Here is a 111815-nt window from a genome sequence, read left to right on the forward strand (position 1 = left end):
ACAGCGCCTGCCATGTCCTGCAACTGGCAATCGCCATTGGCAGCACAGGTGAGACAGTCGAGCGGATGATCGGAAATGTAGAGCTCCATCACGCCGCGGCGGATATCCTTCAATCGTCCCGTCTGCGTGTGCACCACCATGTTTGCCGCCACCGGCGTCGTGCAGGAGGCCGGCGTGCCAGGGCGGCCCTCGATCTCGACGAGACAGAGCCGGCAAGAGCCGAAGGCATCAACCATGTCGGTGGCGCAGAGCTTCGGCACCTCGATGCCGGCTTCCATTGAGGCGCGCATGATGGAGGTGCCTTCCGGCACGCTGATCTGTTGCCCATCAATGGTGAGCGTCACCATGGTTTCGGATTTCGAAGCGGGAGTGCCGTAGTCGATTTCATGGATGAGAGACATGGTCGGCCTCCTGTAGGGAAATGGGATTGCGCAGGTCACGGCATGCGGCTGCAGCTTGGAAGATCATCACTCGGCAGCCTCCACGACCGGTGCCGGCACAAAATCTTCCGGGAAATGCGTCATGGCGCTCATCACGGGATAGGGCGTGAAGCCGCCAAGCGCGCAGAGCGACCCGAATTTCATGGTATTGCAGAGATCGCCAAGCAATATTCGGTTCTCCTCCGGCTCGATGCCGCGAGCGATCTTGTCAACCGTCTCGACGCCGCGCGTCGAACCGATGCGGCAGGGCGTGCACTTGCCGCAGCTTTCGACAGCACAGAATTCCATGGCGAAACGCGCCTGCTTCAGCATGTCGGCCGTGTCGTCGAAGACGACAATGCCGGCGTGGCCGATGAGTCCGTCCTTGGCGGCAAAGGATTCGTAGTCGAAAGGCGTATCGAACAGCGCCCGCGGGAAATAGGCGCCGAGTGGTCCGCCGACCTGCACGGCCTTGACCGGCCGGCCGGTCCTCGTGCCGCCACCGATCCTGTCGACGATCTCGCCGAGCGAAAGACCGAAGGCTGTTTCGTAGAGACCGCCATATCTGACATTGCCGGCGATCTGCAGCGGAATGGTGCCGCGCGAGCGGCCCATGCCGAAATCGCGGTAGAAGGCGGCGCCCTTTTCCATGATGACAGGCACCGAAGCCAGTGAGATCACATTGTTGATGACGGTCGGACAGTCGAACAGACCCTTATGCGCCGGCAGCGGCGGCTTGGCGCGCACGATGCCGCGCTTGCCTTCGAGACTGTTCAAGAGAGCCGTTTCTTCACCGCAGACATAGGCGCCGGCGCCGGTACGCACCTCAATATCGAACGCGCGGCCCGAGCCAAGCACCGACGGGCCGAGGATCCCGGCCTGCCGCGCGATGCCGACGGCCTCGCTCATCGCAGCGATTGCATGCGGATATTCCGAACGGGTGTAGACGAAGCCCTTCGTGGCGCCGGTCGCAAGTCCTGATATTGCCATGCCTTCGATCAGCACGAAGGGATCGCCCTCCATGATCATCCGGTCAGCAAAGGTGCCGCTGTCCCCCTCATCGGCGTTGCAGACGATATATTTGCGTTCGCCGCTAGCATCGAGAACGGTCTTCCACTTGATGCCCGTGGGAAAGCCGGCACCGCCGCGACCGCGCAGGCCGGAATCGGTGACTTCCTTGACGATTTCAGCGGGCGCCATCGCCACGGCGCGGCGAAGGCCGGCAAGGCCGCCATGCGCCTCGTAATCCGAAAGCGAGAGCGGATCGATGACGCCGCAGCGGGCGAAGGTCAAGCGGGTCTGTTCCTTCAAGAACGGGAGGTCTTCAACCTCCCCGAGACAGAGGGGATGATCGCCGCCGTTGACGATCCCGGCGTCGAAAAGACCGGACACATCCTTTGCCTTCACCGGTCCGTAGCCGATGCGCTTGCCGGCAAGCTCGACCTCGACCAGCGGCTCCAGCCAGAACATTCCGCGCGAGCCGTTGCGCACGATCTCGGCATCGAGGCCGCGGGCGACGATCTCCTGGGCAATCGCCTTTGCCACCTTTTCGGCCCCGAGCGCCAGCGCAGCGGCATCGCGCGGAACATATATCTTGACTGTCATCGGCGCGCCTCCGCAACGAGTTCCGCCGCCATCTGATCGTCGAGCCGGCCATACACCTCGCCGTCGAGCATTGCCGACGGCGCGCAGGCGCAGAGCCCGAGGCAGTAGACTGCCTCCAGCGTCACGCTGCCGTCGAGCGTCGTCTGGTGAAAATCGATGCCGAGCAGCGCCTTGATGCGCTCAGCCAGCGCGTCGCCACCCATCGACTGACAGGCCTCGGCGCGACAGAGCTTCAGCACATGCCGCCCGGCGGGGTGGTCGCGATAATCGTGATAAAAGGTCATCACGCCATGCACCTCGGCGCGCGAAAGGTTCAGTTCCTCCGCGATCACGGGCAGGGCTTGCTGCGGCACATAGCCGAATTCCTGCTGAACTTGATGAAGAATGGGAAGCAGCGGCCCTTCAAGGGAGCGAAGGTCGGCGACAATGGAACGCGTGCGCGCTGCGATATCGCCTTCGGCGATATGAATGGTCATGAGGCAGCCCTCCCAGCCGCTTGCTCGTTGCGGAATGGCGCTCTCCACCGGCATGAGGCCATCCCCTCATGCAGCATCTCAGGGAAGCCGGCGACGATCAATAAAGCTATCTCGTGGATTGATAGGTTTTCTCTATCAGAGCTCTTCATCCCGCACGAGCACGCGCGCTTCATGCAGCAAGGCCGAAACGAGCGGCGTGAAGGGTTCGCGATAGGGCGCGACGAGGCCGACCAGATGGTGGGCCTCCGGTTCAACGATCGGAATCATGCGGATTTCTATTGGGAATCCAAATGATTTCGCGACGTTGCGCGGCATGATGCTTGCCCAGCGCCCAGTTCTGACATGCGAGAACAGCACGATCATCGAGTTGGATTCGAGAGTTGGATGTACGGTCGCGCCCGCTTCCGTCAGGTGCCGGTTGATGATGCGTCGGTTCTGCATGTCGGCGGTCAATAGACAAAGCCGAAGATCGCCGACCTCCTTCCAGGTCACGTTGTCGCGATCGGACAGCGGGCTGCCCGCAGCCGTGATCAGGTGATAGCGCTCGGCGTAGAGGGGAACACTGGTGACACGTCCGAGCGGCTCATTTTCAAGATAGGTGATACCGGCATCGATCTCGAGATTTTCGAGCATGCTCAGCACCTGCAGCGAGTTCCGCGAGACGATCGAGAAGGTCACTCCCGGATGTCGTTCCTGAAAGGGCGTGGTGATGCGCGAAAGCATGGCGAGCGCGGTCGGAATGGCAGCGAGGCGGATGTGGCCGGAAAGACCGCGGCGGGCGGCGCGCATCTCTTCCCGCATGGTGCGAGCATCGCCGACGATGCGCCGCGCCCATTCAAGCACCCGCTGCCCCTCCGGCGTCAGCCCCTGAAACCGCGAGCCGCGCTGCACCAGCATGACGCCAAGCTGGTCTTCAAGCTGCCGGATGGCGGCCGAAAGTGTCGGCTGGGAAATCCCGCACTCCTCCGCGGCGCGGCCGAAATGCTTTTCGTTGGCAAGGGCGATGAAAAATTCCAGCTTGTCGATCATCCGGTCTCCCGATCCGGCGCGAAATCATCCGGATCAGCCTATCTTCGACGCAGCAACCGTGCTCCGCAAGGGCGGTACTAATTGTTTTCAGCAGCCGGAAAAAGATCGAACAACGATTCAAGGAAGGCAAGCACGCTTGTATTGCCGATACGGTAATAGACCAGCCTACCCTGACGGCGCGTATTGACGAGGCCTTCAAGCCTTAAACGTGCGAGCTGCTGCGAGACCATTGCCTGCTGAATGCCGAGGATGTTTTCGATTTCACCGACCGTCCGCTCCTCACTCGCGAGTATGCAAAGAATCAGAAGTCGGGTCTGGTGCGCCAGTGCCTTCAGCAGATCGCTCGCCTCACGAGCGTTTCCAGCGAGTTTGTGCAGTTCCTGACCGGACATTCCCGGCTCGGGCTTGGGCAATGGCATTCGACATCTCGGAAGGGAAGCGAAAAGGCAGATCAGCACAATAGCATATTCGCACACGCGAATTTGCCAAAAGTGATGAAATGTCAAAAAAGGTCTAACCAAATCAGCAGATAAGCTGGCCGCCATTGATCTCGATGACCTGGCCGGTAATGTATCCGGAGAGGGAGGGTGCCGCCAGGAACAGATAGGCCGGAGCGCAGTCCTCCGCCGTGCCCAGCCGCTGCAAGGGAATAGACTTTCTCGTCTGCTCCAGCTTTTCGCGGGAGGAATAGCGCTCATGGAAATCCGTCTCGATCGTTCCGGGCGAGACACAATTGACGCGGATGCTATCCGGCGCGAGCTCGCGGGCAAGCGCCTTGGAATAGGTGGAAACGAAAGCTTTCGAAGCGGAATAGATCGAAGAACCGGGACTGCCGCCGGTCAGCGCGGAAATTGAAACGGTGTTGACGATGGCAGCGCCTTCCGCCGCCTTTAATGCCGGCAGCAGCGCACGCGTCAGCGCCACCACCGACGTCTGGTTCAAACGCACGATCGCCTCATAATCTGCGTCGGTCAGTGTGGCAGCCGGAAAACGGCCGAGCATGGTGCCGGCGTTATTGACGAGCACATGCACCTTGTCGAAAAAGGCAAGCGCATTTTCGGCAAATTGCGCAGCGCCGCCAGCGGCGGTGAAATCGGCGTGCAGCAGCAGCGCCCGTCTTTCGGATTCAGCCGTCAGCAGAAAATCCGGCAGCTCGCGCCCCGGTTTGCGTCCGGTATGGACGATCACCTTCGCGCGGCAGTCCAGGAACTGCCGGGCCACTTCGAGGCCGATGCCCCGCCCGGCGCCGGTCACGATGACATTGCGATTCTCGAATAGTCTCGGATGGAACACGAAGCCGTCCTCCTCGCGGACAAAGCCGCCTGTTGCGCCATTCGCCCTTAACATATGAGCGCGCCGGCCGAAAGAAAGGCGGCATCATCTTTCCGCGAGAGGCTAGCGCTCTTCCTCGAAAGCTCACACTTCGTTTTCGCTCTCCAGCAGCCGCGGGCCCGGCCCTTCCTCGCCGAGCCGATCGAAGGGATTGCGCAACGGACAGCTTTCGATCGACAGGCAGCCGCAGCCGATGCAGCCGGTCAGACGGTCTCGCAGCAGGCTCAGCTGTCTGATTCGCGTGTCGAGCTCATCCTTCCAGCGCGCCGACAGCGTCTGCCAGTCGGCAACCGTCGGCGTGCGTCCCTGCGGCAGGGAGGCAAATGCCGTCTGGATTTCCGAAAGCGGAATGCCGACACGTTGCGCCACCTTGATGATGCCGAGCCGGCGAAGCACATCGCGTCCGTAGCGCCGCTGGTTGCCGCGCGTGCGGATACTCGAGATCAGCCCCTTGACCTCATAGAAATGCAGCGCCGAGACGGCAAGACCGCTGCGTTGCGCCACTTCACCGACCGTCAGAAGCCTGCCGAGCGGCGTTGCAGAAATCCTATTCATCGCCTATTGACCTCAATATTAGTTGAGGTTTTATAACCCCTGCTCCCCCGCCCGTAAAGCGCGAGGCGCAGGAAGGAGCGGCAGTGAGATCATCCGGTCGATAAAAGCTGGAACGAGGGCATCGGCGCTCGTCCGCCCCCGTATCGATCGCTCCAGCCGATATAGCCCCCGAGAGGCGAGCGCTCGGGTTCCGTTCCCGGCAGGTACGGAACCTCGGAAACACCCGGACAGGACCTCTGTCCGGGTGTTTTTTCTTTTGCGCCCCATCCCGACCGGCCGGACTGCTTTGCAATTTTGCGGTTGCGGCAAGAAAACCCCGATGATAGTTTTCGCCGAAATAACAGGGGAGCTCCGTGTCGCCGGGGCTGAGATGCGAGGCGCAAGCTTCCGGACCCTTCTAAGCTGATCTGGGTAATGCCAGCGGAGCGAGGTCCAAATGCATTCCGGCGCGCAAGTGTCACTCTACCCGACGTCCGGCCATTCCGCCGGCATCCCTATCGATGCCGTCAAGGCAATCGCCCCGAATTGCGGCAGGCTGCGCATCGAGACCGATGCCCTCGACAGGTTTGCGCCAACGGCCCGACGAAAGCCTGAAATCGAGCGCCGATGACATCGCCACGCCCATCGGATTCGCGTCTTGCGACGCTCTGTCTCGCCGTGTACCGGGCAATGCCCGCCTTGCTCGCAGGCTTTGCCTTTCTGGCGGCATGGGAACTCTATGTCGATCTTTCCGGCATCAAACCGTCCATTCTGCCGGCGCCTTCGCGTATCCTTGTCCAGGGCTGGCTGAACCGAGAGGGGCTGATATCAAACACCTGGCCGACGCTCGGCGCCACACTCGGCGGTTTCGCTCTGTCGCTCGCCTTCGCCTTCGCCTCTTCGATCCTGATGGATTTCATGCCCTTCATGCGCCGGGCACTGCTGCCGATCTTCATTGCCAGTCAGACTTTGCCGCTGGTGGCGATTGCACCCCTCGTCGTTCTCTGGTTCGGTTTCGGCCTTTTGCCGAAGATATTGCTGGTGGCCCTCGTCACCTTTTTCCCGCTGCTCGTTGCCCTGCTTCAGGGTTATGAGGCAACCGACCGCGATATTGCCGAATTGCTGAACTCGATGAAGGCGAGCCGCTGGCGCATTTTCCGCCTGGCGCGCCTTCCCTCCTCTTTGCCCTTTTTCTTCGCGGGTCTCAGGATCTCGATCACCTATGCCGTCGTCGGCGCGATCTTTGCCGAATATGCCGGCGCTGCAAGCGGCCTCGGCATCTATATCCTCAACGCCAAGAACAATTTCCGTCCCGATCTCGTGCTCGCCGCCGTGATCATCAGCGCTCTCTTGACGCTCTGCCTCTTCGCGCTGACGCTGGTTATCCAGCGTTTCGTCATGCCCTGGCAGCCATCCCAGGAGCGGCGCCGATGACCGGTCAGATGCTTGAGCTGCGCAACATCTCGAAATCCTTCGACGGCATGAAGGTTCTGAGCGACATTTCACTCACCGTCGCAAACGGCGAGTTCGTTTCGATCGTCGGCCCATCCGGCTCCGGAAAATCGACTGTGCTGAGACTGCTGACACAGGCGCTGCGGCCTGATTCCGGCGCCATGCTTTTCAACGGTGCAGCGCTGGAACAGACGCCGCATTCCTTTGCCTTCATGCCGCAACGCGATGCGCTGATGCCGTGGCGCCGAATCATCGATAATGCCGCGCTCGGCCTTGAAGTGAAAGGCATGACTCGTCGGGCGGCCCGCGCCGCTGTCGCGCCCCTCTTCGAGCGGTTCGGCCTTGCCGGCTTCGAGCATCACTACCCCTCTTCTCTTTCCGGCGGCATGCGCCAGCGTGCGGCACTGCTGCGCACCGTCATCCAGAAGCAGGACATGCTGCTGCTCGACGAGCCCTTCGGCGCGCTCGATGCGCTGACCCGCACACAGATCCAGGAGTGGCTGCAGGGCATGTGGACCGAACATCGCTGGACGGCGCTGCTAATCACGCACGATGTCCGCGAGGCCGTTTTCCTCTCCGATCGGATCTACGTGCTGTCTGCCCGCCCGGCCCGCATCATCCGCGAATTCCGTGTCCCCCTGCCCAGCCCGAGAAGCATCGCCGATCTCGGTTCACCCGCAGCTCAGGCAATCGAGACTGAAATCCTGCAAACCCTGCTTCATCCGCTGGAACAGGATGATTTTAGGCCGGTCGGCCTGAAATCTGAATCCTGTTCCAATTTAAAGAGTTAGGGCATGATGTCGTCCGAAAACGCTCACACTTTTCGGCATCATGCTCTCAAGACCTGAGGAGGTCACCATGCCGCTTCTCACCCGTCGCCAGACGATCCTTGCCACCATCGCAACAAGCCTCGCCGGCCGCGCCGCCTTCGCCCAACCGGCGCCCGCAAAGGTTCGCATCGCGCTCGACTGGACGCCCAACACCAACCATATCGGCATCTATGTCGCCAAGGCGAAAGGCTTCTATGCGGCCGCCGGCCTCGATGTCGAAATTCTACCCTTTACCGACACCAGCGCCGGCACGCTGGTGTCGAACGGGGTCGCCGATTTCGGCATCAGCAGCGAGATCGAGGCCCTAACGCAGCGGGCTGGCGGCGGTGACGTGAAGATGGTCTATGGCATCGTCCAGACGGAAACCGCGCGCCTGATTTTCAAGGGCGGACGCGACGACATCAAGAGCCCTAGAGATCTCGACGGCAAGACCTATGGCGGCTTCGGCGGCACCTGGGAGAGCGCGCTGGTCTCGGCGATGATCCGCAATGACGGCGGCAAAGGCGACGTCAAGACCGTCACCCTCGGCACCTCCGCCTATGAGGCACTGGACAATGGCTCGATTGACTTCACGCTGGAGATCTACACCTGGGAGGGCATCGCCGCCGAGCTGGAGAATCGGAAGATCAGCCGCTTCCATTATTCCGATTACGGCATTCCCGACGAGCAGACGACGGTCATCGTTTCCAGCGACGCCTATCTCTCGGCCAGTCGAGAACACGCGCGCGCCTTCATCCAGGCCACACGTCAAGGCTATGTCTACTCCATCGACCATCCCGACGAAGCCTGCGACCTGCTGATATCAGGAAGTAACGGCGCGCTGATGAACGCGGAACTGGTAAAAGCATCTCAGAAAGCGTTGATCGAAGGCCATTTCCTGAGATCCGAGGCCGGCGTGATCGGCACGCTTGACCCGGCAAAGGCCGATGCCATCGGCGGCTTCCTGATCGAGAACGAGATCCTGGTGGATGCGAATGGCGTCGCGCTCAAAGAGAAGCCGGACTTTTCCACCTATTACACCAACGAGTTCCTCGGCTGATCCGGCCCGGGCCTTGCCGAAGCGGCTTTCCGCGGCAATGCTTTGAGCCTGGGGCGGTTTAAGCCGAATCGGGCAGGGCGGGGAACGACATGCGAGCACAGGACAGACTCGTCGGAGCAGACTTTCTGCGCGCGATGGCCTGCTTGTTGGTGCTCGCGCATCATCTCGCGCTCCGGCTGGATATGCGCAGAGTTCCGGATGAAATGGCGGCGACGGCAAACGTCCTCCGCTTCGGCAATTTCGGGGTCGCCATCTTTTTCGTGCTTAGCGGCTTTCTGCTTGCCCGCCCCTTCTGGCACGCTCTCGACGCCGGCGGCGCCATGCCGAACCTTGGGCACTACGCCATCCGCAGGTTGGCACGCATCGCTCCGGGCTTCTGGTTCGCCGCCAGCGTCAGCTTCGTCCTCAGCCTGACGCTGCTTGCCCTGCCGCCGACGCCGGAACTCGTCGTCCGCTACGTCTCGGGACTACTGTTCATGAGCCAGTGGCATTGGCGCACGTTTTTTCCCGTCGAAGCCGATGGGCCGCTCTGGTCCATTCCCTTCGAGGTGACCAGCTATGTGCTCCTGCCGGTCGGCTTTTTCCTGCTGTTTCGCTTGCCGCTGCTGCGGCGACGTCCGTTCTTCGCCCGCGCCGCCTGGCTCGGCGTCGGTGCCGTCGTCCTTCTTGCCCATCTGGTGATCCTGAGGCTCTTTGCGCTCGACGATATCGGTCGTGGCTGGGCATATGGCCTGCAGGGCGGGGCGAAGGAATGGATGCCTAACTATAATCCGATCGGCTTCTTTGCCGTCTTCGCGCTCGGCGCGCTTGCCGCCGGCATCGAAGTGATGTTGCCCGCAAGACGCTCCCCCTGGTTCGATGCCGCGGCACTCCTGGCCCTTGCGATTGCCGGTTACCGCCTCCTCACATCCCCCGGTGGCTCGGCCGAAGGTTACGGCTGGCTTGACATCCCTTATGGATTTCCGGTCTTCCCACTGGCCGTCGCAACAGCGCTCATTTCACTCAGCCATTCGCAGGGTCTGGGCAGGCTGCTTGATAACGCTCCTATCCGCTACGTCGCCAAGATCTCTTTCGGCATTTACATCTGGCAGGAGATCATCCTGACATTGATCCAGAGACTCGCCCCCGGCTCGTTCGGGGCCACCTCGGAGAATGTGGTCACCGGCTGGCTGCAATCTTGCACACTGACGGCGGCGCTGGTTTTTCTGGTGGCAAGCCTCAGTTATTATCTGTTGGAACGACCGGCAATCGACTTGGGTAACCGCCTGACATCGCGCCGCCTGATCGGGCTACTCCTTTAAAAGTATAATTTCGAATACCACTCAACTAGAGGCATTAGGGTTAACGCGAAATACTCCCATTTTTGGCGTCTTTATGCTTACCGATTTCTTATTTATAACGATGACAAACCATACGTAAGCATGTATCTGTCTCCCCGCTGTTCAGTATCGCATCTAAACTTCTGGGCTTTGAGTAATGAATGCTTTTACTTCGAAGATAAGTTCACGCTTCGATTCGTCTCAGCGTCAGAACAAAATCCGGACCCTGGTTGTAGCGAACTCCAACATTCGCCAGCCGGACAGCTTTTCCGGTGTCGAAGGGAAGGCGGCTCTGCGATTGGCCGTAAAGCGGCTGATCGACATCGTCATCTCGGCCAGCGCTCTCCTCGTGCTGGCGCCGCTTTTCCTGGCAATCGCTCTTTTCATCAAACTCGACGATGGCGGCCCCGTATTCTTCCGTCAGATCCGTTGGGGCCTGAACGGCCGGAAGATCACCGTCTTCAAGTTCCGCTCGATGCACACCGACGCTTGCGATCCCAGCGGCATCCAGCAAACCGTCAAGGGCGACAGGCGGGTGACCGGCATCGGCGCTCTGCTCCGCAGGACCAACATTGATGAGCTGCCGCAGCTTCTAAACGTCCTCAGGGGCGACATGTCCCTGGTCGGTCCGCGCTGTCATGCCATCAACATGCGCGCGGCCGGCAGGCTCTACGAAGAATTGGTGCCGAACTACCACCATCGCCACATCATGCGCCCCGGCATCACCGGCCTCGCGCAGACACGCGGCTGGCGCGGACCGACGGCGCGCCCGTTGCAAGCCCGGGCCCGCATCGCCTGCGATATCTATTATGTCAGGAATTTCAGCCTGCGGCTCGACCTGAAAATTCTGTTGAAGACGCTGGTCATCGAGCTGCGCGGCGGCACCGGCTTCTAGTGAGAGTCTACGCGGTTCAAAGCATGGCGCGCAAAGATATGCGGCCATGAAAACGGTATGCACAAAACAAAGCGCTAGAGCGCGAGAGGCGAATCTGAAGACCGCGACGTGCTTCAGCACATCGACCCAAATCAGAAAACACTATGGGTTTATTAAGAGCCGCAGCGCCTTTTTGCGCGCCTTGGGGGCGGACGGCGCTGCAAATGTGGCCTCTGTTATAAGCCGGGCAAAAGCGGCTTTGAACGCCCACTCTTTCTTTCAAGCTCTCGATGATGGCGCTTCGACCTTCGCTCGAAGACCGCAAAACAAAAAAGCGGCCTTCGAGGCCGCCTTTCATTGATGCTGTCGGTATGATCAATCCTGGACGATGCCACGAAGATGCGTCAGTTCCATGATGAAGTGCTCGAGCCTCGACTTGTGCTCATGCAGCTCGGCATGTTCGAGCTCCTTGCGGGCAGCCTCGATGCGGCGGGTCAGCTCGTCCTTATGGAGTTCCTCGACCGGAACGGCGGATTCGGCCAGCAGCGTGCAGCCCGTCGGCAGAATATCGGCAAAACCGCCGAACACCACATAGTCCTGCTTCTTGCCGGACGCCGAACGCACGCTCACCACGCCCGGCTTGATCGTCGTCATTGTCGGCGCGTGGTTCGCCATGACGGTCATCTCGCCCTCGGTCGCGGGAACGACCACCTCCGTCACCATCTCCGACAGCAGCAGACGCTCCGGCGAAACGAGCTCAAAGTTGAAATTGTCAGCCATCAGTGACTTACCTTCTCGGCTATGGCTTTTGCATCTTGCAAATTTGTCCCGCAGAACGGGCAGTGCAGTATCGCCTGGTCGAGATATCCGAGGCCCTCCTGGGTCTGAACCAGTCCTACAACCATCATCAGCACGCCGTTATCGGCACGATAGACAGTTGGCGCGGCCGGTTCCGGAAGTTCTGCCACGACTCCTTTGAGGGAGTCGCAGCAGAATATCTCGTCCTGAGCGTCGCTCATCAAGCGGCAGCGAGCTTCTTGGCCTTCTCGATAGCTTCGTCCATCGAACCGACCATATAGAACGCGGCTTCAGGCAGATTGTCGTATTCGCCGTTGACGAGACCCTTGAAGCCCTTGATCGTGTCTTCGAGGGCAACCAGCTTGCCCGGCGAACCGGTGAAGACTTCTGCGACGAAGAACGGCTGCGACAGGAAGCGCTCGATCTTGCGGGCGCGGGCGACGGCGAGCTTGTCTTCTTCCGACAGTTCGTCCATGCCGAGGATGGCGATGATGTCCTGCAGGGCCTTGTAGCGCTGCAGCGTCGACTGAACCTTACGGGCCACTTCGTAGTGCTCTTCGCCGACGACCATCGGGTCGAGCATGCGCGAGGTAGAGTCGAGCGGGTCGACGGCCGGATAGATGCCCTTTTCGGCGATCGAGCGCGACAGAACGGTCGTTGCGTCCAAGTGGGCGAACGAGGTTGCCGGCGCCGGGTCGGTCAAGTCGTCGGCCGGAACGTAAATGGCCTGGACCGAGGTGATCGAGCCGGTCGTCGTCGTGGTGATGCGCTCCTGCATCTGGCCCATGTCTGTTGCGAGGGTCGGCTGATAACCCACGGCCGAAGGAATACGGCCGAGCAGAGCCGACACTTCGGAACCAGCCTGCGTGAAGCGGAAGATGTTGTCGACGAAGAACAGAACGTCCTGGCCCTGGTCGCGGAAATGTTCTGCGACGGTCAGGCCGGTCAGAGCCACGCGAGCGCGGGCGCCCGGCGGTTCGTTCATCTGGCCGTAAACGAGCGCAGCCTTGGAGCCTTCGCCGCCGCCATGCTTGTTGACGCCCGATTCGATCATTTCGTGATAAAGGTCGTTGCCTTCGCGGGTACGTTCACCCACGCCTGCGAAAACCGAGTAGCCACCATGCGCCTTGGCGACGTTGTTGATCAGTTCCATGATGAGAACGGTCTTGCCGACGCCGGCGCCGCCGAACAGGCCGATCTTGCCGCCCTTTGCATAAGGAGCGAGAAGGTCGACGACCTTGATGCCGGTGACGAGGATCTGCGCTTCCGTGGACTGCTCGACATAGGCAGGAGCGTCCTGGTGGATGGCACGCTTGTGAGCGGTGTTCAGCGGGCCTGCTTCGTCGACCGGCTCGCCGATGACGTTCATGATACGGCCGAGCGTTTCATCGCCGACCGGAACCGAGATCGGAGCGCCGGTATCGATGACCTGCTGGCCGCGAACGAGACCTTCGCTCGAGTCCATCGCGATCGTGCGGACTTCGTTTTCGCCCAGATGCTGAGCGACTTCGAGAACCAGGCGATTGCCGTTGTTGTCGGTTTCAAGCGCGTTCAAGATCGCCGGCAGTTCGCCTTCGAAAGCAACGTCGACGACGGCGCCGATAACCTGGGTGACTTTGCCGACAGAGCGGGTAGCTGCCTCAGCCATTTTCTTACCCTCTTTTCCTAACTCAGAGCGCTTCCGCGCCCGAAATGATTTCAATCAGTTCCTTGGTGATCTGAGCCTGACGCTGACGGTTGTAGCTCAGCGTCAGCTTGTTGATCATCTCACCGGCATTGCGCGTCGCATTGTCCATGGCGCTCATTTTGGCGCCCATCTCGCCTGCGACGTTCTCGAGGAGCGCGCGGAAGATTTGGACGGAGATGTTGCGCGGGATCAGATCGCCGAGGATCGACGCCGGATCCGGCTCGTATTCGTAGACGGCGCCGGCATGGGCGGCATCTTCGGCGACGGCTTCCGGAGCCTTGGCCGGGATCAGCTGCTGCGCGGTCGGAACCTGGCTGATCACCGACTTGAACTCGGAGTAGAACAGCGTGCAGACGTCGAACTCACCGGCGGCAAACATCTCGATGATGCGCTTGCCGATCTGGTCGGCGTTTTCGAAACCGATCTTCTTGACTTCGCGGAGTTCCTTGCGCTCGATGATCAGCGGCGCAAATTCGCGGCGAAGGATGTCGTAACCCTTCTTGCCGACGGTGAAGATCTTCACCGTCTTGCCCTCGGCCAGCAGCTTGCGGACATGGTCACGCGCAAAGCGGGCAATCTGCGAATTGAAGCCGCCGCAGAGACCGCGTTCGGCCGTGCAGACCACCAGAAGATGGACCTTGTCCTGGCCGCTGCCGGTCATCAGCGCCGGCGCGCCATCCGCATCGGTGACGGCCTTGGCGATGTTCGCCAGAACCGCACCCATGCGTTGCGAATAAGGCCGGGCGGCCTCGGCCGCCTCCTGCGCACGCCGAAGCTTCGCCGCGGCGACCATTTTCATCGCCTTGGTGATCTTCTGCGTCGCCTTGACGGAGGCGATCCGGTTTTTCAGATCCTTGAGTGAAGGCATCCGTGATCCGTCCTAACTTAGGGCCCGATTACTGGAAAGACTTGGCGAAGCTGTCGAGAGCAGCAACGAGCTTGCCCTTCGTGTCATCGCTGATAGCCTTTTCGGTGCGGATCGCATCGAGGATGGCGGAGCCTTCCGAACGCAGATAGGACAACAGGCCCTGTTCGAACTTGCCGACCTGAGCGACCGGCAGCTTGTCGAGGTAGCCGTTGACGCCGGCGAAGATCACGGCGACCTGCTCTTCCGTCTTCAGCGGCGAGAACTGCGGCTGCTTCAGGAGTTCGGTCAGGCGTGCGCCGCGGTTCAAGAGGCGCTGCGTTGCAGCGTCGAGGTCCGAACCGAACTGGGCGAAGGCGGCCATTTCACGATACTGGGCAAGCTCGCCCTTGATCGAGCCGGCGACCTGCTTCATCGCCTTGATCTGTGCCGACGAGCCGACGCGGGAAACCGAGAGACCGACGTTAACGGCCGGACGGATACCCTGATAGAACAGGTCGGTTTCGAGGAAGATCTGGCCGTCGGTGATCGAGATCACGTTGGTCGGAATGAAGGCCGACACGTCGTTGCCCTGCGTTTCGATGACCGGCAGGGCGGTCAGCGAACCGGCGCCCTTGTCGTCGTTCATCTTTGCAGCGCGCTCGAGCAGGCGCGAATGCAGGTAGAAAACGTCGCCCGGATAGGCTTCGCGGCCCGGCGGACGGCGCAGCAGCAGCGACATCTGGCGATAGGATACGGCCTGCTTCGACAGGTCGTCGTAACCGATCAGCGCGTGCATGCCGTTGTCGCGGAAATATTCGCCCATGGCGCAGCCGGCAAATGGAGCGAGGAACTGCATCGGCGCCGGGTCGGATGCCGTCGCGGCAATGATGATGGAATACTTCAGTGCGCCGCGCTCTTCGAGAACCTTGACGAACTGGGCAACGGTGGAGCGCTTCTGGCCGACGGCGACGTAGACGCAGTAAAGCTTCTCGCCTTCCGGACCGTTGTCGTGAATGGCCTTCTGGTTGAGGAAGGCATCGAGAAGGATGGCGGTCTTGCCGGTCTGGCGGTCGCCGATGACGAGCTCGCGCTGGCCGCGGCCGACCGGGATGAGGGCGTCGATGGCCTTGAGGCCGGTCGACATCGGCTCATGAACCGACTTGCGCGGAATAATGCCGGGAGCCTTGACGTCGACGCGCGAACGGCGGGTCGCATTGATCGGGCCCTTGCCGTCGATCGGGTTGCCGAGCGCGTCGACGACGCGGCCGAGCAGTTCCGGACCAACCGGAACGTCGACGATGGCGCCGGTCCGCTTGACGGTGTCGCCTTCCTTGATGTCACGGTCGGAGCCGAAAATAACGACACCGACGTTGTCGGATTCAAGGTTCAGAGCCATGCCGCGGATGCCGCCCGGGAACTCGACCATTTCACCGGCCTGGACGTTGTCCAGACCGTAAACGCGAGCAATACCGTCACCGACGGAGAGAACCTGGCCGACTTCCGAGACTTCCGCCTCTTTGCCGAAATTTTTGATCTGGTCTTTGAGAATTGCGGAAATTTCCGCGGCGCGGATATCCATCAGCCGACCTCTTTCAATGCAAGCTTAAGGGTAGAGAGTTTGGTACGAAGAGACGTATCAATCTGACGGGACCCGACCCTGACGATCAGACCACCAAGAATTGACGGATCAACCGTGACGGCAATCGCCACGTCTTTGCCGGTGACGCCCTTCAGCGCCGCCTTCAATTCATTTTCCTGCTCTGCGGTCAGAGCATGGGCCGAGGTGACCTCGGCGGAGATTTCACCGCGGTGATTCGCGGCGATGACGCGGAAGGCCTTGATCATGCCCGGCAGGGCAAACAGGCGGCGGTTGCGCGCCACGACCTTCAGGAAATTGGCGAAGAAGCCGCTGATGCCGGCCCTCTCGCTGATGGCGACGATCGCCTTCAGCTGATCCTCGGCGGAGAAAACCGGGCTCGCGACGAAGCGCTTCAATTCGGCGCTTTCATCCAGCATCGCCTGGAAACGGTCGAGATCGGCGGTTACGCTGTCGACGGCGCCCTGTTCGAGCGCCAACTCGAAAAGCGACGAGGCATAGCGCTCGGCAACACCAGAAGTAAGCTGGGACGTGTCTGCCACTGGCACAAATTTCCCTGATTTCAATCCAAAATCCGGCTCTCGGCGGGCGCCGAACCTATGATCTTGAATTCGTTTTGATTTCCCCCAGAAATCACAAGAGAAGCCTCTTGCTTCTTCCGAAATTCGGGGTCCGTCTAACATAGGATGTTCGGACTCGCAACACGCGTAACGTCCGAATACGCCTTTCGCATGAATTTCTGTTCGCAAAATTGCGCAAAGGCTTGCGGACAGGCCGCAAAGGCGGCCCGCCGGCGGTGAAATTCACGTTTGAACGAAGCCGAAAGCATAGAGCAGCGGCAGCGCAGCCAGCACGACTTGCACAACCAGAAGTAAATAGTTGACCAGATTGCTCCCCTTATCGGACAGGATCGAGATGAGCCGCGCAAAGGCAGCCATCGCAAAGGAGGCGCCGAATGCCATGTAGATCGTTGTCTGGGCAAGCATGATCGCCGCGAGGCCGAAGCCGAGATAGAAACCGCCCATCGAGCGTCCCTCGCCATATCCTTCAGACCGCCCCTCCTGCGCCTGCAAGCCGAGAAGACGGAAAGCATGGCCCGGCGCAAACATCATGATGAAGCCAGCCAGCGCCGTGAACCCGGCAGAACAGAAGGCGAGCTGCTCGCCGAGTTCGGTTGGAAAATAGAATTCCATGCATCAGCCTCAAATCACCCGGAAAGAATCGGTGTTTTATGGCATGAGCCGGAAAAGGAGGAAATGGCGCATTAGAGAAAACTCTGCGGATCGATGTCGAGCTGAACCTGTACTGATCCGCGCTCCTTCGGTGACTGCGACAGCATCGCCCGCAGAAATCCCTGCATGTCGGAGTTGCGCCGTCCGTGGACCAAGAGGCGGAAGCGGTGGCGGCCGCGCACCAGCGCAAGCGGCGCTTCCGCCGGGCCGAGCACTGAGATGCCGGAGACCTGGGGGGCTGCGTTGCGCATGCCGCGCGCATGGTTCTCCGCGTCATGGCGCGTTTCGGCCGAAACGATGATCGAGGCGAGCCGACCGAAGGGCGGCAATGCCGCGCGTTCGCGCTCGGTAATTTCGCGTTCATAAAAGGCATCCGAATCGCCGGAAACGATGGCCTGCATGACCGGATGCTGCGGCTGGTAGGTCTGCAGCAGCCCGTGGCTCTTGAGGCCGGTGCGCCCGGCGCGCCCCGTCACCTGCGACAGAAGCTGAAAGGTGCGCTCGGCCGCACGCGGATCGCCATTGGCAAGGCCGAGGTCGGCATCGACGATACCGACCAGCGTCATCAGCGGAAAATTATGCCCCTTGGCGACGAGCTGTGTGCCGATGACGATATCGGCCTCACCCTTGGCGATTGCATCAAGCTCCAGCCGCAGCCGCTTCACCCCGCCCATCATGTCCGAGGAGAGAACGATCGTCCGCGCCTCGGGGAAATGCCGCTCCACCTCTTCGGCGATGCGCTCGACGCCTGGCCCGCAGGCGACCAGATGGTCGAGCGTGCCGCACTCCGGGCATGCTTCCGGCGTGCGCTCGGCATGGCCGCATTGATGGCACTGCAGCTGCTTGCGGAAGCGATGCTCGACCAACCAGCTGGAACATTGCGGGCATTGGAAGCGGTGACCGCAGACCCGGCAGAGCGTCAGCGGCGCATAACCACGCCGATTGAGAAAGAGCAGCGCCTGCTGGCGCCTCTCCACGGTCTTGCCGATCGCCCGGATCAGCAGCGGCGACAGGAAGCCACCCCGCTCCGGCGCGTGCCTGCGCATATCGATGAGATGCAGGTCCGGCAGCGCCGCGTCGCCGAAACGCGTGGGCAGGTGAACGGTGCTGTAGCGGCCGCTCTGCCCGTTGACCTGGCTTTCGACCGACGGTGTCGCAGAGACCAGGATGACGGGAAAATCGCCGATGCGGCCGCGCACGACGGCCATGTCGCGAGCATTATAGAAGACGCGATCCTCCTGCTTGTAGGCCGGATCATGCTCCTCGTCGACGATGATGAGGCCGAGGTCCTCGAAAGGCAGGAAAAGCGCCGAGCGGGCGCCGGCGACGACCCGTACCTCGCCGGTCACCGCCTGGCGCCAGACCTTTTCACGCATGCGCGGGGCGAGATCGGAATGCCATTCGGCGGGCTTTGCCCCGAAGCGATCCTGAAAACGCTCGAGGAAACTGGCCGTCAGCGCGATCTCCGGCAGCAGAATCAGCACCTGCTTGCCACGTTTCAGCGTCTCGGCGATCGCCTCGAAATAGACTTCCGTTTTGCCGGAGCCGGTCACCCCGTCGATCAGCGACACTGAAAATTCGCCCCTGCGGACGTCGGAGATGATCTCCGCGGCCGCCTCTTTCTGCGGCCCTTCCAGGCGCGCAGCGGCAAAGTCGGGATCCGCCATCGCCACAACGGGCGGCGGCGGCAGGAACACCGTTTCGAAAATGCCGAGCGTGATCAGCCCATCGACGACGCTCGTCGAAACGCCGGCCGCATGCGCCAGACCGCTGCGCGTCCAGGAGAGGCCGTCGGAAGCGGCCGCGAGCACGCGCGCACGTGCCGGTGTCATCCGCTCGGGTTCGCCGCCGACGAATTTCAGCCCCTCCACCATCGGCTCCGGCTCGAAGGCGTTCGGCGCCCTGAGCGCCATGCGCGCGACGAGGCCGGGCGGGGAGAGCGTGTAGCTCGCCACCCAATCGATGAAATCCCGCATCTCCTTGGAAAGCGGCGGGCAATCGAAGACATGGCTGATCGGCCGAAGCTTCTTCGGATCGACGCCATCTTCGCCGCCGTCCCAGACGACACCGATCACCTGCCGCGGCCCGAGCGGCACCTGCACGACAGAGCCGGGCTCGACCGCCATGCCCTCCGGCACCGAGTAGGAATAGGGTTTCGGCGCCGGCATCGGCACCAGCACCGGAACCGTTCGGTTCGCGGGCGGTGCTTCGAAAATCGCGCCAAAGAGATCGGACGAATCTATGCTCATCGCGCGAGACCATGCCCGCAAATCGATGGAATTGGAACCGCAAAGACGCGATGGTTCGTCGGGCGACAACGTTGATAACGAAGACTCGCCAAGATGGACCGCGCCTTGAGAAAAGGTTGCGGAGCAAACAATTGGCCGCCTAGATGCCAGAAGATTTGTTCGATAGCTGAATCGGAGAGCATGAATGGCCAGACTGACCGAGAATGCCAAAGGCGTCTACGTTATCGCCGTAACTCCCCTTGCCGATGACGGCGCTCTCGATCTCGAAAGCATCGACAGCATGGTCGATTTCTATGAAGGCGCCGGCGTCACCGGCCTGACGGTGCTCGGCCAGCTCGGCGAGGCCCCGAAGCTGACCTCCGAGGAATCACGGATCGTGGTCGAGCGTGTACTGAAGCGCCTCGACGGGCGCCTTCCGGTGGTCGTCGGCGTGTCGGCGCCCGGGCTTGCTCCGATGCGCGAGCTCGCCGAGGCCGTTATGGGCGAAGGTGCCGCCGGCGTCATGGTTGCGCCGCCTTGGACCATCAGGACCGACGATCAGGTCTTCGCCTTTTACCAGTCGGTTGGTGATACCCTGGGTGATACGCCTTTCGTGCTGCAGGACTATCCGCTTACCACCAACGTGACGATCGCACCCGCGGTCATCGAGCGCATTGTCAGAGAAGTGCCCAATTGCGTCATGCTCAAACATGAGGATTGGCCGGGCCTGTCGAAAATCACCGCGCTTCGCGCAGCCGGCGACAAGGGCGGCATGCGGCGCATCTCCATCCTCTGCGGCAATGGCGGGCTTTTCCTGCCGGAGGAGATGGGTCGCGGCGCCGATGGCGCCATGACCGGCTTCTGTTATCCCGAGATGATGGTCGGCGTGGTCGAAGCCTATAGCGCCGGCAATCCCGAGCGCGCCCACGAAATCTTCGATGCCTATCTGCCGCTCGCCCGCTATGAACAGCAGCAGGGCATCGGTCTTGCCTGCCGCAAATACGTGCTTGCCAAGCGCGGCGTCATCAAGTCCGCCACCCTGCGCAAGCCGGGCGCCAGGCTGTCGGCGCTCGACATTGCCGATGTCGAGCGGCTTTTGGCCCGCCAGGCGGTCCGCCTCAAGGAGATCGGCGCATGATGGTGTGCGATCTCGCCTCAACCGCGCAGATCGAGAACATGGGTATAACAATCCTGGTGACGGGGACGAAATTCAAGCGACTCGCAAAATTTCGCCGCACCGTCGTTTCCCGCATGCACGGTGACACAACGGCAGAAGCGCCGCGCGTGATCCAGAAGGGTGAGCGCAAGCATCCGCCCGACGCCGCGACTGCGCATAGCGGGGCGAACGTAGAAACGCCGCATCCGCAGCGTTTCCGGCAGGGCGGGTTCGATCGTCATGCCACCGACACCAACGAGTGCTTCGTCCGCAAAGGCGCCGAGCAGCCTTTCGCCGTCACGCGCGAAGCGGATGTCGCCAGCTGCCCACTCATCGATAAGCCGGCCGATATGGAGATGGCCCTCCTGTCGGGCTTCGTGCGCAAGCCCCACCATCGCCTCCGGCAACCCATCATGGAAAATGCGAATATCGATCGTCACGGCTCTAGATGGCCAGAACCGACATCTCGCGCGGCATCGCCGCAGCCGGCCCGCCGACCGGCACGAATGTCGCGTCCCCATCGCGGGCCATGTCGTGGACCGTATGTTTCTCCAGCGCCTTCGTCACCTCGTTGGCATCGCCGTCCAGATGTTCGGCGGGAATGAGATTGCCGATCACGAAATCGAAGCGGTCGCCGCGCTTGTTCAAGAGTTCGTGGAAAACCGTCATGTCGCGAAGCTCCGTCGACCACTTCGCCAGCCAATAAAAAAGGCCGGAATTGCGCGCCGTCATGTGGACGGGGAGGATCGGCAGATTGTATTTGCGCGCCAGCCCGACCGCCGACGTTTTCCATGGGCGTTCGTTGAGCCGGCCATTGGCCCAATAGGCGATGCGGCCCGATGGAAAGAGCACCGTCGCCTTGCCTTCCCGCACAGCGTGGTTCGTCAATTGCAGCGTCTCGCGCGCCTTGAGCTTGCTCTTGTGCTCCTCCCGCCATTCGACGGGGATGACCATCTCGGCGAAACGCGGGTTGACGCGGATCGCATCGCGATTGGCAAAGAACATCATATCAGGCCGGCGCGTTTTCAGGAGGTCGAATACGGCAACCCCGTCGGCAATGCCCGTGGGGTGATTGCTGACGAGGATGAAGCCGCCGCTATCAGGAATGCGTTCGCCGTTAGCGACGCCGATGTCGAGCTTCAGCACGTCGCTCAGATATTCGAACGACTGGAACCCTGACATCTTGGCAACCGCATTGGCGAATTCGATCGCCTTGTTGTAGCGCAGAAGCGTGTAGAGGAACGGTCGCATGACCGGCCAGAGCGGATGTTTCACGATCCTCTGGCCGCGTTCGGCAATCAGCGTGTCGACGATGTGACCGGGCTTTCCCTGTGAAACGAGAGCGATCGCTTCCGCGAGTTGTCCGAAAGCCGTCATGGAATCGCGCCGTGCCATGAAAGATCCTGTCTATGGGCTGTAAGCTATCGCAGTACAATATGATCGAAGGATGACAAAGGCTTGGCCGGCATTAGCAATTCCATAACCGTTCCTGCTTCAAATTGGCGGACTTGAAGGCAAATTCAAGGCCAGCAATGTGAATGAACTGCTTGTAATCGCCGACCCGCGCCTGATGGCGGAACGCGCTGCGTGGCTCGAAAACCTCGCTCGTGAACGCCGTCTTTCCGAGCATACGCTCGATGCTTATGAGCGCGACACCCGCCAGTTTCTGACCTTCCTGACAGGTCATCTCGCCGGCCCGGCAACGCTCGGCGATATCAGGGAATTGCGCCCCGCCGATTTCCGCGCCTTCCTGGCTGCTCGGCGCAGGCAAGGCTCCGGCGCCCGTTCGCTCGGCCGCAATCTCGCCGGCCTTCGTTCGCTGTTGCGTCACCTGGAAAAGAAGGGCCTGGTCAATGCCGCCGGCGCCGGTGCGATCCGTTCGCCGAAACAGCCGAAGTCGCTGCCCAAACCGCTCTCGGACACGCAGGCGATCACCATCGTCAGCGATGGAGCCCAGCTGCATGATGAACCCTGGATTGCCGCGCGCGATGCGGCTGTTATGACCCTGCTCTACGGCTGTGGCCTGCGCATTTCCGAAGCGCTGGGTCTCGTTCCCGCCGACCTGCCGAAGGGCGCGACGACGCTGCGCATCACCGGCAAAGGCAACAAGACACGGCTGGTGCCGCTGCTGCCCGTAGTGTTCGACGCCGTCGAGAAATATCGCGCGCTCTGCCCATATGATCTCGAAAGCGGTGAGCCGCTGTTTCGCGGCGCCCGCGGCGGCAAGCTGCAGGCGGCGATCATCCAGCGGGCCATGCAGAAGCTGCGCGGCGCCTTCGGCCTGCCGGAGACGGCGACGCCGCATGCACTCCGCCACTCCTTCGCCACCCATCTGCTTGCCGGCGGTGGCGATCTGCGCACCATCCAGGAACTGCTCGGCCACGCCAGCCTTTCGACAACGCAGGTTTATACCGGCGTCGATGCATCGCGGCTGCTTGAGGTGTATGATCGAGCCCATCCGCGCGCTTGACGCATCTCGTCCAAAATGCGCAGCGCTTGTGACGACGGCATCTCCTTTTGTCGACAAGCTCAGCGCCCATGAATCCGCCTGAAGCGATGCGCTAAGTTTTCGTTAACGCATTCTCTTAAAGGATTATGCGCAAGCCGAGCGTAGAGCAGAAGCGATAGGGCATGTGGGGAATACCAGGATGACGACTTCAATCAGCCGCCGGGCTTTTTTCCTCGCAGCACCCGGCAATCTGCTGCTCTGGCTGATTGCAGCCTTCCACGTGCTGCTTGTTGCGGCTCTGTTTGTCGCCCTCCTCGCCGCAAGGCCGGCGGCGGCCGAAGACACAGCCTGCACCGGCCGCAATCTGATGGTCGACTTACAGCAGAGCGACCCCGCGCGATACGCCGAGGCGGTCAAGGAAGCCGAGGCAACGCCGAACGGCAAGGGCATCTTCTGGAAGATCGAGAAGCCTGGACTTGCCCCTTCATGGCTGCTCGGCAGCATGCATGTGACCGATCCCCGTGTGCTTGCCCTGCCGCCGCGCGCCCAGGCCGCCCACGACGCAGCCAATACGATCATCATCGAATCCGACGAGATCCTCGATGAGCGCAAGGCGACGGCCGCCCTGCTCGCACGGCCGGAACTGACAATGTTCACCGACGGCACGACGATCGATAAGCTGCTCTCTGTCGAGGACTACAAGCGCCTGGAAGCCGGCCTCAAGCAGCGCGGCATCCCGCTCAGCGCCGTCTCCCGCATGCGGCCATGGATGATCTCCAGCGCCGTCGCCCTTCCGGCCTGCGAACTCGCCCGCAAGGCCAGAGGCGTGCAGTTCCTCGACCAGAAGATCGCCACCGACGCCGTTGCTCAGGGCAAGCAGGTCAAGGGGCTGGAGACCCTTGCCGAACAGATCCAGGCCATGGCCGACCTGCCGGTGGAATTCCATATGAAGTCGCTGATCGAGACGCTGGAACTCGGCGACAAGATGAGCGACGTCGTCGAAACGATGACCGATCTCTACCTCTCCGGCGATATCGGCATGACCATGCCGATGCTGAAGACGGTGACGCCGACGAATGAAGAACAGGCCGGTGACTACGCCGCCTTCGAACAGCGCGTCATCCTCGATCGCAACAAGGTGATGGCCGAGCGCGCCACTCCCATTCTCGACGGCGGCAATGTTTTCATGGCCGTCGGCGCCCTGCACCTGCCCGGCCAGGGCGGCGTCATCGAACTGCTGCGCAAGCAGGGTTTTACGGTGACGGCCGTAAACTGAAGCATGCCCCCGGAATAATCAGCCGCAATGGCAGCTCCTCGAGACTGACAACCTCAGTTTTTATACGTCAGATGGCGCTCAGCCGAGCGTCATGCGGCGCAGCACATTGCTTTTCCAATAGAACTGATGGGCGAGCGCGCCCGCGACATGGGCCGCAATCAGCGCCCAGAGAATGATCTTCAGGATATCCGCGTGCAACGACCCCGCGGGATTGACGCCAAAATAATAGCCGGCGATGCCCGTAAGCGGCATGGCGAAGATCAGGATGTAGAGACCGGCATGCGCAAGCTTCGCCGCAAGACGGAAGATCGCCGGCTCCTCCGCCGCCTCGGCCGGCACGCCGTTGACGAAGCGCAGTCCGAGCCTGACGGCAGCGAGCAGCAGGATGGCGATGCCGACGTAGGCATGGATGTTGGCCGACGCAATCTGCTCCGGCGTCGGCACCTCGCCTCTGCGCATGAGCCGATGCCAGATGTTCATGCCGTCAGGAAACAGCAGATTGAAGAAGATCAAAAGCGCCACCGTCCAATGAAGCAAGCGCTGGGTAAGGCTGTAACCCTTGGTGGACGGCTTTTGCATTTTCTAACCTTCGTTACATGCCGATGTCTGCGATGCGCCAAAATTAAAACAGCCGCCTGCCTCGCGGCAAGCGGCTGAACGCTTCATTACGAAGATGTAAGATTACATGTGGATCGGCTTGAAGAAGGTCGCGAGCGCAGCTTCCTTGACCGCTTCCGACATCGTCGGATGCGCGTGGCAGCTGCGGCCGAGATCTTCCGACGAACCGCCGAACTCCATCAGCACGGCAATCTCGTGGATCATCTCGCCGGCGCCGAAACCGACGATATGGCCGCCGAGCACGCGGTCGGTGTCCTTGTCGGCGAGGATCTTGACGAAGCCGTCGGTCGCCAGCATCGCGCGGGCGCGGCCGTTCGCCGTGAACGGGAACTTGCCGACCTTGTAGGCGATACCCGCCGCCTTCAGCTCTTCCTCGGTCTTGCCGACCGAGGCGATCTCGGGCTGCGTATAGACGACACTCGGAATCACATCGTAATTCACATGGCCATGCTGTCCGGCGAGGATTTCGGCCAGCGCCACACCCTCGTCTTCCGCCTTGTGCGCCAGCATCGGGCCCTTGACCACATCGCCGATCGCATAGATGCCGGCGACATTGGTCTTGAAGTGACCGTCGATCTCGACACGGCCGCGATTGTCGAGCGCAACACCGGCCTCTTCGAGGCCGAGACCTGCCGTATAAGGCTTGCGGCCGGTGGCGATCAGCACGACGTCGGCGTCGAGCGTCACGGCGTCGCCGCCCTTGACCGGCTCGAAGGTGACCTTGGCGCCCTTCTCACCCTTTTCGACGCCGGTGACCTTGGCGCCGAGATGGAAATCGATGCCCTGCTTGGCAAGCATGCGCTGGAACTGTTTGGAGACTTCGCCGTCCATGCCGCCGAGGATGGTGTCGAGATATTCCACGACGGTGACCTTGGCGCCGAGGCGCGACCAGACCGAACCGAGTTCGAGGCCGATGACGCCGCCGCCGACGACGATCAGCGTTTCCGGCACCTTGTCCAGCGCGATGCCGCCGGTGGACGAGATGATGGTCCTTTCATCGATCTCGACCTGCACGCCGGGAATGCCGGCGACATCCGAACCGGTGGCGATGACGATGTTCTTGCCTTCGATCTCCTGCATCTGGCCGTCCTCGGTGGTGACGGCAACCTTGCCGGCCGAGACGATCTTGCCGGTGCCCTGGAAGGCATCGATCTTGTTCTTCTTGAAGAGGAAGGCGACGCCGTCGACATTCGCCTTCACCGTCGCATCCTTGTGCGCCATCATATTGCCAAGGTTGAGCGTCGGCGCCGGGATGTCGATGCCGAGCGCGCTCATGCCGTGACCGGCCTGATGGAACATTTCGGAGGCATGCAGCAGCGCCTTCGACGGGATGCAGCCGACGTTCAGGCAGGTGCCGCCATAGGTGGCGCGCTTTTCGACAACGGCGACCTTGAGGCCGAGTTGGGCTGCCTTGACGGCGCAGACATAGCCGCCCGGGCCGGTTCCGATAATGATCACATCATAAGACATTGCTTCTTTTCCCTTTGAATTTTTCGTTTAGTCGGCGGCGCGCGATAGCGCGAGGCGGAAGCCGAAGGCGACGAGTGCCGCTCCGGTGATGCGGTTGAACCATTTGCCATTGGCAATGAAGCGGTCACGGATCGTCTTGACCGTGAAGAATTTGGAGACGCCGGCAAACCAGCCCATGCCGAGGCCGGTGATGATGGCGGCGAAATCGGCGCCCGACACGACGAGGAAGATCGAGAAGACGGCCATCAGGCCGAGGAATTCGAGAATATACTGCATGCTGCTTTTTGCCCCGTCCCTCTAGCGGCCGCCGCTCACATTGAGGATCGCGCCCGTGACATAGGAGGCGGAAGGAGAAAGAAGATAGAGGATAGCGTCCGCCACCTCCTCGGCGGTGCCCGGACGCTGCATCGGCACCGACGGCGCCATTTCGCGCGCCCGGTCCGGCAGTCCGCCGGAAGCATGCAGATCGGTTTCGATGATACCGGGTCTGACGGCATTCACACGAATACCCTCCGCCGCGACCTCACGCGCAAGCCCGATGGTGAAGGTATCGATCGCCGCCTTCGAGGCCGCATAATCGACATACTGTGTCGCCGAGCCGAGGATTGCCGCCATCGACGAAACGTTGACGATCGCGCCGCCCCGCCCATTATGACGGCTCGACATCCGGCGAACGGCCTCTCCCGCGCACAGGATGGAGCCGGTCACATTGACGCGCAGCATCCTTTCGATCCGCTCCATCGACATTTCGTCGACCCGCTGCGGGTAGTCGACAATGCCGGCATTGTTGACCAGCCCATCGAGCCGGCCGAAATGGCGATCGACCGCGGCAAACATGGCTGCAATATCGGCAGCCGTGCCGACATCGCCCTGGATCGCCATGGCCTCGCCGCCGGCCTCAGTGATCGTCGCAACGACAGCTTCCGCCGCCTGTCGGCTGGAGGCATAATTCACGGCGACGCGCCAGCCCTGGCGCGCGGCGAGCCGGCAGACCGCGGCGCCAATGCCCCGGCTACCGCCGGTCACGAGAACAACAGGTGCATCACTCATGTCGCACACTCCTTGAAAGTCATCACGTCCCAGGGCGCCACCGAAGCCTTGCCCTCGCCCCAGGCGCTCGATTCACGAATGGCGGGACCAAGGCCCGGAAGCACGAGCTTTTCGGCCGCCGCCGCACCCTCCGGCTGCAGATTGTCCATCTCGCCCTTGGCATTCATACCGTAGACGGCGCCCTGCCAGACGGTGCAGGCATCGAGGTCGGCGCCGGTTGCGTCCCCCTCCGGGCAATTGAACATCAGGATGCCGATCGCCCGCACCGGATCTTCCGACGGCATCACGTAGCCTTCCATGACGACGGATGTCTCGAGCGCATTGACCTTGAACTGGTTGCTGGCGGCAGCCGAGGGAGAATTCAGCGGTGTAAAACGCAGTTCATAGGCGCCGTCACGGTCGACGTAAACGGCGTGCTCTTGTTTGCAGTCGGCAGCGAACGCAACAACTGGAATAGCGAAAACCGCGGCAGCTGCAATCGCAGCTGCACCTCTCCGCCCTGCCATGATCCCGATCGTCCCGCTCATTGCACCTTCGGCTCTCGCCGTCCGTCGGCCTTCTCGATCACACCAAAATCCGTCAACAGCACCAATGGACGGCCGTCCTTGTCGAGGCCCCAGAAGACAGGATAGACACCGTCGCCCCAGCCGCTCCAGAACACGGCGACATTGCCCTTCTTGCCGGCAATCGGCCGGTGCAGCGCATAGTGGTTCTTGTTGGCATCGAGCTCCGAAGCCAGCACGTCGTCGTAATAGTTGATGTCGGCATCCGGCTTCTGCGCCTGGACCTGCGCTTGCCGCTCGTCGATCAGCGCCAGCGTATCGGCGTCCATGTAACAGCCAACGCCGGCATCGACAGGATAGCCGAAGATCTCGTCATCTTTCAGCGTCGCCGGGTCCTGCCCGGGAAGGACGGCTAACTCCCAATGATCGGGTTTGCCCTCGGCCAACCGCATGCTCGCCGCCGCGATGCGCCCGAAGGCCCGGTAGAGCGTCACCGAATAGTCGCCCGGCGCAACTGTTCTTGCCAGCGCCGGACGATCCGGCTGAGCAAGCGGATCGGCCGCGACGATGCGCCCCGACGTCAGCTCGACATCGCCCATATGGACCACGTCGATCGACCGGCTGGAGAGTTCGGCATCATCAAGCGCCACCAGTTCGAAATTGCTGCTGGCCCTGCCGACATCCCAGCCGGCAGCCGACGCGGAGACCGGGGCATGCGCGGCGGCAGCGCAAAGAAGAAGGCGCGCCGCTCGCATGATCCGGTTCCGCATCGAAATGCTCCCTTAGAGATCGAGAACCAGACGTTCCGGATCTTCGAGGCTTTCCTTGACGCGCACGAGGAAAGTGACTGCTTCCTTGCCGTCGACGATGCGGTGATCGTAGGAAAGCGCCAGATACATCATCGGGCGGATGACCACCTGGCCGCCGATCGCAACCGGCCGTTCCTGGATCTTGTGCATGCCGAGAATGCCGGACTGCGGCGCGTTGAGGATCGGCGAGGACATCAGCGAGCCGTAAACACCACCATTGGTAATGGTGAAGGTGCCCCCCTGCATGTCGGCCATGGAGAGCGAGCCGTCACGGGCTGCCTTGGCAAGACGGCCGAGGTCCTTCTCGATTTCGGCGATCGACATCTGGTCGGCATCGCGGATGACAGGAACGACGAGGCCCTTGTCGGTGCCAACGGCCATGCCGACATGGCAGTAGTTCTTGTAGATGACGTCGGTGCCGTCGATCTCGGCATTGACCGCCGGCAATTCCTTCAGCGCATGCGTTACTGCCTTGGTGAAGAAGCCCATGAAGCCGAGCTTGACGCCGTGCTTCTTCTCGAAAATGTCCTTGTACTTGTTGCGCAGGTCCATGACCGCCTTCATGTCCACCTCGTTATAGGTGGTGAGCATGGCGGCGGTGTTCTGCGCGTCCTTGAGGCGCTTGGCGATCGTCTGGCGCAGGCGCGTCATCTTCACGCGCTCTTCGCGCGAGGCATCCTCGACCGTCGACGGGCCACGCGCTGCAACCGGCGCCGCTGCGGGTACGGCCGCCGGAGCGGAAATGCCCTTGGCGACGGCGGCAATGACATCGCCCTTCAGCACCTGGCCACGTTTGCCGCTGCCGTCGATCTGATCGGCGGAAAGATTGCTTTCAGCCAGCATCTTCGCAGCCGCCGGTGCCGGCGGCATGGTGGAGACGGAAGCGCTCGACGAGGATGCAGCGGCAGCAGCAGCCGGCTGGGCCGCGGCAGCCGGGGCCGGCTGGGCGGGAACGGCAGCCGGTGCGGCAGCAGCCGACGCAGCAGCACCAGCACCTTCGGCGATCTGGCCGAGCAGCGCACCGAGGCCGACGGTCTCGCCGGCGGCGGCGACGATTTCCGACAGCGTGCCGGAGACGGGCGCCGGAACTTCGATGGTCACCTTGTCGGTTTCAAGCTCCAGAATCGGCTCGTCGGCCTTGATGGCGTCGCCGACCTTCTTGAACCAGGTGCCGACGGTTGCCTCGCTGACGGATTCACCGAGAGTTGGAACGCGGATTTCTGTGGCCATTGTTCAAATCCTGATTTCGTGTGTTTTCGTTTATGCGTTTCAGACGGCGGGCGGCCGCAAAATGACCGAGGGCATCGGCAAAATATCGAAACGGAACCCGAGACCGGACGCGATGATCGGATCGCCGTCGGCAAGAGCTTGCGCCGCCGGCTGATCCTCCACTTCGACGACTGCCATGCCGAAGGCGCCTGCACCCTCGAACACGGGACCGACGACAATGGCCGATCCCGCAAGGGCCTGCCGATGCCAATATTCGACATGGCGTTTCATCGCCGCCATTTCCTCCCCCGTTCCGTCATGCGGAAAAGTGGGGCGCGGCGGCAGCAGTCTTAAAAAGAAATAAGCCATTGCGCGCCCCTTTGATTTAGCCGCCCAATGCATCCTCGAGGAATGCGGCGAGCTGCGACAGATGCTTCGACATCAGGCCCGTCGCCGGCGAGGCGGCGGCCGGGCGGCCGGTATAGCGGACGCGCTGGTACTTCGCGTCGATATGGGCGAGCACCCACTCGAGGAACGGGTCGATGAACGACCATGCGCCCATGTTCTTCGGCTCCTCCTGGCACCAGACCATCTCGGCGTTGCGGAAGCGCGACAGCTCGTTGATGAGGGCCTTAGCCGGGAAAGGATAAAGCTGTTCGACGCGCAGCAGGTAGATGTCGTCGATACCGCGCTTTTCACGCTCTTCGAGAAGATCGTAATAAACCTTGCCGGAGCACATGACGACACGGCGGATCTTATTGTCCTTCTGCAGCTTGATCGGGCCGTCCTTGATCACTTCGGCATCGTCCCAGAGCAGGCGATGGAAAGCCGATTCGCCGGCGAGTTCCGCAAGCGTCGAGACTGCCCGCTTGTGGCGAAGCAGCGATTTCGGAGTCATCAGGATCAGCGGCTTGCGGAAGTCGCGCTTCAGCTGCCGGCGCAGGATGTGGAAGTAGTTCGCCGGCGTCGTGACGTTGGCGACCTGCATGTTGTCTTCCGCGCAGAGCTGCAGGAAGCGTTCCAGACGAGCTGAGGAGTGCTCCGGGCCCTGGCCTTCATAGCCGTGCGGCAGCAGGCAGACGAGGCCGGACATGCGCAGCCACTTGCGTTCGCCCGACGAGATGAATTGGTCGAAGACCACCTGCGCGCCGTTGGCGAAATCGCCGAACTGCGCTTCCCAGAGCGTCAGCGCATTCGGGCGGGCGAGCGAGTAGCCGTATTCGAAGCCGAGCACGGCCTCTTCCGAAAGCATCGAGTTGATGACTTCGTAGCGGGCCTGCGTCGGCGAAAGATTGGCGAGCGGAATGTAGCGTTCCTCGGTTTCCTGATCATAGAGAACCGAATGGCGTTGCGAGAAGGTGCCGCGTTCGCAATCCTGACCGGACAGGCGGATCTTGTGGCCTTCGAGGCAAAGCGCGCCGAAAGCGAGCGCTTCGGCCATCGCCCAGTCGAGGCCCTCGCCGGTGGCGATCATGTTGGCCCGGTTTTCCATGAAACGCTGGATCGTGCGGTGCGCGTTGAAGCCCGCCGGGATTTCCGAGAGCTTGCGGCCGATCTCCTTCAGCGTCTTCATCGGCACCGCGGTCTTGCCGCGGCGCTGTTCGTCGGCATTGTCGGCCGTGCGCAGGCCCGACCACTCGCCATCCAGCCAATCGGCCTTATTAGGCTTATAGCTCTGGCCGGCGTCGAACTCCTGCTCGAGATGCGCGCGCCAGTCGGCCTTCATCTTCTCGACTTCGCCTTCGGTGAGCAGTCCCTCGGCGACGAGGCGCGCCGCATAAAGCTGCAGCACGGTCTTGTGGCCGCGAATGACCTTGTACATCTTCGGCTGCGTGAAGGACGGCTCATCGCCTTCATTGTGGCCGTAGCGGCGATAGCAGAACATGTCGAGCACCACAGGCTTGTGGAACTTCATGCGGAATTCGGTCGCGATCTTGGCTGCGTAGACGACCGCTTCCGGATCGTCACCGTTGACGTGCAGGATCGGCGCTTCGATCATCTTGGCGACATCGGACGGATAGGGCGACGAGCGCGAAAAGGCCGGGTTCGTCGTGAAACCGATCTGATTGTTGATGATAACGTGCATGGTGCCGGCAACACGGTGGCCGCGCAGACCGGAAAGACCGAGGATTTCGGCAATGACGCCCTGACCGGCGAAAGCCGCATCGCCGTGGATCAGCAGCGGCAGAACCTTGGAGCGTTCGGAAAGCGGAATGATGTCGCCTTCCCACACCGTAGCGCTCATGTCCTGCTTGGCGCGCGCCTTGCCCATGACGACGGGATCGACGATTTCGAGATGCGACGGGTTTGCCGTCAGCGACACGTGTACCTTGTTGCCGTCGAATTCGCGGTCGGAGGATGCACCGAGATGATACTTGACGTCACCGGAGCCTTCGACTTCATCGGGTGCGTAGGAACCGCCCTTGAATTCGTGGAAGATGGCGCGGTGCGGCTTGCCCATGACCTGCGAGAGCACGTTGAGGCGGCCGCGATGGGCCATGCCGAACACGGCTTCCTTCAGGCCGAGATGACCGCCGCGCTTCAGGATCTGCTCCAGAGCCGGGATCAGCGATTCGCCGCCGTCGAGGCCGAAGCGCTTGGTGCCCTTGAACTTGACGTCGAGGAACTGTTCGTAGCCTTCGGCTTCGACGAGCTTGGCAAGGATCGCCTTCTTGCCTTCAGCGGTGAAGGCCACGCCCTTGTCGGGGCCTTCGATGCGCTCCTGGATCCAGGCTTTCTCTTCCGGGTTGGAAATATGCATGAATTCGACGCCGAGTGTCGAGCAATAGGTGCGCTCGAGGATCTCGATCATCTCGGGGATGGTCGCATATTCCAGGCCGAGCACGTTGTCGATGAAGATCTTGCGGTCGTAATCGGCTGATGTGAAGCCGTAATTCTCAGGCGACAGCTCGCGATAATCGTCGACGGCGGCGGCGATTCCGAGCGGATCGAGCTTGGCATGCAGGTGGCCGCGCATGCGGTAGGCGCGGATCATCATGATGGCGCGGACGGAATCGCGCGTCGCCTGCAGCACGTCGGTGCTGTCGGCAGGCTTGCCCTCGGCTTCGGCCTTGGCCTTCACCTTCGTCTCGATCGCCTTTTCGACGATGCCCCAGTCGCCGTCGAGCGCCGACACCAGATCGCCGCGAGGTGCCAGCGGCCAGTTCTTCCTGCGCCAGGATGCTCCCTTGGCCGCCTTCTTCACATCGGCAGGATCGTCTTCCAGCGCCTTGAAGAAGGTGCGCCATTGATCGTCGACCGACGCCGGATCCTCTTCGTAGCGCGCATAGAGCTGCTCGATATAGGCCGCGTTGGCGCCATCCAGAAACGAGGTGATCTGAAACTGCTCGTTGGCTTCTTGCCGTGCCATGGTGATATGCGGACGCTTCGGCCCGCCTCCTGACTTGATGATTTTGCCGGCTCATCGCCGGCTGCCGCATTCGATCGCCGCCTGTCCGCGGCGCATCTGCCGGTCTCGTTTGCGAACCGGGCGGAAGGCGCAGATGCCGTTCCTCCGCCCGGTCTATAGGTGGCTTCAGCCCTTCAGGACTTCAACCAGCGTCTTGCCCAACCGGGCCGGAGACGGCGACACCTTGATGCCTGCCGATTCCATCGCCGCGATCTTCGATTCCGCGTCACCCTTGCCGCCTGATACCACGGCGCCGGCATGGCCCATGGTACGGCCCTTCGGCGCCGTACGGCCGGCGATGAAGCCGGCCATCGGCTTCTTGCGGCCCTTCTTGGCTTCGTCCTTGAGGAACTGAGCCGCGTCTTCTTCAGCAGAGCCGCCGATTTCGCCGATCATGATGATCGAGGTCGTGGCTTCGTCGGCCAGGAACATCTCGAGCACGTCGATGAACTCGGTGCCCTTGACCGGGTCGCCGCCGATGCCGACGGCCGTCGTCTGGCCGAGACCTTCGTTGGAGGTCTGGAAGACGGCTTCATAGGTCAGCGTGCCCGAGCGGGACACGATGCCGACTGAGCCCTTGCGGAAGATCGAGCCCGGCATGATGCCGATCTTGCACTCTTCCGGCGTCATGATGCCCGGGCAGTTCGGCCCAAGCAGTCGCGACTTGGAGCGGTCGAGGCGAGCCTTGACGCGCACCATGTCCATGACCGGGATGCCTTCGGTGATGCAGGTGATGAACGGGATCTCGGCGTCGATCGCTTCGATGATCGCGTCGGCAGCGCCGGCCGGCGGAACGTAGATGACCGATGCGTTGGCGCCGGTCTTTTCCTTGCCTTCGGCGACGGTCGCGAAGATCGGCAGGCTTTCGCCCTTCGCGCCGGTCCAGGTTTCGCCGCCCTTCTTCGGGTGGATACCGCCGACCATCTGGGTGCCGTAGTAAGCGAGCGCCTGTTCGGTGTGGAACGTGCCGGTTTTGCCGGTCAGACCCTGAACGAGGACCTTGGTGTCTTTATTGACGAGAATAGACATTCTTTCCGATCCCTCAAAATTAGCCGTTGATCGCCGCGACGATCTTCTTGGCCGCATCGTCCAAGTCGTCAGCCGCCGTGATCGCGAGACCCGACTCGTTCAGGATCTTCTTGCCGAGCTCGACATTGGTGCCTTCAAGGCGCACGACGAGCGGAACCTTGAGGCCGACTTCCTTGACCGCGGCAATGACGCCCTCGGCGATGACGTCGCACTTCATGATGCCGCCGAAGATGTTGACGAGAATGCCTTCGACCTTGGGGTCTGCGGTGATGATCTTGAACGCCGCAGCGACCTTCTCCTTGCCGGCGCCGCCGCCGACGTCGCAGAAGTTGGCCGGCTCCTTGCCGTAGAGCTTGATGATGTCCATCGTCGCCATGGCGAGGCCCGCGCCGTTGACCATGCAGCCGATATTGCCGTCGAGCGCAACATAGGCGAGGTCCCACTTGGAAGCCTCGATTTCCTTGGCGTCTTCTTCGGTCTCGTCGCGCAGCGCCCGGACGTCGTCGTGACGGAAGAGCGCATTGCCGTCGAACGACATCTTGGCGTCGAGGACGCGCAGATGGCCATTCTTCATGACGATCAGCGGGTTGATTTCGAGAAGGGACATGTCCTTCTCGTTGAAGGCCTTGTAGAGCAGCGGGAAGAGCGACTTGGCGTCTTCTGCGGCAGCGCCTTCGAGCTTGAGAGCGGCGGAGATCTTGGCGACGTCGGCAGCCGTCACGCCGGCTTCTGGATCGATGGCGATGGTCTGGATCTTCTCGGGCGTATCGTGGGCGACAGCTTCGATGTCCATGCCGCCTTCGGTGGAGACGACGAAGGCGACCTTACCGACCGAGCGGTCGACCAGCAGCGAGCAGTAGAGTTCGCGTTCGATGTCGGCGCCGTCTTCGATATAAAGGCGATTGACCTGCTTGCCGGCTACGCCGGTCTGCGCAGTCACCAGCGTGTTGCCGAGCATCTCCTTGACGTTGGCAACGACGTCTTCGATCGACTTGGCGAGACGTACGCCGCCTTTGGCTTCCGGCGACAGTTCCTTGAACTTGCCCTTGCCGCGGCCGCCCGCATGGATCTGGCTCTTGACCACGTAAAGCGGGCCGGGAAGCGACTTGGCGGCCGCCTCGGCCTCTTCAACCTTGAGAATTGCCACACCCTCGGCAACCGGTGCGCCATAGCCCTTCAGCAGAGCCTTGGCCTGATATTCATGAATGTTCATGGGTCTATCCCTGTTTCGATTACTTCAGCGCCGATTACTTCAGGGCAGGCGCGATGTTGATGCAGGCTTCGCAAAGACCGGCGACGGCGCCGACCGACTTGTCGAAGGCTTCCTTCTCGGACTTGTTGAGGTCGATCTCGATGACGCGCTCGACGCCGCCGGCGCCGATGACGGTGGGAACGCCGACATACATATCCTTGACGCCGTACTGGCCGGTCAGATGGGCCGCGCAAGGCAGGACGCGCTTCTTGTCCTTGAGGTAGGATTCGGCCATTTCGATCGCCGAGGCAGCCGGCGCATAATAGGCCGAACCGGTCTTCAGCAGGCCGACGATCTCGGCGCCGCCGTCACGGGTGCGCTGGATGATCTCTTCGAGGCGCTCCTTGGTGACCCAGCCCATGGTGACGAGGTCGGTGAGCGGAATGCCGCCGACCGTCGAGTAGCGGGCGAGCGGCACCATCGTGTCGCCGTGGCCACCGAGTACGAAGGCCGTCACGTCCTGAACGGAGACGTTGAATTCCTTGGCGAGGAAGAGACGGAAGCGCGAGGAGTCGAGAACGCCGGCCATGCCGACGACCTTGTTGGCCGGAAGGCCGGAAAACTTCTGCAGCGCCCAGACCATGGCGTCGAGCGGATTGGTGATGCAGATGACGAAGGCGTTCGGGGCATACTTCTTGATACCGGCGCCGACCTGCTCCATGACCTTGAGGTTGATGCCGAGAAGGTCGTCGCGGCTCATGCCCGGCTTGCGCGGGACGCCGGCGGTGACGATGCAGACGTCGGCGCCTTCGATCGCCGAATAGTCGCTGGCGCCGGTCAGATTGGCGTCGAAGCCTTCGACCGGAGAGGACTGTGCGATGTCGAGGCCCTTGCCCTGGGGGATGCCGTCGGCGATGTCGAAGAGGACGATGTCGCCCAGCTCCTTCAGGCCGGCGAGATGCGCCAGCGTGCCACCAATCATGCCAGAACCAATGAGTGCGATCTTGTTACGCGCCATTTCGCTGTTTCCTTTGCGATCAAATTCGTCGAACGACGCTTGAAGGCACCGCCCAATGACGCACCCGCATAGACCCAAAGGCTAAAAATGGCAATCCATTAATTTTGATGCAGCATTTTCAATCGTTTAGATAGTAAAATTCTTACGTAAACGTAAGACATTTTGTCACTGCATCGTTACTCTGCGGCGCGTTTCTCATGGTGCAGCGCAAGATATTCCGCGCTCCGCATCTCAAACAGGCGCGAGGCCGTGCGATCGAATTCAAAGCCCTCGGTGCCCCGCCGATGGACGAGCAGGTTCTCCGGCAATGCCGCCGCGGATATGTAAAGCCGCACGGCATGATCGTAGAGCGTATCGACCAGAATGATGAAACGCTTGATCTGGTTCCGCTTCTCCGGCCCGAGCAAGGGAACGTGATCGAGGAAGACCATATCGAAGCGTTCGGCGATGGCCAGGAAATCGGCCGCTCCATGCGGCTTCTCGCAAAGATCGGCGAAGGAGAACCGGGCCATCCGGTCGGCGGCAAGCGGCACGTGGATGGATCGCCCCTTCATCGGGATGTCGAGCGGCTGCGCCTTGCGCCCATGCAGCGCCTGCGTCCAGGATGCCTCCATCGCCATGTCGTTATGTTCGTTGATCGGAACGAGATAGACCGGCTGGCTGTTCAGCTTCTCCATCCGGTAATCGGTCGGCGAATCCAGGGTGACGACATCGACATGCTGTTTCAGCAGAGCGAGGAAGGGCAGGAACAGGCCGCGATTGAGCCCATCCTTGTAGAGATTGTCCGGTTCGACATTCGAGGTCGCGATCAGCACGCATCCCCGCGAAAAGAGCTCGGAAAACAGCCGCGACAGGATCATTGCATCGGCAATGTCGGTGACGGTGAACTCATCGAAGCAGAGCAATTCCGCTTCCTCGTAAAGCGCTGCGGCCACCGGCGGCATCGGATCGGCCTGCTTCGTCTCACCGTTCTTGAGCTTCTGCCGGTGGGCGGCGATGCGATTGTGCACATCCGCCATGAATTCGTGGAAATGCGCCCGGCGCTTCTTCTTGCACGGCGCCATCGAGAAGAACATGTCCATCAGCATCGTCTTGCCGCGTCCGACACTGCCGTGGATATAGAGCCCCTTGATGCCGCCTGCGGCTTTCTTCTTCGAGGCGAACAGCCAGCCCAGCGCGCTCGATTTCGCCGCCGGTCGTTGCTGTTTCAATCCAGCGAGCACCCGATCCAGGCTTTTGGCCACATCCATCTGGGCGGAATCGACCTGCAAAGCACCGGAAAGCGTCAGCGATTTAAGCTGTTCGCAGACGCTGAGCGCATAATCTGGCATTGGCTGCATAAGGGCATGTCCGCCTGTCGGTCATCGGTGGGGCGCCGCCGGATCGTTTACCGCGCCGGTTTGATTACCGCGCCGGTTAATTACCGGCTGAGGCTGATCGGCTGACCGGTATTCGTCTGGCCCTGGAAGCGATTGTCGGCCGTCTTGTAGACACTGCCGATCTGGTTGCCCGAACGATCCTTGAGCAGCACCTGCTTGCCCGCGACCTCCCAGGAGCCCATCGCCGTCAGCTCGCCGACGCAGCCGCGCGTGCCGCCACGCGAGCCGCTGCCGAGATTGGTGAGCGTCAGGAACATGTCACAGCTGCCGTTGACGCGCCAGCTTCCGACCATCGATTCCTTGGTGACGTCGAGCGCATTCGCAGCCATGGCGCCGGACTGTGCCCCAGGCATCGGTGCCGTCGCCGTCGGCGCGGCCGGAAACTGCGAGCTGCCGGTCGGCGGCGGAAGCTGGCCGCCCTGGACGGAGGGGACAGGCTGCGCCGTCAACGGCGCCGGCCCGGCGTTCGAGTTGGAGCTGTAATCATATGCCGTACGCTGACAACCGGCTAGCGCGAGAGCCACCACCAGACCTGTCATCGCATATCGCAACTGCATCATCATACTCCTGAATTCGGCTATCGCCGCAAAGAACGGGCGTGAGACAAGTTCGATTATCGTAATTCGCTTTGGTTAATCAAGTCGGGTTGCAGAAATTGCCCGTGACAACACCTAACCGAAAAACGATACAGTTCAACTGCCCTGCCGCAAAACTTCCTGCACATAGAATTTGTCAGCAAGGTGTTGCGCACGCTCATCTCTGCCAGGATTTCTGCCAAACTTCCGCAATGTCTCGGAATAGTGCTCGAACGAACTGCGCAGGAATAGCCACACCGGCTTCGCCGCGGTCTTGAAAATGTTGCCGCATAAGCCCGACATAATTTGCCGCAACCTTCCCGGCACCATGATGATCGGGAGACGGAAAGCGCCAGGCGCGGTTGCCGCTTTCGATCGCCAAACGGATGCGTGATTTCCGCGACGGCTCCGGGATCGAAGCCGTCCAGTCGAGTGGCATGCATACCAATCAGACCCGGCGCTCGACCATCATCTTCTTGATTTCGGCGATTGCCTTGGCCGGGTTGAGGCCCTTCGGGCAAGTCTGCGCGCAGTTCATGATCGTGTGGCAGCGGTAGAGGCGGAATGGATCCTCGAGGTTGTCGAGACGTTCGCCCGTCGCCTCGTCTCTGGAATCGATCAGCCAGCGATAGGCCTGCAGCAGAACGGCCGGACCGAGATAACGGTCGCCGTTCCACCAGTAGCTCGGACAGGAGGTCGAGCAGCAGGCGCAGAGGATGCATTCATAAAGACCGTCGAGCTTCTGCCGGTCCTCATGGCTTTGCTTCCATTCCTTGGCCGGCGTCGGCGACACCGTCTTCAGCCAGGGCTCGATTGAGCGATGCTGGGCGTAGAAGTTGCTGAGATCGGGCACCAGATCCTTGACGACAGGCAGATGCGGCAGCGGATAGATCTTCACCGCGCCCGTGATATCGTCGAGGCCCTTGGTGCAGGCAAGCGTGTTGGTGCCGTCGATGTTCATCGCGCAGGAACCGCAGATCCCTTCGCGACAGGAGCGGCGCAGCGTCAGCGTCGGGTCGATCTTGTTCTTGATGTAGAGCAAACCGTCGAGCACCATCGGGCCGCAATCGTCGACATCGATGTAGAAGGTGTCGATCGACGGATTCTGGCCGTCGTCCGGGCTCCAGCGGTAGACGCGGAATTCGCGCGTGTTGGTCGCACCGGCCGGCTTCGGCCAGACCTTGCCTTCGCGCATCTGGGAATTTTTGGGGAGAGCGAGTTCAACCATGCCAGGTTCCTCTTGATATCAGTAGACGCGCGCCTTCGGCTCGATCTTGTGCGGATCGATGCCTTCGGCGATCAGCTCGGTGTGAACAGGCCGGTAGTCGAGTTTCACCTCACCTGCCTCGCTCACCCAGGCGAGCGTATGCTTGCGCCAGTTGACGTCGTCGCGGCCGGAGAATGCGCCCTCGGTGTAATCCTCGCGGGCGTGCGAACCGCGGCTCTCCTTGCGGGCCTCGGCGCCGTAGATCGTCGTGATGGCGTTTGCCATCAGGTTCTGCAGCTCGAGCGTTTCCACGAGATCGGAGTTCCAGACCATCGACCGGTCGGTGACCTTGATGTCCTTCATTTCGCCCCAGATCGCCGAAATACGCTGGCAACCGGATTCCAGCGATTCCTGCGTGCGGAAGACGGCGGCGTCTTCCTGCATAGCGCGCTGCATCTTCTCGCGCAGCACAGCCGTCGGCGTGCCGCCGCTGGCGTGACGCAGGCCGTCGAAGCGGTCCATGATCTTGTCGCAGGCGGCCACGTTGAGATGCGGGATCGGCTCCGCGCGGTCGATCACCTCGCCGGCGCGGATCGCGGCGGCGCGGCCGAAGACCACGAGGTCGATCAGCGAGTTGGAGCCGAGGCGGTTGGCGCCGTGCACGGAGGCACAGCCGGCTTCACCCACAGCCATCAGGCCGGGGATGATCCGCTCCGGATTGGCGGCGTCGGCGTTCAGCACTTCGCCCCAGTAATTGGTGGGAATGCCGCCCATATTGTAATGCACGGTCGGCAGAACCGGGATCGGTTCGCGCGTGACGTCGACGCCAGCAAAAATCTTGGCGCTCTCGGAAATCCCCGGCAGGCGCTCATGCAGAACCGCCGGATCGAGATGGTCGAGATGCAGGAAGATGTGGTCCTTGTTCCTGCCGACGCCGCGGCCTTCGCGGATCTCCAGCGTCATGCAGCGCGAGACGACATCGCGCGAGGCAAGATCCTTGGCCGAAGGTGCATAACGCTCCATGAAGCGCTCACCCTCGGAGTTGACGAGGTAACCGCCTTCGCCGCGCGCACCTTCGGTGATCAGACAGCCCGAACCGTAGATGCCGGTCGGGTGGAACTGCACGAATTCCATGTCCTGAAGCGGCAGGCCGGCGCGTGCCACCATGCCGCCGCCGTCACCGGTGCAGGTATGGGCCGAGGTGGCCGAGAAATAGGCGCGGCCGTAGCCGCCGGTCGCCAGCACCACCATCTTTGCAGCGAAGCGATGGATCGTACCGTCATCGAGGCACCAGGCGACGACACCGGTGCAGCGGCTGCCGTCCTCAGACATGATCAGATCGAGCGCGAAATATTCGATGAAGAATTCGGCGTTGTTGCGCAGTGACTGGCCGTAGAGCGTATGCAGGATGGCATGGCCGGTACGGTCGGCAACGGCGCAGGTGCGCTGCACCGGCGGACCCTCGCCGTAATTCTGCATGTGGCCGCCGAACGGGCGCTGGTAGATCTTGCCCTCCTCGTTGCGCGAGAACGGCACGCCGTAATGCTCGAGCTCATAGACCGCCTTCGGCGCTTCCATGGTGAGATACTGCATGGCGTCAACGTCGCCGAGCCAGTCGGAACCCTTGACGGTGTCATAGAGATGCCACTGCCAGCTGTCCGGCGTCATGTTGCGCAGCGAGGCGGCGATGCCGCCCTGGGCCGCAACCGTATGCGAGCGGGTCGGGAACACCTTGGTGATGCAGGCGGTGCGGAAACCCTGCTCGGCCATGCCGAGCGTCGCGCGCAAGCCCGCGCCGCCGGCGCCGACGACGATCACGTCATAGGAGTGGTCGACATATTTGTAGGCCTTGCCGTTCTGGGCGGGTGAAGTCGGTGCCATGTCGAGCTTATCCTACGAATGCGATTTTCAGAATGGCGAAGAGACAGAGGCTGGCGATCACGATCGCAAAGAACGTGTTCAGCATCAGCAGAGCGATCTTGCCGAATTCGGCATGCACATAATCCTCGATGATCACCTGCATGCCGAGCTTCATATGGATGACGCCCGAGATCACCATCAATCCCATGACCACGGCGACAAAGGGGTTCGACAGGGCGCGAACCACATCCGCATAGGGCGCGCCGGCATAGGTGATCATGAAGATGACGAAGAAGAGGATCAACGGAATATTGGAGACGGCGGTCAGCCGCTGACGCCAGAAGTGACTTGTGCCTTCCTTGGCGGAGCCGAGCCCGCGAACCTTGCCGAGGGGGGTGCGCATATCCATGAGAGGACCTTCAGAAGCGAATGAGGAAGCCGATCGCCCAGACCAGCACGGTCAGACAGAGCGATCCGATGACGTTGGCGATGGCGAGCTTGGTCGAGACTTCCTTCTCGAAGCCGTGGCCGAGGTCCCACATGAGGTGGCGGAAACCGCCGAGCATGTGGTGCAGCAGTGCCCAGGTGTAGCCGAGCAGTACGAGCTTGCCGAGAAGGCTGCCGAGCACCCAGTTGGCCCAGTCGTAAGAGCTCTGGCCACTTGCCACCGCAATCAGCCACCAGGCGACGAGCAGCGTGCCGACGTAGAGCGCACCACCGGTGATGCGGTGGACGATCGACATGACCATGGTGGGAATAAGTTTATAGACTTGCAAATGCGGCGACAGGGGCCGGTTATTTGTCACGTTCGCCATCAGAACCTCGCGGCGGCTTCTATGCGCTCCCGGATTTCGGAGCATGCTCAGTCAACCACACGAATGACAAAATTCTCTGTGTGCGTTGCATCAATTGCGACGTTTACTCACCGGAAAGCCCGACGACAAGCACAATCGCTGTCAGCTTTTAATTTAATCGATTCGGGTTACCGCGAAGTTTGCGGGCGGGAGCAATTCCAGAAAAGCTGCGAAGAGATTTTCCGCCCGGAATTGCGTAAGAACAAAAGGTTAGAGCGGTTCTGCGCTTCGGCGAAAAGCTGAACCGCGCCCACGAAACTGGTCTTTTCGGCTCAATATTTATGCCGTTCTTCCCAGCCGCATGGACAAGCCACGGCTTTTGGCGCAATCTGGGCATTAACGATTTGTTAACGATCGGGAATTCCGGAGGCTGGCATCCATGTTTCGCAGTCTGTCTGCAGTCGCCCTGCTTGCGCTCGCCGCGCTTGTCGCCTTGCCTGCCGCCGCCGGCGAGCGCCGTTTCGATCATCGCTTCGGCGATCATCGTTTCCTTGGCCACCGCCACGCCTTGCACAACGGCTTGCTTCTCGGACAACGTCTCGGCTGGCGCGATCGCGGCATCCGTTTCGACAATGCCTATATTCGCCGACACGACAGGGGGCGGATGCCGTTCCTGAAACAGTTTTCGTCCCCCGCGACAAATCGTGTCGCCCGCAGCAGCCTGGTCATCTTCGCGCCCCAGCCGCCGGGTGCCGACAGCGGCGACACTTATGCCGGCTCCTATGCCTATCACATCGATGGCGGGACTTATGTCGGCGGCAGTGGCTACGGGTATTATCCGGCCGCACGGCTCGCGCCCCAGGCGCCAAAAGCGAAGGTCATCGACGTCGCCGTCCAGGACGATCCCTGCAGCTACGAGGCCAATGTCTGCGTGATCCGGCCTTAAGATCTTAAGCCGAAGCGCCAGACCGTCGTCTTCTTGATTTCGCTGTCCTCAAGCGCCCGCGTCACCGGTACCTGATAGGCCGCACAGAATTCCAGTTGTTCCCGTGGCAGATAGCTTCTCCCGGGATCGCCGACCAGAACCAATATGCCTTGCCCCGTCAGCCTCGTCAGCCAGGGAACGAGCGCTTCGGCGAAGGCACGGTCATAGAAGACGTCGCCGGCAAGCACGATATCGGCGTCGATATCCTGTCCGATCAGGTCGGCGCCGGTAAATCCGAGAAGAATGCCGTTGGCCTTGGCGTTCAGCCGGATCGCCGTCTCCGCCCAGGGATCGATATCGGCGGCCGTCACCTCACGCGCACCGGCCATCATCGCGGCAATGCCGACGAGGCCGGAGCCGCTGGCAAAATCCAGCACACGCTTGCCGCGCACCATCTCCGGGTGATCGAGGATGTAGCGCGCCAGTCCCTGCCCGCCCGCCCAGGCAAAAGCCCAGAAAGGCGGCGGCAGGCCGATCGCTTCCAGCTCCTCCTCCGTCTTCAGCCAGAGCTCATGCGCCTCGCTGGCAAGATGCAGCGAAATCTCCGGCACATGTGGCGGCGCCATCAGACTGGTATTGGCGCGGATGAAGGCTTCCGGATCGGTTTTCAACGCGGCGGATTGTCGAGCCCGCCCATGCGGCAGACTTCGGCCCATTCGTCATCGGTCACCGGCTGCACGGAAAGGCGCATGGAGGTGACGAGCGACATCTTGGCGAGCTTCGGGTTCGCCTTGACGTCCTTCAACGTCACCGGCTTCGGCATGTCCATGACGGCGCGGATATCGACGCAATCCCACTTCGGGTCGCCCTTGGCGGTGGAGTCGGGATGCGACAGCGCTGCGACTTCGACGATGCCGACGATCTCCAGCCCGTCATTAGAATGGTAGAAGAACCCTTTGTCGCCGATCTGCATCGCCCGCATGTTGTTGCGCGCCAGATAGTTGCGCACGCCGGTCCATTCCGTGCCCTTTTCGCCTGCGGCCTTTTGCTGCTCCCAGGACCAGGAGGCAGGTTCGGATTTATAGAGCCAATGCGCCATGCTCACGCCTCCGGCTTGTTGAAGACCCAGTTGAAGGGCTTGATATCGACGCTTTCGAACAAACCGGCCATGGCGTAAGGATCGGCATCGGCGAGCGCCTTTGCCTCTTGTGCCGTCTCCGCCTTGACAAGCACCAGACTGCCGCAGGCTTTGCCCTCGTCGTCAAGGAAAGGGCCGGCCATGGAGAGCTTGCCTTCGGCATTGAGCTTGTCGAGATAGGCAAGATGCGTCGGCCGCGTTTCTATGCGGACGTTCAGATGTCCCGGCTTGTCCTTGCAGAGCAGGGCGAAAAGCATGTCTATTCTCCTATTCGGTGGTGATTGGACGCGTCATCAACTGCTCGATGGCGTCCGATATATCGAGCCTGCCGTCGATGATGGCGGAAACGGCATCGGTGATCGGCATGCTGATCGAAAGCTCCGCGGCAAGCCGGGAGGCGACGGAAGCGGCAAACGCACCCTCCACCAGCGCGCCGTGCGCGGGATCGGTCTTTTCGCCGCGCCCGAGCGCAATGCCGAAACGCAGGTTCCGCGATTGATGGCTCGTCGCCGTCAGCACCAGATCGCCGAGACCGGAAAGTCCGCGCACCGTATCGGCCTGACCGCCTTTGGCCACGATGAAACGCGACATTTCCGCGAGACCACGGGCAATCAACGCCGCACGGGCGGATTCACCGATGCCGCGGCCTTCGACGATGCCGCAGGCGATCGCCAGTACATTCTTGAGCGCGCCGCCGAGCTGCACGCCGATGCGATCGGTGGAGGCATAGAGTCGGAAGGTCCGCCCGGAGATCGCCTGAGCGAGCCGCTCGGCCGTCTCCATGTCATCAGCCGCGATCGCCATCGCCGTCGGCAGTCCTTTGGCGATATCGGCGGCAAATCCCGGACCGGAGAGAACCGCAACCGGATGGTCCGGCAGTTCCCGCTCCAGCATGTCGGTCAAAAGATTGCCCGTCGTCCGCTCGATGCCCTTGGCGCAGGTGACGACAACGGCATCCTTCGACATATAGGGACCATATTGCCGCGCCGCATCGGCCTGCGCCTGCGAGGGCATCGCAAAAAGCACGATCGAGGCGTCGGCGACCGCCTCCGCCTCGGCGGAGAATTCGAGCGATTCCGGCAGGACAATGCCGGGCAGCACGGCATCATGCAGCCGTTCGCTCTTCAGATCGGCCATCAGCGATGGCTTGCGTCCGACGAGCGTCACGGCGCTGCGGCCGGCAAGGGCGATGACGGCGGCAAGTGCCGTCCCGAAAGCGCCCGATCCGATGACGACGATCTTTTCGCTCATGCCTTGGCTCCTCTCTTGCCAAAGCCGATCAGCGTTTCGGCATTGGCATCGAGCGGCCAGCGCGAACGCGGCTGCACGTCGAGTGTATCAGGCGCTACGCCCGTCGCCATGCGCTCGAGCCCCGCCCAGGCGATCATCACGGCATTGTCGGTGCAGAGGCTGAGCGGCGGCGCAATGAAGCGGAAGCCGTTCTTGTCGCAGAGCGCCTGCAGCGTCGCGCGCAGTTCGAGATTGGCGGCGACACCCCCCGCAACGACCAGCGCCGGCTTCTCGCCGGTCGTCGGGAACTCCCTCTTGAACCGCTGCAGGCCGCGGCCGATGCGGTCCTTCAGCGTGCGCGAAACCGCCCGCTGGAACGAGGCGCAAATATCAGCCACGTCCTGATCGCTGAGCGGCGCGATATCCTGCGCCGCCTGTCGCACCGCCGTCTTCAGACCGGAAAAGGAGAAATCGAGCCGCGCCTCGCCGACGAGCGGGCGCGGAAAATCGAAGCGATCGGCATTGCCGTCGCGCGCCATCCGCTCCACCGCCGGACCGCCGGGATAAGGCAGGCCGAGCAGCTTTGCCGTCTTGTCGAAAGCTTCGCCGAGCGCATCGTCGATCGTCGTGCCCCAACGTTCATACTGTCCGACACCGCGCACCAGGATCAGCTGGGTATGGCCGCCGGAGACCAGCAGCACCAGATAGGGAAAGGAGAGCCCGTCGGTCAGCCGCGCCGTCAGCGCATGGCCCTCGAGATGGTTGACCGCGTAGAGCGGTTTGCCGGCGCCCCTGGCGATCGCCTTGCCGGTCATCAATCCCACAAGCAGTCCGCCGATCAGGCCCGGCCCTGAAGTGGCGGCGATGGCGTCGACATCATCAAGCGACACATTGGCGCGCTTCAACGCCTGCTCGATCAGCTCGTCCAGCGCCTCGACATGGGCGCGCGCGGCGATCTCCGGCACCACGCCGCCATAGGCGCTGTGCTCATCGAGCTGGGAAAGCACGACATCCGACAGGACGTTGCAATGCCCCTCCGCATCGCGCTCGACGACGGCTGCGGCGGTCTCGTCGCAGCTTGTTTCGATGCCGAGGATGCGCAGAAAGGGAACCATGTGGCCTGTTCATTCATTGCGATGGAACGGAAACCCGTTTACGAGAATTCCGGTAACAACGGAACAGAGCGGATGCAAACAAAACCTTTCCGGATCGGCACGCGGGGCAGCCCGCTGGCGCTTGCCCAGGCGCATGAGGCCCGCGACAGGCTGATGGCGGCGCACAACCTGCCTGAAGAGATGTTCGAGATCGTCGTGCTGACCACCAGGGGCGACCGCATCACCGATCGGTCGCTGGCCGAGATCGGCGGCAAGGGTCTCTTCACCGAGGAGCTCGAACAGAAGCTTGTGTCAGGCGAGCTGGATTTTGCCGTGCACTCCGCCAAGGACATTCCGACGCATCTGCCGGACGGCCTTCACCTGTCTGCCTATCTGCCGCGCGAGGATATCCGCGACGCCGTCGTCGGCCGCACCGCGCGCAAGCTCATTGACCTGCCGCATGGCGCCACCGTCGGCTCTTCGTCGCTGCGCCGCCAGGCGCTGATCCGCCGCATGCGGCCCGACATCAACGTCATCACCTTCCGCGGCTCGGTCGAAACCCGCCTGCGCAAGCTCGATGAGGGTCAGGTTGACGCGACCCTGCTGGCGCTGGCCGGCCTGAAACGCCTCGGCAAGGTCGAGGTGATCACCGATGTCCTCGACCCCGACACCTTCCCGCCGGCGCCGGCGCAGGGGGCGATCTGCATCGAAAGCCGCGTCGGCGACACAAAAATCGATGACCTGCTGGCGGCGGTCAACGATGCCACGACCTTCGACTCCGTCTCTTGCGAGCGCGCCTTCCTCGCTGCTCTCGACGGCTCCTGCCGCACACCGATCGCCGGCTATGCCGTCTGCGAGGGCGACCTGATTCGATTCTCCGGCCTGATCCTCACGCCCGACGGCCGCAGCCAGCATGCGGTGACGACCGACGGCCACCGCCGCGATGCGGCCGCACTCGGCACCCGCGCCGGCCAGGACGTGCGCGCAAGAGCCGGCAGTACCTTCTTCGACGACTGGCACTGAAGCGGCCATGCGTGTGCTCGTCACCCGCCCCGCGCATTCAGCGACAAGAACAGCACAACGTCTGCGCGATATGGGCCACGAGCCGCTGCTGCTGCCGCTGCGCCGGCCACGGCACGACAGTGCCGCAGCTGCAGGCGCACTCGAAGCCACCAGCGGCGCGATCGCGGTGACCAGCGCCGAAGCCGTCAGGGTCGTGTCCGCGCTCGGCGAGAAACTTCGTCCGCATCTTCTCCGTCCGCTGTTTGCGGTCGGCGAGATGACCGCGCAAGAGGCGCGCCGTCTCGGTTTCCGCTCGGTCGCCGCGTCCGCAGGCAACGGCCGCGATCTCGCCGATCTCGTCGCCGCACAGACAACAGAAGAGTTACTCTACCTCGCCGGCATGCCGCGCGCCGAAACGTTCGAAACAAGATTGCGCCAACTCGGGATCTGCTTTTCGGTCGCCGAATGCTATCGCATGACGCCGGTTGCTCCGAGCCCGACTGAGATCGAAGCTCTCTTTTCCGGCGGCCGCCCTGACGCCGTTCTCTTCTATTCCCGGCAGACGGTGGAAGATTTTTTTCACTTGGCGGAGCTGCGATCAGCCCTGTCGGAACACCGCGAAATCCGCCTTCTCTGCCTGAGCGAAGCAGTGGCGCAGGCCATTCCGATGTCCCTGAAAAAAACCGTGGCGATTTCGTCCATGCCGGATGAGCAAAGTCTTTTGTCGCTGCTTTGAATGCTTTAGCCGCCCAAATTTGATCTAACCTCTTCCCTTAATTGGCATCACTGTCTAGTTTCGTTGCAATGCAGGATAAAGAGGACCTCATGGTATCGGGAAACCCGCCACGCCATTCGAAGAGCGCCGATGAGCCGGTCACGATCGACCTCGATGCGCAGGACTTCGCCTCCGAAGCCGATACCGAAAAGCCGGTGAACAATGATTCCGGCGACGCCGATAGCCCCCCTGCGGATCTCGGTCCGCCGCCCGAAACCGAAGCGGCGTCGCAGCCTGAACCTGAAAACAAGCCCGAATCGGAGCCGGAGGAGGAAGAGGAGACGCCGGCAGCCGCCGAACCGTCCTCCACGCCCCCTGCCGAACAGCCCGCTCCGCGGGGCGCCAGCACCTCCGGTCTTATCGCCGCCGGCATTTTCGGCGGCCTCGTGGCGCTGCTTGGTGCAGGCGTCATTCAATATGCCGGTTACCTCCCCGGTTCCTCCGCACCTGAGACCTCCTCGCCCGAGATCGCCGATCTCTCCGGCGAGATCGACGGCTTGAAACAGACCGTCGCCAACCTTGCCGCCAATCCCGCAGGCGCGGGCGACGGCGCGCTTGAGACGCGGGTCGCCGCGTTGGAAACGGCTGCGAAGAACCCCGCGGCGGCGCCGTCGGCCGATCCTGCAAATGTCGAGGCGCTCAACCAGAAGATTGCAGAGCTGAGCAGTCAGGTCGACCAGTTGCGCTCGACACTTGCGCAGTCCTCCGACCAGCAGACGAGCAGCGCCGCCGATATCGACAAGCGCCTCGCCGAGGCCGAAAAGAAACTCAACGAGCCGCGCGAGGATGTTGCCGTCGCGCGGGCGATCGCGGCAGCCGCCCTGAAGGCAGCGATCGATCGTGGCGGGCCGTTCCTGGCCGAACTCGACACCTTCGCCGGCGTCGCGCCCGACGATCCTGCCGTCACCGACCTGCGTGGCTTTGCCGAGACAGGCGTTCCCTCGCGCGCCGAACTGATGCGCCAGGTTCCCGACGTTGCGACCACAATCGTCGAAACCGTCAACCAGCCGGACCCGAACCAGAGCTGGTCGGACCGGCTGATGGCGAGCGCGAAATCGCTGGTCAAGGTCCGTCCGGTCGGCAATATCGAAGGTGAGAGCGTCGAAGCGATCGCCGCCCGCCTGGAGGACAAGGTGAAGAACGGCGATCTGCCCGGCGCTTCCGCCGAATGGAACGCTCTACCGGCCCCCGGCAAGCAGGCGTCCGCCGCCTTCAAACAGTCTCTGGAGGCGCGCATCCGTGTCGAGGAGCTGGTTGGCGGGGCGCTGTCGAAAGCGGTTTCCGGCACAGGCAAGGAAGGATAAGACCATGCTGATCCGTCTTGTCGTCTTCGCCCTCTTCGTGTTGGCTCTCGCCTACGGCTTCTCCTGGTTCGCCGATCGTCCCGGCGACATCTCGCTGATCTGGGAGGGCCAGATCTACCAGACCAAGCTGATCGTCGCCGTCAGCGCGATCATCGCCCTCATCGCCGCCGTGATGATCGCCTGGTGGTTCGTTCGCCTGGTCTGGACTTCGCCGCATTCGGTGACCCGCTATTTCCGTGCCCGCAAGCGCGACCGCGGCTATCAGGCGCTGTCGACCGGCCTGATCGCCGCCGGCGCAGGCAATGCATTACTTGCCCGCAAGATGGCCGCTCGCTCGCGCGGCCTCATCCGCGCCGATCAGGAGCCGCTAATCAACCTGCTCGAGGCTCAGGCCGCGCTGATCGAAGGCCGCCATGACGAAGCGCGCGCCAAATTCGAGGCCATGGCCAATGACCCGGAAACACGGGAGCTTGGCCTGCGCGGCCTCTATCTCGAAGCCCGCCGCCTCGGAGCCAACGAGGCCGCCCGCCAATATGCCGAAAAGGCCGCCGACAATGCCCCTTATCTGCCCTGGGCCGCCCAGGCGACTCTCGAATATCGCAGCCAAGCCGGCCGTTGGGACGATGCGATCCGTCTGCTCGAGCAACAGAAGGCCGCCCGCGTCGTCGAAAAACCCGAGGCCAACCGCCTGCACGCCGTGCTCCTGACGGCACGCGCCGCCGAGAAGCTGGAAGGCAACCCGGCCGGCGCCCGCGACGACGCCCTGCAGGCGCTGAAGTTCGCCGCCGATTTCGTTCCGGCCGCTCTCATTGCCGCAAAGGCACTGTTCCGCGAAGGCGGTCTGCGCAAGGCCGCTTCGATCCTCGAACAGGTGTGGAAATCGGCGCCTCATCCCGAGATTGGCCAGACCTATGTCAGAGCCCGCAGCGGCGATTCCAAGCTCGACCGGCTGAAGCGCGCCGAGCGGCTGGAAACGATGCGCCCGAACAATGTCGAATCTCTTCTCATCGTCGCCCAGGCGGCGCTCGACGCGCAGGAATTCGCCAAGGCGCGCGCCAAGGCGGAAGCGGCGGCGCGTATTGAGCCGCGTGAAGCCGCCTTCCTGCTGCTCGCCGACATCGAGGAAGCCGAGTCCGGCGACCAGGGCCGCGTGCGCCACTGGCTGGCCCAGGCACTGAAAGCCCCGCGCGATCCCGCCTGGGTGGCGGATGGTTTCGTCTCCGACAAATGGCTGCCGGTGTCGCCGGTCACGGGTCGTCTCGACGCCTTCGAATGGAAGGCGCCCTTCGGTCAGATCGAGGGGCCGCTTGAAGACGGGTCGGCGCCCGCCTCGATCGAAAACGCCCTGAAGACCCTGCCGCCGCTGCGTGACGTCAAGCCGGAAAGCCCGGTCAACGATCACCGCATCATTGAGCTGGAGCGCGCCGCGACGATCGCCGAGGCCGTGCGCCCCGCGCCGGCGCCGGCAAAGCCGAAACCCGTCGAACCGGCCGCCGGCGACAAAGCGCCGGTACCGAACGAAGCAAAGCCTTTCTTTGGCGGACTGCCGGACGATCCCGGCGTTCGCGATTCCAGGGCGGAACCGGAACCCAAGACCCGGCTTCGCCTTTTCTGAAATGGAACGAAAACCGCATGTTCGAACGCTTTCAGGCATTCTTTCAGAAGCTCACCGCCGACCGCCCGAAGAAAGGCTTTGCTCCCGATGACCCGCGCATCGCAGTGGCAGCGCTGTGCATGCAGGTCATGGAGGCCGACGGTCAGATCAAGGCCAGTGAAAAGAAGCGGCTGCGCAAGCTCTTGAAGGAGCAGTATTCGCTCGACAGCAAGCAGCTCGATGCTTTGATGGCCGCCGGCCTCGAAGCCGAAAGCTCCGCCGTCGACTACTATCGCTTCACCGCCGACCTGAAACGCCATCTCGATACCGAGCAACGGCTGGAGCTGATCGGCATTCTCTGGGACATCGTTTACGCCGATGGCGAGCGCAGCGAGATGGAAGACCATGTCATCTGGCGTATCGCCGATCTGCTCGGGGTCTCCTCACGCGAACGCATCCAGAAGCGGCAGGAGGCGGCCGCCAGGGTCACGGATATCCAGGTTGCGCAAGATGATGCCGACTGAGCAAAATCCGGACCGCGACCGGCGACCGATCCTTATCGTCCTGCATCAGGAGCGGTCCAGTGCCGGCCGTGTCGGGCAATTGCTGGTCGAAAAAGGCTACTGCCTCGACATCCGTCGCCCGGTCCTCGGCGATCCGCTTCCGGCGACGCTCGCAGATCATGCCGGCGCCGTCGTCTTCGGCGGACCGATGAGCGCCAACGATCCGGATGACTTCATCAAGAAGGAGATCGACTGGATCGAGGTCCCGCTACGGGAAAAACGCCCTTTTCTCGGCATCTGCCTCGGTGCCCAGATGCTGGTGCGTCATCTCGGCGGCAAGGTGCAGCCGAATGCCGACGGCTCGACGGAGATCGGCTGGTACCCGCTGCACCCGACCGAGAAGGGCCGCCTGCTGATGCACTGGCCGAAGATGGTCTATCATTTTCACCGCGAAGGTTTCGAGCTGCCACACGGCGCCGATCTGCTCGCCGAAGGCGATGCCTACCCGAACCAGGCCTTCCATTACGACGGCAACGCCTGGGGCCTGCAGTTCCATGCCGAGCTCACCCGGGTGATGATGCATCGCTGGGTCGTGCACGGCGCGCACCGCTTCATTCTGCCGAACGCCCAGCAGGGCCGCGAACACCTCGAAGGCCGCATGCTGTTCGACGCGCCGCTGAGAGCCTGGCTGACAGAATTCCTCGATCTCGTCTTTGAGGGAAAGTCGGCGAAGGCGACACCGTCTATTACTCTGCACGCATAATCCCGTTTAGCGGTCAGGCGGGCGCGTCGAGCGTGTCGATCCGGCGCAGCTTCGGGAAACTGGAAGCCCAGATCGCCGCAACCGCCAGAGTTCCGATCCCGCCGATGATGACTGCCGGCACAGCACCGAAGACCGATGCCATCGTGCCCGCCCTGAACTCTCCAAGTTCGTTCGAAGCGCCGACAAAGACCATGTTGACCGCATTGACCCGGCCGCGGAGCTGATCCGGCGTCCAGAGCGCGATCAGGCTCTCGCGCACATAGACCGACACCATATCGGCCGCGCCCATCAGCGCAAGGGCCGCGATCGAAATTTCGGTATTGGTCGAGGCGCCGAAGATGATGGTGCCGACACCGAACAGGGCAACGCCGATGAACATGTAGAGGCCGGCGCGGTGTTTCAGCGGGTAGGCGGCGAGGAAGATCGCCATGACGATAGCCCCAAGGCCCGGTGCTGCGCGCAGCAATCCAAGGCCCCAGGGGCCAAGCGTCAGAATATCGCGGGCGAAGATCGGCATCAGCGCAGTGGCGCCGCCGAGCAGAACGGCGAAGAGATCGAGCGAGATCGCGCCGAGCACCACTTTTTCCGCACGGATGAAACTGAAGCCGCCGAGAATCATCGCCCAGCTCTTGGCCTCACCCGTCGTCTTCTGTTCCGGCTTCGGGATCATGAAGAGAAGAGCCGCCCCGAGGATGGAAAAGATGACCGCCACCGTATAGGCGGTGGTCGCGCTGACCCCGTAGAGCAGGCCGCCGATAACAGGCCCGGTGATCGCCGCTAGCTGCCAGGACGATGAATTCCAGGCGATCGCATTGGAAAGGGCGTGCTCGGGCACGAGATTGGGTGCGAGAGACTGCACTGCCGGCGACATGAAGGCACGCTCGATCCCGAAAATAAGGAGCACCGCAAAGACCGGCCAGGGCGCGAAGGTCTCCGTCGCCGTCATGATCAGCAGCGCCAGCGTGCAGAGCGCGCTTACCAGAGAGCAAAGAGCGGCGATGGCCCGGCGATTGTGCCGATCGGCGACCGAACCGGTGACGAGGATGAGCAGCAGCGACGGCAGGAACTGCACGAGACCGATCAGGCCGAGATAGATCGCCTTGCCGGTCTGGTCGTACATCTGCCAGCCGACGGCGACGCTGACGATCTGCTGCGAGAAGGAAAGCAGAAAGCGCGCGAAGAAGAAGCGCGTGTAGGACGAATGCCGAAACGCGGCGAAACGGTCTCCGGTGGGCGAAAACGACATGGGCCTTGTCCGAGGAAGCGGGCGCCGGAATGGCTGCGAGGCCGCCCGTTAAACATGATCTGCCATGCGTTTCGACACGGCACTTGCCCGTTTAGTCGCCAATGTCTACATGTCTGTCAACAACCAATTGGAGACGACGATGTTTGCCTTGTTTCAAACCATTGATTTGGTTTTGAATATTTACACCTGGATACTGATTGCCAGTGCCGTTTTCTCCTGGCTCTATGCGTTTAACGTCATCAATTCCAGCAACCAGTTCGTCAATTCGGTCGGCATGTTCCTCTACAATGTCACCGAACCCGCGCTGAAGCCGATCCGCCGTCTGCTGCCGAATCTCGGCGGCATCGATATTTCGCCGATCATCCTGCTGGTGATCATCTTCTTCCTGCGTACCTTCCTTTGGACCACGCTATACCCGCTGGTCGCTTGAGCCCTCCCTGGAGATTTTCCGGCGATCACTTGCGCCTGGCCGTTCGGTTGACGCCGAATGGCGGGCGTGACGCGATCGATGGCATCGAGGAGGATGGCGACGGCGAGACCCTGTTGAAGGCGCGCGTCACATCAGTGCCCGAGAAGGGCAAGGCCAACAAGGCGCTGATCCTGCTGATCGCCCGGTCGCTGCGCATTCCGAAATCCAGCATCAGCCTCGTCTCCGGCGAGACGGCGCGCAAAAAAATCCTCCGGATCGAGGGCGACCCGGAGGATTTGGTAAAAAAGCTCGAAGCGCTATTAGGCTGAGGGGTCAGCCCTTCGCCTTCTTGGCCCGCTCGACAGCTTCGATGATGAGCTGGCCGGCTTCCTTGGAATCGCCCCAGCCGAAGATCTTCACCCACTTGCCGGGCTCCAGATCCTTGTAGTGTTCGAAGAAATGCTCGATCTGCTTCAGCGTGATCTCCGGAAGATCGGTAAAGTTCTTCACCTTCTCATAGCGCAGCGTCAGCTTCGGCGACGGCACGGCGATGATCTTCTCGTCCTTGCCGGAATTGTCTTCCATCTTCAGGACGCCGATTGGACGGACGTTGATGACGCAGCCCGGAACCAGCGGCCGGGTGCTGGCGATCAGCACGTCGATCGGGTCGCCATCTTCAGACAGCGTGTGCGGTACGAAACCGTAATTGCCCGGATAGGTCATCGGCGTGTAGAGGAAACGATCGACGACCAGCGTGCCGGCCTCCTTGTCCATTTCATACTTGATCGGATGACCGCCAACAGGAACCTCGACGATAACGTTGACGTCTTCAGGTGGATTGTTACCGATTGAAATGGCGTCGATGCGCATAGGATACTCCCGCGGGGTTGAATTGCTCGAAGCCAGATAATCAGTTTCATCTCGCAACGCAACACGGCAGATCACCGATGCGTGATGACACCGGCGTGATGCCGCAAAATCTTTAGAGGAGAGGCGTGCGACGCTCGAGCAGGCCGATCAGTTCCAGATGAAACCGATCTTCTTCAACTGCTTGTGGTCGAAATTTTCCATGCCTTCGCAGAAATCGGTCCCGCCGTGATGGCGGTAGAAGCGGCTGGCGGCCTCGTTTTCTTCAAGGCACCAGACGACCAGCCCGTTGCAGCCGAGCGACTTCAACAGCCGGCGCGCCTCGCCGAACAGCATGTGGCCGAGACCGATGCCCTGATATTCGGGGCGAAGATAAAGCTCGTAGATTTCGCCTTCCTGCGGCAGGGCGCGGGCACGATTGAGACCGAGCGTCGCATAGCCGGCGACCGTCCCCGCGACATCGAGAACCAGCAATGTCGCGGGTCCGCGTGTTGCCTTGCGCCACCAGTTTTCGCCGCGCCGCTCGATCATCTGCGTCAGCGCGCGATGCGGAATGATGCCCGCATAGGTGTGTTGCCAGGCGAGCCTGTGCGTCTCCGAAATGGCTCGGGCATCGTGCGGTTCGGCCCGCCGGACATCGATCGACAACGTCTTCATAACGCTTACTCTGGTCCTGCCGCGGGCAATTAACCATATGCGGCGAGCGCATCGTGATCGATTGCCCACAGACTTGATATGTGGACGACGGACAAAATTTAACGCTTTTTTAACGATTGTCACAAGTCGGAATCAGCGCAGCGCACAATAAAAAACCCCGGCTCGAAGGCCGGGGTTTGAAAGCGGTAACGACTGAGCTCTTAGAGGGCCGCCTTGGTCTTTTCGAACCGCTTGCGGTCGTTGGCGTCGAGATACATCTTGCGCAGGCGAATGGACTTCGGCGTGACCTCGACCAGTTCGTCTTCCTGGATCCAGGAGAGCGCGCGCTCCAGGGTCATACGGATCGGCGGGGTCAGCTTGACGGCTTCGTCCTTGCCGGCGGCGCGGATGTTGGTCAGCTTCTTGCCCTTCAGCACGTTAACCTCAAGGTCGTTATCGCGCGTATGGATGCCGATGATCATGCCCATATAGACCTTTTCGCCGGCGTCGATGATCATCGGGCCGCGGTCTTCCAGGTTGAACAGGGCGTAGGCCACGGCTTCACCGGCTTCGTTGGCGAGCAGCACGCCGTTGACGCGGCCGCCGATCTCACCCTTGTAGGGCTGGTAGCTGTGGAACAGGCGGTTCATGATCGCCGTGCCGCGCGTATCCGTCAGCAGTTCCGACTGGTAGCCGATCAGGCCGCGAGTGGGCGCATAGAACACCAGACGGACGCGATTGCCGCCCGACGGACGAAGCTCGACCATTTCGGCCTTGCGTTCCGACATCTTCTGAACGACGACACCGGAATGCTCTTCGTCGACGTCGATGAGAACTTCTTCGATCGGCTCAAGCAGCTGGCCGCTCTCATCCTTGTGCATGACGACGCGCGGACGCGAAACGGCAAGCTCAAAGCCTTCGCGGCGCATGTTTTCGATCAGAACGGCGAGCTGAAGTTCGCCACGGCCGGAGACAAAGAAACTATCCTTGTCGGCGCTTTCTTCGATCTTGAGCGCAACGTTGCCTTCGGCCTCCTTGAACAGGCGATCGCGGATGACGCGGCTGGTGACCTTGTCGCCTTCAGTGCCGGCCAGCGGCGAGTCGTTGACGATGAAGGACATGGTGACCGTCGGCGGGTCGATCGGCTGCGCCTTCAGGGCTTCCGTGACCGACGGATCACAGAATGTATCGGCGACGGTGCCCTTGGAGAGGCCGGCGATCGCGACGATGTCGCCCGCATGCGCCTCTTCGATCGGCTGGCGCTCGATGCCGCGGAAGGCGAGGATCTTGGAAATGCGGCCCTGTTCGATCAGCTTGCCGTCCTGGCCGAGAACCTTGACGGCCTGGTTCGGCTTGATCGAACCGGAAGCGATACGGCCGGTGATGATGCGGCCGAGGAAGTTGTTGGCCTCGAGGATCGTGCCGATCATGCGGAACGGACCTTCCTCGACCTTCGGCTCGGGCACGTGCTTGACGACGAGGTCGAGCAGCGGCGCCAGGCCTTCGTCGGTCGGGCCTGCCGGATCGTAGTTCATCCAGCCGGCGCGGCCGGAACCGTAGAGGATCGGGAAGTCGAGCTGCTCGTCGGTCGCATCGAGCGCGGCGAAAAGGTCGAACACTTCGTTGACCACTTCGTCGGCGCGGGCGTCGGGACGGTCGATCTTGTTGATGGCGACGATCGGGCGCAGGCCGACCTTGAGGGCCTTGCCGACGACGAACTTGGTCTGCGGCATCGGGCCTTCGGCGGCGTCCACGAGAACAATCGCGCCGTCCACCATCGACAGGATACGCTCGACTTCACCGCCGAAGTCGGCGTGGCCGGGCGTGTCGACGATGTTGATGCGGGTATCCTTCCACTCGATCGAGGTCGCCTTGGCGAGAATGGTGATGCCGCGCTCTTTTTCGATGTCGTTGGAGTCCATCACGCGTTCCATGACGCGCTGGTTCTCGCGGAACGAGCCGGACTGTTTCAGGAGCTCGTCAACGAGAGTGGTCTTGCCATGGTCAACGTGCGCGATGATCGCGATGTTGCGAAGTGCCATATGTCATAATCTCTGAGGCTGGGGCGCTACGCCAAGTGGACGCGCCATTTACGTTTGGCGCGCTCTTACCGTTTTTTTCGCGATTGCGAAAGGGGGTCGCGCGCGAAAGCTGCGGCATGGCTTTCACCATGCCGCTTTGCTTGATGTCATCAAACTGTCTTAAGCGTCGCTGCCTGTCAATTCCTCGAAGGTCGCAAGTCCCTTCTTGACGAGCATCGCATCCGGCCTCGGCAGCTTGCCGCGGAAGCCCTTATAGGCATCCTCCGGATCGACCGAGCCGCCGGTGGAATAGATATTTTCCTTGAGCTTTTTCGCCATCTCGCCGTTGAAGGCGTCGCCCGTCTCCTCGAAGGCGGCAAAGGCATCGGCGTCAAGCACCTCGGACCACATGTAGGAATAATAGCCGGCCGAATAGCCGCCGGAGAAGACGTGCTGGAAGTGCGGTGTGGCGTGGCGCATGACGATCGATTTCGGCATGCCGATCTCGGCCAGCACCTCCGCCTGCACCGCCATCGGGTCGTCGACGGCCTGTCGCGTATGAAACGCCATGTCGACAAGCGCCGACGAGGTGAACTCGACCGTATTGAAGCCGGCATTGAAGGTGCGGGCCGCCAGCACCTTGTCGAGCAGCACCTGCGGCATCGGCTCGCCCGTCTCGAAATGCACGGCATATTCCTTGAGGATGGCGGGGACCGTCAGCCAATGCTCGTACAGCTGCGAGGGCAGCTCGACGAAATCGCGCGAGACGCCGGTGCCGGAGACCGAGGGATAGGTGACGTTTGAAAGCATGCCGTGCAGCGCATGGCCGAATTCATGGAACAGCGTGCGGGCGTCGTCGAGCGACAGCAGCGCCGGCTTGCCTTCGGCAGGTTTGGCGAAATTGCAGACATTGTAGATGATCGGCAACTCGCCGCGGCGGCCGTTCTTCAGTTGCAGCTTGTGCTGCGATTGCAGCGAGCTCATCCAGGCGCCTGAGCGTTTCGAGCTCCGGGCGAAATAGTCGCCGAGGAAGAGGGCGACCAGCCTGTCGTCCCGATCCCTGATTTCGAACACCCTGACGTCGGGGTGATAGGCCGCGACACCCTTCTTCTCGACCGCGCGGATGCCGAACAGCCGGCCCGCCACGTCGAAGCAGGCGTCGATGATTTTTTCGAGCTGCAGATAAGGCTTGAGCTCGGCCTCGGAAAAATCGAACTTCCGGGCTCGGATCTTTTCGGCGTAGTGGCGCCAGTCCCAGGGCATCACCTCATGATTCCGGCCCTCCTCGGCGATCAGCGTCGCGATGTCGACCTCTTCCTCGCCGGCGCGTTTCACCGCCCGCGCCCAGACGGCTTTCAACAGGCCGTTCACCGCATCTGCCGTCTTCGCCATCGTGTTGTCGAGTTTCAGCTCGGCGAAATTGCCGTAGCCGAGCAGCTTGGCCACCTGATGGCGCAGCGCCAGCGTTTCCTTGATGACGGCGCGGTTGTCGGTTTCCCCGCCGTTTGCCCCGCGCGCCACCCACGCATTGAAAGCCTGTTCGCGCAGATCCCGGCGCTCCGAAAAGGTCAGGAACGGCTCGATGATCGAGCGCGACAGCGTCACCGCATATTTGCTCTCCTCACCGCGTTCGCGCGCCGCCGCCGCCATCGCGTCGCGCAGGAATTCCGGCAGCCCGTCGAGTTCCGCGCCCTCGGAAAGAATGAGCGCCCAGGCCTTCTCATCGGCCAGCACGTTCTGACCGAACTGTGTTCCGAGGCCCGCGAGTTTTTCATTGATCGCCGCAAGTTTCTCCTGCTCGGGTTTTTCGAGCTTGGCGCCGGATTTGACAAAACCCTTCCAATGCCGCTCCAGCACCCGCGTCTGCTCCAGCGTCAGGCCGAGGTTCTCACGGTTCTCCCAAAGCGTGTCGATGCGGGCAAAGAGCGCGGCGTTCATCCCGATCTTTGAATAGTGCCGTGACATCTTCGGCGAAATCTCCCGCTCCAGCGCCTGGATGACCTCGTTGGTATGTGCGCCCGCCTTGTTCCAGAACAGCGCCGAAACGCGCGAGAGCGCATCGCCGGCAATCTCCAGCGCCACCACAGTATTGTCGAAGGTCGGCGCATCGCTGTTTCCGGCAATCTCGTCGATCTCCTGTTCATGCGCGGCGAGTGCGGCGTCGAAAGCGGCGGAAAAATCGCCGTCATCGATGGCATCGAACCGCGGCAGGCCGTGGAGAGCGTCCCAGTTGACGAGCGCCGGATTGAAATCATGGGGAGAAGCCATCGGAGAATTCCTTTCGGTATGCGAACGGATGGTCAATATAGGAGAGCCATCACGGAATTGGTATGTCGTGGCAAGGGGCCTTTTGCCTCGTTCGGCGATCTGACGCACATCAACCAATGCCGGTGGACAAGATTTGACAGTTGAAAATTAACCGTTTGTTAACGATTGACGCGAATCAGGCACAGGCGCTAGTTTCCCGGTGATCTTCCTGCCAGGGGACATGCGCCATGGAAATTTTTTCCCTGCGGTCTTCTCAGAGTTTGCTATTTAAAAACAACCCTAATAACGCAAGAAATTCGAAGACTGCCGATATTCAAATCGAGACCAAGGCTCCGGCCCCGGTTTCGTTTCACATCGAAGATAATCTCGACGAGGGGCCGGATTTCACCGCCGTCAGCCCTGGCGAACTGCGCAACTACGCCCGCCAAAGCTTCGATAGCGGTCTGATCGATCAGCACACTTACGCCGCGATCTCCGAACCGTTGCCGATGCATGCGATCGATCCGCTGGGCAATATCATCGATCTCTCCAGCGTCACCGACGGCACGAGTTTCAATTTCCTCGATTATTATAAAAACCAACTGCAGGTCGCCATGTCGATCGGCGATCCTCATGAGGTTCAGACGCTGAAATCAATCGTCAACTTTCTGGATGGCTGATCAAAGCATGATGCCGAAAAGTCTGAGCGATTTTTCGGACGACATCATGCTCTCATTATCCAGTTTAGAACAGGATGATACATCCGGTTCTAAGTCAGGCCTTGCGCCAACCGATGAGGCCTGGCGTTGCGTGCCATAGCGCCTGTGCGGCAAAGCCCATGAACAGCACGCCGGACGAGCGCACGATCAGCCGCTCATGTGCGCGATAGAAGCGCCGCACCGCACCCGCGCCGATGACGCCGATCAGGATGATGTCGGCGGTCACGAACCCCAGAAAGGACACAACGAGAAGCACCGGCAGCGCCTCGAAATCGAGTGCACCGGCCGAGCCCGCGACCAGCGCCGTGAAGGTGGCAAGCGCCACCGGGTATCCCTTCGGATTGGTGACCCCGAAAATCAGGCCACGCCGGAACGGCCGCTCGATCACGACAAGCGCCTGCCCATCCGCTTTCGGCTTGGCATTGATGGCGCCCCAGCCGATCCAGGCGAGGTAGAAGCCGCAGGCGAGCCCGAGCAGATCGAAGACGAAGGTCCCGATTGTCTTGGCGCCGACGATCGCAATCAGCGCCAGCGACGACCAGATGAGATCTCCGACCAGATGCCCCATCATGAACAAGGCGCCGGCCTTGCGCCCCTGCCCGGCGCCGATGCCGAGCAGTTGCAGAAAGGCGGGGCCTGGTATGAGCACGTAGAACAACGCCGCCAGGAAAGCGCCGAAAAGCAGGGACTGCGTCATGAAAATGCTCCGAAGAATGACCGGAGCAGACTAAGCGATGGCAGGCATCCGTCAAGGCGATGGCACGGCCATGAAAAGGTCGGAGCCGTTCTGCGCGTCCGTAAAAAGCTGAACCGCTCCAATCGCAATCTGCATATCGTCATCACCTTCCGGTTGGCGTCGGCCGGGCTCGAGCCTGCCGCCGCGTCCAGGGCGCTTCCGCAACGGGTCGTGGTCGGTTGGGAGGGCGACGGATGTCGCCGTCACCCGGCCACCATCAGCTGCCTAGGACCTCAATTCCATGCCTCTGGCACGCCGCCAATACCGCGCCGATTTCCTCGGCCGAAGGAGGGCCATCTGGCGGAACTTCGCTCTGGCCGACGTCGCGGAAGAAGTGGCTCATCGAGTTTTCCACGACGGCGATCATCTGCGCGGGGAGGCTTCCGGTATTGGCATAATTGTGCGGCTGGAAGGAGCGCAGGGTGAGAACGTCGCCGGGCCGCGCGACCATTTGCGAGGGAGGTACGCTGTCGAACACCGTGAAGGTAATCTCGCCGCTCAGGACCCGGAATATCTCCACGGATTCGTGCTTGTGCGGCGGCGTACCGGAACCGGGGGGCACGGTCACCTCCAGGATCGACAAGCCCTTCTCCGGCACTTCGCCCATGAACTGCACCTTGTCGCGAATGACCCAAAGGGCGTCCGCAGTGTCTCGTGTCTTGAATGCTTGATCCATCATCGTCTCCATCGTTAAGCCGGCCCTCGCCGGCATGTGTGTGATTAGTTCTCGTCGGTCTCGGCCGCCTTCAACAGCGCCTGCATCGCCCAGGACGCGACCTGTCCCGCGTCCTTCCCCGTCAATCCGCCGTAGTCCTTAAGCGTTTCCCAGGCGCTGGCGCTGTAGAGAAGGTGGAAGAGCGCCTCGACCTTGCGGGCGCTCTTGGAATTTACATCCAGATTGGCCTCTTCAAGGCACGTTCGGAACGCGGTGCGCCGTGCCTTGACCGTCCGCATCCGCATGGCGTGACCCGTTGGCGTATGAAGGCTGGCGCGAATGATACCTTCGTTCTTGTCGAACTGCGGAAAGGCGTCGAGGGGCGAGCGAAGAAGCTCCTCCAGGGTCGTCGGAAGGGTCGCCGCATTCATGCTTTGGTTAATGTGGACCCAGAACGCGTCGAACAGCGCTTCCTTCGTTGCGAAATGTCGGAACACGGTTCGCCTCTCCACCCCGGCAGACCGCGCGACATCGTCCATGGAAATGTCCGCGAACGCATTGCCGTTGAGAAGGTCTGAGGTGGCGCGCAGGATGCGCTCCCGTGTTTCCTGGGCCTGCGACTCCCGCAAGGGAGAGCTGTACTTTCGTGTGGGCGACTGTTGGGACATTATGTCTCTCATGATGTATTAATGTCTCTTGTAGTGACACCATTTTACGATCATGTCAACTGGGGTTGTTGACCCTTCGCGGAGAGGGGTATCGGCAAGACCCAGACGCAGGCGATGGCGCGCGAACAGCGACGATTGATGACCGTTGTTGGCGCAATCCGGTCATCTTGAATGCCCCGAGAGAGATCGGCGCGCTTGCCACGCATTCCATAAAAAAAGCCCGCGCGGCAATGCCGGCGGGCTGATGTCCGTCCGAAGACGAATTCCGCGACTACTTCGCGAGGTTGCGCTTACCGAGCGTGCGCAGGCGCAGCGCGTTGAGTTTGATGAAGCCGGCCGCGTCCTTCTGATCGTAGGCGCCCTGGTCGTCCTCGAAAGTGACGAGCTTGTCGGAATAGAGCGACTTTTCGCTTTCGCGGCCGATGACCATGACGTTGCCCTTGTAGAGCTTCAGCGTCACTTCGCCTTCGACATGCTCCTGGCTCTTGTCGATCAGCGCCTGCAGCATCTCGCGCTCCGGCGAGAACCAGAAGCCGTAATAGATCAGCTCGGCGTAACGCGGCATGATCTCATCCTTAAGATGGGCGGCACCTCGGTCGAGCGTGACCGATTCAATGGCGCGATGCGCCGAGAGCAGGATCGTGCCGCCGGGCGTCTCGTAAACGCCACGCGACTTCATGCCGACGAAGCGGTTCTCGACGAGATCGAGACGGCCGATGCCGTTGTCGCGGCCGTAGGTGTTGAGCGTCGCGAGCAGCGTCGCCGGCGACATCTCGACGCCGTTGATCGACACGGCATCGCCCTTGCGGAAGCCGACCTTGATTGTCGTCGCCTTGTCGGGCGCTGCTTCCGGGGAGATCGTGCGCATATGCACATATTCCGGCGCCTCCTGGGCAGGGTCCTCGAGAACCTTGCCCTCGGAAGAGGAATGCAGAAGGTTGGCGTCGACGGAGAACGGAGCCTCACCCTTCTTGTCCTTGGCGACCGGGATCTGATGCTGTTCAGCAAAGGCCAACAGCTCGGTGCGGCTCTTGAACGCCCAATCGCGCCACGGCGCGATGATCTTGATGTCGGGGTTCAGGGCATAGGCGGAGAGCTCGAAGCGAACTTGGTCGTTGCCCTTGCCGGTCGCGCCGTGGGCGATCGCATCGGCGCCGGTCTTGCGGGCGATATCGATCAGATGCTTTGAGATCAGCGGACGGGCGATCGAGGTGCCCAGCAGGTAGACGCCCTCGTAGACGGCATTGGCGCGGAACATCGGAAAGACGAAGTCGCGCACGAATTCCTCGCGGACGTCCTCGATATAGATCTCCTTGATGCCCAGCATTTCGGCCTTTTTGCGCGCCGGCTCCAGCTCCTCGCCCTGGCCGAGATCGGCGGTGAAGGTGACGACTTCGGCGCCGAGTTCCGTCTGCAGCCACTTCAGGATGATCGAGGTGTCGAGGCCGCCGGAATAAGCGAGCACGACTTTCTTCACGTCTTTGTATGATGCCATGATGATGAGGTCCGTTGCATAAAGGCCGGCGAAAACCCGGTGTCGCGGCACTTTTAGCGAGATTGGCGCGTGACGCAAGGGCAAGTGCGACACCGCCGGCGCCGATAGCGTTTGACAGTGCAAAAGCGGAGCCCATATTCGCCAACAGCCTAGCAATGATCGAGGAGGGGCTCCCCGTGACGAATATTCAAGACATTTTCAAAAAATCCAATGTTGCCGTCGTCACCGGCGGTGCCTCCGGCATCGGCCTTGCGGCGGCGAAATATTTCGCCGGACGCGGCATGAGTGTCGTCATCGCCGATCTCGGCGGCGATCGGCTGGCCGCTGCCGCCGACGAACTCAAGGCCATTGCCGGCGAAGAAGATGTCATGGCGGTCGAGACCGACGTCGCCAGTAGGGACTCCTTGGAGGCGCTCGAACGCGCCGTGCTCCAGCGTTTCGGCCGTGTGCATGTGCTGATGAACAATGCCGGGATCGGTCCGGAGACTTCGATCTTCAGTGCGCAGGCGAATTGGGATCATATCTTCGCCGTCAACCTGATGGGCGTCGTCAACGGCACGCGCGTCTTCGGGCCGAAAATGCTGTCCCACGGCGAGCCTGGCCTGATCATCAATACCGGCTCGAAGCAGGGCATCACCACGCCGCCGGGCAACCCCGCCTACAACATCTCCAAGGCTGGCGTGAAAGTCTTTACCGAAGCGCTCGAGCATGAGCTTCGCAACACCAAAGACGCGAAGATCTCCGCGCATCTGCTGATCCCCGGCTTCGTCTTCACCGGTCTCACCAAGGGCGACCGCGCGGAAAAGCCGGCCGGCGCCTGGACACCGGAACAGACGGTCGACTTCATGGTCGAAAGCCTGGAACGCGGCGATTTCTATATCCTCTGCCCGGACAATGACGTACCCCGCCCGGTCGATGAACGCCGCATGGCCTGGGCCGCCGGCGACATCATCGAGAACCGCCCGCCGCTGTCGCGCTGGCACAAGGATTATGCCGACAAGTTCAAGGCCTTCCTGGCGCAGAAGTGATCGGCGACATCAGGAGGTTTGACTGGTAATTTTCTGAAAGCCGGTTTAGAGATCGTCAGGTTTATCCGGCTTGCAGAGAGTGCCATGGATTTCGTGCCCAGCCTTCCAACACTTCTGGCCTTTGCCGCCGCGACGCTCCTCCTTGCCGCGACGCCCGGCCCTGACATGACGTTGTCGATCAGCCGCGCGCTGGCCCAAGGCAAGAAGTCTGCCCTCTTCGTCGTCGTCGGCACCAGCCTCGGCATCGTCGTCCACACCATGCTGGTCGCCTTCGGCATCTCGGCGCTGATCACCGCCTCACCGACGGCTTTTCTGATCCTGAAGACCGGCGGCGCGGCCTATCTGTTCTGGCTCGCAGTGCAGGCCATCCGCTTCGGCTCGAAGCTCATCGTCGCCAAGATCGAGACGCAGAAGGGCACCGCGCTTGCCAACATCTCATCCGGCTTCTGGGTCAATCTCCTGAATCCCAAGGTCATCATCTTCTTCATGACCTTCCTGCCGCAATTCGTCAGCGCCGGCGATCCCGCCGTCACGCAGAAACTGCTGTTTCTCGGCTTTTGCTTCATCCTGATCGGTATGCCCGTCAATGCCGCCGTCGTCCTTGCCGCCGATTGGCTGGCATCCTGGCTGCAGAACAACAAGAAGGTTCTGCGCGGCATGGATTACACCTTCGCCAGCGTCTTCTCGATCTTCGCCGCCAAAATCCTGCTCACCCAGGCTCGATAGGTCGCGGTCGGCTCAGCCGATCAGCACGCTGTCGGTTTATCCGATCGGCACGTTGTTGGTTCAGCCAATCAGCAAAGCATCGTCATCGAGCGTCTGGCCGCGCATCTTGCGGAACATGGCGATCAGATCTTCGACCTGCAGGTCCTTCCTGCTGTCACCCGCCACGTCGAGAACGATCTCGCCGCCATGCAGCATGATCGTGCGGTGGCCGTAATCCAGCGCTTGGCGCATGGAATGTGTGACCATCATCGTCGTCAGCTTGCGCTCGGCAACGATCTTCTGCGTGAGGTTCATCACGAACTCGGCCATGCCGGGATCGAGCGCTGCCGTATGTTCGTCGAGCAGCAGCACTTCCGAGCCGGCAAGAGTGGCCATGACGAGCGACACGGCCTGCCGCTGCCCGCCCGAAAGCAGATCCATGCGATCCTTCAGCCGGTTTTCCAGCCCGAGATTGAGCTCGGCGATCCGCTCCTTGAAATAGTCGCGGCGCTTGCCGCCGAGCGCGGGCACAAGGCCGCGCTTTTCACCGCGCCGGGCGGCCAGAGCAAGATTCTCTTCGATCGACAACGAGCCGCAGCTGCCCGTCAGCGGATCCTGGAAGACGCGCGCCACCAGGCCGGCGCGCGCCGCCGTCGATTTGCGCGTCACATCGCTCTTGCCGATCAGAACCTGTCCTTCGCTCGGGATGACATCGCCGGCGAGCACGCCGAGCAGCGTCGATTTGCCGGCGCCATTGGAGCCGATGACGGTGACGAAGGAGCCTTGTTCGATGGTCAGACTGACGCCGTTCAGCGCCTGCTTCTGCAGCGGCGTGCCGCGTCCGAAGACGACCTTGATATCCCTGACGCTGATCACGATGCGGCACCTCGGCGAAGACGGGGAAGAATGAGTGCGAAGGTCACCAGCACTGCCGTCACGAAATTGAGGTCGGAGGCCTGCAGGCCGATAACGTCGCTCGACAGCGCCAGCTGGATGGCGATGCGGTAGAGGATCGAGCCGAGCACGCAGCCGACGAGCGCGATTAGCAGACCCCGGCGTCCGAGCAGCGTCTCGCCGATGATGACGGCGGCAAGACCGACGACGATCGTGCCGACGCCCGAAGTGACGTCGGCAAAGCCGTTGGTCTGGGCAAACAAGGCGCCACCGAAGGCCACCAGCGCGTTCGAAATCGCCATGCCGAGATAGATCTGCCGGCTGGTGTCGACGCCCTGGGCGCGGGCCATGCGCGCATTGGCGCCGGTCGCGCGCATCGCAAGCCCGGCATCGCTTTCCAGAAAACGCCAGACCAGAATCAGCGCGACGACGACGAGAACGCCGACGAAGAGCGGCCGCACGTAGAAATCACGCAGGCCATGACCGAAGAACGGGCTGATCATCGTATCGGCATTGATGAGTGCGACATTGGGTTTGCCCATCACTCGAAGATTGACGGAAAACAGCGCGATCATCGTCAGGATCGAGGCAAGCAGGTTGAGGATCTTGAAGCGCACATTGAGCAGCGCCGTCACCATGCCCGCGCCCGCCCCTGCCGCCATCGCGATCAAAGCCGCAAGCCAGGCATTGACGCCGGCAATGATCAGAACGGCTGTCACTGCGGCGCCGAGCGGAAAGGAACCGTCCACCGTCAGGTCGGGAAAATCGAGGACGCGGAAGGCGAGATAGACGCCGAGGGCGACGAAGGAATAGACCAGGCCGAGCTCGACGGCCCCCCAGAATGCGATTTGGCTCAAGGCTTTCAGCCCCTTTTTGTTTCCGTTCCGCCCGTCGCGAAACCGCAGCCTTTTAATACTTCAGCCGCCCCCGTGCAAACGGGAGCGGCTGAATGTGAACGGTTGATGTAAAGATGAGCACTTACTCGATGACTTTGTTGGCGCGCGAAAGCACGCTCTCGGGCAGGGTGACGCCCATCTTGGCCGCGGCAGCCTTGTTGACCACCAGATCGCTGCCGGCAGCGGTCTTGACTGCGATATCGCCCGGGTTCTCGCCCTTCAGCACACGAACGACGATCTCGCCCGTCTGCTTGCCGACATCGTAATAGTTGAAGCCGAGGGCGGCGATCGAACCGCGCGATACCGAATCCGTATCGGCGGTGAAGAGCGGCAGCTTGCTTTCTTCGGCAACCGCGACGGCACCTTCGAGCGCGGAGATGATGGTGTTGTCGGTCGGAACATAAATCGCATCGGCGCGACCGACGAGGGCGCGCGCCGCACCCTGAACCTCGGCGGACTTGGTGGCCGCCGATTCCACGACCGTCAAGCCGGCCTTCTCGGCTTCGGCCTTCAACACTGCGAGCAGCGAAACGGAATTCGCCTCACCAGAATTGTAAAGGTAACCAATTGTTTTGGCCTTCGGTACGATTTCCTTGATCAGCGCCAGATGCTCGCCGACGGGAGACATGTCGGAAAGGCCGGTGACATTGCCGCCGGGCTTATCCATGTTCTTGACGAGCTGGGCGCCGAGCGGATCGGATACGGCCGTGAAGACGACCGGAATATCGCGCGTCGCCGACACGACGGCCTGGGCCGAGGGCGTGGAGATCGGCACGATGACATTGGGCTCATCACCGGCGAACTGACGGGCAATCTGGGCCGCCGTCGCCGGATTGCCCTGCGCCGATTCGAACACGAATTTCAGGTTCTCGCCTTCCTTGTAGCCGGCCGCCGTCAGCACGTCGAGAACGCCCTTGCGGGCGGCATCGAGCGCGGGATGCTCGACGATTGCCGTCACGGCAACGGTCACATCATCGGCCTTGGCGGGCAGGGAAAGCGCCAAAGTGGCGGCAAGAGCGAGCAGAATCGGGCGCATGGATGTCCTCCTGAATGATTTTGGCGGCACTATTAGGAAAAGCGCATGCTTAAATCAATGCAGGAGAATTGCAGCGGGGATCAAACTTGCTGATCAGTCGTCGGCGCCGTGATTGGCGATCATCATTGCCTCGAAGGCCAGGCGCTCTGTCTTGCGCATGCGTTCGGATTCCGATTTCAGCTGGCCGCAGGCGGCAAGGATGTCGCGGCCGCGCGGGGTGCGGATCGGCGAGGCGTAACCGGCCGAATTGATGAAATCGGCGAATTTCTCGATCTGCTCCCAATCCGAACACTGATAATTGGTGCCGGGCCACGGATTGAACGGAATGAGGTTGATCTTCGCCGGCACGCCCTTCAGGAGCTTGATCAAACCTTTCGCGTCTTCGAGGCTGTCGTTGACATCCTTCAGCATCACATATTCGAAGGTGATGCGCCGCGCATTGGAAAGGCCCGGATAGGCCTTGCAGGCGTCGATCAGCTCCTTCAGCGGGTACTTCTTGTTGATCGGCACGAGGATGTCGCGCAGGTCGTCTCGCACCGCATGCAGCGAGATCGCCAGCATGACGCCGATCTCCTCGCCGGTGCGGAAGATCTCCGGCACGACACCGGAGGTGGAAAGCGTCACGCGTCGCTTGGACAGCGACAGGCCGTCGCCATCCGTGGCGATCAGCAGCGCCTGCTTGACGCTGTCGAAATTATAGAGCGGCTCGCCCATGCCCATCATGACGATATTGCTGACCTTGCGGCCCTCTGCAGGCATGATCGTGCCTTGTGGCGCTTCACGATCCGGAAAATCGCCGAGCCGGTCGCGAGCGAGCAGCAGCTGCGACAGGATTTCCTCCGCCGTCAGGTTGCGCACCAGCCGCTGTGTCCCGGTGTGACAGAAGGAGCAGGTCAGGGTGCAGCCGACCTGGCTTGAGATGCAGAGCGTGCCGCGGCCCTCTTCCGGAATGTAGACGGCCTCGATCTCGACCGGGCGGCCTGCGCCTCGCGCGGGAAAACGCAGCAGCCATTTGCGCGTGCCGTCGTTCGAGACCTGCTCCTCGACGATTTCCGGACGCGCAATGGTGAAATGCGTCTTCAGCATCTCACGCATGTCCTTGGCCACATTGGTCATATGGTCGAAATCGGAGACGCCGCGCACATAGATCCAGTTCCAGAGCTGCGAGACGCGCATCTTGATCTGCTTTTCGGGTACACCTTTTTCCCGGAGCGCCGCCGCCATTTCCTCGCGGGAGAGCCCGATCAACGACAGCTTCTCGGCGCCGGAAGAGGGGCGCGCGGCCTGAGGTTTGTTGACGACGATCGCATCCATGACGGACATAGGCTTCTGACCTCGAATTCAAACACGTAACCGTTCCGCAAGCCGCGGACTTCAGGATTTGATCCGGAAGACTTGCGGAGGCATGACGGCACATTGGCAGAAATTGATGGCGGACGGCGACTGATATCGCGATCTGTCCGCTGTTTGCGCGGCCTTTAGCATCATTTTGCCCGCGCGTCACTATAGATGGAAATGGCAAGAGCCGGCACAAGGCCGGCTCTTGAAACTTTGTGACTGAAGTCCCGCCTACTTGCAGCTTTCGATCTGCTTCAGCGCTGCCGAGATGCCCGAGAGCGAATAGCTGTAGGACGTGCCGGTGCCTTTGCGCGAAACGGCATTCACGGTCATCGAGTGGCCGGTCTTCATCGCCGCGACAAGGGCCGGCTCCTGGGCAGCATTCTCGACCCAGCCGGCCTTGTCCTTGGTGAACATCACGAAGGTCTTGTTGTCGATGACGACGTTGATCTTTGAATTTTCTTTCACCGTGTAGCCCATCATCGCCTGCGGCTCGTAGGAGATGTTCTGGCCCGGACGCTGCGAAACGATGAAAAAATTGTCGCCGTGGTCGACGCTTGCCGGCTGCTTTGCCGTTGGAACGGATAGCACGTAGCACACAGTGCTGTTGCCCGACTTATAGGAATAGGCGCCCCAAGCCTGGAACTGCTGAATGCGGGTCGGCGCGGCCTGCTGCGCTGCCGCCACTCCGGCCATTGTCAGGGTGAGGGCGAGGGCGGATACGATACTTCTTACAAACATGGATTCCTGCCGGTTCTTGCGATTCAAGGCCCGAAGCGATCATAGCGGGCGCCGCATAATCACGATCTGCTTTATTTTGACTTAATTCAGGTTACCAAATGGTCAACAATAGCTGCGATTTGTATGTGCCTGTGTCATTTCAGCTCGACTACCACTTTTGCCCCTTGCCGAAATCGGCTGCGATGCCGGTGCGCCGATGGCACCGGCTGGCCGTTCGGCTGAACTTAAGACACAAAGATTCAGGCAAGAGTTTGACCTTTCAAAAATCCGCTGTACCTCATTAAGACTTTGGAAATCCGGGACGAAATTTTCGCCGCGGGGGGCTGGTGAGATAACATGGATGCCTGGGAAAAACGGCGTTTCGCTGCCCTCGCAAAGGCTGTCGCAGATGATCGCGACCAGCAGGCCTTTTCCATCCTGTTCGACTATTTCGCGCCGCGACTGAAGAGCTGGCTGATGCGCCAGAAGATGACATCAGGCGAGGCCGAAGAGCTGGTGCAGGAGATCATGATCGTGCTCTGGCACAAGGCCTATCTCTACGATGCGACGCGATCTTCTCTGTCGACCTGGCTTTTTCGCATCGCCCGCAACCGCCGCATCGATCTGCGGCGCCGCACCGGCACCCGTCCTTTCGACGAAACCGACCCGACCCTGCTGCCATCGGCCGAGATCGGCGCCGATGAAATCATCGCCAGTGGCGATCGCGACGCCAAGCTGCGCGCCGCGGTCGCACAGCTGCCCGAAGAACAGCGCGACATGCTGCGTGCCGCCTTCTTCCTCGGCCAATCGCATTCTGAGATCGCCGAAGCGACCGGGCTGCCGCTCGGCACGGTGAAATCACGTATTCGGCTTGCGTTTGGAAAGCTTCGCAAGATGCTGGAGCAGGAACTCAGGTGAACCGCGCCGTGGCCTTCAAATCGTTTTCATCGTGTTCACGGGCCGGTCGGCAAGCACGCGGTCCGCCGCGTCGTAATGGCTCGGCCGGATATGACCGCGCACCATGGCGAAGGCGGCGGAAAGCACGGCGATGTCGTCAGAAAAGCCGATGACGGCGAAAATATCCGGGATCATGTCGACCGGCATGACGAAATAGGCGAGCGCTGCAAGCAGCACGCCACGCACCTTGGTCGGCGTCTGCGGATCGAGCGCACAGTAGAAACCGGCGACGACGTCGCGCGAGAAGGGAATTTGCCGCACGGCCCGCCGGAAGGTCGGCCAGAATTTCTGCCGTACGGTTTTCTCCCGCCGGCTCTGGGTGTCCTCGTCGCCCGGCAGCAGGATTTCCCCGAATTTGACCTCGTCCATCCCTGACATCCTTTCGTCCATGCGAACATATGGTGACGGCGTTTCGGCTTTCAATCTTCAAACGGCACCGCGTGCTGCCGCCTTGTCCATCGCCCGGGCGAGCTTGAAATCCAGTTCCGTCAGCCCGCCGGCATCATGCGTGTTCAGCGTCACATCCACCCGGGAATAGACGTTGAACCATTCGGGATGGTGGTTGAGTTTCTCGGCCGTAATCGCTGCCTGTGTCATGAAGCCGAAGGCCTCGATGAAATTTGAAAACTTGAACGATTTCGAGATCGAAGAGGCCGCATCATTGAGCGCCCAGCCTGAAAGCTCGGCCAGTCGTTCCTCGGCCGCTGCCCGTTCCAGTCTTTCCTGTTTCATGCCACGGTCCTCTCATCCGTCAGCAGGCTACCGATGAAGCACATCAGCATCCTTTTCGTTTGCATGGGCAATATATGCCGTTCTCCGCTCGCGGAGGGAATTTTTACCCACCTTGTTAACCAGGCGAGGCTGACAGATCGTTTCACGATCGATTCCGCCGGCACCGGCGGCTGGCATGAAGGTGAACCGCCCGACCGTCGTTCGATCGCTGTTGCCCGCCGCCATGGCATCGACATAGCAGGGCAACGTGCCCGGCGCATCCGTTCGATCGATTTCGTCAGTGTCGATCTGATCGTCGCCATGGACCGCGACAACGTGGCGGAACTCAACAGGATCGCCTCTCCCGAGGCGAATATCCAGCTGTTCGGCGATATCGCGCTGGGAACGGGGGAGGACATTGCCGACCCCTATTATGGCGGTCCGGAAGGTTTCGAGCTGCTCTATACCAGGCTCTTGACCGGCTGCAGCAGCCTGCTCGAAACGCTGGTCGCCGAACGTACTTCGTGCAGCGGGAACACTTCCTCGGTGAGATAGGGCCCGCCGCCGACCGATTCGCGCGATGAAAGCAGCACGAAGCGCGGCGCCGTGAAGGTCGCGGTGTGGAAGTTGCCGCGCCCACTCAGGTATTGCACCACATCGTCGAGCCGCGAGGATTTCAGCCGGGCCAGCGTCACGTGCGGCGTGAACTTGCGCGGATCCGGGGGCAGGCCGATGCGCTGACAGATCCGTTCGATCTCGCCCTGCAGGGCGTACATCTCAGGCGAGTGAGAAACGCCTGCCCAGACCGAATGCGGCTTCTTCGAGCCGAAGGACCCGATGCCTTCGAGCCGGAACTGAAATTCCGGCCGATCGATCCGGTCGAGGCGTTCAACGATTTCATCGGCCGTACGGCCGTCGACATCGCCGATGAAGCGCAGCGTGATGTGGTAATTCTCCACATCGATCCATCGTGCTCCGGGGAGGCCACCGCGCAGCAATGAAAGGCTCATTGCCGCATTGCGCGGAATTTCGAGGGCGGTAAACAGTCTCGGCATAACGAGCACTCCCCGAATCTTTTGCAGGTGCTTACACGGAATCACGCAATCAATGGCCGTGCAAGCCCCTAATTCTTCACAGAAGAAATCGTATCGATGAAATTTGTGACATCAGCTTCCATTTTCTCGACCATGACGTCGACACCTCTCGCGTTCGGATGCATGCCGTCATCGAGCTTCAGCCCCGCATCGAGCGCAACCCCGTCGAGGAAGAAGGCGTAAAGTCGAACTCCATATTTGTCGGAAAGTTTCCGATAAATCGGATTGAAGCGCGCCGCATAATCCGCTCCCATGTTCGGCGGCGCCATCATGCCGACAAGCAGCACCGCTATGCCGCGCGCCTTGAGCCGGGCGATCATCTGGTCGAGGTTTTTCTCGCTTTCTTCCGGCGGAATACCGCGCAGCGCATCATTGGCGCCAAGCTCGAGGATAACGCCATCGGTGCCGTCGGGGACGGACCAGTCGACCCTGGCAAGCCCACCTGTCGTGGTGTCGCCCGAGACCCCGGCATTGGCAATGGAAACGTCGAGCCCCTTGGCCTTCAACGCCGCCTGCAGCTTTTCCGGAAAGCCCTCGCCGGGCGGCAGCTGATAACCCGCCATCAGGCTGTCCCCGAGCCCGACGAGGTTGATCGTCCGCGCATTTGCGCCCACGGCAAAGATCAGCGACACCGCGATGACGGTGAATTGAAGCGCGGCAACTTTAAATCTCATTCTGGCTTCCCTAGATTGGCGAGGTGCCGTTATGCGGCCATTGCGTTAGAGATTAATATAGGGCGATTTCTGTTGGCAAAAACCATCATCGAGTTGAAGGGCGCCGATCTCACCCTTGGCAGTGCGGCCGCCTCCGTCCATGTTCTGAAGGGCATCGATCTCGATATCGCCGCCGGCGAATCCGTCGGCATCGTCGGCCCTTCCGGCTCCGGCAAATCCACTCTGCTGATGGTGCTTGCCGGACTGGAAAAGCTCGACAGTGGCGAAATCAATATCAATGACACGCCGCTCCACGCCCTGAGTGAGGATGAGGTCGCCGATTTCCGCGGCCGCAACATCGGCATCGTCTTCCAGTCCTTCCATCTGATCGCCAACATGACGGCGCTAGAAAACGTCGCGGTGCCGCTGGAGCTCGCCAATATCAGCAACGCCTTCGAAATCGCCCATCGCGAACTGAGTTCGGTCGGTCTCGGCGAACGGCTGAACCACTATCCCGGCCAGCTTTCCGGCGGCGAGCAACAGCGCGTGGCGATTGCCAGAGCGCTCGCTCCCTCGCCCGCCTTGCTGATTGCCGACGAGCCCACAGGCAATCTCGATACCGAAACGGGCCGACAGATCGCCGATCTTCTCTTCGCCAAGCAGGCCGAACGCGGCATGACCCTGCTTCTCGTCACCCACGACGTCTCCCTGGCAAACCGCTGCTCGCGCCAGATCCGCGTCCGTTCCGGCAGGATCGAGGGCGACAGCGCCGCCCGCCGCAGCGAGGCGGCAATCGCATGAGCATGGTCACGCCACGCGTCGCGCTCGCTTTTCGCCTGGCGCTCCGCGAGCTGCGGGGCGGCGTTCGTGGCTTCTACATCTTTTTGGCTTGCATCGCGCTCGGCACCGGTGCGATCGCCGCCGTCAATTCCGTTTCGCAGTCGATCACCGACACGATCGCCTCGCAGGGGCAGGAGTTGCTGGCCGGCGACGTCCGCTTCGAACTCAACAATCGCCAGGCGACACCTCAGGAAATGAGCTTCCTTCAGGGACTGGGAACCGTTTCGGTTTCAACGGGCCTGCGCTCGATGGCCCGCAAGCCCGACGGTTCCGACCAGGCGCTGGTCGAGGTCAAGGCCATCGACGACGCCTATCCGCTCTACGGCAGGTTCGTCGCCGAACCGGACTATCCGCTTACAGCCCTGCTCTCCGACCAAGGCGGCACCTATGGCGCGGTCGCCGCCCCGCTGCTTCTCGATCGGCTTGGCCTTGCGGTCGGCGACGAATTGCTGCTCGGCAATGTCAAGCTCAGCATTACCGGCACTGTCAAAACCGAGCCGGACGCGCTGTCGGAAGGCTTCGGTTTTGCGCCGCGTCTGCTCGTCAGCCGACAGGCGCTCGAAGCCTCGGGGCTGATCCAGACCGGAAGCCTGGTCGAACACGCCTACAAGATCCGATTGGAAGACAAGCACGCGATCTCGGGCATCCAGGCGCGCGCCTCCAAGGAGTTTCCCTCCGCCGGTTGGTCGATCCGCACCAGCGACCGCGCAGCACCCTCGCTCACCGAGAACATCACCCGTTTCTCGCAATTCCTGACGCTGGTCGGCCTGACTGCGCTGATCGTCGGTGGCGTCGGTGTCGCCAATGCCGTACGCGCTTTCCTCGATTCCAAGCGCACCACCATCGCCACCTTCAAATGCCTCGGCGCTCCGGCCGCCGTCGTCGTTCTGATCTATCTCTTTCAGATCGCCATCATCGCCCTTGGCGGAATCATGATCGGCCTCGTCATCGGCGCCCTGTCGCCGATCTTTGCGGCGCAGTTCCTGGCGCAATTCCTGCCGGTCTCAACCGCGCCGACCCTCTATCCCGGCGCGCTGCTGCTTGCGACGCTCTTCGGCATCCTGACGACGCTCGCCTTCGCCATTTTGCCGCTCGGCCATGCCCGCGAAGTGCCCGCGACCGCACTCTTCCGCGAGCAGGGCTTCGAGGCCCGCCGTCTGCCGTCCTGGCCCTATATCCTGCTTGCCGCCCTTTTCATGGCAGCCCTTGCCGGCCTTGCCATCCTCACCGCCTATGATCGCTTCATCGCCGTCGTCTTCGTCGGCGCAATCGTCTTTGCCTTTGTTGTCCTGCGCCTCGTCGCCGCGTTGATTGCCTGGCTCGCGCGCCGCAGCCCGCGCGTTCACTCGCCGGCGCTGAGGCTCGCGATCGGCAACATCCACCGCCCGGGCGCGCTGACGCCATCAGTGGTGCTCTCGCTCGGCCTCGGCCTGGCATTGCTGGTGACCCTGACCTTGATCGACGGCAACCTGCGCCAGCAGCTGACCGGCCGCATGAACGAGGGTGCACCCAACTTCTTCTTCGTCGATATCCAGAGTGCCGAGGTCGACACCTTCCGCAATCTTGTCCAGGCGCAGGCGCCGAAGGGCAAGCTGATGGAGGTGCCGATGCTGCGCGGCCGGATCATCGCCTTCAACGGCGAGGACGTCACCAAGATGAACGTGCCGGCCGCCGGCCGCTGGGTGCTGAACGGCGACCGCGGCATCACCTACGCCGACACGCTGCCGGAAAATGCCGCGCTCACCGAAGGCAGCTGGTGGGACAAGGATTACAACGGCGAGCCGCTGGTCTCCTTCTCCTCCGAAGAGGCGCATGAACTCGGCCTGAAGATCGGCGATAGCGTCACCGTCAACGTGCTGGGGCGCAATATCACGGCCAAGATCGCCAATCTGCGCCGTGTTCAGTGGGAATCGCTGTCGATCAATTTCGTCATGGTCTTCTCGCCGAACACCTTCCGCGGCGCCCCGCATGCCTGGCTGGCGACGCTGACCGATCCCTCCTCGACGCCGGCCGAAGATGCGGCAATTCTGAAATCCGTCACCAATACCTATCCGACGATCACCAGCGTGCGCGTCAAGGACGCGATCGATATCGTCAACCAGCTCGTCGCCCAGCTTGCGACCGCGATCCGAGCCGCCGCATCGGTGGCGCTCATCGCCTCGATTCTTGTTCTTGCCGGGGCGCTCGCCGCCGGCAACAGGGCCCGCACCCACGACGCGGTGGTGCTGAAGACGCTCGGCGCCACGCGCGCCATGCTGATTCGTGCCTTCAGCTACGAATATCTGATCCTCGGACTGGCAACCGCGATCTTCGCACTCTTTGCCGGCGGTATTGCCGCCTGGTTCATCGTCGCGCGCATCATGCGACTGCCCTCTGCCTTCCTGCCTGATGTGGCAGGACTGACGCTGGTGACGGCACTCGTTCTGACCGTCGGCATCGGCCTCGTCGGCACCTGGCGCATCCTCGGGCAGAAGGCCGCGCCTGTGCTGCGCGAGCTTTGAGAGCAATTCCAGAAAAGTGCGAAGCGGTTTTCCCAGGCAAAGCGCGAAGCGCTTTTGCGGGATTCCATATATCCAAAAGGTTAGAGCGGTTCTGCGTTTCCTTGAAAAGCTGAACCGCTCTGGCGCCGCCCCAAAGCCTTCACCTTACGGCGATTTAACCGGCCGCGCCTTTGCAAGCCCCTTGTTTGCAAAGAGCGAAGGCCTCATATTGTCTGCAGGCATGCTGGAGCTCCGCAGCGGCGCCCGGGTCGAGAACCCCGACACCGTATCTCCTTCGGAGCTTGTAAGAGGAAACTATGGCTGATCTTCGTAACTATCAAAGCCGCGTCCAGACCGGCGAGATGATTGATCAAGGCCTGCGCGCCTATATGCTCAAGGTCTACAACCTGATGGCGCTGGGCCTGGCGATCACCGGCGTGGCCGCATATCTCGGATTCAACTTCGCGGTCCAGGACGGCCAGCTCACCCAGTTTGGCGCGCTTCTGTTCCAGTCGCCGTTGCGCTGGGTCGTGATACTTGCCCCCCTTGCGGTCGTCTTCTTCCTGAGCTTCCGCATTCATCAGATGAGCGTGTCCGCCGCCCAGACCACCTTCTGGATCTACGCCGCCCTGGTAGGGCTGTCGCTCTCGTCGATCTTCCTGGTCTATACGGGCCAGAGCGTCGTTCAGACCTTCTTCGTCACCGCCGCCTCCTTCGGCGCGCTGTCGCTTTACGGCTATACGGCGAAGCGTGACCTGTCGGCGATGGGCTCGTTCCTGATCATGGGTCTCTTCGGCCTGATCATCGCCTCGCTCGTCAACATCTTCCTGGCTTCATCCGCGCTGCAGTTCGCGATCTCGGTGATCGGCGTGCTGATCTTCGCAGGCCTCACCGCCTACGACACGCAGAGGATCAAGGAACTCTACTTCGAAGCCGATGACGTCGCTGTCGCCGGTCGCAAGGCGATCATGGGCGCACTGACGCTCTATCTCGACTTCCTCAACCTCTTCATGTTCCTGCTGCAGTTCATGGGCAACCGCAGATAACAGGCGCATTGAGATCGAAAAGGCGGCTTCGGCCGCCTTTTTTGTTGCGCCGGTTTCGCAGGGGTGGTTTTAGAGGAGCCTGCTCTTCCGATGGACCTGCCGCCCGATGTCCTTCCTCCTGCGCGACGCCTCCCAAGCCGACATCCCCGCCATTACGGAGATCTATCGTGACTCGGTCTTGAATGGCGTTGCAAGCTACGAGATTGCGCCGCCCTCCGAGGCCGAAATGGCCCAGCGTTTTTCCGCGATCGTCAGCCAGCAATATCCCTATGTCGCCGCAACCGATGCTGTCGGGAAACTCCTGGGCTACGCTTATGCGTCGGCCTTCCGCACCCGCCCCGCCTATCGCTGGATGGTGGAGAATTCGATCTACCTGGCACCCGAAGCCCGCGGCCGTGGCATCGGCAAGGCACTGATGGTCGAGCTGATCGACCGCTGCACCGCGCTTGGCTTTCGTCAGATGGTAGCCGTCATCGGCGGCGCGAGCCCGGCCTCGATTGCGCTTCATCTGAAGGCAGGTTTTGTGGAGGTCGGACTGATGAAGGGCACCGGCTACAAGCACGGCCGCTGGCTGGACACGATGCTCATGCAGCGCAGCCTCGGCGAGGGCATGACGACCGATCCGGATCCCTCCACCTATCCCGGTTCGTTGTTTGCGGGCTGATGAGAATTATTTATCGACGAGTTTCAATGCTTTGTCGAACACCTTGAGGACCTGATTCAGCTCGTGCCCGCGCTTCAGGATCATGCCGTTGACGTTGATGACAGAATAGGCGCCCTGCTTGGCGGCAAGCTTCGGGCTCTTTTCGATCCGGAAGAGCGGCATCTCGCCGGAGCGCTTGAAGACGGAAAAGACTGCTCTGTCCTTCAGATGGTCGATGGCGTAATCGCGCCATTCCCCCTCGCCGACCATGCGGCCGTAGATCCAGAGGATCGCGTCCAGCTCACGCCGGTGGAAGGTCACCGGAAGCGGATCCTTGCTTTGTTTGTACTCCCTGAGATCGACGACGACCGAGGAACTATTGTCGACGGAGCGGCTTTCGCCGTGTCGCAAATCCGGCTGATCTGTCATCAGGTCTCCAAGGCCTCCGCTTGTGACAGGAGAGTGACAGTTTGCCCGAGCCGCCGCAAATTGCAAGAGTGCGGCCCCTCACATTTGGCCGTACCGCAGCGCCGCACGTCCAGGCACCTTCGTTGGGGACCAAGCAATGCTTTCTCCCCTGTGCCGCATTTCAGTCAAAACAGCGCCTCATTTGCAGGGGATTTATGCATCCCGGTTTGGCGCCAGCGCGCCAAAGGGCCCGGCGGAGCGTATCGACCTTAACCCCAGCCCCGAATACGCTCGGCCGGGCCGCCCGGCATTTCACCCGTCATCGGGCGAAATATCAGATATTTTTTCCCGCCATCACCACGGTTGCGCCGAGAATCGCTGCCGGATCGCCGTCGGCCGTCGCCGACTGCAGCAGAATCGCGCAGCCCTCGAGCTGCGGTCGCTGCAGGACGCTCGCCGGCAGCGTCAGACTGGTCGCCCTGCCGTCCCACATGCCGACGGTTTCGACATTGGTGACGCTGTGCAGATAGGAGATCTTCTTGCCGCTGTTTTCGCCTTTTTCGACGTCGATCGTCTTTTCCTTGTCGAAATAGACCATCACGACATTGGCCTTGCCCTGTCCTTCGCCGATCTTGATCTCCAGCTCGTCGCCGCGCATCGCCGCGCTGATGGGAACGGTCAGCCCGTTGCCTTCGATGCTGTATGTGTCGATCTTGCTGTTGATACCGGTGAGATCGGCGCCGGCCAAATGGCCGCGCCCGTTGACGATCGCCTGCGGCGTATAGACGTTGCTGCGGCCCATCGTCCTGGCGTAGCCGTACTGCCGCTCGGTATTTTCCTTGGAGCTCAGCGTATCGGCCCAGCCGAGATAATTCCAGTAATCGACATGATAGGCGAGCGCGATGACGTCGCCCTGGTTCACCAGCTTGCGGAAGGCGGCATCAGCGGGAGGACAGGAGGAGCAGCCCTGCGACGTGAAAAGCTCGACGACGCCTCTGGGCTTGCCGTCTTCGGCATGCAGCGAGCCTGCAAAAGCAATGCCGGCGATCAGCGAAATCAAGAAACGGGGGGACATTCACCTGCACCTCTTTTTCAGCGCCGGCGTTTTGGAACCGAAGGCTCTGAGATATCAGAGTACGAATAATCCTTCCCGGTCCAAACGAAAAATCACGAACGGGTGAGACCACAGCTCGGCCGGAACGCAGCTGAAACAAATCATCGTGAGCCTCCGGCAAAGACTGTCGCCGCAAAGAAAAGCCGCCGGAAATTGCTCTCCGGCGGCCATTATCAATCAACTCTCCTAGACCCGGATGATTTTAGGCCGGCCCGGCCTAAAATCTGAATCCGGATCTACATCAAAGAAGAAGAACATGATGTCGTCCGAAAACCGCTCACAGTTTTTCGGCATCATACTCCGAAAATCAGGCAGCGAGATCGCGCAGCACCGTCTGCAAGATGCCGCCATTGTTGAGGTAGATCACCTCGTCGAGCGTATCGACGCGCGACAGCAGCGGAACGTCCTTAACGGTGCCGTCGCTATAGGTGATCTTGGCGATCTTCCGCTCGCGCGGCTTGATCTTGTCCAGGCCCTCGATGGTGACGAGTTCGTCGCCCTTGAGGCCGAGGCTCTGCCAGGTCGTGCCCTCCTCGAAGACAAAGGGGATGACGCCCATGCCGACCAGGTTCGAGCGATGGATGCGCTCGAAGGACTGGGCGATCACCGCCTTGACGCCGAGCAGGTTGGTACCCTTAGCAGCCCAGTCGCGCGACGAGCCGTTGCCGTATTCGACACCGGCGAAGATGACGAGCGGCACGCCTTCGGTCTTGTACTGCATGGCGGCGTCGTAGATCGAAGTCTCTTCCTTCGACGGGTAGTGGATGGTGTAACCACCTTCCTTGCCGTTCGGGCCGAGCATGTGGTTGCGGATGCGGATATTGGCGAAGGTGCCGCGCATCATCACTTCATGGTTGCCGCGGCGTGTGCCGTACTGGTTGAAGTCGGCAACTGCAACGTCGTGGCCGATGAGGTAGGCGCCTGCCGGCGAAGCCGCCTTGATCGAACCGGCCGGCGAGATGTGGTCGGTGGTGATCTTGTCGCCGAATAGGCCCAGGACGCGCGCGCCCTTGATGTCGGCAACGCCGGTGCCCTTCTTGCCCATGCCGACGAAGTAGGGCGGGTTCTGGACATAGGTCGAATTGTCGTCCCAGGCATAAGTCTGGCCCGGCGGGACCTGAACGGCCTGCCAGTTGACGTCGCCCTTGAAGACGTCGGCATATTTGCTTTCGTAGAGCTCGCGGGTCACGTACTTCTGGATGAACTCCTGCACCTCGTGCGCGGTCGGCCAGATATCCTTGAGGTAGACCGGTTTGCCGTTCTGGTCTTCGCCGATCGGCTCCTTGGTCAGATCCTTCTGGACCGTGCCGGCAAGCGCGTAAGCGACGACGAGCGGCGGCGAAGCGAGGTAGTTCGCCTGGACATCGGGCGAGATACGGCCCTCGAAGTTACGGTTGCCCGAGAGCACGCCCGATACGATCAGTCCCTTGTCGTTGATCGTCTTCGAGATCGGCGCCGGCAGCGGACCGGAATTGCCGATGCAGGTCGTGCAGCCGAAGCCGACGAGGTTGAAACCGAGCTTGTCGAGATCGGCCTGCAGGCCTGACTTGGCGAGATATTCGCCGACGACCTGCGATCCCGGCGCCAGCGAGGTCTTGACCCACGGCTTGGTCTTCAGGCCCTTGGCGACGGCGTTGCGGGCGAGAAGGCCGGCAGCGATCAGCACCGACGGGTTGGAGGTGTTGGTGCAGGAGGTGATGGCGGCAATCGCGACGTCACCATGGCCGAGATCAAAATCGGTGCCTTCGACCGCATAGCGGTTATTGAGCTGTCCGGGCTTCTTGTAGTCGGCATCCATCGAGCCGGCGAAGCCGGAAGCGATATTTTCGAGCGCGATGCGGCCTTCCGGACGCTTCGGGCCGGCCATCGACGGGACGACATCGCCGAGGTCGAGTTCCAGGGTGTCGGTGAAGACGAGATCGGAACCATCGCCGTCGCGCCACATGCCCTGGGCCTTGGAATAGGCTTCGACGAGGGCGATCCGGTCATGCGTGCGGCCGGACATGGTGAGGTAGTTGATGGTTTCGCCGTCGACCGGGAAGAAGCCGCAGGTCGCGCCATATTCCGGACCCATATTGCCGATGGTCGCACGGTCGGCGAGCGGCATGTTGTCCATGCCGGGGCCGAAGAATTCGACGAACTTGGAAACGACGCCCTTCTTGCGCAGCATCTGCACGACCGTCAGAACGAGGTCGGTCGCGGTGACACCTTCCTTGAGTTTGCCGGTCAGCTTGAAGCCGATAACTTCGGGCAGAAGCATCGAAACCGGCTGGCCGAGCATGGCCGCTTCCGCCTCGATACCGCCCACGCCCCAGCCGAGAACGCCGAGACCGTTGATCATCGTCGTATGGCTGTCGGTGCCGACGCAGGTGTCGGGATAAGCGATCGTCTCGCCGTCCTCTTCCTTGGTCCAGACGGTCTGGCCGAGATATTCGAGATTGACCTGGTGACAGATGCCGGTGCCCGGAGGAACGACGCGGAAGTTCTTGAAGGCCTGCTGGCCCCACTTCAGGAAGCGGTAGCGTTCGCCGTTGCGCTGATATTCCAGCTCGACATTCTTGGCGAAAGCCTGCGGCGTGCCGAATTCGTCGACGATGACGGAGTGGTCGATGACGAGGTCGACGGGAACGAGCGGGTTGATCTTTTCGGGATCGCCACCGAGCGACACCATCGCGTCGCGCATCGCGGCCAGGTCGACGACGGCGGGAACGCCGGTGAAGTCCTGCATCAGAACGCGCGCCGGGCGATAGGCGATTTCGTTTTCGACCGCACCCTTGTTGTTCAGCCACGCGGCAACGGCCAGGATGTGCTCCTTGGTGACCGACTGGCCATCCTCGAAGCGCAGCAGGTTTTCGAGCAGCACCTTCATCGAATAGGGAAGCTTCGATACGCCGGCCAGACCGTTTGCCTCAGCCTTGGGCAGGCTGTAATAGACATAGTCCTTTCCACCAACGGAAAGCGTGGAACGACAATTGAAACTGTCAAGAGATTTAGACACGAGAGACCCCGTTCTGATAGCCAACACAGTCGTGCGAACGCCTATGCACTTAATGCACATCAGGATGCGGGTACGGCCATTTCCGCTGTCCGCACGTGGAGCAGATGCTCCAAGTTCGGCGCAAGGATGAAATTCACGCCGACCGCTGGCGTGGTTGCAGGTCTTATAGATAATTTCCTAAAAACTTGCCATACCCGGAAACGAGCAAAATCGGACATTTTTTGACCCATCCGGAAGCCGAAACGAAGAAAGAACCGATGCATGCATCTCACCGCCGAAAATCTGGCCGCAAGGCGCGGTGACGATCTGATTTTCGTTAATCTTTCCTTTCACTTGGCGGCCGGCGAGGCGCTTGTGCTGACGGGGAGAAATGGATCCGGAAAGTCCACTTTGCTGCGTGTTGTTGCCGGCCTCCTGCGGCCGGAAAAAGGCACTGTCGTCTTTCATGGCGACGGCAGCCGGGAAGGCCGGCATCCCGGCGAGGTCAGCCACTACCTCGGCCATCGAAACGCAATGAAGAATGAACTTACGGTTGCAGAGAACCTCGATTTCTGGCGCGCCTTTCTCGACGAAACGAAAGCACCTGCCGGCCTATCCCTTGAGGAGGCAGCCGAAGCCGTCGGCCTTTCGGGAATAACCCACCTTCCCTTCGGTTATCTCTCCGCCGGCCAGCAGCGCCGATTCGCCTTCGCCAAGCTGCTCGTCGCCCACCGCCCCGTCTGGATCCTCGACGAGCCCACAGCGGCGCTCGATGCCAGCGCCGACCGGCTGTTCGCCGGATTGATCGAAGCGCATCTGGCAAAGGGTGGCATTCTTCTGGCGGCGACACATCAGCCGCTGGGATTGAAGAATATGCAGGAATTGAAAATGACGGGCTTTGCCGGCGTGGATCAGGGAGTGTGGGGATGACTGCCCTCTTCCTCCGCGACCTGAAACTTTCCATCCGCGCCGGCGGCGGTGCGCTGATCGGCGTGCTGTTCTTCCTGACCGTCGTCGCCGTCATCCCCTTCGGCGTCGGGCCGGATCTCAAGCTGCTTTCGCGCATCGGCCCAGCCATCGTCTGGATCGGCGCGCTGCTTGCCGCCCTTCTCGGCCTCGACCGCTTGTTCCAGGCCGAGCGCGACGACGGATCGCTCGACCTGATGCTGATGCAGGAAACACCGCTTGTCCTGACCGTGCTGGTGAAATGTTTCGCCCATTGGGCCGCCACCAGCCTGCCGCTGGTGATCGCCTCGCCGCTGCTCGGCCTCTTCATGAATATGGACGAGGCAGCGATCGGCGCGACCATGCTGACGTTCCTTGTCGGCTCGCCGGCCATTACCTTCATTGGCGCCGTCGGCGCTGCCGTTGCCGTCGCCCTGCCCCGCGGCGGCCTGCTGGTTTCGATCCTGGTCCTGCCGCTGACCATCCCTGTACTGATCTTCGGCGTCAGCGCCACCTATGCCGCGGTCGAGGATCCCGCCCCTTTCCTGCCGCCCTTCCTCATCCTGACTGCGCTGACGCTGTTCTTTGCCGTGATCGGCCCGGCCGCCGCTGCGCTCGCGCTGCGAAACACGTCGGATTGAATGTCACTCGATTGCGGGAACAGCCGGATAGGGATAAGGAAGCGGCCATGAACGACATAAGCCTTGCCATCCGTAAATTCATCGATCTCGCCAATCCGACGCGATTTCTGGCGCTGGCGGCCCGCGTCATTCCTTGGCTGGCTTGCATCACCGCGCTGTGTTTCGCGGCCGGCCTCTATCTCAGCTTCTCGACCGAAGGCGATTACCAGCAGGGCGAGACCGTTCGGATCATGTATATCCACGTGCCTGCCGCCTGGCTTTCGATGATGTGCTACACGATCATGAGCCTCTCGGCGATCGGCACGCTCGTCTGGCGCCACCCGCTGGCCGACGTCTCCGCCAAGGCCGCAGCCCCGCTCGGCGCCGCCTTCACCTTGCTCGCGCTGGTCACCGGCTCGCTCTGGGGCAAGCCGATGTGGGGTACCTGGTGGGTGTGGGACGCGCGCCTGACCTCGGTCTTCGTGCTCTTTCTGATGTATCTCGGCCTGATTGCGCTGAGCCGCGCCATCGACGATCCGTCGAGGGCAGCGCGGGTCTCAGCCGTGCTCATCCTTGTCGGCTTCGTCAACATTCCGATCATCAAGTTCTCCGTCGAATGGTGGAACACGCTGCACCAGTCGGCGAGCGTGCTCAGGATCGGCGGTCCGGCGATCGATCCGGAATTCCTGCGCCCGCTGCTCGTCATGGCGATCGCCTTCACCCTGCTCTTCTTCACCCTGCACATCATGGCGATGAGGAACGAGATCTGGCGCCGCCGGATCGCCGCGCAGCGCCGTCTCGCCGCCCGGATGGCGAGCCGGGAGGAGTAGATCATGACGCATGCCTTCTACGTCTACGCCTCCTACGGCTTTGCGGCGCTCGTGACTGTTGCGGTCACGCTCTGGACCTGGGCCGACGGCCGGGCGCGCCGGCGTGAGCTCGCAGCCCTGGAAGCCGCGGGCATTCGCCGCCGCTCGGCGCCCGCGAGGGACGGCGAATGAGCGAAACACCCGAAATCAAGCCCGGCAAGCCGAGCGGACTTAGCCGCTACGCCCTGGCGCTTCTGCCGCTGTTCGTCTTCGGCGCCATTGCCGCGACGGCCGCAAAGATGCTCTATGACCAGGATTTCCATGGCAAGAACATCGCCGAAATCCCGTCGGCCCTGATCGGCACCAAGGCGCCGGCGCTGAACCTTCCGCCGCTCGACGGCGCAAATCTGCCGGCGCTCACCGATGCGGCTATCAAAGGCAAGCTGACCCTGGTCAACGTCTTTGCCTCCTGGTGCATCCCCTGCCGGGACGAACACCCGATCTTGAAGGAACTGGCGAAGGACGGTCGGCTAAACATCGTCGCCATCAACTACAAGGACAAGAACGACAACGCCCTGCGTTTCCTCGGCGAACTGGGAAATCCCTACCGGGCGATCGGCGTCGACCCGAACGGCAAGGCGGCGATCGACTGGGGCGTCTACGGAATTCCGGAAAGCTATCTGGTCGCCCCCGACGGCACGATCCTCTACAAACGCGTCGGCCCCTTCGACGATATCAGCCTGAAGGAAGGGCTGTTTCCGGCGATGGAAAAGGCGCTGGCGAAACCGGCTTCGTAAGCATTATTCCGGATGAGGGGTCTTTTGCAACGACGTGGGCCTAAACCCCACCCTGCCAGACCTTGATCGCCTCCACCGGCCAGATCAGCATCAGCACGTTGAGCGTCAGATTATCGCGGATCACATAGCCGGTGAAAATCTCGAAGAAGATGGCGATCGCCACCGTCAGCGCCACCGGCGCCCGCGATGCAAAGAAGAAGCCAACGCACATGAAAACGGTGTCCATCGCCGAATTCAGGATGCTGTCGCCGTAATAATCGAGCGCGATCGTCGCCGTGCGGTAACGATCGATGATGAGAGGTGAATTCTCCAGCAGCTCCCAGCCGGATTCGATCACCAGCGCTAGGAGCAGCCTTGCCGCCAGCGGCTTGCGGCGTAGGATGAGATATCCGAGGCCGTAAAACAGGAAGCCGTGGATGATATGTGACGGCGTGTACCAGTCGGACAAATGCTGCGAATTGCCGCTGGTATTGACCCCGCCTTCCCACAGTTTGACATAACCGCAGGCGCAGATCGGCACGCGGCCCATCAAATATTCGGTGACGATCTGCGCGACCAGCACCGCAACGCAGGCGACGAACCAGAAATTCTGGCGTCTGACACGATATTCGGCGTCTGCGGCACTCACTTCTCGCCGTCCGTTTCCAGGTTGATACTGTGTTTCAGCACCAGCGGCATCTGCGCCAGCGTGAAGATGATGGTGATCGGCATCGTGCCCCAAACTTTGAAGGCGACCCAGGTATCGTCGGAAAAATTGCGCCAGACGACTTCGTTCAGCACGGCCAGGAACAGAAAGAAGATGCCCCAGCGGATGGTGAGCTTGCGCCAGCCTTCGGCATCGAGTTGGAAAGCGGCGTTGAAGACGTAGCCGAGCAGCGACCGGCCGAAGGCGAGCCCGCCGAGCAGCGCGACGCCGAACAGCGTGTTGACGATGGTCGGCTTCATCTTGATGAAGGTCTCGTTCTGCAGCCAGATCGACAGCGAGCCGAAGATAACGACGACGATGCCGGAAACGAAGGGCATGATCGGCAGATGGCCGAGCACGATCTTCGAAACGATCAGCGAAAACACCGTCGCCGCCATGAAGAGCCCGGTTGCGACGAACAGCGGACCGCCAAGTTCCGAAAGAGCAGGAAACCGCTCCACCAGCCACTGGCCGCGCAGATTGGCAAAGAAGAAAATCAACAGCGGCCCGAGCTCCAGCGCCAGCTTCAACAGCGGATGATGCCGGTCGGCCGCGCTCGGGGTGATATCGCTTTCGGTGGTCATGCGTTCGTCAAACCTGCTGTTCCTGAAAACCTGTTCCCGTCATGCCCTGCAGGCTTTCGGCGGCATATCTGTGGCATCATTGGGGAAGTCCGGCAATGGCGTGCGCGAAATCCTCGGCCTCGAACGGCTCCAGATCGTCGACGCCTTCGCCCACACCGATGAAATAGACCGGCAGCTTGTGCTTGGCGGAAATGGCCACCAGGATGCCGCCACGCGCCGTGCCGTCGAGCTTGGTCATGATCAGGCCGTTGACGCCGGCGACATTGCGGAAGATCTCGACCTGGCTCAGCGCATTCTGTCCCGTCGTCGCGTCGAGCGTCTGCAGCACGGTGTGCGGCGCATCGGGATCGAGCTTGCCGAGAACGCGCACGATCTTCTCGAGCTCGGCCATCAGCTCGGCCTTGTTCTGCAGGCGGCCGGCCGTGTCGACGATCAGCACGTCGCACTTCTTGGCCTTCGCCTGCTCGAAGGCATCATAGGCAAGGCCGGCGGCGTCGGCGCCGATCTTGGTGCCAACGAATTCGGAATTGGTCCGCTCGGCCCAGATCTTCAGCTGCTCGATCGCCGCCGCGCGGAACGTATCGCCGGCAGCCACCATGACCTTCAGCCCGGCGCCCGAAAGCTTCGCCGCTAGCTTGCCGATCGTCGTCGTCTTGCCGGTGCCGTTGACGCCGACGACGAGGATGACATGCGGCTTGTGCGAGAGATCGAGCTGCAGCGGCTTGGCGACCGGTTTCAAAACCTTGGCGATTTCGGACGCCATGATCCTGCTGACATCCTCGCCGGTGACGTCCTTGCCGTAGCGCTCGGAAGCCAGGGTATCGGTGACGCGCAGCGCGGTTTCGACGCCGAGATCGGCCTGGATCAGCAAGTCTTCGAGATCCTGCAGCGTCTCGTCGTCGAGCTTGCGCTTGGTAAAGAGCGCGGTGATCTGACCGGTCAGCTGCGAGGAGGTGCGCGCCAGACCGTTGCGCAGCCGCTGGAACCAGCTGAGTTTCGGCTGCGGGGCAATGGGCTGCGGTTCGACGATTGCCGGGCCGGTGGCGAAGCCTTTGGGAAGAACGGGAGATTCCAGCTTCGGCTGTTCCGCAGTCGTCTCGGAAGGCCCGGTGGGCGTGATACCCCCCTCTGCCCTGCCGGGCATCTCCCCCACAAGGGGGGAGATCGGCTGAATAGAGGCGCCCGGTACCTCATCGATCTCAGGTTGAATTTCCTCTACAGGCGCTTCTGCGACTTCCCCGGTCCTTTCGATCAAAGCCGGTGCATCAGGCTCAAAATGATCTCCCCCCTTGTGGGGGAGATGTCCCGAAGGGACAGAGGGGGGTGTTTCCGTAGCGCTGCCCGCAATCGGCTGGGCTTCCGCCTCCGCGGCAGCCTCTGCCTCCAGCAATGAAAGTGGCACGACGCCCATTTCGCTCAACTGGTCCGGGGCGGGCAGATTTTGTGGTTCCGTATCCTCTGCCGCGACATGCTCTACCGTCACGCCCTCGCCGATATCCGCCGCCGGTCCGCCGGCCGTATCCATTTCCTCGGGCAGCACCGGATCATCGGCGACAGGCAGATCTTCGGCGCGCGAACGCCGCTCCAGCTCCTTGTCGACCGCCTGGGGCACGGGCTCTTCAGCCGGCTTGCCGAAGGTGAAGACCTTTTTGATGAAACTGAGCGCCATGGGGATTCCGTGAAAGTCAGGCCGCTGCGGCCGTCAATTGCATGTCGAGATGCTTGCCATTGTGGCCGGTGATCGTCGCCGGCACAAGTTCGCCGGGACGAAGGCCGGCGGCTGCGACCAGCGTGAAGTTTTCCGTATGGGCCAGGCCGTTGTTTTCGACGAGCAGCCATTGCCGGGTTCCGACCATGCCGTCGAGATGGGATTGATGGAGCCTATGTCCAGTGGCGCGCAGCCTTGCGGCGCGATCCTTGACCAGCGACCGGTCGAGCTGCGGCATGCGGGCGGCCGGCGTGCCGGGACGCGGGCTGTAGGGAAAGACATGCAGATGGGCGATTTCAGCCTCTTCGGCGAGCCGCACGGCACTGGCGAACATCTCTTCCGTTTCCGTCGGGAAACCGGCGATCATATCGGCGCCGAAGCTCATTTCGGGGCGAAGACGGCGCGCCTCCTCGATGAAACGCAGCGCATCGGCGCGCGAATGTCGGCGCTTCATCCGCTTCAGGATCATGTCGTCGCCATGCTGCAGCGACAGATGCAGATGCGGCATGAAGCGCGGCTCGTCGGCGATCAGGTCCATCAGATGGGCGTCGGCCTCGATGCTGTCGATCGAGGAAAGCCTGAGGCGGCGGATATCCGGAATCTGCTTCAAGAGCGTCTTGGCGAGAAGCCCGAGGGTCGGCGCGCCCGGCAGGTCGCCGCCATAGCTGGTGGCGTCGACCCCGGTCAACACGATCTCGCGATAACCGCTGTCGGCCAGCCTGCGGGCCTGGTCGACGACGGCTCCCATCGGCACGGAGCGGGAATTGCCGCGGCCATAGGGAATGATGCAGAAGGTGCAGCGGTGGTCGCAGCCGTTCTGCACCTGGATGAAGGCGCGCACATGCCCGTCGATGTGCCTGACCATCTGCGGCGCCGTCGCCTTGACGCTCATGATATCGTTGACGCGTAACTTCTCTTCGGCCGAAACGCCGAAATCCGGCAGGCTGCGATAGGAGGCGCTCGAAAGCTTCTCCTCATTGCCGAGCACAGCATCGACCTCCGCCATCTCGGCGAAGGTCTGTTTTTCCGTCTGCGCGGCACAGCCGGTGACGATGATGCGGGCATGCGGATTGTCGCGCCGCGCCCGGCGGATGGCCTGGCGGGCCTGGCGCACGGCCTCGCCGGTCACGGCGCAGGTATTGACCAGTATGGCGTTGTTGAGCCCGGCCTTCTCGGCCTGCGCCTTCATCACTTCGGATTCATATGTGTTGAGGCGGCAGCCGAAGGTAATGACCTCGATGCCGCTCACTGCGCCTCGGCTCCCCGGTCCGCATCGCGCGACCACAGGCCGGTCGCAGGATCGAGCCTGCCCGACCACTCCCACTCGGCCGGACCGGTCATGACGACGTGATCGTCGCGCTCGCGCCATTCGATCGAAAGTGTGGCCGGCGGCTTGGCGCTTGCCACATTGATCGTCACTTTGCGGCCGGTGCGGCCGGTGCGCGCTGCGCTGACGGCAGCCGAACAGGCGGCCGAACCGCAGGCAAGCGTCAGTCCCGCGCCGCGCTCCCAGGTGCGCGTCGTCATCGATGTCGGCGAGGTCACCTGCGCCAGCGTGATGTTGGCGCGCTCGGGAAACATCGGATGGTTTTCCAGCAGCGGCCCGAAGCGGGCGAGATCATAGGACATCACGTCCCTGTCCACCCAGAAGATCGCATGCGGGTTGCCCATCGACATGGCCGAAGGCGAATGCAACACCGGATTGTCGATCGGGCCGATCTGCAGCTCGATGCGGCCGGTATCGTGGAATTCTTCCGAAAGCGGGATCCTGTCCCAATCGAACACCGGCTTGCCCATGTCGACGGAGATCGTCCCGTCCTCGTGCTCGACAGCATTGAGGATGCCGGCGACCGTCTGGAAGGTGAAGGCCTTCCGACCGGTCTCGGCGGCAAGCGCCTGTACGACACAGCGGGTGCCGTTGCCGCAAGCCTGCGCCTTCGAGCCATCGGAGTTCAGGATATCGATGAACGCGCCGGTGCCTTCAGCCTTCGGATCATGGATCGCCATGATCTGGTCGAACTCGGTCTGCGGATCGGCATTGAGCGCGACCGCCGCTGCGGGCGTCACCTTATCAGGCCGTCCGCGCATGTCGACGACCAGGATCTTGTTGCCAAGCCCGTTCATCCTCGCGAATTCGACCGTTGCGCTCATGATGTCATTCCGTCCGTCTTTCCGCTGTATATGGCGGAAACGCGAAGGAATTACCAGTGGGTGAGTGCCATGCAGGCCTTGCGGCCGACTGAGCCTCCGGGCGGTCCGTCTTCTACCGCTGCCCGCCGTCGGCTTCGAAGGACGCCGCATGCGCCTCGACGATAGCGGCGGTGATGACCTTCCTCAGCTCGTAGACCAGCGAGCGGGATCGTTTGCGATCCAGATCCTGTGCCGCTTTTGCAAGACTAAGGCCTTCGTTGAGAACAATATGATGGGCCCGTGCCAGCGCCCAACTTTCAATATCAGCATTGATCATTCGATATCTCCGCCGGATCATCCGGCATCAAGGATATTCACGAATCATTTTACAGGACGCACTTAAGTAGAAAGTAGAATCACAAGCAGAATATTTTGCAACTGGCCTGAATGGCGAATTGGATTGTGAGCGGCAATTTAGCCGCTTGCCCCATGTGGCACCGCTTCCGAAAAGCCCGCTGTGCGGTCATCCGCCCGCATTCGCCTTGACTTTCCCGCCGCTTTCCTGTTTATCGCGCCCAATCCGCGACGAGCCAGATGACTCCGAGCCGCCGACCGGGACTTCGAGATCCCGGAGGTCAACACCCGACAGCGCGATGCGCCCTCGGGTGCTTTTTGGCTTTGCGTCTTGTTTTCGTCAAGGAAAAGCACGACGTTTCCGGGCAGATCAACCCGCCCGAAACGTATCAAGGAAGAGCCGATGTTTGAAAACCTCCAGGACCGTCTTGGATCCATTCTGAATGGACTGACAGGCCGTGGCGCGCTTTCGGAAGCCGATGTTTCCGCAGCGCTGCGCGAGGTTCGCCGCGCGCTGCTGGAGGCCGACGTCGCGCTCGACGTCGTGCGTTCCTTCACCGACCGCGTGCGTGAAAAAGCCGTCGGCGCCGAGATCCTGAAGTCGATCAAGCCCGGCCAGATGGTCGTCAAGATCGTCCATGACGAACTGATCGAGATGCTGGGCGGCGAAGGTGTGGGCATCGACCTGCATGCGGCCGCCCCCGTCGTCGTCATGATGGTCGGCCTTCAGGGCTCGGGCAAGACGACGACGTCAGCCAAGATCGCCAATCGTCTGTCGACGCGCGAGAAGAAAAAGGTGCTGATGGCGTCGCTCGACACGCGCCGTCCGGCCGCGCAAGAGCAGCTTCGCCAGCTCGGCGCGCAGGCCAATATCGACACGCTGCCGATCATTGCAGGCCAGTCGCCGACCGATATCGCCGCCCGCGCCGTGCAGGCGGCCAAGCTCGGCGGCCATGACATCGTCATCCTCGACACCGCCGGCCGCACCCATATCGACGAGCCCTTGATGGTCGAGATGGCCGACATCAAGAAGCGCTCGAACCCGCATGAAATCCTGCTGGTCGCCGACAGCCTCACCGGCCAGGACGCCGTCAACCTCGCCCGCAATTTTGACGAACGCGTCGGCATCACCGGCTTGGTGCTGACCCGCATGGACGGCGACGGCCGCGGCGGTGCTGCCCTTTCGATGCGCGCCGTCACCGGCAAGCCGATCAAGCTGATCGGCGTCGGCGAGAAGATGAGCGAGCTCGAGGAGTTCCATCCCCGCCGCATTGCCGACCGCATTCTCGGCATGGGCGATATCGTTTCGCTCGTCGAGCGCGCCGCGGAGAATATCGACGCCGAAAAGGCGGCCGCCATGGCCGCCAAGATGGCCAAGGGCAAGTTCGACCTCGACGACCTCGCCGATCAGCTGCGCCAGATGCAGAAGATGGGCGGCATGGGCGGCATCATGGGCATGATGCCCGGCATGGCCGGCATGAAGGACAAAATGGCCGCAGCCGGCCTCGACGACAAGCTTTTCGGCCGCCAGATCGCCATCATCCAATCGATGACCAAGGCCGAGCGCGCCAATCCCGACCTGCTCAAGCATTCGCGCAAGAAGCGCATCGCCGCCGGCTCCGGCACCGATGCCGCCGCCATCAACAAGCTTCTGAAGATGCACCGCCAGATGGCGGACATGATGAAGATGATGGGCGGCAAGGGCAAAGGCGGCCTGATGAAGCAGATGATGGGCGGCCTTGCCGGCAAGATGGGGCTTGGCGGCGGCGGCATGGGCGGCATGCCCGATCTCTCGAATATCGATCCCCGTCAGCTCGAAGCCCTGCAGAAGCAGGCGGAAGCGGCGGGTTTGGGAAAACCGGGCGGGGGTATGCCCGGTCTCGGCGGTCTGCCGGGTGGTTTGCCGGGCCTCGGCGGCGCCAAGCTGCCGGGCCTTGGCGGTGGTTTCCCGGGCTTGCCCGGCTTGCCGAAGAAGAAGTGAAAGGATCGCTTGCCCCATGATTGATCCAAACGTCAAAGCCCAGCTCGCGAGCTATCGTCAGTCGATCGACAATATCGATGCCGCTCTCGTGCACATGCTGGCCGAACGCTTCCGCTGCACCAAAGAAGTCGGCGTGCTGAAGGCCAAATACAATCTGCCGCCGGCCGATCCGGCGCGCGAGGAATACCAGATAGAACGCCTTCGCCAGCTGGCGAAGGCCGCCAATCTGGATCCGGATTTCGCCGAGAAGTTCCTGAACTTCGTCATCAAGGAAGTCATCCGGCATCATGAGCAGATCGCTGCGGACCACGCTGAACAGAGCGCCGCAGCCCGATAACCACACCGCCCTACGAAGCGGTCAAGAAAAGCCTAAGGAGTAAAGAACATGGCACTGAAAATTCGTCTCGCCCGCGGTGGCTCCAAGAAGCGTCCGTACTACCACGTCGTGCTCGCTGATGCGCGCAGCCCGCGTGACGGCCGCTTCCTCGAAAACCTCGGCTCCTGGAACCCGATGCTCGCCAAGGATGACGAGAAGCGCGTTCAGCTGAACGCCGAGCGCATCAAGCACTGGATCGACAACGGCGCCCAGCCGACCGACCGCGTTCTGCGCTTCCTCGATGAAGCCGGCGTTGCCAAGCGCGAAGCCAAGAACAACCCGATCAAGGCAAAGCCCGGCAAGCGCGCCCAGGAACGCGCCGCCGAAAAGGCCCAGAAGATCGCCGACGCTGCAGCAGCTGCTGCCGACGCCGCGGAATAATCGGGACATTCCCTTCTCGAGCGGGCGGCATGGCGACATGCCGCCCGTTTTCGTTTCCAATCGCCCGCACTTCGTTTATGAGAAACCTGTCTTTCGGCTTCACGTGAAGGAACCCATGACAAAGCTTGAAAACCCGGTTTTGATGGCGACGATCGGTGGCGCGCAGGGTCTCAGGGGCGAGGTGCGCGCCAAGGCCTACACGGCCGATCCCAGCGCGCTCGGCGATTACGGCCTTTTGCACAGCATGGACGGACGCAGCTTCGAAATCCTCGAAATCCGCGAGATGAAGAATGTCGTCGTCGTCCGTTTCCGCGGCATCAACGACCGCAACGCCGCCGAAGCGCTGAACGGACTTGAACTCTATATCGAGCGCGACAATCTGCCGGACGAGGAGCTCGAGGACGATGAGTTCTACTATGCCGATCTCGAAGGGCTCGAAGCGCTTGATGACAAGGGCGTCAGCTACGGAACGGTCACCGGCGTCTTCGATTTCGGCGCTGGCGATCTCCTGGAGCTCAAGGGCCCGGGCAAGCGCCCCGTTCTCATTCCCTTCTCGGAAGCCTCTGTGCTGGAAATCGATCTCGAAGCCGGTACGCTGCTGATCGATCCGCTGGCGGCGGGACTGGTCGACGACCCCGAGCTTTCGCAGTTCACCGCGGACAAGCCGAAAAAGAAGAAGTAATGGCTTTCCGGGCGCGCGTACTGACACTTTATCCGGAAATGTTTCCGGGGCATCTTGGCTTCTCGCTCGCCGGCAAGGCGATGGAGCGTGGGCAATGGTCACTGGATCTGGTGCAGATTCGCGATTTCGCCACCGACAGACACCGCACTGTCGACGACACGCCTGCCGGCGGCGGCGCCGGCATGGTGCTGAAGGCTGACGTTCTCGCCCGCGCGATCGACAGTGCCGGTGAAAATGATCCCCGGCCGCGCCTGCTGATGAGCCCGCGCGGCCGGCCGCTGACGCAGCAGCGCGTGCGTGAGCTTGCGGCGGGTGACGGCGTCATCATCGTCTGCGGTCGCTTCGAGGGCGTCGACCAGCGGGTGATCGAGGCGCGCGGACTGGAAGAAGTCTCGATCGGCGATTACGTGCTGTCGGGCGGCGAGCCGGCGGCGCTGATCCTGCTTGATGCGATCATCCGCATCCTGCCCGGCGTGATGGGCAACGATCTTTCCGGCCTGCACGAAAGCTTCGAGGGCGGGTTGCTGGAACATCCCCATTATACCCGGCCACAAGAGTGGGAAGGCCGGGAAATTCCCTCCGTCTTGACGTCCGGCAACCACGGAGCCATCGAGAAATGGCGCCACCAGGAAGCGGTGCGGCTGACGCAGGAACGGCGGCCGGACCTGCTCGATAGCGCTAAAACAGAGAAAAACGGCTGATTTCGCCGGCGTTTTCACAAAAATGTCGTGCGAGGGATGACAAGCCCCAGCCTTTCGTGTATTGGCGCACGCGGAAATGGGGCTAGCCCCGTCTGCCAGCAAACAAAGAATGGCGAATCCGCTCCCGCCCGTAAGGGCAAACTCCAGAGGCATCGACCGAAGGACAGTATGAGCGCTCTGGCTGTTTCAGAAGAACCAAAGGTTAAGACGATGAACATCATCCAGCAGCTCGAGGCCGAACAGGCCGCTAAGATCGAAGCCAAGCGCACCCTCCCCGAATTCTCCCCGGGCGACACCGTCCGCGTCAACGTGAAGGTCACGGAAGGCAACCGTACGCGCGTCCAGGCCTATGAAGGCGTCTGCATCGCCCGCTCCGGTGGTGGCCTGCAGGAAAACTTCACGGTTCGCAAGATCTCCTACGGCGAAGGCGTCGAGCGCGTATTCCCGGTCTACTCGCCGATGATCGAAAGCGTCGACGTTGTTCGCCGCGGTAAGGTCCGTCGCGCCAAGCTCTATTACCTCCGCGACCGTCGCGGCAAGTCGGCTCGTATCGTTGAAGACACCGGCGTTCGCGCCCGCAAGCTCAACGACGCCGAGCGCGCTGCTGTCGCCGAGGAAAAGGCCCGTATCGAAGCCGAGAAGGTTGCAGCCGCCCAGGCGCTCGCCGCCGAAAAGGCAGCAGCAGAAGCTGCGGAAGCCAAGGCCGCGGCCGAAGCAGCTGCTGCAGCCGAAGCCGAGAAGGCCGCAGAATAAGATCTGCGCAAAATTCTATTTGTGGAAAGGCGGTCTTCGGATCGCCTTTTCTATTTTTTACGCGACCGTGCAGCCGGCAGCCTTGCCTTCGGCAGGTCATCCGTGACAATTTTTGCCGTTCAATTTTGGAGCCGTTCTATGCTGTTTCGTCGCACCGTTCTCGCAAGCTTCGCCGCTCTTGCGCTTTCGCCCATGGCCGTATCGGCTGCCGAACTGCCGGATCTCGGTGGCAAGAGCGTCGTCGTCGTCACCGAGAATGCCTATCCGCCGCTGCAGTTCGTCGACCCGAAATCCGGCAAGGCGGTTGGCTGGGAATATGATGCGATGAACGAGATCGCCAAGCGGCTGAACTTCAAGCTCGAATATCAGAACACCAGCTGGGACGCGATGATCCAGGCGGTTTCCGACGGTCAGTACAACATCGGCATGACCGGGATCACCATCAAGGACGATCGCAAGCAGAAGGTCGACTTCTCCGATCCCTATATGCGCTCGCAGCAATTCATGCTGGTGCGCGGCGACGAGAAGCGCTTCACCGACGCCAAGAGCTTTGCCGCCTTCAACGACGGCCTGATTGGCGCCCAGCCCGGCACCTCGCCTTTCTACACCGCCGTCTATGAAATCCTCGACGGCAACGAACAGAACCCGCGCATCAAGCTCTTCGAGACCTTCGGCGCAACCGTGCAGGCCCTGAAAACAGGCGATGTCGATCTCGTCCTCACCGACAGCGTCGCCGCTAAGGGTTATGTCGATTCCGCGAACGGCGCCCTGAAGGTGGTTGGCGAACCGCTCGGCACCGAGGATTTCGGCTTCATCTTCCCGAAAGGCTCCGATCTCGTCGCCCCCGTCAATGCCGCCATCGCAGCGCTGAAGGCTGACGGCACCTTCGAGGCGCTGAACAAGAAGTGGTTTCTCGACTACAAGATGGGCGAATAATCCCTCGAGAGATCGCAGATGGCTCCACAACCATCCCCGCGACATGAGAAGGACGACCGTCCCTGGTGGCTGGCCGTCCTTCTCTTGATCGGCATCGTTCTCGCCGTCGTCATCATCACAAACGACATTTACACCCAGGTCTTCCGCACCGTGGTCAACGGCGTCGGCGTCACCGTGTTCGTGACGCTCGTCGCCTTTGCCTTGGCAACGGTGCTCGGTCTCGGCATCGCGCTGCTCGGCCTGGCGGACAGCGTCGTGCTGCGCCAGATCGCCCGCTTCTATATCGAGATCATCCGCGGCATCCCGATGCTGGTGCTGCTCTTCTACGTCGCCTTCGTCGGTGCGCCCGGTTTCGTCACGGCCTATAACTTCATGATCACACCCCTGGTGAAATCAGGCGTTACGGAACCGATCCTGGTGCGCGACCTGTCGCTGATGTGGCGGGCCGTCATCGCGTTGATGATCGGCTATTCCTCCTTCATTGCCGAGATCTTCCGCGCCGGTTTCCAGTCCGTCGATATCGGTCAAATCGAGGCGGCAAAGTCGCTCGGCCTGTCGCGCTACCGCCGCTTCCGGCTCGTCGTCTTCCCGCAGGCGATCCGGGTCATCCTCCCGCCGCTCTCCAACGATTTCGTCTCGATGGTGAAGGATTCATCCCTCGTCTCCGTCCTCGGTGTCGCCGACATCACGCAGATGGGCAAGGTCTATGCCTCCGGCTCCTTCCGCTTCTTCGAGACCTATTCGATCGTCACCTATATCTATCTGATCCTGACGATCGGCCTGTCGCTGGCGCTGCGGCGGATCGAGAAGAAGATGAAGCAGATGCCGCGGCGCTAAGCGCCCGCGTCCATTCGGATGCAGAAAGGACGCGCCTCACGATTCGAATTGCCGTTTCGATCAAAAATCGCTATATCCACCGCCATGGAATCCAAGTTCAGATGCACTGGTGCGCATATTTTCGTGCTGCAGGACCACTATCGCCTGCCGGCGCGGTTTTTCGCATGCGTCTCCGGTGCGCTCAACAGCCGACTTCGTTGATCGAATGACGGCCGGCGGAGCCCGATCCGCTTTTTTCCGATTTTCCAAAGCTTTCAAAAACGGACTTACCGCCATGAGCGCACCGCGTACCCTCTACGACAAGATCTGGGACGACCATCTGGTCGACGAACAGGCCGACGGAACCTGTCTTCTCTACATCGACCGCCATCTGGTCCACGAAGTCACCTCGCCGCAGGCCTTCGAAGGCCTGCGCATGTCCGGCCGCAAGGTCCGCGCCCCGGAAAAGACGCTTGCCGTCGTCGACCACAACGTTCCAACCTCGGCCGATCGCCATCTCGGCATCAAGAACGAGGAAAGCCGCATCCAGGTCGAGCAGCTCGCCAAGAATGCCGCCGAGTTCAACGTCGAATATTATTCGGAAAACGATAAGCGCCAGGGCATCGTTCACATCATCGGGCCGGAGCAGGGCTTCACCCTGCCGGGCATGACGATCGTCTGCGGCGACAGCCACACCTCCACCCATGGCGCCTTCGGCTCTCTCGCCCACGGCATCGGCACGTCTGAAGTCGAGCACGTTCTCGCCACTCAGACGCTGATCCAGAAAAAGGCCAAGAACATGCTGGTGCAGGTCGACGGCCAGCTGCCGGCAGGCGTCACCGCCAAGGATATCGTTCTGGCCATCATCGGCGAGATCGGCACCGCAGGCGGCACCGGCTACGTCATCGAATATGCCGGCGAAGCGATCCGTTCGCTGTCGATGGAAGGCCGCATGACGATCTGCAACATGTCGATCGAAGGCGGCGCCCGCGCCGGCCTCATTGCCCCTGACGAAATCACCTTCGAATATATCAAGGGCAAGCCGCGCGCGCCGAAGGGCGAAGCGCTGGAACAGGCGATCGCATATTGGCAGACGCTGAAATCCGACGAAGGCGCGCATTTCGACCGCGTCGTCAAGCTGAACGCCGCCGAACTGCCGCCGATCGTCTCCTGGGGCTCCTCGCCTGAGGACGTCGTCTCCGTCCAGGGCATCGTGCCGAATCCGGATGAAATCCAGGACGAAACGAAGCGTGCCTCCAAGTGGCGTGCGCTTGACTATATGGGCCTGAAGCCGGGCACGAAGATGACCGACATTGCTGTCGACCGCGTCTTCATCGGCTCGTGCACCAACGGCCGCATCGAAGACCTGCGCGCCGCCGCCAAGGTCGTCGAGGGCAAGACCGTCGCCTCGACCGTCAACGCCATGATCGTTCCAGGTTCCGGCCTCGTCAAGGAACAGGCGGAAGCCGAAGGCCTCGACAAGATCTTCAAGGCCGCAGGTTTTGACTGGCGTGAGCCGGGCTGCTCCATGTGCCTTGCCATGAACGACGACCGCCTGAAGCCGGGCGAGCGTTGCGCCTCGACCTCGAACCGCAATTTCGAAGGCCGTCAGGGCTTCAAGGGCCGCACGCATCTCGTCTCGCCGACCATGGCCGCCGCCGCCGCGATCGCCGGACATTTCGTCGATATCCGCGAATGGAACTGACCCTTCCGGCGGAATGAAAGATAAAGCCGCCCGATGCGTCTCAGCGCATCGGGCGGTTTCTATATTGGAGTGCGACAGCCGATCGACGGTATTCGCGCAATCGGCGATCAGAAAGCCGCCGTCATCGGATCCGGCCCCATGCGGGCGCCGGCAGTGTCGAGCTTGGCGATCGCCGCCATGTCGTCGGCATCGAGCTTGAAATCGAACACCTGGAAGTTCTCTTCGATGCGCGACGGCGTGACCGATTTCGGGATGACGACGAGGCCGGTATCGATATGCCAGCGGATGATGACCTGGGCCGGCGTCTTCCGATGCTTGTTGGCGATCTCGCCGATAACCTTGTTCGAGAGGAATTTGCCCTGGCCGAGCGGGCTCCAGGATTCGGTGGCGATATCAAGTTTCTTGTGCGCCTCCCGCGCCGCTCTCTGCTGGAAGTCGGGGTGCAGCTCGATCTGATTGATGACCGGAACGACGCCGGTCTCGCCGATGATGCGCTCGAGATGTTCGGGATAGAAATTCGACACGCCGATCGAGCGGGCGCGGCCCTCTTCGCGGATGCGCACGAATGCCTTCCAGGTCTCGGTGTAGAGGCCGCGATGCGGCGACGGCCAGTGAATGAGATAGAGGTCGACATAGTCGGAGCCGAGCTTCTTGAGGCTGCCGTCGAAAGCGCGCAACGCATTGTCGTAGCCCTGGTCGGTATTCCTGAGCTTGGTGGTGACGAAGATATCCTTGCGGGCGAGGCCGGAGGAGCGGATGCCTTCGCCGACGCCCTCTTCATTGTCGTAACCCGAAGCCGTATCGATATGCCGATAGCCGGCGGCGATTGCGGTGCGCACCGTCGGGGCGGCAATCTCCTGCGGCGTCTGCCAGACGCCGAGACCGACCTGGGGAATGGAATGTCCGTCATGGAAAGTGATGATGGGTTCAGCGGTCACAATATATCTCCGGGAGTTTGAAGAATTGGACGAGGCATGGATTGCGCCCGCACTTGCGGACGTCCCGGAACGCATTTCAGCCGGAGCGTCCGGTCACCGGAACCATATAGGCGGCGGCATCCTGAAGACAATCAGAGGACCCGGACAATCGTTCCCTTCCGAAGGTGGGGCAGAAGGCGGCGCATGTCACGCAGGCTTACAGCCACGCAGCCGGCCGTCGGCTCGTAGCCCGGTCTGATGAGATGGAAGAAGATCGCCGAACCGCGATGGCGCGCCCGCGAGGAAATGTTCCAGTCCATGACAAGGCAGATATCGTAGAGGCCGTCGCTGCGCCGCATCTCCTCATGACCTGCGCTGAATGGCGCCCGCACGAGACGGTTGTAGTTGGCGTTGCCGGGCTGGTCGCACCAGAGCATGTCTGCGCGGATGCGGCGAATGGGAAGCGAAGTGGTGAGTCGACCGTTCCGTTCACCGCACCGGAAACCGGAAATCAGCCGCATCGCGGCGATCGGCGTGGCGCCGTCGCCCTCGCGTTTGAGGATGGTACGGCCCGAACGACCGATCGCGGCAGGGACGGTGATTGCTCCGAATCGGACGATGGCGCGGCTCTTGCGCCCTGGCGCGGGGCGCACCACGATCGTCGATGGCCGCATGCCCCGGCTCCGCCTTGCTTTTTCCATTTTTCTCGCATGTCTTGCATTGCCTGAGGCCTTGATTGAAATCATATGAAAACCTGCGCGGCAACAGCCCCGCCGGCCGATCCTTGCCAAAGCTGCAATTTGGCGTAGGACTAGGGGACGTAACTTTGAGGACGCAACGGCATGACCGCACGCACCATTCTTCTGGTGGATGACGACGAGGACCTTCGTCAGACCCTGACGGAGCAATTGTCGCTTTATGAGGAATTCACGGTTCTTCAGGAAGCCAACGCCGGCAAAGGTGTTGCGACCGCCCGTTCGACGCCGGTCGACCTCTTGATCATGGATGTCGGCCTGCCCGACATGGACGGCCGCGAAGCGGTGAAGCTCCTGCGCAAGGGCGGCTTCAAGGCGCCGATCATCATGCTGACCGGCCACGATACCGATTCGGACACGATCCTTGGCCTCGAAGCTGGGGCCAACGACTACGTCACCAAGCCCTTCCGCTTCGCCGTACTGCTGGCGCGCATCCGCGTGCAATTGCGCCAGCACGAGCAGAGCGAAGATGCGACTTTCACCGTCGGCCCATACCTCTTCAAGCCGAGCCAGAAGCTGCTCACCACCGACAATGGCCAGAAGATCCGCCTGACGGAGAAGGAAGCGGCGATCATCCGCTATCTCTATCGCGCCGAACAGAAGGTCGTCACCCGCGACGTGCTTCTCGAGGAGGTCTGGGGTTATAATTCTGGTGTAACGACGCACACGCTGGAAACCCATGTCTACCGGCTGCGCCAGAAGATCGAACGGGATCCCTCCAACGCCGAAATTCTGGTGACGGAAAACGGCGGCTACAAGATCATACCCTAGAGCATTTCCGTTTTTCCGAATCGCGGAGATGTTTTGTCTCTTTGTTTTCACCCAGTTCCCGGCAAAAGCGTTTCACGCTTTGCCTGGCAAAACCGCCAGGCACTTTTGCTGGAATTGCTCTAAGGCGAAAAGCCGGCATGGCGCTGACTGACGACATTCATCTGCTTTCCCGGCTTCCGCTGTTCAAGGACATGAGCGAGGACCAGCTGAGGCTAATCGCCTTCGGCGCCGACCGGCGCATGATCGCCGCCGGCCAGATGCTGTTCCGCCAAGGCTCGCCGGCCGAGAGCGCCTACGTCGTCTTGAGCGGCAGCCTGGAACTCAGCACGACGAGCAGCGACGGCATGCAGCGGGCGGAGGCTGTCGCCGGACCGGGAACACTGATTTCGGAGCTGGCGCTGGTCACCTTGGTGGAGCGCAAGTTCACCGCGATCGCGCGCGAGGACACCAGCATCATCCGCATCACCCGCGCCCTCTTCCATCGGCTGCTCGAGGAATATCCCGATGCGGCCCGTCTGATCGAAAACCGCATCCGCGACAACCTCGCCGAGCTTGCAGCCAAGGCGGCAAGCCAATTTCACCGCTTCAGCTGATTGCCGTCAGAAATCGAAATGCGCCGTTACCGGCACATGGTCAGACGGCCGGTCCCAGCCGCGCGCCTCTTTCAGGATCTCGATCCGCTGGAGATGCGGCCCGAGATCCGATGACGACCAGATATGGTCGAGCCGGCGGCCGCGATCGGCAGCCTCCCAGTCCTTGGCCCGGTAGCTCCACCAGGTATAAAGCTTCTCGCTGGCCGGCACGTGCTGGCGCATGAGATCGAGCCAGCCGCCGCGCTTCATCACCTCGAGCAGCCCGTCGGTTTCGACGGGCGTATGGCTGACGATTTTCAGCAGTTGCTTGTGCGACCAGACATCGTGCTCCAGCGGTGCGATGTTGAGGTCGCCGACCAGGATGGCGGAGGTGTTGGCCTCGCCATTGGCTTTCAGGAGCTTCATCTCCTCGATGAAGTCGAGCTTGTGGCCGAATTTCGGATTGATCATGCGGTCGGGCTCGTCGCCGCCGGCAGGGACGTAGAAATTGTGCAGCCGGACACGGCGGTTGCCGCGCTCGAACACCGCCGATATGTGACGGGCATCGCCGACGCCGCAATAATCATGTCGGTGATCCTCCGTCAGCGGAATGCGCGAGGCGATTGCGACCCCGTGATAACCCTTCTGGCCATGGATGATGATGTGATCGTAGCCCATCGCCCGCAAAGGTGCTGCCGGAAAGAGCTCGTTCGGCACCTTTGTTTCCTGCAGGCAGAGAATGTCAGGCCTGTGTTTGAGAACGAGTTGCTCGACGATCGGCATGCGCAGCCGCACCGAGTTGATGTTCCAGGTGGTGATCGAAAAGCCCATGCCCCTGCCCTTTCCCACTTTCATGAAAGGGCTTTAGAACAAAGGCGGACAGGAGGAAACCGGGAGCGTGCAAAAGCCTCAGGCGATCAACCGAAAACCCACTCAGTCGCGTGAGGCTGCCGTGCCCGGAATGCTCTCATAGGGCACCCGGAAGACGCGGTCGTCGAACTGCACACCCGTCTTGACGTTGAAGATCATCACCGACGTATCCTTGCCCTGGTTGTCGGTGATCGTCCACTGGCGCAGATCATAGGTCTTCGGATCGAACATCATGGTGATCGTCGAGTTTCCGAACACCGTATTGTTGCCGAGCGCGATCGTCGTCAGGTCCGACTCCTCCTTCACGCCCTTCACCATGCCGGCCGAAAGGTCGATATGCTGCGCCAGGAGCAGGCTGAGCGGAGTCTTCGAGAGCGGATAGAGATCCCACGTCTTGAGCTTCATATTGCCGATGGCGACATTCTTGCCGTCGGCAATTACCCGCATCGGCGACGGATCGTCGTAGTTGAAACGCAGCTTGCCGGGACGCTGGATGAAGAACTTGCCGCCGGTCTGTTCGCCGCGCGGACCGAACTGGACGAATTCGCCCTGCATCGTCGTGACGCCAGAAAAATGATCGGCGATTGCCTGCGCCGTGCCGGAAGCGGGCGCTGCAGCCTGTGCGATGGCGCTCAAGGGGACGGCACTCGCCATCGCAGCGACGGCGAAAGCGCCGAGAAGATCGCGGCGCTTCATCGCCAGGCCGGAGAGGAAGGAATCGGAGTTACGCATCTAAATCTCCTTTATGCGATCTGCATGCCGCTCAAAGGCGGCGTCTTCAAGGCGTTGCGATCGGCGCGCGAAAAGCAACGGCGTTGATGCCACCGTGTTTCCGCCAAAGCGGCCACATCAGAAATATATGGCGCTCCTCTCAGCGGTCGAGGATGTCGCCCTCGGTCGGCACGAGGATTTCTCGTTTGCCGGCATGGTTGGCCGGCCCGATGATGCCTTCCTTCTCCATGCGCTCGATCAGCGAGGCGGCTCTATTATATCCGATACCAAGCCGGCGTTGGACGTAAGAGGTCGAAGCCTTGCCGTCGCGCAGCACGATGGCGACGGCCTGATCATAGGGATCTTCCGAATCCGAAAGGTTCGACGTGCCGGCCGGACCGCCGCCGCCATAATCGCCATCCTCGTCGTCATCGGCGGTGATCGCATCGAGATATTGCGGCGAGCCCTGCGTCTTCAGGTAGGAGACGATCTCTTCCACCTCGACATCCGAAACGAACGGGCCGTGAACGCGCTGGATGCGCCCGCCGCCCGCCATGTAGAGCATGTCGCCCATGCCGAGCAGCTGTTCGGCGCCCTGTTCGCCGAGAATGGTGCGGCTGTCGATCTTCGAGGTGACCTGGAAGGAGATGCGGGTCGGGAAGTTCGCCTTGATCGTGCCGGTGATGACGTCGACCGACGGACGCTGGGTCGCCATGATCACGTGGATGCCGGCCGCACGCGCCATTTGCGCCAGGCGTTGCACCGCGCCTTCGATGTCCTTGCCGGCGACCATCATCAGATCGGCCATCTCGTCGATGATGACGACAATATAGGGCATCGGCTTGAGGTCGAATTCCTCGGTCTCGTACATGGCTTCGCCGGTGTGGCGGTCGAAGCCGGTCTGCACCGTGCGCGAGATCACTTCGCCCTTCGACAGCGCCTGTTCGACGCGCGTGTTGAAGCCGTCGATGTTGCGGACGCCGATCTTCGACATCTTCTTGTAGCGCTCTTCCATCTCGCGCACGGTCCATTTGAGCGCGACGACGGCCTTCTTCGGATCGGTGACAACAGGCGAAAGCAGATGCGGAATGCCGTCATACACCGAGAGCTCGAGCATCTTCGGGTCGATCATGATCAGCCGGCACTGTTCCGGCGTCATGCGGTAGAGCAGCGACAGGATCATCGTATTGATGGCGACCGATTTGCCCGAACCGGTGGTGCCGGCAACAAGCAGGTGCGGCATCTTGGCGAGGTCGGCGATGACGGCTTCGCCGCCGATCGTCTTGCCGAGCGCCATTGCGAGCTTGGCCTTGCTGCCGTCGAAATCCCGCGACGCGATCAATTCGCGAAGAAAGACGGTCTCGCGCGTTTGGTTCGGCAGTTCGATACCGATCGCATTGCGGCCCGGCACCACGGCGACGCGGGCGGCGATGGCGCTCATCGAGCGGGCGATATCGTCGGCCAGGCCGATGACGCGCGACGATTTGATGCCGGGCGCCGGCTCCAGTTCGTACAGCGTGACGACGGGGCCCGGGCGGACATGAATGATTTCACCCTTGACGCCGAAATCCTCCAGCACACCCTCGAGCATGCGGGCATTCTGCTCCAACGCATCGGCCGACAGTGTTGAATCGCGCACCACGTTCCGTGGCTCGGCGAGCAAGTGCATCGAGGGAAGCTGGAAACCCTCGGGACGAATGAACGAGCCCTGCGCTTCCCGCTCGACACGGGCACCGGGCTTCGGACGCGTGATCGCCGGGACAACGCGAGGCTCCGGCTTGGCGGTGGCTTTTGCCGGCGCACGGATCATCCAGTCGTCATCATCGTCGTCGGGCAGAATGTCGGCCGGACGCGGCGGCATGTCGGCATCGAAAGGCGGATCGTCGTTCTCATCCTCGTCATCGATGGAAAGCGACGGCGCAGCGACGACGCGCCGCGGCGAAGCCGCCCTTGCCGCCATTGACGGCTCCATCGATGGCTCCAGGCGCTCGCCGCGGACGGCCGGCGCTTTGGCGCGGACCGGTTCGTTCAGCGTGCCGAATTCATCGTCGTTGAAATCATAAGGCGATTCGAAATCGCCCTGGCGTCGTTGGCGCGGTCCCATGCCGAAGAGCCGGCGCAGCCGGCCCTGGCTCATGAACCAGGCATGCGTCATGGCCCCGCTGAGCGCAACCCAGCGCGATTCGTCCTCGTCCTCGTCTTCGTCTCCGACCACCCGCGCCTTGCTTGTTGTCTCGACGTAATCGTCCTCGATTTCGTCATCGGCGTCACTGCGGCCGACGAGGCCTGACGCGAAGAGCATCATCCACGCGGTCGGCACAGCAAAAATGCAGCCAACGGCCATGGCGAAGGTGCCGGTGGGATAAGCGCCGACGAAGAGTGCGGGAAAGCGCAGGATCATGTCGCCGACGACGCCGCCGATACCGTTCGGGATCGGCCAGGTGAGCGGCGGCGGAAAACAGCCGATGACGGCGGAAGACAGAATCGAACCGGCAAGCCAGGCGCCGATGCGGGCGGGAATGCGGTTGAAGCTGCGGCCCGAGATCATCGTCAGCGCCCAGGCGACGATCGGCAGCATCGACACGACGCTGGCAAGCCCGAGGAACTGCATGACGATATCGGCAAAGGCAGCGCCGCTGTAGCCGAGGATATTCGTCGGCAGGTTGGCGGTGGCGTAGGAATAGCTCGGATCGGCGACGTTCCAGGTCGCCAGTGCCGCGACGCAGAACGCCAGCAGCAGAAAGATCGCAAAGCCGATGAGCGCCTGGATCTGCCGCAGCATGAATGCCGAGAAGGAGAACCGATCCGGACGGCCATCCATCGCCGGCGACGTGCTTCTTGCCATGTGTCTAACCCGTCCACTGCCTGGGGGCATGCGAATCACCGAAGCTTCGCCATGCCAAAATGCGTCCGCTCTACCTAACCAGAACGGGGTTAAAGCGATGTTAACCATGCCTGCCGGGAGGCGCATCCAACCCCAGAAAAGAAAAAAGCCCGAACCTTGGAAGGTCCGGGCCAAATGCGGCTTATGGTTAGATAGGCCGCGACGGGCCGTGAAGCGGCGCCCGTCTGCGGGCGCCGCAAACTTTATGATCAGGAGGCGTGGTAGGCGGCTTCGCCGTGGGTCGAAAGGTCGAGACCTTCGCGCTCGGCTTCGACGCTCACGCGCAGGCCGATGACGACGTCGACGATCTTGTAGAGGATCGCCGAACCGATGCCCGACCACAGGAGGGTCGTGAGAACGCCCTTCGCCTGGTTCAGGACCTGGGTTGCCGTGCCGGCATAGGTGGCGGCGAAATCAGCCGTCGAATAGTCGACGATGCCTGCACCGCCCAGCGCCGGGTTGACGAGGATGCCGGTGCCGAGAGCGCCGATGATGCCGCCGACGCAATGGACGCCGAAGACGTCCAGGCTGTCGTCATAGTTGAACTTGTTCTTCACGACATCGACGAAGAAGTAGCAGATCGGCGAGACGACGAGGCCGAGAACGATCGAGCCCATCGGACCGGCAAAACCGGCGGCCGGGGTGATGGCGACGAGACCGGCGACAGCGCCGGAAGCGCCGCCGAGCATCGAGGCCTTGCCGCGGGCGAGGCTTTCGACGATGCACCAGGACACGGCAGCGGCAGCCGTCGCGACGAAGGTGTTGATCATCGCAAGCGATGCGTAGCCATTGGCTTCGAGGTTGGAGCCGGCGTTGAAGCCGAACCAGCCGACCCAGAGCAGCGAGGCACCGACCATGGTCAGCGTCATCGAATGCGGAGCCATGATTTCCTTCTTATAGCCCGTGCGCTTGCCGAGCATGATGGCGCCGACAAGGCCGGCGATACCGGCATTGATGTGAACGACCGTGCCGCCGGCAAAATCGATTGCGCCGTAAGAGAAGATCAGGCCGGCCGGTGCGCTGTAGGAGCTCGGGCCGCCCCAGAACCAGACCATGTGCGCCATCGGGAAATAGATGAAGGTGACCCACAGCACGACGAAGAGCATGACTGCCGAGAACTTGACGCGTTCGGCGAAGGCGCCGACGATCAGGCCGGGCGTGATGCAGGCGAAAGTCATCTGGAAGACGATGAATGTGTATTCCGGAATGGCGACGCCCTTCGAGAAGGTTTCGGCGAGCGACGATGTGTTGACGCCGGCAAGGAAGGCCTTGGAGAAGCCGCCGATGAAGCTGTTCAGCGAGCCGCCGTCGGTAAAGGCGAGCGAATAGCCGTAGGTCACCCAGATCAGCGACACGACAGCCGTGATCATGAAGACCTGCATCAGCACGGAGAGCATGTTTTTGGCGCGCACGAGACCGCCGTAGAAAAGGGCAAGGCCGGGGATGGTCATCAGAAGGACGAGCGCCGAGGAGACGAGCATCCAGGTATTGTCACCCTTGTCCATGGTGAAGGCAGGAGCAGCGGCGGCAGCGGCTGGCGCAGCAGTCTCCTGCGCAAAAGCGACGGCCGGCGCAAGAAGCGCGGCCGATGCTGCGCCGACGCGCGCAAAGGTGGAAGAAAACTTCGAGATTGACATTGGAAAAAGCTCCTTGATCTGCCGTTCTTACAGCGCTTCTGAATCGGTTTCGCCCGTACGGATGCGCACGGCATGGTCGATCGAATAGACGAAAATCTTGCCGTCACCGATTTGGCCGGTCTTGGCCGACGCCGCGATGGCTTCGACCGCCCTGTCGACAAGTTCGGATGCAACCGCGATTTCGATCTTGAGCTTCGGCAGGAAGCTGACGGCATATTCGGTGCCGCGATAGATTTCGGTATGTCCCTTCTGGCGCCCGTAGCCCTTCACTTCGGTTACGGTCAGGCCCTGAATGCCGATCGCCGTAAGGGCTTCGCGGACCTCATCGAGTTTGAACGGCTTGATTATAGCCATCACAATTTTCATCTGGTTTCCCATCCTTCGTTATCCTCGGCGCGGAGCCGACTCTCCTTGCCGCTGACGTTCCTGAACAGCGACCGGCGATATACATTCAAAGGACGTGCCAGATTCGAAGCCGAAGTTAACCTATTGAAAAATAAATGTTATAATTAGGAGCGCCAATAAACAGGCAATTGACCGAGCAATAAGCGCACAAATAATGCGCAAATTTGTAAATATGCCTGTTATTTATTCATTTGCCTTTTTCCGAATCAATCCTTCTTGCGCGACGGATGCGATCAGCACACCCGTTCGCGTGAACAGGCTCCCGCGGGTTAATCCCCTGGCGCCCGACGCCGAGGGGCTGTCCTGCGTATAGAGCAGCCAGTCGTCGAGTTTGCAGGGCCGGTGGAACCACATGGAGTGATCGAGACTTGCCACCTGCAGGCTCTGGTCGAAGATGGACGTTCCGTGGGCATAAAGCGATGTATCGAGCAGTGTCATGTCTGAGAGATAGGCAAGCACCGCAGCCTGATAGAGCCGGTCATCGGGAACCGGACCGGTGGCGCGCACCCAGACGTCCTGCCGGGGGTCGAGCTTCCTGTCGGAAAAATAATGGGTCAACGAGACGGGGCGGATCTCGATCGGCCGCTCGCGCTCCCAGTATTTCCGGATCGCATCCGGCGCATGCGCGAGATATTGCTCCTTGATCTGCTGTTCGCCGAGTAGTTCTTCGGGCATCGCCACCTCGGGCATGGCGATCTGGTGGTCGAAGCCCGCTTCCTCCACCTGGAAAGAAGCCGACAGCGCGAAGATCGCCTTGCCGTGCTGGATCGCGACGACGCGCCGAGTGTTGAAGCTCGATCCGTCGCGGATGCGCTCCACCTGGTAGATGATCGGCACCGAGGGATCGCCGGGGCGCATGAAATAAGCGTGTAGCGAGTGCACGAAGCGCTCGGCCTCAATGGTGCGTTGCGCCGCCATCAGCGCCTGGCCGATCACTTGGCCGCCGAAGACCCGCTGCCAGCCGGCCTGCGGACTGCGGCCGCGGAAGATATCGACCTCGATCGGCTCCAGATCGAGCGTCGCAAGCAGCCTCTCCATCGCCGACGGTCCGTTTGTTTCGCGCGTCATTTTGTATGTCTCCCGGCGGTAGGAAGTGAAGTTGCGATGATCTATATAGATCACATCTGAGGCACAAGGTACGGGAGCGGCGTGATGCTGGATATGCTGGTTGTGGGCGGGGGCTATGTCGGCCTTTCCGCTGCCGTTGCGGTCAAGCAGGCAGCACCGCATCTGAAAGTCTCGGTGGTCGAAGCCGCACCCGAGCATGTCTGGAAAAACGATGAGCGCGCTTCCGCCGTCATCGCTGCCGCCGCAAAGATGCTCGAAATCTTCGGCATCTGGACCGAGATCGAGCCGGAAGCTCAGCCGATCACCAAGATGATCGTGACCGATTCCCGAACCTCCGATCCGGTCCGCCCGGTTTTCCTGACCTTCGACGGCGAGGTGGCCGAAGGCCGGCCTT

General features: G+C 61.7%; 118 protein-coding genes, 1 pseudogene and 1 riboswitch (2 of these 120 cut by a window edge). Of the genes and pseudogenes, 44 read left to right on the forward strand and 75 right to left on the reverse strand.

Annotation, left to right across the window (positions count from 1 at the left end; genetic code table 11):
- From fdhF to soxR, 7 genes are all read right to left on the reverse strand, one after another.
- On the reverse strand, positions 1 to 401 hold the 5' end (the start) of the coding sequence (fdhF, locus tag Tal182_RS20860; RefSeq protein WP_085860608.1) for a formate dehydrogenase subunit alpha. The gene continues 2479 nt to the left of window position 1, outside the view; the window shows 401 of its 2880 coding nt (coding positions 1-401); it begins with the start codon at positions 399 to 401; the stop codon falls past the left edge of the window.
- Positions 402 to 467: 66 nt separating this feature from the next.
- Positions 468 to 2024: an NADH-quinone oxidoreductase subunit NuoF gene (locus Tal182_RS20865; RefSeq protein ID WP_085860609.1), complete on the reverse strand. Its 1557-nt coding sequence runs from the start codon at positions 2022 to 2024 to the stop codon at positions 468 to 470.
- Entirely contained in the window at positions 2021 to 2500 is a 480-nt protein-coding gene (locus tag Tal182_RS20870) for a formate dehydrogenase subunit gamma (protein ID WP_064805375.1), read from the reverse strand. Before Tal182_RS20870 ends, Tal182_RS20865 begins: the two co-directional genes overlap by 4 nt.
- A gap of 135 nt (positions 2501 to 2635) precedes the next feature.
- Complete coding sequence (locus tag Tal182_RS20875; protein WP_011427055.1) at positions 2636 to 3529, reverse strand: LysR family transcriptional regulator; 894 nt, start codon at positions 3527 to 3529, stop codon at positions 2636 to 2638.
- A gap of 77 nt (positions 3530 to 3606) precedes the next feature.
- Positions 3607 to 3948 carry a metalloregulator ArsR/SmtB family transcription factor gene (locus Tal182_RS20880; protein ID WP_064805377.1) on the reverse strand — a complete coding sequence of 114 codons (342 nt, stop codon included), beginning with the start codon at positions 3946 to 3948 and terminating at the stop codon, positions 3607 to 3609.
- A gap of 103 nt (positions 3949 to 4051) precedes the next feature.
- A complete protein-coding gene (locus Tal182_RS20885) occupies positions 4052 to 4822 on the reverse strand; it encodes an SDR family oxidoreductase (RefSeq protein ID WP_085861013.1) in 771 nt (256 codons plus the stop codon).
- Positions 4823 to 4945: 123 nt separating this feature from the next.
- Positions 4946 to 5416, reverse strand: coding sequence for a redox-sensitive transcriptional activator SoxR (gene soxR, locus Tal182_RS20890; protein WP_064805379.1), 471 nt, complete (start codon positions 5414 to 5416; stop codon positions 4946 to 4948).
- 332 nt (positions 5417 to 5748) lie between these two features.
- A riboswitch (TPP riboswitch) is annotated at positions 5749 to 5862 on the forward strand.
- Positions 5863 to 6022: 160 nt separating this feature from the next.
- On the opposite strand from soxR, the gene Tal182_RS20895 reads away from it, so the two are divergent.
- The 6 genes and pseudogenes from Tal182_RS20895 (at position 6023) to Tal182_RS20920 (ending at position 11270) form a co-directional block, all read left to right on the forward strand.
- Entirely contained in the window at positions 6023 to 6829 is an 807-nt protein-coding gene (locus Tal182_RS20895; protein WP_085860610.1) for an ABC transporter permease, read from the forward strand.
- Complete coding sequence (locus Tal182_RS20900; protein WP_085860611.1) at positions 6826 to 7638, forward strand: ABC transporter ATP-binding protein; 813 nt, start codon at positions 6826 to 6828, stop codon at positions 7636 to 7638. The genes Tal182_RS20895 and Tal182_RS20900 overlap by 4 nt, the downstream gene beginning before the upstream one ends.
- 67 nt (positions 7639 to 7705) lie before the next feature.
- Complete coding sequence (locus tag Tal182_RS20905; protein WP_085860612.1) at positions 7706 to 8716, forward strand: ABC transporter substrate-binding protein; 1011 nt, start codon at positions 7706 to 7708, stop codon at positions 8714 to 8716.
- An 89-nt stretch (positions 8717 to 8805) separates the two neighbouring features.
- Positions 8806 to 10025, forward strand: a pseudogene (locus Tal182_RS20910) (acyltransferase).
- Between the two features lie 167 nt (positions 10026 to 10192).
- Entirely contained in the window at positions 10193 to 10930 is a 738-nt protein-coding gene (locus Tal182_RS20915; RefSeq protein WP_085860614.1) for a sugar transferase, read from the forward strand.
- A 46-nt stretch (positions 10931 to 10976) separates the two neighbouring features.
- Positions 10977 to 11270, forward strand: coding sequence for a hypothetical protein (locus Tal182_RS20920; RefSeq protein ID WP_085860615.1), 294 nt, complete (start codon positions 10977 to 10979; stop codon positions 11268 to 11270).
- A 14-nt stretch (positions 11271 to 11284) separates the two neighbouring features.
- Here the strand turns inward: Tal182_RS20920 and Tal182_RS20925 are convergent, their stop codons facing one another.
- From Tal182_RS20925 to Tal182_RS20960, 8 genes are all read right to left on the reverse strand, one after another.
- A complete protein-coding gene (locus tag Tal182_RS20925; RefSeq protein ID WP_064805390.1) occupies positions 11285 to 11689 on the reverse strand; it encodes a F0F1 ATP synthase subunit epsilon in 405 nt (134 codons plus the stop codon).
- Entirely contained in the window at positions 11689 to 11928 is a 240-nt protein-coding gene (locus tag Tal182_RS20930; RefSeq protein WP_064805392.1) for a hypothetical protein, read from the reverse strand. Before Tal182_RS20930 ends, Tal182_RS20925 begins: the two co-directional genes overlap by 1 nt.
- Positions 11928 to 13355 (reverse strand): F0F1 ATP synthase subunit beta, encoded by a 1428-nt coding sequence (gene atpD / locus Tal182_RS20935; RefSeq protein ID WP_011427065.1) that lies wholly within the window; start codon positions 13353 to 13355, stop codon positions 11928 to 11930. The genes Tal182_RS20930 and atpD overlap by 1 nt, the downstream gene beginning before the upstream one ends.
- A 22-nt stretch (positions 13356 to 13377) precedes the next feature.
- Positions 13378 to 14262, reverse strand: coding sequence for a F0F1 ATP synthase subunit gamma (locus tag Tal182_RS20940; RefSeq protein WP_064805394.1), 885 nt, complete (start codon positions 14260 to 14262; stop codon positions 13378 to 13380).
- Between the two features lie 28 nt (positions 14263 to 14290).
- A complete protein-coding gene (gene atpA / locus Tal182_RS20945) occupies positions 14291 to 15820 on the reverse strand; it encodes a F0F1 ATP synthase subunit alpha (protein ID WP_064805395.1) in 1530 nt (509 codons plus the stop codon).
- Positions 15820 to 16386, reverse strand: a complete 567-nt coding sequence (locus tag Tal182_RS20950) for a F0F1 ATP synthase subunit delta (RefSeq protein WP_085860616.1) — start codon at positions 16384 to 16386, stop codon at positions 15820 to 15822. Before Tal182_RS20950 ends, atpA begins: the two co-directional genes overlap by 1 nt.
- A gap of 255 nt (positions 16387 to 16641) precedes the next feature.
- Positions 16642 to 17031: a DUF4345 domain-containing protein gene (locus Tal182_RS20955; protein WP_085860617.1), complete on the reverse strand. Its 390-nt coding sequence runs from the start codon at positions 17029 to 17031 to the stop codon at positions 16642 to 16644.
- A 71-nt stretch (positions 17032 to 17102) separates the two neighbouring features.
- Entirely contained in the window at positions 17103 to 19319 is a 2217-nt protein-coding gene (locus Tal182_RS20960) for a primosomal protein N' (protein ID WP_085860618.1), read from the reverse strand.
- 184 nt (positions 19320 to 19503) lie between these two features.
- Between Tal182_RS20960 and Tal182_RS20965 the strand changes: the two genes are divergently transcribed.
- Positions 19504 to 20436 (forward strand): dihydrodipicolinate synthase family protein, encoded by a 933-nt coding sequence (locus tag Tal182_RS20965; protein WP_085860619.1) that lies wholly within the window; start codon positions 19504 to 19506, stop codon positions 20434 to 20436.
- A gap of 17 nt (positions 20437 to 20453) precedes the next feature.
- Here the strand turns inward: Tal182_RS20965 and Tal182_RS20970 are convergent, their stop codons facing one another.
- Both Tal182_RS20970 and Tal182_RS20975 read right to left on the reverse strand, forming a co-directional pair.
- Positions 20454 to 20894 (reverse strand): GNAT family N-acetyltransferase, encoded by a 441-nt coding sequence (locus Tal182_RS20970; protein WP_085860620.1) that lies wholly within the window; start codon positions 20892 to 20894, stop codon positions 20454 to 20456.
- Between the two features lie 4 nt (positions 20895 to 20898).
- The gene (locus Tal182_RS20975; protein WP_085860621.1) at positions 20899 to 21849 is read right to left on the reverse strand and encodes a GNAT family N-acetyltransferase; all 951 of its coding nucleotides are present in this window, start codon (positions 21847 to 21849) and stop codon (positions 20899 to 20901) included.
- Between the two features lie 139 nt (positions 21850 to 21988).
- Here Tal182_RS20975 and Tal182_RS20980 point away from each other — a divergent pair, with 139 nt between their 5' ends.
- Positions 21989 to 22924, forward strand: coding sequence for a tyrosine recombinase XerC (locus Tal182_RS20980; protein ID WP_064805409.1), 936 nt, complete (start codon positions 21989 to 21991; stop codon positions 22922 to 22924).
- A gap of 178 nt (positions 22925 to 23102) precedes the next feature.
- Positions 23103 to 24179 (forward strand): TraB/GumN family protein, encoded by a 1077-nt coding sequence (locus tag Tal182_RS20985; protein ID WP_085860622.1) that lies wholly within the window; start codon positions 23103 to 23105, stop codon positions 24177 to 24179.
- Between the two features lie 78 nt (positions 24180 to 24257).
- On the opposite strand, the gene Tal182_RS20990 is transcribed toward Tal182_RS20985, so the two are convergent.
- The 18 genes from Tal182_RS20990 to sdhC all read right to left on the reverse strand — a co-directional run bounded on the left by Tal182_RS20990 (position 24258) and on the right by sdhC (position 42322).
- The gene (locus Tal182_RS20990) at positions 24258 to 24758 is read right to left on the reverse strand and encodes a cytochrome b (protein WP_085860623.1); all 501 of its coding nucleotides are present in this window, start codon (positions 24756 to 24758) and stop codon (positions 24258 to 24260) included.
- A gap of 102 nt (positions 24759 to 24860) precedes the next feature.
- Complete coding sequence (gene lpdA / locus Tal182_RS20995) at positions 24861 to 26267, reverse strand: dihydrolipoyl dehydrogenase (RefSeq protein ID WP_085860624.1); 1407 nt, start codon at positions 26265 to 26267, stop codon at positions 24861 to 24863.
- Between the two features lie 27 nt (positions 26268 to 26294).
- Positions 26295 to 26543 (reverse strand): hypothetical protein, encoded by a 249-nt coding sequence (locus tag Tal182_RS21000; RefSeq protein WP_085860625.1) that lies wholly within the window; start codon positions 26541 to 26543, stop codon positions 26295 to 26297.
- Positions 26544 to 26564: 21 nt separating this feature from the next.
- Positions 26565 to 27317, reverse strand: coding sequence for an SDR family oxidoreductase (locus Tal182_RS21005; protein WP_085860626.1), 753 nt, complete (start codon positions 27315 to 27317; stop codon positions 26565 to 26567).
- On the reverse strand, positions 27314 to 27844 hold the full coding sequence (locus tag Tal182_RS21010; protein ID WP_085860627.1) for a hypothetical protein: 531 nt from the start codon (positions 27842 to 27844) through the stop codon (positions 27314 to 27316). The genes Tal182_RS21005 and Tal182_RS21010 overlap by 4 nt, the downstream gene beginning before the upstream one ends.
- Entirely contained in the window at positions 27841 to 28590 is a 750-nt protein-coding gene (locus Tal182_RS21015; RefSeq protein WP_085860628.1) for a DUF4241 domain-containing protein, read from the reverse strand. The genes Tal182_RS21010 and Tal182_RS21015 overlap by 4 nt, the downstream gene beginning before the upstream one ends.
- 12 nt (positions 28591 to 28602) lie before the next feature.
- Entirely contained in the window at positions 28603 to 29859 is a 1257-nt protein-coding gene (gene odhB / locus Tal182_RS21020) for a 2-oxoglutarate dehydrogenase complex dihydrolipoyllysine-residue succinyltransferase (protein ID WP_064805424.1), read from the reverse strand.
- A 39-nt stretch (positions 29860 to 29898) separates the two neighbouring features.
- Positions 29899 to 30207, reverse strand: coding sequence for a YciI family protein (locus Tal182_RS21025; protein WP_085860629.1), 309 nt, complete (start codon positions 30205 to 30207; stop codon positions 29899 to 29901).
- A 16-nt stretch (positions 30208 to 30223) separates the two neighbouring features.
- Positions 30224 to 33208 (reverse strand): 2-oxoglutarate dehydrogenase E1 component, encoded by a 2985-nt coding sequence (locus tag Tal182_RS21030; protein WP_064805427.1) that lies wholly within the window; start codon positions 33206 to 33208, stop codon positions 30224 to 30226.
- A 165-nt stretch (positions 33209 to 33373) separates the two neighbouring features.
- On the reverse strand, positions 33374 to 34276 hold the full coding sequence (gene sucD, locus Tal182_RS21035) for a succinate--CoA ligase subunit alpha (protein ID WP_064805429.1): 903 nt from the start codon (positions 34274 to 34276) through the stop codon (positions 33374 to 33376).
- Between the two features lie 19 nt (positions 34277 to 34295).
- The gene (gene sucC / locus Tal182_RS21040) at positions 34296 to 35489 is read right to left on the reverse strand and encodes an ADP-forming succinate--CoA ligase subunit beta (RefSeq protein ID WP_064805431.1); all 1194 of its coding nucleotides are present in this window, start codon (positions 35487 to 35489) and stop codon (positions 34296 to 34298) included.
- Between the two features lie 34 nt (positions 35490 to 35523).
- The gene (gene mdh, locus Tal182_RS21045) at positions 35524 to 36486 is read right to left on the reverse strand and encodes a malate dehydrogenase (protein WP_085860630.1); all 963 of its coding nucleotides are present in this window, start codon (positions 36484 to 36486) and stop codon (positions 35524 to 35526) included.
- Between the two features lie 176 nt (positions 36487 to 36662).
- Entirely contained in the window at positions 36663 to 37826 is a 1164-nt protein-coding gene (zapE, locus tag Tal182_RS21050; protein ID WP_085860631.1) for a cell division protein ZapE, read from the reverse strand.
- Positions 37827 to 37906: 80 nt separating this feature from the next.
- Positions 37907 to 38422, reverse strand: a complete 516-nt coding sequence (locus tag Tal182_RS21055) for a protease inhibitor Inh/omp19 family protein (protein WP_064805435.1) — start codon at positions 38420 to 38422, stop codon at positions 37907 to 37909.
- Positions 38423 to 38888: 466 nt separating this feature from the next.
- Positions 38889 to 39668 (reverse strand): succinate dehydrogenase iron-sulfur subunit, encoded by a 780-nt coding sequence (locus tag Tal182_RS21065; protein WP_011427088.1) that lies wholly within the window; start codon positions 39666 to 39668, stop codon positions 38889 to 38891.
- 18 nt (positions 39669 to 39686) lie between these two features.
- Positions 39687 to 41528 carry a succinate dehydrogenase flavoprotein subunit gene (gene sdhA / locus Tal182_RS21070; protein ID WP_085860633.1) on the reverse strand — a complete coding sequence of 614 codons (1842 nt, stop codon included), beginning with the start codon at positions 41526 to 41528 and terminating at the stop codon, positions 39687 to 39689.
- Positions 41529 to 41535: 7 nt separating this feature from the next.
- The gene (sdhD, locus tag Tal182_RS21075) at positions 41536 to 41916 is read right to left on the reverse strand and encodes a succinate dehydrogenase, hydrophobic membrane anchor protein (protein ID WP_064805439.1); all 381 of its coding nucleotides are present in this window, start codon (positions 41914 to 41916) and stop codon (positions 41536 to 41538) included.
- A 10-nt stretch (positions 41917 to 41926) separates the two neighbouring features.
- Complete coding sequence (gene sdhC, locus Tal182_RS21080; RefSeq protein ID WP_085860634.1) at positions 41927 to 42322, reverse strand: succinate dehydrogenase, cytochrome b556 subunit; 396 nt, start codon at positions 42320 to 42322, stop codon at positions 41927 to 41929.
- Between the two features lie 418 nt (positions 42323 to 42740).
- Here sdhC and Tal182_RS21085 point away from each other — a divergent pair, with 418 nt between their 5' ends.
- The gene (locus tag Tal182_RS21085) at positions 42741 to 43247 is read left to right on the forward strand and encodes a hypothetical protein (protein ID WP_085860635.1); all 507 of its coding nucleotides are present in this window, start codon (positions 42741 to 42743) and stop codon (positions 43245 to 43247) included.
- Here the strand turns inward: Tal182_RS21085 and Tal182_RS21090 are convergent.
- Genes Tal182_RS21090 through tsaD form a run of 5 tightly spaced genes read right to left on the reverse strand, consistent with a single transcriptional unit; the run spans position 43244 to position 46709 of the window.
- A complete protein-coding gene (locus Tal182_RS21090) occupies positions 43244 to 43897 on the reverse strand; it encodes a methyltransferase (RefSeq protein WP_064805444.1) in 654 nt (217 codons plus the stop codon). The genes Tal182_RS21085 and Tal182_RS21090 overlap by 4 nt on opposite strands.
- On the reverse strand, positions 43894 to 44325 hold the full coding sequence (locus Tal182_RS21095) for an EVE domain-containing protein (RefSeq protein ID WP_064805446.1): 432 nt from the start codon (positions 44323 to 44325) through the stop codon (positions 43894 to 43896). Before Tal182_RS21095 ends, Tal182_RS21090 begins: the two co-directional genes overlap by 4 nt.
- Positions 44326 to 44327: 2 nt before the next feature.
- The gene (locus Tal182_RS21100) at positions 44328 to 44621 is read right to left on the reverse strand and encodes a YciI-like protein (protein WP_064805448.1); all 294 of its coding nucleotides are present in this window, start codon (positions 44619 to 44621) and stop codon (positions 44328 to 44330) included.
- Positions 44622 to 44631: 10 nt separating this feature from the next.
- Entirely contained in the window at positions 44632 to 45615 is a 984-nt protein-coding gene (locus Tal182_RS21105; RefSeq protein ID WP_064805450.1) for an NAD(P)H-dependent glycerol-3-phosphate dehydrogenase, read from the reverse strand.
- Positions 45612 to 46709, reverse strand: coding sequence for a tRNA (adenosine(37)-N6)-threonylcarbamoyltransferase complex transferase subunit TsaD (gene tsaD / locus Tal182_RS21110; RefSeq protein WP_085860636.1), 1098 nt, complete (start codon positions 46707 to 46709; stop codon positions 45612 to 45614). The genes Tal182_RS21105 and tsaD overlap by 4 nt, the downstream gene beginning before the upstream one ends.
- Positions 46710 to 46781: 72 nt before the next feature.
- Between tsaD and hemC the strand changes: the two genes are divergently transcribed.
- From hemC to Tal182_RS21140, 6 genes are all read left to right on the forward strand, one after another.
- Positions 46782 to 47711, forward strand: a complete 930-nt coding sequence (gene hemC, locus Tal182_RS21115; RefSeq protein ID WP_085860637.1) for a hydroxymethylbilane synthase — start codon at positions 46782 to 46784, stop codon at positions 47709 to 47711.
- A 7-nt stretch (positions 47712 to 47718) separates the two neighbouring features.
- The gene (locus Tal182_RS21120) at positions 47719 to 48426 is read left to right on the forward strand and encodes a uroporphyrinogen-III synthase (protein ID WP_064811511.1); all 708 of its coding nucleotides are present in this window, start codon (positions 47719 to 47721) and stop codon (positions 48424 to 48426) included.
- A 68-nt stretch (positions 48427 to 48494) separates the two neighbouring features.
- Complete coding sequence (locus Tal182_RS21125; RefSeq protein ID WP_170965839.1) at positions 48495 to 49769, forward strand: COG4223 family protein; 1275 nt, start codon at positions 48495 to 48497, stop codon at positions 49767 to 49769.
- Between the two features lie 4 nt (positions 49770 to 49773).
- The gene (locus Tal182_RS21130; RefSeq protein ID WP_085860639.1) at positions 49774 to 51384 is read left to right on the forward strand and encodes a heme biosynthesis protein HemY; all 1611 of its coding nucleotides are present in this window, start codon (positions 49774 to 49776) and stop codon (positions 51382 to 51384) included.
- Between the two features lie 17 nt (positions 51385 to 51401).
- Complete coding sequence (locus Tal182_RS21135) at positions 51402 to 51887, forward strand: TerB family tellurite resistance protein (RefSeq protein ID WP_085860640.1); 486 nt, start codon at positions 51402 to 51404, stop codon at positions 51885 to 51887.
- Positions 51874 to 52629: a glutamine amidotransferase gene (locus Tal182_RS21140; protein ID WP_085861014.1), complete on the forward strand. Its 756-nt coding sequence runs from the start codon at positions 51874 to 51876 to the stop codon at positions 52627 to 52629. The genes Tal182_RS21135 and Tal182_RS21140 overlap by 14 nt, the downstream gene beginning before the upstream one ends.
- 13 nt (positions 52630 to 52642) lie before the next feature.
- Here Tal182_RS21140 and Tal182_RS21145 read toward each other — a convergent pair whose 3' ends face one another.
- Entirely contained in the window at positions 52643 to 53875 is a 1233-nt protein-coding gene (locus Tal182_RS21145) for an MFS transporter (protein ID WP_064805464.1), read from the reverse strand.
- 139 nt (positions 53876 to 54014) lie between these two features.
- Here Tal182_RS21145 and Tal182_RS21150 point away from each other — a divergent pair, with 139 nt between their 5' ends.
- Entirely contained in the window at positions 54015 to 54305 is a 291-nt protein-coding gene (locus Tal182_RS21150; RefSeq protein ID WP_011427104.1) for a YggT family protein, read from the forward strand.
- Positions 54302 to 54613 (forward strand): DUF167 domain-containing protein, encoded by a 312-nt coding sequence (locus Tal182_RS21155; RefSeq protein ID WP_064811515.1) that lies wholly within the window; start codon positions 54302 to 54304, stop codon positions 54611 to 54613. Before Tal182_RS21150 ends, Tal182_RS21155 begins: the two co-directional genes overlap by 4 nt.
- Before the next feature lie 4 nt (positions 54614 to 54617).
- Here Tal182_RS21155 and ppa read toward each other — a convergent pair whose 3' ends face one another.
- The 4 genes from ppa to Tal182_RS21175 form a co-directional block, all read right to left on the reverse strand.
- A complete protein-coding gene (gene ppa, locus Tal182_RS21160; RefSeq protein WP_085860641.1) occupies positions 54618 to 55154 on the reverse strand; it encodes an inorganic diphosphatase in 537 nt (178 codons plus the stop codon).
- A 147-nt stretch (positions 55155 to 55301) separates the two neighbouring features.
- Positions 55302 to 55808, reverse strand: a complete 507-nt coding sequence (locus tag Tal182_RS21165; protein WP_011427107.1) for a GNAT family N-acetyltransferase — start codon at positions 55806 to 55808, stop codon at positions 55302 to 55304.
- A gap of 200 nt (positions 55809 to 56008) precedes the next feature.
- Positions 56009 to 57829 carry a translational GTPase TypA gene (gene typA / locus Tal182_RS21170; RefSeq protein ID WP_064811516.1) on the reverse strand — a complete coding sequence of 607 codons (1821 nt, stop codon included), beginning with the start codon at positions 57827 to 57829 and terminating at the stop codon, positions 56009 to 56011.
- A 159-nt stretch (positions 57830 to 57988) separates the two neighbouring features.
- The gene (locus Tal182_RS21175; protein ID WP_085860642.1) at positions 57989 to 60076 is read right to left on the reverse strand and encodes a M3 family metallopeptidase; all 2088 of its coding nucleotides are present in this window, start codon (positions 60074 to 60076) and stop codon (positions 57989 to 57991) included.
- A gap of 227 nt (positions 60077 to 60303) precedes the next feature.
- Here Tal182_RS21175 and Tal182_RS21180 point away from each other — a divergent pair, with 227 nt between their 5' ends.
- Entirely contained in the window at positions 60304 to 60735 is a 432-nt protein-coding gene (locus tag Tal182_RS21180; RefSeq protein ID WP_064805470.1) for a hypothetical protein, read from the forward strand.
- A 94-nt stretch (positions 60736 to 60829) separates the two neighbouring features.
- On the opposite strand, the gene Tal182_RS21185 is transcribed toward Tal182_RS21180, so the two are convergent.
- The 4 genes from Tal182_RS21185 to Tal182_RS21200 form a co-directional block, all read right to left on the reverse strand.
- Positions 60830 to 61471, reverse strand: coding sequence for a LysE family translocator (locus Tal182_RS21185; protein WP_085860643.1), 642 nt, complete (start codon positions 61469 to 61471; stop codon positions 60830 to 60832).
- A 256-nt stretch (positions 61472 to 61727) separates the two neighbouring features.
- On the reverse strand, positions 61728 to 62186 hold the full coding sequence (locus Tal182_RS21190) for a cupin domain-containing protein (RefSeq protein WP_085861015.1): 459 nt from the start codon (positions 62184 to 62186) through the stop codon (positions 61728 to 61730).
- A 44-nt stretch (positions 62187 to 62230) separates the two neighbouring features.
- Positions 62231 to 62833 carry a TetR/AcrR family transcriptional regulator gene (locus Tal182_RS21195; protein WP_085860644.1) on the reverse strand — a complete coding sequence of 201 codons (603 nt, stop codon included), beginning with the start codon at positions 62831 to 62833 and terminating at the stop codon, positions 62231 to 62233.
- A 271-nt stretch (positions 62834 to 63104) separates the two neighbouring features.
- A complete protein-coding gene (locus tag Tal182_RS21200; RefSeq protein ID WP_085861016.1) occupies positions 63105 to 64328 on the reverse strand; it encodes an argininosuccinate synthase in 1224 nt (407 codons plus the stop codon).
- Between the two features lie 176 nt (positions 64329 to 64504).
- On the opposite strand from Tal182_RS21200, the gene Tal182_RS21205 reads away from it, so the two are divergent.
- Together Tal182_RS21205 and Tal182_RS21210 are read left to right on the forward strand one after the other, a co-directional pair.
- A complete protein-coding gene (locus Tal182_RS21205) occupies positions 64505 to 65356 on the forward strand; it encodes an SDR family NAD(P)-dependent oxidoreductase (RefSeq protein WP_085861017.1) in 852 nt (283 codons plus the stop codon).
- Positions 65357 to 65440: 84 nt separating this feature from the next.
- Positions 65441 to 66082 (forward strand): LysE family translocator, encoded by a 642-nt coding sequence (locus Tal182_RS21210; protein ID WP_085860645.1) that lies wholly within the window; start codon positions 65441 to 65443, stop codon positions 66080 to 66082.
- A gap of 60 nt (positions 66083 to 66142) precedes the next feature.
- Here Tal182_RS21210 and Tal182_RS21215 read toward each other — a convergent pair whose 3' ends face one another.
- The 5 genes from Tal182_RS21215 to Tal182_RS21235 all read right to left on the reverse strand — a co-directional run bounded on the left by Tal182_RS21215 (position 66143) and on the right by Tal182_RS21235 (position 70966).
- Complete coding sequence (locus Tal182_RS21215) at positions 66143 to 66937, reverse strand: ABC transporter ATP-binding protein (protein WP_085860646.1); 795 nt, start codon at positions 66935 to 66937, stop codon at positions 66143 to 66145.
- Entirely contained in the window at positions 66934 to 67812 is an 879-nt protein-coding gene (locus Tal182_RS21220) for an ABC transporter permease (protein WP_064805479.1), read from the reverse strand. The genes Tal182_RS21215 and Tal182_RS21220 overlap by 4 nt, the downstream gene beginning before the upstream one ends.
- Positions 67813 to 67933: 121 nt before the next feature.
- Positions 67934 to 68887 carry an ABC transporter substrate-binding protein gene (locus Tal182_RS21225; protein WP_085860647.1) on the reverse strand — a complete coding sequence of 318 codons (954 nt, stop codon included), beginning with the start codon at positions 68885 to 68887 and terminating at the stop codon, positions 67934 to 67936.
- 93 nt (positions 68888 to 68980) lie between these two features.
- Positions 68981 to 70210 (reverse strand): 23S rRNA (adenine(2503)-C(2))-methyltransferase RlmN, encoded by a 1230-nt coding sequence (gene rlmN, locus Tal182_RS21230; RefSeq protein ID WP_085860648.1) that lies wholly within the window; start codon positions 70208 to 70210, stop codon positions 68981 to 68983.
- 246 nt (positions 70211 to 70456) lie between these two features.
- Entirely contained in the window at positions 70457 to 70966 is a 510-nt protein-coding gene (locus tag Tal182_RS21235) for an invasion associated locus B family protein (RefSeq protein ID WP_064805485.1), read from the reverse strand.
- A gap of 336 nt (positions 70967 to 71302) precedes the next feature.
- Here Tal182_RS21235 and Tal182_RS21245 point away from each other — a divergent pair, with 336 nt between their 5' ends.
- Entirely contained in the window at positions 71303 to 71863 is a 561-nt protein-coding gene (locus Tal182_RS21245; protein WP_085860649.1) for a sigma-70 family RNA polymerase sigma factor, read from the forward strand.
- 15 nt (positions 71864 to 71878) lie between these two features.
- Here the strand turns inward: Tal182_RS21245 and Tal182_RS21250 are convergent, their stop codons facing one another.
- On the reverse strand, positions 71879 to 72271 hold the full coding sequence (locus tag Tal182_RS21250) for a YkvA family protein (protein ID WP_085860650.1): 393 nt from the start codon (positions 72269 to 72271) through the stop codon (positions 71879 to 71881).
- 57 nt (positions 72272 to 72328) lie between these two features.
- Positions 72329 to 72634 (reverse strand): 4a-hydroxytetrahydrobiopterin dehydratase, encoded by a 306-nt coding sequence (locus Tal182_RS21255; protein ID WP_064805491.1) that lies wholly within the window; start codon positions 72632 to 72634, stop codon positions 72329 to 72331.
- Between the two features lie 33 nt (positions 72635 to 72667).
- Between Tal182_RS21255 and Tal182_RS21260 the strand changes: the two genes are divergently transcribed.
- On the forward strand, positions 72668 to 73168 hold the full coding sequence (locus tag Tal182_RS21260) for a low molecular weight protein-tyrosine-phosphatase (protein ID WP_085860651.1): 501 nt from the start codon (positions 72668 to 72670) through the stop codon (positions 73166 to 73168).
- Here Tal182_RS21260 and thpR read toward each other — a convergent pair.
- Entirely contained in the window at positions 73075 to 73668 is a 594-nt protein-coding gene (gene thpR, locus Tal182_RS21265) for an RNA 2',3'-cyclic phosphodiesterase (RefSeq protein WP_064805495.1), read from the reverse strand. The genes Tal182_RS21260 and thpR overlap by 94 nt on opposite strands.
- Positions 73669 to 73736: 68 nt before the next feature.
- Positions 73737 to 74381, reverse strand: coding sequence for an arylesterase (locus Tal182_RS21270; protein WP_085860652.1), 645 nt, complete (start codon positions 74379 to 74381; stop codon positions 73737 to 73739).
- Between the two features lie 72 nt (positions 74382 to 74453).
- Between Tal182_RS21270 and Tal182_RS21275 the strand changes: the two genes are divergently transcribed.
- The 4 genes from Tal182_RS21275 (at position 74454) to Tal182_RS21290 (ending at position 79390) form a co-directional block, all read left to right on the forward strand.
- Complete coding sequence (locus Tal182_RS21275; protein ID WP_064805499.1) at positions 74454 to 75161, forward strand: ABC transporter ATP-binding protein; 708 nt, start codon at positions 74454 to 74456, stop codon at positions 75159 to 75161.
- Positions 75158 to 77701 carry an ABC transporter permease gene (locus Tal182_RS21280; RefSeq protein ID WP_085860653.1) on the forward strand — a complete coding sequence of 848 codons (2544 nt, stop codon included), beginning with the start codon at positions 75158 to 75160 and terminating at the stop codon, positions 77699 to 77701. The genes Tal182_RS21275 and Tal182_RS21280 overlap by 4 nt, the downstream gene beginning before the upstream one ends.
- 296 nt (positions 77702 to 77997) lie before the next feature.
- Positions 77998 to 78726 (forward strand): Bax inhibitor-1/YccA family protein, encoded by a 729-nt coding sequence (locus Tal182_RS21285; RefSeq protein WP_085860654.1) that lies wholly within the window; start codon positions 77998 to 78000, stop codon positions 78724 to 78726.
- 106 nt (positions 78727 to 78832) lie between these two features.
- Positions 78833 to 79390 (forward strand): GNAT family N-acetyltransferase, encoded by a 558-nt coding sequence (locus tag Tal182_RS21290; protein WP_085860655.1) that lies wholly within the window; start codon positions 78833 to 78835, stop codon positions 79388 to 79390.
- Positions 79391 to 79396: 6 nt separating this feature from the next.
- Here the strand turns inward: Tal182_RS21290 and Tal182_RS21295 are convergent, their stop codons facing one another.
- The 3 genes from Tal182_RS21295 to acnA all read right to left on the reverse strand — a co-directional run bounded on the left by Tal182_RS21295 (position 79397) and on the right by acnA (position 83889).
- A complete protein-coding gene (locus Tal182_RS21295) occupies positions 79397 to 79798 on the reverse strand; it encodes a DUF2794 domain-containing protein (protein ID WP_085860656.1) in 402 nt (133 codons plus the stop codon).
- Between the two features lie 313 nt (positions 79799 to 80111).
- Entirely contained in the window at positions 80112 to 80852 is a 741-nt protein-coding gene (locus tag Tal182_RS21300) for a thioredoxin family protein (protein ID WP_085860657.1), read from the reverse strand.
- 346 nt (positions 80853 to 81198) lie between these two features.
- Positions 81199 to 83889, reverse strand: a complete 2691-nt coding sequence (gene acnA, locus Tal182_RS21305) for an aconitate hydratase AcnA (protein WP_085860658.1) — start codon at positions 83887 to 83889, stop codon at positions 81199 to 81201.
- A 261-nt stretch (positions 83890 to 84150) separates the two neighbouring features.
- Between acnA and ccmA the strand changes: the two genes are divergently transcribed.
- The 5 genes from ccmA to Tal182_RS21330 are packed head-to-tail and all read left to right on the forward strand — an operon-like array spanning position 84151 to position 87039.
- The gene (gene ccmA, locus Tal182_RS21310) at positions 84151 to 84798 is read left to right on the forward strand and encodes a heme ABC exporter ATP-binding protein CcmA (RefSeq protein WP_085860659.1); all 648 of its coding nucleotides are present in this window, start codon (positions 84151 to 84153) and stop codon (positions 84796 to 84798) included.
- Positions 84795 to 85454: a heme exporter protein CcmB gene (ccmB, locus tag Tal182_RS21315; RefSeq protein ID WP_085860660.1), complete on the forward strand. Its 660-nt coding sequence runs from the start codon at positions 84795 to 84797 to the stop codon at positions 85452 to 85454. Before ccmA ends, ccmB begins: the two co-directional genes overlap by 4 nt.
- 47 nt (positions 85455 to 85501) lie before the next feature.
- On the forward strand, positions 85502 to 86263 hold the full coding sequence (locus Tal182_RS21320; RefSeq protein WP_085860661.1) for a heme ABC transporter permease: 762 nt from the start codon (positions 85502 to 85504) through the stop codon (positions 86261 to 86263).
- 3 nt (positions 86264 to 86266) lie between these two features.
- Complete coding sequence (gene ccmD, locus Tal182_RS21325; protein WP_064811520.1) at positions 86267 to 86434, forward strand: heme exporter protein CcmD; 168 nt, start codon at positions 86267 to 86269, stop codon at positions 86432 to 86434.
- On the forward strand, positions 86431 to 87039 hold the full coding sequence (locus tag Tal182_RS21330) for a DsbE family thiol:disulfide interchange protein (protein WP_085860662.1): 609 nt from the start codon (positions 86431 to 86433) through the stop codon (positions 87037 to 87039). Before ccmD ends, Tal182_RS21330 begins: the two co-directional genes overlap by 4 nt.
- A 40-nt stretch (positions 87040 to 87079) precedes the next feature.
- Here the strand turns inward: Tal182_RS21330 and Tal182_RS21335 are convergent, their stop codons facing one another.
- The 6 genes from Tal182_RS21335 to Tal182_RS21360 form a co-directional block, all read right to left on the reverse strand.
- Positions 87080 to 87667 (reverse strand): DUF2585 domain-containing protein, encoded by a 588-nt coding sequence (locus tag Tal182_RS21335; RefSeq protein ID WP_064811522.1) that lies wholly within the window; start codon positions 87665 to 87667, stop codon positions 87080 to 87082.
- A complete protein-coding gene (locus Tal182_RS21340) occupies positions 87664 to 88308 on the reverse strand; it encodes a septation protein A (protein WP_012485534.1) in 645 nt (214 codons plus the stop codon). Before Tal182_RS21340 ends, Tal182_RS21335 begins: the two co-directional genes overlap by 4 nt.
- Before the next feature lie 76 nt (positions 88309 to 88384).
- Positions 88385 to 89977 carry a signal recognition particle-docking protein FtsY gene (gene ftsY, locus Tal182_RS21345; RefSeq protein WP_085860663.1) on the reverse strand — a complete coding sequence of 531 codons (1593 nt, stop codon included), beginning with the start codon at positions 89975 to 89977 and terminating at the stop codon, positions 88385 to 88387.
- Positions 89978 to 89993: 16 nt separating this feature from the next.
- A complete protein-coding gene (gene mtaB, locus Tal182_RS21350; protein ID WP_085860664.1) occupies positions 89994 to 91265 on the reverse strand; it encodes a tRNA (N(6)-L-threonylcarbamoyladenosine(37)-C(2))-methylthiotransferase MtaB in 1272 nt (423 codons plus the stop codon).
- Complete coding sequence (gene dapF, locus Tal182_RS21355) at positions 91262 to 92167, reverse strand: diaminopimelate epimerase (protein WP_085860665.1); 906 nt, start codon at positions 92165 to 92167, stop codon at positions 91262 to 91264. The genes mtaB and dapF overlap by 4 nt, the downstream gene beginning before the upstream one ends.
- A 112-nt stretch (positions 92168 to 92279) precedes the next feature.
- Positions 92280 to 92504 (reverse strand): hypothetical protein, encoded by a 225-nt coding sequence (locus Tal182_RS21360; protein WP_064805530.1) that lies wholly within the window; start codon positions 92502 to 92504, stop codon positions 92280 to 92282.
- A gap of 399 nt (positions 92505 to 92903) precedes the next feature.
- Between Tal182_RS21360 and ffh the strand changes: the two genes are divergently transcribed.
- The 9 genes from ffh to leuC all read left to right on the forward strand — a co-directional run bounded on the left by ffh (position 92904) and on the right by leuC (position 100831).
- Positions 92904 to 94481 carry a signal recognition particle protein gene (gene ffh / locus Tal182_RS21365; RefSeq protein WP_085860666.1) on the forward strand — a complete coding sequence of 526 codons (1578 nt, stop codon included), beginning with the start codon at positions 92904 to 92906 and terminating at the stop codon, positions 94479 to 94481.
- Positions 94482 to 94497: 16 nt separating this feature from the next.
- The gene (locus Tal182_RS21370) at positions 94498 to 94818 is read left to right on the forward strand and encodes a chorismate mutase (RefSeq protein ID WP_003543666.1); all 321 of its coding nucleotides are present in this window, start codon (positions 94498 to 94500) and stop codon (positions 94816 to 94818) included.
- Between the two features lie 48 nt (positions 94819 to 94866).
- Positions 94867 to 95238 carry a 30S ribosomal protein S16 gene (gene rpsP / locus Tal182_RS21375; RefSeq protein ID WP_064805533.1) on the forward strand — a complete coding sequence of 124 codons (372 nt, stop codon included), beginning with the start codon at positions 94867 to 94869 and terminating at the stop codon, positions 95236 to 95238.
- 115 nt (positions 95239 to 95353) lie between these two features.
- Positions 95354 to 95920, forward strand: a complete 567-nt coding sequence (gene rimM, locus Tal182_RS21380) for a ribosome maturation factor RimM (protein ID WP_085861018.1) — start codon at positions 95354 to 95356, stop codon at positions 95918 to 95920.
- Positions 95920 to 96621 (forward strand): tRNA (guanosine(37)-N1)-methyltransferase TrmD, encoded by a 702-nt coding sequence (gene trmD / locus Tal182_RS21385; RefSeq protein ID WP_085860667.1) that lies wholly within the window; start codon positions 95920 to 95922, stop codon positions 96619 to 96621. The genes rimM and trmD overlap by 1 nt, the downstream gene beginning before the upstream one ends.
- 210 nt (positions 96622 to 96831) lie before the next feature.
- Positions 96832 to 97374, forward strand: a complete 543-nt coding sequence (gene rplS / locus Tal182_RS21390; protein WP_064805537.1) for a 50S ribosomal protein L19 — start codon at positions 96832 to 96834, stop codon at positions 97372 to 97374.
- Positions 97375 to 97512: 138 nt separating this feature from the next.
- The gene (locus Tal182_RS21395) at positions 97513 to 98310 is read left to right on the forward strand and encodes a basic amino acid ABC transporter substrate-binding protein (RefSeq protein WP_085860668.1); all 798 of its coding nucleotides are present in this window, start codon (positions 97513 to 97515) and stop codon (positions 98308 to 98310) included.
- A gap of 18 nt (positions 98311 to 98328) precedes the next feature.
- Complete coding sequence (locus Tal182_RS21400) at positions 98329 to 99147, forward strand: amino acid ABC transporter permease (RefSeq protein ID WP_085860669.1); 819 nt, start codon at positions 98329 to 98331, stop codon at positions 99145 to 99147.
- 274 nt (positions 99148 to 99421) lie between these two features.
- Positions 99422 to 100831, forward strand: coding sequence for a 3-isopropylmalate dehydratase large subunit (leuC, locus tag Tal182_RS21405; protein ID WP_064806397.1), 1410 nt, complete (start codon positions 99422 to 99424; stop codon positions 100829 to 100831).
- 107 nt (positions 100832 to 100938) lie between these two features.
- Here leuC and Tal182_RS21410 read toward each other — a convergent pair whose 3' ends face one another.
- Together Tal182_RS21410 and Tal182_RS21415 are read right to left on the reverse strand one after the other, a co-directional pair.
- A complete protein-coding gene (locus tag Tal182_RS21410) occupies positions 100939 to 101769 on the reverse strand; it encodes an aldo/keto reductase (protein ID WP_085860670.1) in 831 nt (276 codons plus the stop codon).
- Between the two features lie 131 nt (positions 101770 to 101900).
- Positions 101901 to 102422: a L,D-transpeptidase family protein gene (locus Tal182_RS21415; protein WP_085860671.1), complete on the reverse strand. Its 522-nt coding sequence runs from the start codon at positions 102420 to 102422 to the stop codon at positions 101901 to 101903.
- Positions 102423 to 102590: 168 nt separating this feature from the next.
- Between Tal182_RS21415 and Tal182_RS21420 the strand changes: the two genes are divergently transcribed.
- On the forward strand, positions 102591 to 103274 hold the full coding sequence (locus tag Tal182_RS21420; RefSeq protein WP_011427159.1) for a response regulator transcription factor: 684 nt from the start codon (positions 102591 to 102593) through the stop codon (positions 103272 to 103274).
- Between the two features lie 137 nt (positions 103275 to 103411).
- Positions 103412 to 103867 carry a cyclic nucleotide-binding domain-containing protein gene (locus Tal182_RS21425; RefSeq protein WP_064805547.1) on the forward strand — a complete coding sequence of 152 codons (456 nt, stop codon included), beginning with the start codon at positions 103412 to 103414 and terminating at the stop codon, positions 103865 to 103867.
- A gap of 6 nt (positions 103868 to 103873) precedes the next feature.
- Here the strand turns inward: Tal182_RS21425 and Tal182_RS21430 are convergent, their stop codons facing one another.
- The 6 genes from Tal182_RS21430 to tesB all read right to left on the reverse strand — a co-directional run bounded on the left by Tal182_RS21430 (position 103874) and on the right by tesB (position 111421).
- A complete protein-coding gene (locus Tal182_RS21430) occupies positions 103874 to 104677 on the reverse strand; it encodes an exodeoxyribonuclease III (RefSeq protein ID WP_085860672.1) in 804 nt (267 codons plus the stop codon).
- A 102-nt stretch (positions 104678 to 104779) separates the two neighbouring features.
- Positions 104780 to 105448, reverse strand: a complete 669-nt coding sequence (locus Tal182_RS21435) for an outer membrane lipoprotein carrier protein LolA (RefSeq protein WP_064811529.1) — start codon at positions 105446 to 105448, stop codon at positions 104780 to 104782.
- Between the two features lie 139 nt (positions 105449 to 105587).
- Positions 105588 to 108272: a DNA translocase FtsK gene (locus Tal182_RS21440; RefSeq protein WP_085860673.1), complete on the reverse strand. Its 2685-nt coding sequence runs from the start codon at positions 108270 to 108272 to the stop codon at positions 105588 to 105590.
- Positions 108273 to 108520: 248 nt separating this feature from the next.
- Positions 108521 to 109948 carry an ammonium transporter gene (locus tag Tal182_RS21445; protein WP_064811531.1) on the reverse strand — a complete coding sequence of 476 codons (1428 nt, stop codon included), beginning with the start codon at positions 109946 to 109948 and terminating at the stop codon, positions 108521 to 108523.
- A 27-nt stretch (positions 109949 to 109975) separates the two neighbouring features.
- The gene (locus tag Tal182_RS21450; protein ID WP_003543684.1) at positions 109976 to 110326 is read right to left on the reverse strand and encodes a P-II family nitrogen regulator; all 351 of its coding nucleotides are present in this window, start codon (positions 110324 to 110326) and stop codon (positions 109976 to 109978) included.
- Positions 110327 to 110536: 210 nt separating this feature from the next.
- A complete protein-coding gene (tesB, locus tag Tal182_RS21455; RefSeq protein ID WP_064805557.1) occupies positions 110537 to 111421 on the reverse strand; it encodes an acyl-CoA thioesterase II in 885 nt (294 codons plus the stop codon).
- Between the two features lie 84 nt (positions 111422 to 111505).
- On the opposite strand from tesB, the gene Tal182_RS21460 reads away from it, so the two are divergent.
- Positions 111506 to 111815: the beginning of a ubiquinone biosynthesis hydroxylase gene (locus Tal182_RS21460; protein WP_085860674.1), read on the forward strand. It continues 905 nt past the right edge of the window; the window shows 310 of its 1215 coding nt (coding positions 1-310); its start codon is at positions 111506 to 111508; its stop codon lies off the right edge, out of view.

The sequence above is a fragment of the Rhizobium sp. TAL182 genome, assembly GCF_002117725.1.
GTDB lineage: Bacteria > Pseudomonadota > Alphaproteobacteria > Rhizobiales > Rhizobiaceae > Rhizobium > Rhizobium esperanzae.

Coding starts and splice junctions, on each gene's coding strand:
- Tal182_RS20865 (WP_085860609.1), bottom strand. CDS start 2,024: ATGACAGTCAAGATATATGTTCCGCGCGATGCCGCTGCGCTGGCGCTC.
- Tal182_RS20870 (WP_064805375.1), bottom strand. CDS start 2,500: ATGACCATTCATATCGCCGAAGGCGATATCGCAGCGCGCACGCGTTCC.
- Tal182_RS20875 (WP_011427055.1), bottom strand. CDS start 3,529: ATGATCGACAAGCTGGAATTTTTCATCGCCCTTGCCAACGAAAAGCAT.
- Tal182_RS20880 (WP_064805377.1), bottom strand. CDS start 3,948: ATGCCATTGCCCAAGCCCGAGCCGGGAATGTCCGGTCAGGAACTGCAC.
- soxR (WP_064805379.1), bottom strand. CDS start 5,416: ATGAATAGGATTTCTGCAACGCCGCTCGGCAGGCTTCTGACGGTCGGT.
- Tal182_RS20895 (WP_085860610.1), top strand. CDS start 6,023: ATGACATCGCCACGCCCATCGGATTCGCGTCTTGCGACGCTCTGTCTC.
- Tal182_RS20900 (WP_085860611.1), top strand. CDS start 6,826: ATGACCGGTCAGATGCTTGAGCTGCGCAACATCTCGAAATCCTTCGAC.
- Tal182_RS20905 (WP_085860612.1), top strand. CDS start 7,706: ATGCCGCTTCTCACCCGTCGCCAGACGATCCTTGCCACCATCGCAACA.
- Tal182_RS20915 (WP_085860614.1), top strand. CDS start 10,193: ATGAATGCTTTTACTTCGAAGATAAGTTCACGCTTCGATTCGTCTCAG.
- Tal182_RS20920 (WP_085860615.1), top strand. CDS start 10,977: ATGAAAACGGTATGCACAAAACAAAGCGCTAGAGCGCGAGAGGCGAAT.
- Tal182_RS20925 (WP_064805390.1), bottom strand. CDS start 11,689: ATGGCTGACAATTTCAACTTTGAGCTCGTTTCGCCGGAGCGTCTGCTG.
- Tal182_RS20930 (WP_064805392.1), bottom strand. CDS start 11,928: ATGAGCGACGCTCAGGACGAGATATTCTGCTGCGACTCCCTCAAAGGA.
- atpD (WP_011427065.1), bottom strand. CDS start 13,355: ATGGCTGAGGCAGCTACCCGCTCTGTCGGCAAAGTCACCCAGGTTATC.
- Tal182_RS20940 (WP_064805394.1), bottom strand. CDS start 14,262: ATGCCTTCACTCAAGGATCTGAAAAACCGGATCGCCTCCGTCAAGGCG.
- atpA (WP_064805395.1), bottom strand. CDS start 15,820: ATGGATATCCGCGCCGCGGAAATTTCCGCAATTCTCAAAGACCAGATC.
- Tal182_RS20955 (WP_085860617.1), bottom strand. CDS start 17,031: ATGGAATTCTATTTTCCAACCGAACTCGGCGAGCAGCTCGCCTTCTGT.
- Tal182_RS20960 (WP_085860618.1), bottom strand. CDS start 19,319: ATGAGCATAGATTCGTCCGATCTCTTTGGCGCGATTTTCGAAGCACCG.
- Tal182_RS20965 (WP_085860619.1), top strand. CDS start 19,504: ATGGCCAGACTGACCGAGAATGCCAAAGGCGTCTACGTTATCGCCGTA.
- Tal182_RS20975 (WP_085860621.1), bottom strand. CDS start 21,849: ATGGCACGGCGCGATTCCATGACGGCTTTCGGACAACTCGCGGAAGCG.
- Tal182_RS20985 (WP_085860622.1), top strand. CDS start 23,103: ATGACGACTTCAATCAGCCGCCGGGCTTTTTTCCTCGCAGCACCCGGC.
- Tal182_RS20990 (WP_085860623.1), bottom strand. CDS start 24,758: ATGCAAAAGCCGTCCACCAAGGGTTACAGCCTTACCCAGCGCTTGCTT.
- lpdA (WP_085860624.1), bottom strand. CDS start 26,267: ATGTCTTATGATGTGATCATTATCGGAACCGGCCCGGGCGGCTATGTC.
- Tal182_RS21000 (WP_085860625.1), bottom strand. CDS start 26,543: ATGCAGTATATTCTCGAATTCCTCGGCCTGATGGCCGTCTTCTCGATC.
- Tal182_RS21005 (WP_085860626.1), bottom strand. CDS start 27,317: ATGAGTGATGCACCTGTTGTTCTCGTGACCGGCGGTAGCCGGGGCATT.
- Tal182_RS21010 (WP_085860627.1), bottom strand. CDS start 27,844: ATGAGCGGGACGATCGGGATCATGGCAGGGCGGAGAGGTGCAGCTGCG.
- Tal182_RS21015 (WP_085860628.1), bottom strand. CDS start 28,590: ATGCGGAACCGGATCATGCGAGCGGCGCGCCTTCTTCTTTGCGCTGCC.
- odhB (WP_064805424.1), bottom strand. CDS start 29,859: ATGGCCACAGAAATCCGCGTTCCAACTCTCGGTGAATCCGTCAGCGAG.
- Tal182_RS21025 (WP_085860629.1), bottom strand. CDS start 30,207: ATGGCTTATTTCTTTTTAAGACTGCTGCCGCCGCGCCCCACTTTTCCG.
- Tal182_RS21030 (WP_064805427.1), bottom strand. CDS start 33,208: ATGGCACGGCAAGAAGCCAACGAGCAGTTTCAGATCACCTCGTTTCTG.
- sucD (WP_064805429.1), bottom strand. CDS start 34,276: ATGTCTATTCTCGTCAATAAAGACACCAAGGTCCTCGTTCAGGGTCTG.
- sucC (WP_064805431.1), bottom strand. CDS start 35,489: ATGAACATTCATGAATATCAGGCCAAGGCTCTGCTGAAGGGCTATGGC.
- mdh (WP_085860630.1), bottom strand. CDS start 36,486: ATGGCGCGTAACAAGATCGCACTCATTGGTTCTGGCATGATTGGTGGC.
- zapE (WP_085860631.1), bottom strand. CDS start 37,826: ATGCAGCCAATGCCAGATTATGCGCTCAGCGTCTGCGAACAGCTTAAA.
- Tal182_RS21055 (WP_064805435.1), bottom strand. CDS start 38,422: ATGCAGTTGCGATATGCGATGACAGGTCTGGTGGTGGCTCTCGCGCTA.
- Tal182_RS21065 (WP_011427088.1), bottom strand. CDS start 39,668: ATGGTTGAACTCGCTCTCCCCAAAAATTCCCAGATGCGCGAAGGCAAG.
- sdhA (WP_085860633.1), bottom strand. CDS start 41,528: ATGGCACCGACTTCACCCGCCCAGAACGGCAAGGCCTACAAATATGTC.
- sdhD (WP_064805439.1), bottom strand. CDS start 41,916: ATGGATATGCGCACCCCCCTCGGCAAGGTTCGCGGGCTCGGCTCCGCC.
- sdhC (WP_085860634.1), bottom strand. CDS start 42,322: ATGGCGAACGTGACAAATAACCGGCCCCTGTCGCCGCATTTGCAAGTC.
- Tal182_RS21085 (WP_085860635.1), top strand. CDS start 42,741: ATGTTTCGCAGTCTGTCTGCAGTCGCCCTGCTTGCGCTCGCCGCGCTT.
- Tal182_RS21095 (WP_064805446.1), bottom strand. CDS start 44,325: ATGGCGCATTGGCTCTATAAATCCGAACCTGCCTCCTGGTCCTGGGAG.
- Tal182_RS21100 (WP_064805448.1), bottom strand. CDS start 44,621: ATGCTTTTCGCCCTGCTCTGCAAGGACAAGCCGGGACATCTGAACGTC.
- Tal182_RS21105 (WP_064805450.1), bottom strand. CDS start 45,615: ATGAGCGAAAAGATCGTCGTCATCGGATCGGGCGCTTTCGGGACGGCA.
- tsaD (WP_085860636.1), bottom strand. CDS start 46,709: ATGGTTCCCTTTCTGCGCATCCTCGGCATCGAAACAAGCTGCGACGAG.
- hemC (WP_085860637.1), top strand. CDS start 46,782: ATGCAAACAAAACCTTTCCGGATCGGCACGCGGGGCAGCCCGCTGGCG.
- Tal182_RS21120 (WP_064811511.1), top strand. CDS start 47,719: ATGCGTGTGCTCGTCACCCGCCCCGCGCATTCAGCGACAAGAACAGCA.
- Tal182_RS21125 (WP_170965839.1), top strand. CDS start 48,495: ATGCAGGATAAAGAGGACCTCATGGTATCGGGAAACCCGCCACGCCAT.
- Tal182_RS21130 (WP_085860639.1), top strand. CDS start 49,774: ATGCTGATCCGTCTTGTCGTCTTCGCCCTCTTCGTGTTGGCTCTCGCC.
- Tal182_RS21135 (WP_085860640.1), top strand. CDS start 51,402: ATGTTCGAACGCTTTCAGGCATTCTTTCAGAAGCTCACCGCCGACCGC.
- Tal182_RS21140 (WP_085861014.1), top strand. CDS start 51,874: ATGATGCCGACTGAGCAAAATCCGGACCGCGACCGGCGACCGATCCTT.
- Tal182_RS21145 (WP_064805464.1), bottom strand. CDS start 53,875: ATGTCGTTTTCGCCCACCGGAGACCGTTTCGCCGCGTTTCGGCATTCG.
- Tal182_RS21150 (WP_011427104.1), top strand. CDS start 54,015: ATGTTTGCCTTGTTTCAAACCATTGATTTGGTTTTGAATATTTACACC.
- ppa (WP_085860641.1), bottom strand. CDS start 55,154: ATGCGCATCGACGCCATTTCAATCGGTAACAATCCACCTGAAGACGTC.
- Tal182_RS21165 (WP_011427107.1), bottom strand. CDS start 55,808: ATGAAGACGTTGTCGATCGATGTCCGGCGGGCCGAACCGCACGATGCC.
- typA (WP_064811516.1), bottom strand. CDS start 57,829: ATGGCACTTCGCAACATCGCGATCATCGCGCACGTTGACCATGGCAAG.
- Tal182_RS21175 (WP_085860642.1), bottom strand. CDS start 60,076: ATGGCTTCTCCCCATGATTTCAATCCGGCGCTCGTCAACTGGGACGCT.
- Tal182_RS21180 (WP_064805470.1), top strand. CDS start 60,304: ATGGAAATTTTTTCCCTGCGGTCTTCTCAGAGTTTGCTATTTAAAAAC.
- Tal182_RS21185 (WP_085860643.1), bottom strand. CDS start 61,471: ATGACGCAGTCCCTGCTTTTCGGCGCTTTCCTGGCGGCGTTGTTCTAC.
- Tal182_RS21190 (WP_085861015.1), bottom strand. CDS start 62,186: ATGGATCAAGCATTCAAGACACGAGACACTGCGGACGCCCTTTGGGTC.
- Tal182_RS21195 (WP_085860644.1), bottom strand. CDS start 62,833: ATGTCCCAACAGTCGCCCACACGAAAGTACAGCTCTCCCTTGCGGGAG.
- Tal182_RS21200 (WP_085861016.1), bottom strand. CDS start 64,328: ATGGCATCATACAAAGACGTGAAGAAAGTCGTGCTCGCTTATTCCGGC.
- Tal182_RS21210 (WP_085860645.1), top strand. CDS start 65,441: ATGGATTTCGTGCCCAGCCTTCCAACACTTCTGGCCTTTGCCGCCGCG.
- Tal182_RS21225 (WP_085860647.1), bottom strand. CDS start 68,887: ATGCGCCCGATTCTGCTCGCTCTTGCCGCCACTTTGGCGCTTTCCCTG.
- rlmN (WP_085860648.1), bottom strand. CDS start 70,210: ATGTCCGTCATGGATGCGATCGTCGTCAACAAACCTCAGGCCGCGCGC.
- Tal182_RS21235 (WP_064805485.1), bottom strand. CDS start 70,966: ATGTTTGTAAGAAGTATCGTATCCGCCCTCGCCCTCACCCTGACAATG.
- Tal182_RS21245 (WP_085860649.1), top strand. CDS start 71,303: ATGGATGCCTGGGAAAAACGGCGTTTCGCTGCCCTCGCAAAGGCTGTC.
- Tal182_RS21250 (WP_085860650.1), bottom strand. CDS start 72,271: ATGGACGAGGTCAAATTCGGGGAAATCCTGCTGCCGGGCGACGAGGAC.
- Tal182_RS21255 (WP_064805491.1), bottom strand. CDS start 72,634: ATGAAACAGGAAAGACTGGAACGGGCAGCGGCCGAGGAACGACTGGCC.
- Tal182_RS21260 (WP_085860651.1), top strand. CDS start 72,668: ATGAAGCACATCAGCATCCTTTTCGTTTGCATGGGCAATATATGCCGT.
- thpR (WP_064805495.1), bottom strand. CDS start 73,668: ATGCCGAGACTGTTTACCGCCCTCGAAATTCCGCGCAATGCGGCAATG.
- Tal182_RS21270 (WP_085860652.1), bottom strand. CDS start 74,381: ATGAGATTTAAAGTTGCCGCGCTTCAATTCACCGTCATCGCGGTGTCG.
- Tal182_RS21280 (WP_085860653.1), top strand. CDS start 75,158: ATGAGCATGGTCACGCCACGCGTCGCGCTCGCTTTTCGCCTGGCGCTC.
- Tal182_RS21285 (WP_085860654.1), top strand. CDS start 77,998: ATGGCTGATCTTCGTAACTATCAAAGCCGCGTCCAGACCGGCGAGATG.
- Tal182_RS21290 (WP_085860655.1), top strand. CDS start 78,833: ATGTCCTTCCTCCTGCGCGACGCCTCCCAAGCCGACATCCCCGCCATT.
- Tal182_RS21295 (WP_085860656.1), bottom strand. CDS start 79,798: ATGACAGATCAGCCGGATTTGCGACACGGCGAAAGCCGCTCCGTCGAC.
- Tal182_RS21300 (WP_085860657.1), bottom strand. CDS start 80,852: ATGTCCCCCCGTTTCTTGATTTCGCTGATCGCCGGCATTGCTTTTGCA.
- ccmA (WP_085860659.1), top strand. CDS start 84,151: ATGCATCTCACCGCCGAAAATCTGGCCGCAAGGCGCGGTGACGATCTG.
- ccmB (WP_085860660.1), top strand. CDS start 84,795: ATGACTGCCCTCTTCCTCCGCGACCTGAAACTTTCCATCCGCGCCGGC.
- Tal182_RS21320 (WP_085860661.1), top strand. CDS start 85,502: ATGAACGACATAAGCCTTGCCATCCGTAAATTCATCGATCTCGCCAAT.
- ccmD (WP_064811520.1), top strand. CDS start 86,267: ATGACGCATGCCTTCTACGTCTACGCCTCCTACGGCTTTGCGGCGCTC.
- Tal182_RS21330 (WP_085860662.1), top strand. CDS start 86,431: ATGAGCGAAACACCCGAAATCAAGCCCGGCAAGCCGAGCGGACTTAGC.
- Tal182_RS21340 (WP_012485534.1), bottom strand. CDS start 88,308: ATGACCACCGAAAGCGATATCACCCCGAGCGCGGCCGACCGGCATCAT.
- ftsY (WP_085860663.1), bottom strand. CDS start 89,977: ATGGCGCTCAGTTTCATCAAAAAGGTCTTCACCTTCGGCAAGCCGGCT.
- dapF (WP_085860665.1), bottom strand. CDS start 92,167: ATGAGCGCAACGGTCGAATTCGCGAGGATGAACGGGCTTGGCAACAAG.
- Tal182_RS21360 (WP_064805530.1), bottom strand. CDS start 92,504: ATGATCCGGCGGAGATATCGAATGATCAATGCTGATATTGAAAGTTGG.
- ffh (WP_085860666.1), top strand. CDS start 92,904: ATGTTTGAAAACCTCCAGGACCGTCTTGGATCCATTCTGAATGGACTG.
- Tal182_RS21370 (WP_003543666.1), top strand. CDS start 94,498: ATGATTGATCCAAACGTCAAAGCCCAGCTCGCGAGCTATCGTCAGTCG.
- rpsP (WP_064805533.1), top strand. CDS start 94,867: ATGGCACTGAAAATTCGTCTCGCCCGCGGTGGCTCCAAGAAGCGTCCG.
- rimM (WP_085861018.1), top strand. CDS start 95,354: ATGACAAAGCTTGAAAACCCGGTTTTGATGGCGACGATCGGTGGCGCG.
- trmD (WP_085860667.1), top strand. CDS start 95,920: ATGGCTTTCCGGGCGCGCGTACTGACACTTTATCCGGAAATGTTTCCG.
- rplS (WP_064805537.1), top strand. CDS start 96,832: ATGAACATCATCCAGCAGCTCGAGGCCGAACAGGCCGCTAAGATCGAA.
- Tal182_RS21395 (WP_085860668.1), top strand. CDS start 97,513: ATGCTGTTTCGTCGCACCGTTCTCGCAAGCTTCGCCGCTCTTGCGCTT.
- Tal182_RS21400 (WP_085860669.1), top strand. CDS start 98,329: ATGGCTCCACAACCATCCCCGCGACATGAGAAGGACGACCGTCCCTGG.
- leuC (WP_064806397.1), top strand. CDS start 99,422: ATGAGCGCACCGCGTACCCTCTACGACAAGATCTGGGACGACCATCTG.
- Tal182_RS21415 (WP_085860671.1), bottom strand. CDS start 102,422: ATGCGGCCATCGACGATCGTGGTGCGCCCCGCGCCAGGGCGCAAGAGC.
- Tal182_RS21420 (WP_011427159.1), top strand. CDS start 102,591: ATGACCGCACGCACCATTCTTCTGGTGGATGACGACGAGGACCTTCGT.
- Tal182_RS21425 (WP_064805547.1), top strand. CDS start 103,412: ATGGCGCTGACTGACGACATTCATCTGCTTTCCCGGCTTCCGCTGTTC.
- Tal182_RS21430 (WP_085860672.1), bottom strand. CDS start 104,677: ATGGGCTTTTCGATCACCACCTGGAACATCAACTCGGTGCGGCTGCGC.
- Tal182_RS21435 (WP_064811529.1), bottom strand. CDS start 105,448: ATGCGTAACTCCGATTCCTTCCTCTCCGGCCTGGCGATGAAGCGCCGC.
- Tal182_RS21440 (WP_085860673.1), bottom strand. CDS start 108,272: ATGGCAAGAAGCACGTCGCCGGCGATGGATGGCCGTCCGGATCGGTTC.
- Tal182_RS21445 (WP_064811531.1), bottom strand. CDS start 109,948: ATGTCAATCTCGAAGTTTTCTTCCACCTTTGCGCGCGTCGGCGCAGCA.
- Tal182_RS21450 (WP_003543684.1), bottom strand. CDS start 110,326: ATGGGAAACCAGATGAAAATTGTGATGGCTATAATCAAGCCGTTCAAA.
- tesB (WP_064805557.1), bottom strand. CDS start 111,421: ATGACGCGCGAAACAAACGGACCGTCGGCGATGGAGAGGCTGCTTGCG.